106 protein-coding genes and 1 pseudogene (2 of these 107 only partly in view) are annotated in these 115,343 nt (G+C 56.6%); 46 read left to right on the forward strand and 61 right to left on the reverse strand.

What is annotated here, in order from left to right; all coding sequences use genetic code 11:
* The 3 genes from K3169_RS10305 to K3169_RS10315 all read left to right on the forward strand — a co-directional run.
* Nucleotides 1-34, forward strand: partial view of a hypothetical protein gene (locus K3169_RS10305; RefSeq protein ID WP_231677999.1) — the end only. 584 nt of this gene lie to the left of the window's left edge; the window shows 34 of its 618 coding nt (coding positions 585-618); its start codon lies off the left edge, out of view; its stop codon occupies nt 32-34.
* 398 nt (nt 35-432) lie between these two features.
* Nucleotides 433-891, forward strand: a complete 459-nt coding sequence (locus K3169_RS10310) for a GNAT family N-acetyltransferase (protein ID WP_099269866.1) — start codon at nt 433-435, stop codon at nt 889-891.
* Nucleotides 892-954: 63 nt separating this feature from the next.
* On the forward strand, nt 955-1,440 hold the full coding sequence (locus K3169_RS10315) for an AAA family ATPase (protein ID WP_263271332.1): 486 nt from the start codon (nt 955-957) through the stop codon (nt 1,438-1,440).
* A gap of 53 nt (nt 1,441-1,493) precedes the next feature.
* Here the strand turns inward: K3169_RS10315 and K3169_RS10320 are convergent, their stop codons facing one another.
* The 6 genes from K3169_RS10320 to K3169_RS10345 all read right to left on the reverse strand — a co-directional run bounded on the left by K3169_RS10320 (nt 1,494) and on the right by K3169_RS10345 (nt 5,830).
* The gene (locus K3169_RS10320; RefSeq protein WP_122395796.1) at nt 1,494-1,820 is read right to left on the reverse strand and encodes a low molecular weight protein tyrosine phosphatase family protein; all 327 of its coding nucleotides are present in this window, start codon (nt 1,818-1,820) and stop codon (nt 1,494-1,496) included.
* 85 nt (nt 1,821-1,905) lie between these two features.
* Entirely contained in the window at nt 1,906-2,436 is a 531-nt protein-coding gene (locus tag K3169_RS10325; protein ID WP_241154075.1) for a demethoxyubiquinone hydroxylase family protein, read from the reverse strand.
* Nucleotides 2,437-2,647: 211 nt separating this feature from the next.
* The gene (locus K3169_RS10330) at nt 2,648-3,094 is read right to left on the reverse strand and encodes a GNAT family N-acetyltransferase (RefSeq protein ID WP_263271335.1); all 447 of its coding nucleotides are present in this window, start codon (nt 3,092-3,094) and stop codon (nt 2,648-2,650) included.
* A gap of 61 nt (nt 3,095-3,155) precedes the next feature.
* Complete coding sequence (locus tag K3169_RS10335) at nt 3,156-3,953, reverse strand: phosphodiesterase (RefSeq protein ID WP_263271337.1); 798 nt, start codon at nt 3,951-3,953, stop codon at nt 3,156-3,158.
* Between the two features lie 416 nt (nt 3,954-4,369).
* The gene (locus tag K3169_RS10340; protein WP_231666645.1) at nt 4,370-4,852 is read right to left on the reverse strand and encodes a hypothetical protein; all 483 of its coding nucleotides are present in this window, start codon (nt 4,850-4,852) and stop codon (nt 4,370-4,372) included.
* A 351-nt stretch (nt 4,853-5,203) separates the two neighbouring features.
* Nucleotides 5,204-5,830 (reverse strand): hypothetical protein, encoded by a 627-nt coding sequence (locus K3169_RS10345; protein ID WP_263271339.1) that lies wholly within the window; start codon nt 5,828-5,830, stop codon nt 5,204-5,206.
* A gap of 620 nt (nt 5,831-6,450) precedes the next feature.
* On the opposite strand from K3169_RS10345, the gene K3169_RS10350 reads away from it, so the two are divergent.
* The 3 genes from K3169_RS10350 to K3169_RS10360 all read left to right on the forward strand — a co-directional run bounded on the left by K3169_RS10350 (nt 6,451) and on the right by K3169_RS10360 (nt 8,944).
* Nucleotides 6,451-6,711, forward strand: a complete 261-nt coding sequence (locus K3169_RS10350) for a hypothetical protein (RefSeq protein ID WP_122807722.1) — start codon at nt 6,451-6,453, stop codon at nt 6,709-6,711.
* A 712-nt stretch (nt 6,712-7,423) separates the two neighbouring features.
* A complete protein-coding gene (locus K3169_RS10355; protein WP_164581696.1) occupies nt 7,424-7,840 on the forward strand; it encodes an Imm50 family immunity protein in 417 nt (138 codons plus the stop codon).
* A gap of 294 nt (nt 7,841-8,134) precedes the next feature.
* Nucleotides 8,135-8,944: an isocitrate lyase/phosphoenolpyruvate mutase family protein gene (locus K3169_RS10360; protein WP_231677990.1), complete on the forward strand. Its 810-nt coding sequence runs from the start codon at nt 8,135-8,137 to the stop codon at nt 8,942-8,944.
* A gap of 68 nt (nt 8,945-9,012) precedes the next feature.
* Here K3169_RS10360 and K3169_RS10365 read toward each other — a convergent pair whose 3' ends face one another.
* The 3 genes from K3169_RS10365 to K3169_RS10375 all read right to left on the reverse strand — a co-directional run bounded on the left by K3169_RS10365 (nt 9,013) and on the right by K3169_RS10375 (nt 12,299).
* Entirely contained in the window at nt 9,013-9,492 is a 480-nt protein-coding gene (locus K3169_RS10365; protein WP_231677989.1) for a GNAT family N-acetyltransferase, read from the reverse strand.
* A gap of 473 nt (nt 9,493-9,965) precedes the next feature.
* On the reverse strand, nt 9,966-10,778 hold the full coding sequence (gene sseB / locus K3169_RS10370; protein WP_122395807.1) for an enhanced serine sensitivity protein SseB: 813 nt from the start codon (nt 10,776-10,778) through the stop codon (nt 9,966-9,968).
* 330 nt (nt 10,779-11,108) lie between these two features.
* Nucleotides 11,109-12,299, reverse strand: coding sequence for a TDT family transporter (locus tag K3169_RS10375; RefSeq protein WP_231666642.1), 1,191 nt, complete (start codon nt 12,297-12,299; stop codon nt 11,109-11,111).
* Between the two features lie 104 nt (nt 12,300-12,403).
* Here K3169_RS10375 and K3169_RS10380 point away from each other — a divergent pair, with 104 nt between their 5' ends.
* A complete protein-coding gene (locus tag K3169_RS10380) occupies nt 12,404-13,324 on the forward strand; it encodes a LysR family transcriptional regulator (protein WP_122395809.1) in 921 nt (306 codons plus the stop codon).
* A 96-nt stretch (nt 13,325-13,420) separates the two neighbouring features.
* On the opposite strand, the gene K3169_RS10385 is transcribed toward K3169_RS10380, so the two are convergent.
* Together K3169_RS10385 and K3169_RS10390 are read right to left on the reverse strand one after the other, a co-directional pair.
* Nucleotides 13,421-13,741, reverse strand: coding sequence for a hypothetical protein (locus tag K3169_RS10385; protein WP_231666641.1), 321 nt, complete (start codon nt 13,739-13,741; stop codon nt 13,421-13,423).
* 135 nt (nt 13,742-13,876) lie between these two features.
* Complete coding sequence (locus tag K3169_RS10390; protein ID WP_122395811.1) at nt 13,877-14,260, reverse strand: hypothetical protein; 384 nt, start codon at nt 14,258-14,260, stop codon at nt 13,877-13,879.
* 172 nt (nt 14,261-14,432) lie between these two features.
* On the opposite strand from K3169_RS10390, the gene K3169_RS10395 reads away from it, so the two are divergent.
* On the forward strand, nt 14,433-15,806 hold the full coding sequence (locus tag K3169_RS10395) for a transposase (RefSeq protein WP_095102594.1): 1,374 nt from the start codon (nt 14,433-14,435) through the stop codon (nt 15,804-15,806).
* A gap of 1,054 nt (nt 15,807-16,860) precedes the next feature.
* On the opposite strand, the gene K3169_RS10400 is transcribed toward K3169_RS10395, so the two are convergent.
* From K3169_RS10400 to K3169_RS10410, 3 genes are all read right to left on the reverse strand, one after another.
* Nucleotides 16,861-19,308 (reverse strand): fimbria/pilus outer membrane usher protein, encoded by a 2,448-nt coding sequence (locus K3169_RS10400; RefSeq protein WP_231678076.1) that lies wholly within the window; start codon nt 19,306-19,308, stop codon nt 16,861-16,863.
* A gap of 218 nt (nt 19,309-19,526) precedes the next feature.
* On the reverse strand, nt 19,527-20,276 hold the full coding sequence (locus K3169_RS10405; protein WP_099494429.1) for a molecular chaperone: 750 nt from the start codon (nt 20,274-20,276) through the stop codon (nt 19,527-19,529).
* Between the two features lie 68 nt (nt 20,277-20,344).
* Entirely contained in the window at nt 20,345-20,950 is a 606-nt protein-coding gene (locus K3169_RS10410) for a fimbrial protein (protein ID WP_034154082.1), read from the reverse strand.
* A 319-nt stretch (nt 20,951-21,269) separates the two neighbouring features.
* Here K3169_RS10410 and K3169_RS10415 point away from each other — a divergent pair, with 319 nt between their 5' ends.
* The 6 genes from K3169_RS10415 to K3169_RS10440 all read left to right on the forward strand — a co-directional run bounded on the left by K3169_RS10415 (nt 21,270) and on the right by K3169_RS10440 (nt 30,012).
* Nucleotides 21,270-22,490, forward strand: a complete 1,221-nt coding sequence (locus K3169_RS10415; protein WP_099494430.1) for an EAL domain-containing protein — start codon at nt 21,270-21,272, stop codon at nt 22,488-22,490.
* 174 nt (nt 22,491-22,664) lie between these two features.
* On the forward strand, nt 22,665-23,372 hold the full coding sequence (locus K3169_RS10420; RefSeq protein ID WP_099494431.1) for a response regulator transcription factor: 708 nt from the start codon (nt 22,665-22,667) through the stop codon (nt 23,370-23,372).
* A gap of 7 nt (nt 23,373-23,379) precedes the next feature.
* Nucleotides 23,380-27,012 (forward strand): transporter substrate-binding domain-containing protein, encoded by a 3,633-nt coding sequence (locus tag K3169_RS10425; RefSeq protein WP_099494432.1) that lies wholly within the window; start codon nt 23,380-23,382, stop codon nt 27,010-27,012.
* A 104-nt stretch (nt 27,013-27,116) separates the two neighbouring features.
* Nucleotides 27,117-27,494 (forward strand): type 1 fimbrial protein, encoded by a 378-nt coding sequence (locus K3169_RS10430; RefSeq protein ID WP_099494433.1) that lies wholly within the window; start codon nt 27,117-27,119, stop codon nt 27,492-27,494.
* Between the two features lie 313 nt (nt 27,495-27,807).
* Nucleotides 27,808-28,269, forward strand: a complete 462-nt coding sequence (locus K3169_RS10435) for a hypothetical protein (RefSeq protein ID WP_122705723.1) — start codon at nt 27,808-27,810, stop codon at nt 28,267-28,269.
* A gap of 114 nt (nt 28,270-28,383) precedes the next feature.
* Nucleotides 28,384-30,012, forward strand: a complete 1,629-nt coding sequence (locus tag K3169_RS10440; RefSeq protein ID WP_099494435.1) for a methyl-accepting chemotaxis protein — start codon at nt 28,384-28,386, stop codon at nt 30,010-30,012.
* A 74-nt stretch (nt 30,013-30,086) separates the two neighbouring features.
* Here K3169_RS10440 and K3169_RS10445 read toward each other — a convergent pair whose 3' ends face one another.
* Nucleotides 30,087-30,626 carry a hypothetical protein gene (locus K3169_RS10445; RefSeq protein ID WP_099494436.1) on the reverse strand — a complete coding sequence of 180 codons (540 nt, stop codon included), beginning with the start codon at nt 30,624-30,626 and terminating at the stop codon, nt 30,087-30,089.
* A 415-nt stretch (nt 30,627-31,041) separates the two neighbouring features.
* On the opposite strand from K3169_RS10445, the gene K3169_RS10450 reads away from it, so the two are divergent.
* Nucleotides 31,042-31,905: a fimbrial protein gene (locus K3169_RS10450; RefSeq protein WP_406644015.1), complete on the forward strand. Its 864-nt coding sequence runs from the start codon at nt 31,042-31,044 to the stop codon at nt 31,903-31,905.
* Nucleotides 31,906-32,116: 211 nt separating this feature from the next.
* Here the strand turns inward: K3169_RS10450 and K3169_RS10455 are convergent, their stop codons facing one another.
* From K3169_RS10455 to K3169_RS10465, 3 genes are read right to left on the reverse strand one after another with little or no spacing between them, the layout of a single operon-like run.
* Nucleotides 32,117-33,118, reverse strand: a complete 1,002-nt coding sequence (locus tag K3169_RS10455) for an NAD(P)H-quinone oxidoreductase (protein WP_099494438.1) — start codon at nt 33,116-33,118, stop codon at nt 32,117-32,119.
* Nucleotides 33,119-33,451, reverse strand: a complete 333-nt coding sequence (locus K3169_RS10460; protein ID WP_099494439.1) for a carboxymuconolactone decarboxylase family protein — start codon at nt 33,449-33,451, stop codon at nt 33,119-33,121.
* 11 nt (nt 33,452-33,462) lie between these two features.
* A complete protein-coding gene (locus K3169_RS10465) occupies nt 33,463-34,899 on the reverse strand; it encodes an NAD-dependent succinate-semialdehyde dehydrogenase (protein ID WP_099494440.1) in 1,437 nt (478 codons plus the stop codon).
* Nucleotides 34,900-35,120: 221 nt separating this feature from the next.
* Here K3169_RS10465 and K3169_RS10470 point away from each other — a divergent pair, with 221 nt between their 5' ends.
* Nucleotides 35,121-36,047, forward strand: coding sequence for a LysR family transcriptional regulator (locus K3169_RS10470; protein ID WP_099494441.1), 927 nt, complete (start codon nt 35,121-35,123; stop codon nt 36,045-36,047).
* A 76-nt stretch (nt 36,048-36,123) separates the two neighbouring features.
* Here K3169_RS10470 and K3169_RS10475 read toward each other — a convergent pair whose 3' ends face one another.
* The 3 genes from K3169_RS10475 to K3169_RS10485 all read right to left on the reverse strand — a co-directional run bounded on the left by K3169_RS10475 (nt 36,124) and on the right by K3169_RS10485 (nt 39,262).
* Entirely contained in the window at nt 36,124-36,375 is a 252-nt protein-coding gene (locus K3169_RS10475; protein WP_099494442.1) for a DUF2790 domain-containing protein, read from the reverse strand.
* 886 nt (nt 36,376-37,261) lie between these two features.
* Nucleotides 37,262-38,635, reverse strand: a complete 1,374-nt coding sequence (locus tag K3169_RS10480; protein ID WP_095102594.1) for a transposase — start codon at nt 38,633-38,635, stop codon at nt 37,262-37,264.
* Between the two features lie 231 nt (nt 38,636-38,866).
* Nucleotides 38,867-39,262 (reverse strand): GFA family protein, encoded by a 396-nt coding sequence (locus tag K3169_RS10485; RefSeq protein WP_122395815.1) that lies wholly within the window; start codon nt 39,260-39,262, stop codon nt 38,867-38,869.
* 1,390 nt (nt 39,263-40,652) lie between these two features.
* Here K3169_RS10485 and K3169_RS10490 point away from each other — a divergent pair.
* The 3 genes and pseudogenes from K3169_RS10490 to K3169_RS10500 all read left to right on the forward strand — a co-directional run.
* Nucleotides 40,653-40,805, forward strand: a pseudogene (locus tag K3169_RS10490) (transposase domain-containing protein); the annotation flags it as partial.
* A gap of 273 nt (nt 40,806-41,078) precedes the next feature.
* Nucleotides 41,079-41,597: an isochorismatase family protein gene (locus K3169_RS10495; protein WP_122395817.1), complete on the forward strand. Its 519-nt coding sequence runs from the start codon at nt 41,079-41,081 to the stop codon at nt 41,595-41,597.
* A 489-nt stretch (nt 41,598-42,086) separates the two neighbouring features.
* Nucleotides 42,087-42,755 (forward strand): hypothetical protein, encoded by a 669-nt coding sequence (locus K3169_RS10500; RefSeq protein WP_122395818.1) that lies wholly within the window; start codon nt 42,087-42,089, stop codon nt 42,753-42,755.
* A gap of 243 nt (nt 42,756-42,998) precedes the next feature.
* Here the strand turns inward: K3169_RS10500 and K3169_RS10505 are convergent, their stop codons facing one another.
* Nucleotides 42,999-43,313, reverse strand: a complete 315-nt coding sequence (locus K3169_RS10505; RefSeq protein WP_122395819.1) for a hypothetical protein — start codon at nt 43,311-43,313, stop codon at nt 42,999-43,001.
* Between the two features lie 149 nt (nt 43,314-43,462).
* Between K3169_RS10505 and K3169_RS10510 the strand changes: the two genes are divergently transcribed.
* Nucleotides 43,463-43,885, forward strand: a complete 423-nt coding sequence (locus K3169_RS10510; RefSeq protein WP_122395820.1) for a hypothetical protein — start codon at nt 43,463-43,465, stop codon at nt 43,883-43,885.
* A 305-nt stretch (nt 43,886-44,190) separates the two neighbouring features.
* On the opposite strand, the gene K3169_RS10515 is transcribed toward K3169_RS10510, so the two are convergent.
* Nucleotides 44,191-45,024 (reverse strand): hypothetical protein, encoded by an 834-nt coding sequence (locus tag K3169_RS10515; RefSeq protein ID WP_231677209.1) that lies wholly within the window; start codon nt 45,022-45,024, stop codon nt 44,191-44,193.
* Between the two features lie 162 nt (nt 45,025-45,186).
* The gene (locus K3169_RS10520; protein WP_231666636.1) at nt 45,187-45,609 is read right to left on the reverse strand and encodes a hypothetical protein; all 423 of its coding nucleotides are present in this window, start codon (nt 45,607-45,609) and stop codon (nt 45,187-45,189) included.
* 175 nt (nt 45,610-45,784) lie between these two features.
* Between K3169_RS10520 and K3169_RS10525 the strand changes: the two genes are divergently transcribed.
* Entirely contained in the window at nt 45,785-46,285 is a 501-nt protein-coding gene (locus tag K3169_RS10525) for a GNAT family N-acetyltransferase (RefSeq protein ID WP_231677210.1), read from the forward strand.
* 42 nt (nt 46,286-46,327) lie between these two features.
* On the forward strand, nt 46,328-46,828 hold the full coding sequence (locus K3169_RS10530; protein ID WP_263271362.1) for a DUF3916 domain-containing protein: 501 nt from the start codon (nt 46,328-46,330) through the stop codon (nt 46,826-46,828).
* Between the two features lie 16 nt (nt 46,829-46,844).
* Here the strand turns inward: K3169_RS10530 and K3169_RS10535 are convergent, their stop codons facing one another.
* From K3169_RS10535 to K3169_RS10545, 3 genes are all read right to left on the reverse strand, one after another.
* On the reverse strand, nt 46,845-47,321 hold the full coding sequence (locus K3169_RS10535) for a cyclophilin-like fold protein (RefSeq protein ID WP_231677211.1): 477 nt from the start codon (nt 47,319-47,321) through the stop codon (nt 46,845-46,847).
* 47 nt (nt 47,322-47,368) lie between these two features.
* Nucleotides 47,369-48,580, reverse strand: coding sequence for an MFS transporter (locus K3169_RS10540; protein ID WP_231677212.1), 1,212 nt, complete (start codon nt 48,578-48,580; stop codon nt 47,369-47,371).
* Between the two features lie 91 nt (nt 48,581-48,671).
* Nucleotides 48,672-49,694, reverse strand: a complete 1,023-nt coding sequence (locus K3169_RS10545; RefSeq protein ID WP_231677213.1) for an alpha/beta hydrolase — start codon at nt 49,692-49,694, stop codon at nt 48,672-48,674.
* Between the two features lie 232 nt (nt 49,695-49,926).
* Here K3169_RS10545 and K3169_RS10550 point away from each other — a divergent pair, with 232 nt between their 5' ends.
* Nucleotides 49,927-50,874, forward strand: coding sequence for an AraC family transcriptional regulator (locus K3169_RS10550; RefSeq protein ID WP_231677214.1), 948 nt, complete (start codon nt 49,927-49,929; stop codon nt 50,872-50,874).
* Nucleotides 50,875-51,002: 128 nt separating this feature from the next.
* Here K3169_RS10550 and K3169_RS10555 read toward each other — a convergent pair whose 3' ends face one another.
* Nucleotides 51,003-52,451: a fatty acid desaturase gene (locus K3169_RS10555; RefSeq protein ID WP_231677215.1), complete on the reverse strand. Its 1,449-nt coding sequence runs from the start codon at nt 52,449-52,451 to the stop codon at nt 51,003-51,005.
* Between the two features lie 252 nt (nt 52,452-52,703).
* Here K3169_RS10555 and K3169_RS10560 point away from each other — a divergent pair, with 252 nt between their 5' ends.
* Both K3169_RS10560 and K3169_RS10565 read left to right on the forward strand, forming a co-directional pair.
* The gene (locus tag K3169_RS10560) at nt 52,704-53,369 is read left to right on the forward strand and encodes a hypothetical protein (RefSeq protein WP_164706152.1); all 666 of its coding nucleotides are present in this window, start codon (nt 52,704-52,706) and stop codon (nt 53,367-53,369) included.
* Complete coding sequence (locus tag K3169_RS10565; protein WP_263271363.1) at nt 53,363-54,478, forward strand: hypothetical protein; 1,116 nt, start codon at nt 53,363-53,365, stop codon at nt 54,476-54,478. The genes K3169_RS10560 and K3169_RS10565 overlap by 7 nt, the downstream gene beginning before the upstream one ends.
* Here K3169_RS10565 and K3169_RS10570 read toward each other — a convergent pair.
* Both K3169_RS10570 and K3169_RS10575 read right to left on the reverse strand, forming a co-directional pair.
* The gene (locus tag K3169_RS10570; protein WP_263271364.1) at nt 54,466-55,374 is read right to left on the reverse strand and encodes a hypothetical protein; all 909 of its coding nucleotides are present in this window, start codon (nt 55,372-55,374) and stop codon (nt 54,466-54,468) included. The genes K3169_RS10565 and K3169_RS10570 overlap by 13 nt on opposite strands.
* A gap of 24 nt (nt 55,375-55,398) precedes the next feature.
* Nucleotides 55,399-56,265: a metal-dependent hydrolase gene (locus tag K3169_RS10575; RefSeq protein WP_263271365.1), complete on the reverse strand. Its 867-nt coding sequence runs from the start codon at nt 56,263-56,265 to the stop codon at nt 55,399-55,401.
* Between the two features lie 124 nt (nt 56,266-56,389).
* Between K3169_RS10575 and K3169_RS10580 the strand changes: the two genes are divergently transcribed.
* From K3169_RS10580 to mnmH, 5 genes are all read left to right on the forward strand, one after another.
* A complete protein-coding gene (locus K3169_RS10580; RefSeq protein ID WP_122807711.1) occupies nt 56,390-57,319 on the forward strand; it encodes a fatty acid desaturase family protein in 930 nt (309 codons plus the stop codon).
* Complete coding sequence (locus tag K3169_RS10585; protein ID WP_263272257.1) at nt 57,319-58,923, forward strand: GH3 auxin-responsive promoter family protein; 1,605 nt, start codon at nt 57,319-57,321, stop codon at nt 58,921-58,923. The genes K3169_RS10580 and K3169_RS10585 overlap by 1 nt, the downstream gene beginning before the upstream one ends.
* Entirely contained in the window at nt 58,908-60,008 is a 1,101-nt protein-coding gene (locus K3169_RS10590; protein WP_263271366.1) for an aromatic ring-hydroxylating oxygenase subunit alpha, read from the forward strand. Before K3169_RS10585 ends, K3169_RS10590 begins: the two co-directional genes overlap by 16 nt.
* Before the next feature lie 533 nt (nt 60,009-60,541).
* Nucleotides 60,542-61,576, forward strand: a complete 1,035-nt coding sequence (gene selD / locus K3169_RS10595) for a selenide, water dikinase SelD (RefSeq protein ID WP_255886269.1) — start codon at nt 60,542-60,544, stop codon at nt 61,574-61,576.
* A complete protein-coding gene (gene mnmH / locus K3169_RS10600) occupies nt 61,576-62,676 on the forward strand; it encodes a tRNA 2-selenouridine(34) synthase MnmH (protein WP_263271368.1) in 1,101 nt (366 codons plus the stop codon). Before selD ends, mnmH begins: the two co-directional genes overlap by 1 nt.
* Before the next feature lie 22 nt (nt 62,677-62,698).
* Here mnmH and K3169_RS10605 read toward each other — a convergent pair whose 3' ends face one another.
* Nucleotides 62,699-63,754 carry a permease gene (locus K3169_RS10605; protein WP_122394894.1) on the reverse strand — a complete coding sequence of 352 codons (1,056 nt, stop codon included), beginning with the start codon at nt 63,752-63,754 and terminating at the stop codon, nt 62,699-62,701.
* A gap of 153 nt (nt 63,755-63,907) precedes the next feature.
* Here K3169_RS10605 and K3169_RS10610 point away from each other — a divergent pair, with 153 nt between their 5' ends.
* Both K3169_RS10610 and K3169_RS10615 read left to right on the forward strand, forming a co-directional pair.
* Entirely contained in the window at nt 63,908-64,522 is a 615-nt protein-coding gene (locus tag K3169_RS10610; RefSeq protein ID WP_263271370.1) for a glutathione S-transferase family protein, read from the forward strand.
* 212 nt (nt 64,523-64,734) lie between these two features.
* Nucleotides 64,735-65,442 carry a tRNA (adenine(22)-N(1))-methyltransferase gene (locus tag K3169_RS10615; protein ID WP_263271371.1) on the forward strand — a complete coding sequence of 236 codons (708 nt, stop codon included), beginning with the start codon at nt 64,735-64,737 and terminating at the stop codon, nt 65,440-65,442.
* Between the two features lie 75 nt (nt 65,443-65,517).
* On the opposite strand, the gene K3169_RS10620 is transcribed toward K3169_RS10615, so the two are convergent.
* Nucleotides 65,518-66,069: a hypothetical protein gene (locus K3169_RS10620; RefSeq protein WP_263271373.1), complete on the reverse strand. Its 552-nt coding sequence runs from the start codon at nt 66,067-66,069 to the stop codon at nt 65,518-65,520.
* Between the two features lie 359 nt (nt 66,070-66,428).
* On the opposite strand from K3169_RS10620, the gene K3169_RS10625 reads away from it, so the two are divergent.
* Nucleotides 66,429-67,055 carry a glutathione S-transferase family protein gene (locus K3169_RS10625; RefSeq protein ID WP_255881276.1) on the forward strand — a complete coding sequence of 209 codons (627 nt, stop codon included), beginning with the start codon at nt 66,429-66,431 and terminating at the stop codon, nt 67,053-67,055.
* 93 nt (nt 67,056-67,148) lie between these two features.
* Here the strand turns inward: K3169_RS10625 and K3169_RS10630 are convergent, their stop codons facing one another.
* A complete protein-coding gene (locus K3169_RS10630) occupies nt 67,149-67,307 on the reverse strand; it encodes a DUF2986 domain-containing protein (RefSeq protein WP_099269766.1) in 159 nt (52 codons plus the stop codon).
* A gap of 500 nt (nt 67,308-67,807) precedes the next feature.
* Nucleotides 67,808-68,182 carry a cupin domain-containing protein gene (locus K3169_RS10635; protein ID WP_263271376.1) on the reverse strand — a complete coding sequence of 125 codons (375 nt, stop codon included), beginning with the start codon at nt 68,180-68,182 and terminating at the stop codon, nt 67,808-67,810.
* A 128-nt stretch (nt 68,183-68,310) separates the two neighbouring features.
* Here K3169_RS10635 and K3169_RS10640 point away from each other — a divergent pair, with 128 nt between their 5' ends.
* A complete protein-coding gene (locus K3169_RS10640; protein WP_263271377.1) occupies nt 68,311-69,132 on the forward strand; it encodes a LysR family transcriptional regulator in 822 nt (273 codons plus the stop codon).
* A 69-nt stretch (nt 69,133-69,201) separates the two neighbouring features.
* Here the strand turns inward: K3169_RS10640 and K3169_RS10645 are convergent, their stop codons facing one another.
* From K3169_RS10645 to K3169_RS10690, 10 genes are all read right to left on the reverse strand, one after another.
* The gene (locus K3169_RS10645) at nt 69,202-69,639 is read right to left on the reverse strand and encodes an SRPBCC family protein (protein WP_099269769.1); all 438 of its coding nucleotides are present in this window, start codon (nt 69,637-69,639) and stop codon (nt 69,202-69,204) included.
* 27 nt (nt 69,640-69,666) lie between these two features.
* Complete coding sequence (locus tag K3169_RS10650; protein WP_099269770.1) at nt 69,667-70,314, reverse strand: SDR family oxidoreductase; 648 nt, start codon at nt 70,312-70,314, stop codon at nt 69,667-69,669.
* A 63-nt stretch (nt 70,315-70,377) separates the two neighbouring features.
* Nucleotides 70,378-70,764 carry a nuclear transport factor 2 family protein gene (locus tag K3169_RS10655; RefSeq protein WP_099269771.1) on the reverse strand — a complete coding sequence of 129 codons (387 nt, stop codon included), beginning with the start codon at nt 70,762-70,764 and terminating at the stop codon, nt 70,378-70,380.
* A 60-nt stretch (nt 70,765-70,824) separates the two neighbouring features.
* Nucleotides 70,825-71,568, reverse strand: a complete 744-nt coding sequence (locus K3169_RS10660; RefSeq protein ID WP_263271378.1) for an SDR family oxidoreductase — start codon at nt 71,566-71,568, stop codon at nt 70,825-70,827.
* Between the two features lie 90 nt (nt 71,569-71,658).
* Nucleotides 71,659-72,762 (reverse strand): alkene reductase, encoded by a 1,104-nt coding sequence (locus K3169_RS10665; RefSeq protein WP_255876725.1) that lies wholly within the window; start codon nt 72,760-72,762, stop codon nt 71,659-71,661.
* A gap of 73 nt (nt 72,763-72,835) precedes the next feature.
* On the reverse strand, nt 72,836-73,417 hold the full coding sequence (locus K3169_RS10670) for a TetR/AcrR family transcriptional regulator (RefSeq protein WP_099269774.1): 582 nt from the start codon (nt 73,415-73,417) through the stop codon (nt 72,836-72,838).
* Between the two features lie 167 nt (nt 73,418-73,584).
* Nucleotides 73,585-75,018, reverse strand: coding sequence for an aldehyde dehydrogenase (gene aldA / locus K3169_RS10675; protein ID WP_263271381.1), 1,434 nt, complete (start codon nt 75,016-75,018; stop codon nt 73,585-73,587).
* 17 nt (nt 75,019-75,035) lie between these two features.
* The gene (locus K3169_RS10680) at nt 75,036-75,836 is read right to left on the reverse strand and encodes an HpcH/HpaI aldolase family protein (protein ID WP_263271382.1); all 801 of its coding nucleotides are present in this window, start codon (nt 75,834-75,836) and stop codon (nt 75,036-75,038) included.
* 42 nt (nt 75,837-75,878) lie between these two features.
* Nucleotides 75,879-77,063 carry an L-rhamnonate dehydratase gene (rhmD, locus tag K3169_RS10685; RefSeq protein WP_263271384.1) on the reverse strand — a complete coding sequence of 395 codons (1,185 nt, stop codon included), beginning with the start codon at nt 77,061-77,063 and terminating at the stop codon, nt 75,879-75,881.
* Nucleotides 77,064-77,080: 17 nt separating this feature from the next.
* Nucleotides 77,081-78,379, reverse strand: coding sequence for an MFS transporter (locus K3169_RS10690; protein WP_027899278.1), 1,299 nt, complete (start codon nt 78,377-78,379; stop codon nt 77,081-77,083).
* A gap of 274 nt (nt 78,380-78,653) precedes the next feature.
* On the opposite strand from K3169_RS10690, the gene K3169_RS10695 reads away from it, so the two are divergent.
* Nucleotides 78,654-79,598: a LysR family transcriptional regulator gene (locus tag K3169_RS10695; RefSeq protein ID WP_263271387.1), complete on the forward strand. Its 945-nt coding sequence runs from the start codon at nt 78,654-78,656 to the stop codon at nt 79,596-79,598.
* A 222-nt stretch (nt 79,599-79,820) separates the two neighbouring features.
* On the opposite strand, the gene K3169_RS10700 is transcribed toward K3169_RS10695, so the two are convergent.
* Entirely contained in the window at nt 79,821-80,390 is a 570-nt protein-coding gene (locus K3169_RS10700; protein WP_263271388.1) for an RNA 2'-phosphotransferase, read from the reverse strand.
* A 172-nt stretch (nt 80,391-80,562) separates the two neighbouring features.
* On the opposite strand from K3169_RS10700, the gene yfcF reads away from it, so the two are divergent.
* Entirely contained in the window at nt 80,563-81,189 is a 627-nt protein-coding gene (yfcF, locus tag K3169_RS10705) for a glutathione transferase (RefSeq protein WP_263271389.1), read from the forward strand.
* A 36-nt stretch (nt 81,190-81,225) separates the two neighbouring features.
* Here the strand turns inward: yfcF and K3169_RS10710 are convergent, their stop codons facing one another.
* Nucleotides 81,226-82,536: an ATP-binding protein gene (locus K3169_RS10710; protein WP_231666615.1), complete on the reverse strand. Its 1,311-nt coding sequence runs from the start codon at nt 82,534-82,536 to the stop codon at nt 81,226-81,228.
* A 50-nt stretch (nt 82,537-82,586) separates the two neighbouring features.
* Entirely contained in the window at nt 82,587-83,291 is a 705-nt protein-coding gene (locus tag K3169_RS10715) for a response regulator (RefSeq protein WP_231666614.1), read from the reverse strand.
* 150 nt (nt 83,292-83,441) lie between these two features.
* Here K3169_RS10715 and K3169_RS10720 point away from each other — a divergent pair, with 150 nt between their 5' ends.
* Complete coding sequence (locus K3169_RS10720) at nt 83,442-84,605, forward strand: efflux RND transporter periplasmic adaptor subunit (protein WP_231666613.1); 1,164 nt, start codon at nt 83,442-83,444, stop codon at nt 84,603-84,605.
* Entirely contained in the window at nt 84,605-87,730 is a 3,126-nt protein-coding gene (locus K3169_RS10725; RefSeq protein WP_263271391.1) for an efflux RND transporter permease subunit, read from the forward strand. The genes K3169_RS10720 and K3169_RS10725 overlap by 1 nt, the downstream gene beginning before the upstream one ends.
* Before the next feature lie 269 nt (nt 87,731-87,999).
* Here the strand turns inward: K3169_RS10725 and K3169_RS10730 are convergent, their stop codons facing one another.
* The 4 genes from K3169_RS10730 to K3169_RS10745 form a co-directional block, all read right to left on the reverse strand.
* The gene (locus K3169_RS10730; protein ID WP_263271393.1) at nt 88,000-88,737 is read right to left on the reverse strand and encodes a protein phosphatase 1 regulatory subunit 42; all 738 of its coding nucleotides are present in this window, start codon (nt 88,735-88,737) and stop codon (nt 88,000-88,002) included.
* Between the two features lie 128 nt (nt 88,738-88,865).
* Nucleotides 88,866-89,390 (reverse strand): hypothetical protein, encoded by a 525-nt coding sequence (locus K3169_RS10735; RefSeq protein ID WP_263271394.1) that lies wholly within the window; start codon nt 89,388-89,390, stop codon nt 88,866-88,868.
* Nucleotides 89,391-89,457: 67 nt separating this feature from the next.
* On the reverse strand, nt 89,458-90,366 hold the full coding sequence (locus K3169_RS10740; protein WP_231666609.1) for a hypothetical protein: 909 nt from the start codon (nt 90,364-90,366) through the stop codon (nt 89,458-89,460).
* Nucleotides 90,366-91,058, reverse strand: coding sequence for a hypothetical protein (locus K3169_RS10745; protein ID WP_231666608.1), 693 nt, complete (start codon nt 91,056-91,058; stop codon nt 90,366-90,368). The genes K3169_RS10740 and K3169_RS10745 overlap by 1 nt, the downstream gene beginning before the upstream one ends.
* 402 nt (nt 91,059-91,460) lie before the next feature.
* Here K3169_RS10745 and K3169_RS10750 point away from each other — a divergent pair, with 402 nt between their 5' ends.
* Together K3169_RS10750 and K3169_RS10755 are read left to right on the forward strand one after the other, a co-directional pair.
* Nucleotides 91,461-91,889 carry a DUF2231 domain-containing protein gene (locus K3169_RS10750; RefSeq protein ID WP_027899270.1) on the forward strand — a complete coding sequence of 143 codons (429 nt, stop codon included), beginning with the start codon at nt 91,461-91,463 and terminating at the stop codon, nt 91,887-91,889.
* The gene (locus K3169_RS10755; protein ID WP_122705293.1) at nt 91,886-93,178 is read left to right on the forward strand and encodes a PQQ-dependent sugar dehydrogenase; all 1,293 of its coding nucleotides are present in this window, start codon (nt 91,886-91,888) and stop codon (nt 93,176-93,178) included. The genes K3169_RS10750 and K3169_RS10755 overlap by 4 nt, the downstream gene beginning before the upstream one ends.
* A 261-nt stretch (nt 93,179-93,439) precedes the next feature.
* Here K3169_RS10755 and K3169_RS10760 read toward each other — a convergent pair whose 3' ends face one another.
* From K3169_RS10760 to K3169_RS10785, 6 genes are all read right to left on the reverse strand, one after another.
* Entirely contained in the window at nt 93,440-95,854 is a 2,415-nt protein-coding gene (locus K3169_RS10760) for a TonB-dependent siderophore receptor (protein WP_231666607.1), read from the reverse strand.
* A 196-nt stretch (nt 95,855-96,050) separates the two neighbouring features.
* Complete coding sequence (locus K3169_RS10765; RefSeq protein WP_263271395.1) at nt 96,051-97,016, reverse strand: FecR family protein; 966 nt, start codon at nt 97,014-97,016, stop codon at nt 96,051-96,053.
* A gap of 112 nt (nt 97,017-97,128) precedes the next feature.
* Entirely contained in the window at nt 97,129-97,626 is a 498-nt protein-coding gene (locus tag K3169_RS10770) for an RNA polymerase sigma factor (RefSeq protein WP_263271397.1), read from the reverse strand.
* A gap of 562 nt (nt 97,627-98,188) precedes the next feature.
* Complete coding sequence (locus K3169_RS10775; protein ID WP_411567046.1) at nt 98,189-101,077, reverse strand: PAS domain-containing protein; 2,889 nt, start codon at nt 101,075-101,077, stop codon at nt 98,189-98,191.
* 451 nt (nt 101,078-101,528) lie between these two features.
* Nucleotides 101,529-101,864, reverse strand: coding sequence for a hypothetical protein (locus tag K3169_RS10780; RefSeq protein WP_027899264.1), 336 nt, complete (start codon nt 101,862-101,864; stop codon nt 101,529-101,531).
* A 163-nt stretch (nt 101,865-102,027) separates the two neighbouring features.
* Nucleotides 102,028-103,197 carry a GGDEF domain-containing protein gene (locus tag K3169_RS10785; protein ID WP_122396531.1) on the reverse strand — a complete coding sequence of 390 codons (1,170 nt, stop codon included), beginning with the start codon at nt 103,195-103,197 and terminating at the stop codon, nt 102,028-102,030.
* Between the two features lie 221 nt (nt 103,198-103,418).
* On the opposite strand from K3169_RS10785, the gene K3169_RS10790 reads away from it, so the two are divergent.
* The gene (locus tag K3169_RS10790; protein WP_027899262.1) at nt 103,419-103,631 is read left to right on the forward strand and encodes a DUF2945 domain-containing protein; all 213 of its coding nucleotides are present in this window, start codon (nt 103,419-103,421) and stop codon (nt 103,629-103,631) included.
* A gap of 42 nt (nt 103,632-103,673) precedes the next feature.
* Here K3169_RS10790 and K3169_RS10795 read toward each other — a convergent pair whose 3' ends face one another.
* The gene (locus K3169_RS10795) at nt 103,674-104,891 is read right to left on the reverse strand and encodes an MFS transporter (RefSeq protein WP_317633757.1); all 1,218 of its coding nucleotides are present in this window, start codon (nt 104,889-104,891) and stop codon (nt 103,674-103,676) included.
* Between the two features lie 275 nt (nt 104,892-105,166).
* A complete protein-coding gene (locus tag K3169_RS10800) occupies nt 105,167-106,063 on the reverse strand; it encodes a hypothetical protein (RefSeq protein WP_122396530.1) in 897 nt (298 codons plus the stop codon).
* A 158-nt stretch (nt 106,064-106,221) separates the two neighbouring features.
* On the opposite strand from K3169_RS10800, the gene K3169_RS10805 reads away from it, so the two are divergent.
* A complete protein-coding gene (locus tag K3169_RS10805; protein ID WP_122396529.1) occupies nt 106,222-106,755 on the forward strand; it encodes a DinB family protein in 534 nt (177 codons plus the stop codon).
* A 211-nt stretch (nt 106,756-106,966) separates the two neighbouring features.
* A complete protein-coding gene (locus tag K3169_RS10810) occupies nt 106,967-108,013 on the forward strand; it encodes a GGDEF domain-containing protein (protein WP_263271400.1) in 1,047 nt (348 codons plus the stop codon).
* A 422-nt stretch (nt 108,014-108,435) separates the two neighbouring features.
* Here the strand turns inward: K3169_RS10810 and K3169_RS10815 are convergent, their stop codons facing one another.
* The gene (locus K3169_RS10815; protein WP_122396527.1) at nt 108,436-110,118 is read right to left on the reverse strand and encodes an acid phosphatase; all 1,683 of its coding nucleotides are present in this window, start codon (nt 110,116-110,118) and stop codon (nt 108,436-108,438) included.
* Between the two features lie 110 nt (nt 110,119-110,228).
* A complete protein-coding gene (locus tag K3169_RS10820; protein ID WP_231666655.1) occupies nt 110,229-110,942 on the reverse strand; it encodes a substrate-binding periplasmic protein in 714 nt (237 codons plus the stop codon).
* 213 nt (nt 110,943-111,155) lie between these two features.
* On the opposite strand from K3169_RS10820, the gene dnaX reads away from it, so the two are divergent.
* From dnaX to K3169_RS10835, 3 genes are all read left to right on the forward strand, one after another.
* On the forward strand, nt 111,156-113,315 hold the full coding sequence (gene dnaX / locus K3169_RS10825; protein WP_263271402.1) for a DNA polymerase III subunit gamma/tau: 2,160 nt from the start codon (nt 111,156-111,158) through the stop codon (nt 113,313-113,315).
* Nucleotides 113,316-113,379: 64 nt separating this feature from the next.
* Entirely contained in the window at nt 113,380-113,706 is a 327-nt protein-coding gene (locus K3169_RS10830; RefSeq protein WP_027900954.1) for a YbaB/EbfC family nucleoid-associated protein, read from the forward strand.
* Nucleotides 113,707-114,721: 1,015 nt separating this feature from the next.
* Nucleotides 114,722-115,343, forward strand: the 5' portion of a protein-coding gene (locus K3169_RS10835; RefSeq protein ID WP_263271403.1) for an NADP-dependent oxidoreductase. It continues 413 nt past the right edge of the window; the window shows 622 of its 1,035 coding nt (coding positions 1-622); it begins with the start codon at nt 114,722-114,724; its stop codon lies off the right edge, out of view.

Here is a 115,343-nt window from a genome sequence, read left to right on the forward strand (position 1 = left end):
CGCTTTCTCGAAGAGCGATCAGCAAGCGCCATGAACAAAAAACTACCTGAGCGCGAAATCAAAACGCTGCTGATAGCCGCCGAAGAGCATGGCCTGGCGCTGAGTGATCTGGAGCAAATCAGACTTCAGTCCGAAATGAATTCGGCAGACATCCTGAACAAGTTGGCACTAACTGTTGCCGAGGGCTACCTGTCGCACGCCTTGACCTATGAGTTTTGCGATGGCGTCATGAATGGGATCGCGAATGCCATCGTCGAGGTAGGCATAGTGACTGATCTGCCACAGCCAGCCTTCGCGCTTTATCAGGCTTTCGATCAAGGCGAGTGGGTTCGCAGCAATGATCCGCCAGATACTGATCCGGGTGAGAAATACACCAGACCTGTGGTGATGGAAATAATGAACTCATTGGAAGTAAACGAAAAGGAACCCCATATGCTCCGCCTGATCTGGCTGCGCGATGATATGCAGTACAGCAATACCTTCGCACAGTGGGTGCACGAACAATTTGCTTATGAGTACGTCGATCGCCCATTGAGTGACTGGCAGCGTGAGTTTGCCGAAGGGCAGGTTAATGGTGACTGGCAATGCCTGATCGCCGTCGAGGACGGCCTGCTTCTGGGCGGTGCTGCACTGGCCAGAAATGACCTGGCCGAACGCCCTGACATCGGCCCTTGGCTGGCCTGCGTTTTCATCGCCCCGCATGCACGGCAGCGAGGTCTGGCGGAGCAACTGATCGAAGGCATTTGCGCTACAGCGAAAGCCAACGGCAATACGCGACTGTATCTGCATACCCACGATCGCCATGAGTACTACGCCAAGCGCGGCTGGCAGGTGCTGGAGAGTTTTCAGGCGTGGGGTAAGGAACACAGGCTGATGGGGCGGGATCTTTGACTGTGCTTGAAGTCGGGCAGCCCTCGGCTGATACCCACCACATTTTGACAAAAGGACCTGTCGATGCCGACTCCGAAACTGCATCTCATGTGCGGCAAGATCGCCTCCGGCAAATCAACACTTGCGAAGGCACTTGTCGCTGAACACTCGGCAATCCTGCTGAGTGAGGATCACTGGCTCTCGAGGCTTTACCCTGGCGAGATCAAGTCAGTGACCGACTATGTGCAATTCGCCCATCGAATTCGTGATGTTTTGCGCCCGTTGGTGATCGATATATTGCAGTCGGGCATCAGTGTTGTTCTGGATTTCCCCGGCAATACCCGTGCAGACCGAGAGTGGTTACGCGGTCTGGCGGAGTCAGGCGGGGTAGGGCACTGTTTACACCATCTGGATGTGGATGATGATATTTGCCGCGCCAGGTTGCACGCCCGCAACAAGAGTGGTGATCATGACTTTGCGGCGACCGACGCGGAGTTTGATTTGATCACTCGACACTTCCAGACGCCAACGCCGGAGGAAGGGCTGGATATTGAGGTTCACCGTTTGTAATTCATCAGTTGATTGACGATTGTCAGGGCACCCAGCCCTGACAATCTCCATCATCAAACGGGTAAAAAGCGATGAACCTTGGCTTTCAATATCTCAATCAATTCAGGTTGCATGTATTCAAAGTCGTCAGGGATATCGAGGCAAACAACTCGCTTGTCTTTCAGCGCACTGGCAAACCTTGCCTTGAGTTTCCTGCGATGAGCAGGCTCCATGACGAATATCAGCTCCGCCCTCTCGACAAGCTCCGAGTCCACGGGAACGTCGGCGTCATGACCGACCCCCGCAGAGGACGTTGTTACACCCGGCCAGTTTGCAAAAACATGTTCAGCGGTCGGGCTGCGCAATCTGTTTTTACCGCAGACGAAAAGTACATTCAGCATGTATGAAACCTTTAGCCGACAGGGTTGGGATCGGTCAGTCGTTGTTTAGAATAGTGCTGTCGCAACCCGTAGACTTTGCGTGATTTCAGGAACGCATGCCCATCCATATCACGGTTTCTGTCCACGCCGTTACTAATGGGTTAAGCGCTCTGAACCAAGGATCGCGGACATCAATTTGCGCCGCTGATTGGTCGTGATGGTGTTGTTCCTCTTCCACGATCGAAGTAATAGCGGCCACTGCATGTGGATCGATATCACCGAGTTCATGAAGCTGATGAGCCAGGTGTTTGAGCACGACACTTTCCACCGCGACGGTGGTCGCCACAATGGCTTTGCGACCACAGATGCCGGTAACCAGACCCAGCACCAGACCGCCAATACCGCACAGCCAGTAACTGCGGCAGCGCGGATAATTGCGCCGTTGCAGTTCAGCTTGAAAAACCGTCCGGTGACGGCGCTCATGGGAGAGAAACTCCTTGAGTTCACTCACCATATCTGGAGCAAAGAGCCGAGCCATGAACAACTGCCCGCTATAGATACAGATAGCGCCGTGCTCGCCGGCGTGGTCGACTTTCATTATTCGGTTGCCAAGAGGCGGGTAGTCAGTTTCAGTCACGCTACTTATGCCTTGTCCGAGACGGCGGACAACAAGTTTATCCTCTTTTCAGCATCGACCCTGACTCGGCGCTGTTGTGACACCGACACCTTGTCTGTGGGATTGGGTTCATTCGGGAAGAGTCGATTTTCGGGATGAAAATGCAGTGGATGTACTGGCCACTTTATGCACAAAGCCAATCCGGAACCGGGCAAGTGATACTTTTGCCTCTTCACGCATCCCCCAAAAACATCACATGCGTCGCGTGATCATCATCCAGCGTCTGAAAGCCGCAGCGTATGTAAAACGCAGCTGCATCTGAGGTGTCAGTGGACAGGCGCACGATGCGGAAATGTTGAGTTGCGTGTTCCACAAGGCGATTGACCAATGCCCTTCCGATGTTCTGACCTCTTGCTTCACGCGCTACGTACACCCTGCGTAGCCTGCCGATGTTTTCCTGAGTAAACGGGTCACGCGTCAGGCCTCCAATGCCTACGAGACGGTCTCCCAGATACGCTGCCATAAGGCATTCGCCCTGCGTGTCGAAGCGATTGGTTCCGGTACGCCATTCTTCAATCAAACGTGTGAGAAATCTGAAGCCCTCTGCGGTGGCTTCTTTTTCCAGTACCAGAGTCTGGGCAGGCAGTGTGGTGATGAGTTGAATATCTAGTGGCGACACGCGATGTCCTCGTATTAAGAGAGTCACTGCCTTCCCGGAAAATACGTGCACGGATTACCCATCAGGCAAACGGCAACGGCCCCGGGAATTTGCCGATCGGAACCCAATGGGTGATAAGCCCGGTATCAGGTTTCCAGTGATGCAAGAGCAGGGCTGGGGGTTCTACGTAAGAGGCTTCCGGCGCATTTGCGTCCAGCGCCAAAGCGATGGCCGTGGTTGTGCTGGGAGCGGTGCACAACAAGGAGCCACCAAAGCGCAGTTGCATCGACCGGTGGATGTGCCCGCAGACTATTCGCTCGATGGCGGGGTAGCGCTCGACCACTTGAACAAGCCGGTGCGCATTGATACAGGCATACGTATCGATGTAAGGAATGCCGCTCAAGAACGGTGGCTGGTGAAGCATGATCAAGGTTGGTCGATCCGGCTCTTCCGCAAGGGCCGCTTCCAGCCATGCCTGTGCTGCTTCGGTCATGTCGCCGTGATGTTCGCCGGGCACGGTGATATCCAGCCCTATGATACGGACGGGCCCAAGGTCTGAAGCAACAAAGTGCAGCGGCCCATCGCGTTCAGCGCTTTCTGCCTGAGCAAACGCAGACCTGAACAACTCGCCATCATCATGATTGCCAGGGATCATCAACAGCGGTTGCTTGATCTCCGCCAGCAACGCGCGGGCCATTTCGTATTCTTCCGGTTGTCCTTCATCCACCAGGTCACCGGTGATGATCACCACATCCGGGCGCGGATGAAGGGCGTTCAGATGATCGATGGCCTGTTTGCACATCGTGTTTGAATCCACCAATCCTTTATAGAGTTCGCCTTTTGGCCTGATGTGCGGGTCTGACAGGTGGGCGATGAGCACTGGGTGTCCTCCCTGGAAAATGACTAGCTGTCGATGACAGCCAGTTTTAACCATTTAAACAGCGAAGGCGAGCGCCAGAAGTGGAGCGCCACCCGCCACGACGGCCCGCCAATTCACAAAAGCAGCGCACTCCACCAGCGCTGAAAATTGTTCAGGGCAGCGTTGCACTGGCAGAACCCTTTTTACTTCGCTGTCTTGAGGAAGTTGACCTGAACAATGAACGGGGAAATGTCGCCAACTGGCACGAACAGGTCATAGGCCTCCAGCGCGGTGAGCAAGGACACCGATCCAGGTTGAAGGTAAGTTACCCCCTGCGCGGTGACCGTCTTGCGAACTCACCTATGAATGAAGTACTGACTCGTTTGTCGATACAGCGATGGTTAGATCTGCGCAGGTGACATCTCAACCTTTAGCCTTTAGCGAATAAAAGCAAGTACGCGCTCATACATGGCAGCGTCCCGCGTGATCAGTAACAGACTTGGACAGGCGCCAAGCAGAGCGTGTGTTGGTTGCAAATCCTCAATTTGTGACCAGAACTCGACGACCTCATTGCTCTCTCTGAAAGGTTGAAATGCGATAGCTCTGTTAAATCTGGAGAGCCTTGCCCGACTTGGCAAGCGCTCAAAGACATACCATTCGTCAAAGCCCGGCGTGGGCAACTGAGCGACATCTTGAATCATCGGACTGATCACCAGGTCACCTACACATTGCCAACCGCTAGCTACCTCAGCAGTACTAAGGTTATAGGCTCCGCTATCCGACCATGCGATTGCAACGTGATGGCCCAGCACAAGCTGAGGAAGCTGGCTAATGACGTCGCCCAGGTTAACGTCGCATCCATTATCCCAGTTGAGGGTGCTGTAGCCTGCGTGCGCCCCGGTATGCAGTCCGACTGTCATGTATCTTCCTTGCAGTATTAGCGATTGGGTATGCCTCAGCACCTTACTCTGGGTGAGGATTGCGTCAACAGGCATCCAGGTTGTCTGACTGACAGCAATCGACCAGAGCGGCCGGTCGGCATTTAAGGGGGCGGCGGCGACCATTCAAAACGCAGAATCTATTCGGTTGAAGCCGACCAAGGTGATGCCGCTGATAATTTTGGCTTGGTCATCAGAGATGACTTTTTTGGTGATTCAGGAAATCGTGGGTAGCCGCTCCCGGTTCTGACCATTAGAGCCCATAGTCAAGGCAGCTAGCGATGCAGATTATTTTACAGTGGCCCAACCCTTGGGTCAGGCCGTTGCCACCCTCTATCCGACCACTTTCTCATCGAACCAGGCATCATTGGTTAATTCATGAAACCGATAGCCGTTCGGTAACCCAAGATACTTAACAAGGTCTGGACGGTTAACGGCGAGGTGCGGGGCATGCACAGTTTTCAGACTTTTGGTATCTCCGTTGTATTTGTCAGTGGTTATCCACCAACCAGACATATGCTCGGGGGAAGGGTACCGCACACCCTCACTTGCCTCTCCCTCGAGCACGCCATCGGAGATGACGATTAGTTGCTCAAATCGAGATGTAGTGAAATCTGCACCTACTTTCGAGCACACTGAGTGCTGCTCAATCCATAGCCTAAGCGTGGTACTGATACCAAGCGCATATTCATCCGTCAGCGGCACCTGCTCGAAAAATATCAGCTCACGATTATCGTTCAGCTCCATTTTGGTAATCCAGGACCCATAGCCCAGGGTTTCACCAGAAGCCACCTGATGACCTTCCTCAATGTAACGAACCACGAGGTCTATGAACTCAATCGCATCATTTCTCAGGTTGGTATCATTGAAGTTCACACTTATTTCGTAGCCAAAGCGTTCTAGCAAGCCCTCAGATTTCAGCGCCACACCGGCGTCTGTTTCCGCGTTAATAATCTTCATTGATTTCTCCTCGTAGCGCCACGCACCTGGCCACCCTGTAGTCGGCTACAGGTTAAGCAGTGCGGATATAGTCGTTGCTGCCCATAGGTTGGATTGAGGGGCTTTGGCTGGTTGATGATCCGGAATACGGTCCCCACTCTTGGTTCCCAACTCCGTATTTCCGCACGTATGGCAACCAGTCTCACGACCAATCTCAGCCATTCAGTCTCCTTCACCCTTATTCCAATCTCGTCCGGACCCTCGTGCAGAGAGGGACTCACCCGCAAAATCAGCCAGTCTGAGGGTGCCTTTTGAAGGCTCGTTGGATGAGTTTGAATCTGTTTCGCTGCCAAGTATATTTGTGGGGCCGATTTCAATCCTGTTGAATGGCGATGGCGATGTCGTCAACGCTGAGGAGGGTATGCCATCGATCATGCTATCGAGATTGCCCTTCACGGCAGAGCCGACCCAGATGGACATCACCGCAGTAATAAGCCGGTATAGCCAAAAAGGCGAACTCACCTTTAGGGTCTACGAGAGAGCGGAGGACGCCCAAACTGACGCCCTTTGAGAGTCGTGGAATAATACCAAAAGGACGCGTTATTAGTGGCAAGTGGGCATCTCTAAACCGGGAGGGTCAAATGTTTAAGTTGCATGAGATTTGGAAGTTTATTGATGAGAGTACTATGGCAATTTATTTTTGCTTCGAAGATCTCGAGCAGAATAAGTTTTGCGTTCAAAATGTGGAGTTTTACAAATCGCCTCTAGATGTTGATCGTGATACAAACGCTCGTAATCAGACGGCGCAGCTTTTCGTCGAAGAAAACCCCGTGGGGCGTTGCGATTGGGGTAATTCGCTCTTGGAAGCGATAAAAATCCACGATGATTACTTCAGCGACTAGATCCGTCTTTTCTGAGTACAGTGCGCTTTCTTCATTTAGGGTGGTTCTTTGGGGGGGCGACATGTCTTATGCTAAAAATAATATTCATTGTGTTGCGTCGTGGAATTTCGGTGGTTTCCATATCCAGTTCGGCAAGGGGAACACGTCAAGGATCGCCAGATGGCGATTTCCAGCCGGCCCTTGGCGCAAGCTGTAAAACTAAAGTTGATCGCCTGGACCCGCGAGGTTATAAAGCGACAAGTGATCCAAGAGCAAAAGGCCCCCACGGCCATCGGCCCGGTGTGACGACACCGGATGGAAGTCCTTATCTTTCGGTGCACCATTGATATGAGTAAATTTACGTATGACGACATAGTTAGAGTATCCGACAAGGCGCCATTGGAAATAAGGCCTGGCGAGCGAGCATGGGTAGTTGGCGTTTACGACGGTCGTCTCGGTGGATATTTTGATCAATTTCCACCAGGTACTATCTACTTAATTGAGTTTGAGGACGGTTCGTCTATCGAGGTTCACGAGTCCATGTTGGATTTGATTGAATAGCCGGGTAAGGAGAGCCGATGATGGCGCCACTCCTGTTATTAAATAAAACTTGAATCTCGTGATTCGCTTGGGAGTACATCCTCAATGGGAACTTCCAAGCCCGCCAGAATTAACCGTTTGGGCATACCGCTCTGATGAGTATCAGTCATTGACGTCATCCTGGAGGCACACAGTGAAACCCGAAGAGCTGATCAGCGGAGCCGAAAATGTTATTGAAACTATTGGTTTCTGGCCATCGTTTCACGACGCAGAGGTGATCTCTCTTCTGGTATCTCGCGGCCTTCCGGACCAAGATTCGGCTACGATCGCGAAGCTCTGCGTGCACTACCGAGAGCATGATGTGGTTGGCGTTGGGACGGCGGACTTTGAATACGTATGCCAGAAAAGTTTACTGGTTGAGCTGATATTCAGTGATATCTATGACCTTTCACTGACAGATTTCAATCATCAAAACGTGCTCGAATCAATTGATCTGAAGCGATTGCAAGACTTATCGATTCTCGTGGATATCGTCTCGATCTGGGGAATTGGCGGAACCATTCGTTGCAACCATGTAGCCGTTGGAGCGGTAACGAATCTGCTGTCCTGATACTGATCTGCTCTAGATTGTACTCAGCTTTACATTGTATGGGGGGCGACATGGAGCGGGGTGGCTTGAGGTCGAGCATGCCCCAGCCATTTTCCCTTTGTGCTAATTGTCTACATTGATTCAGCGTCTCAGTGTTAGCAAGCTGGGCGAAGGTCAACTTTGGGTCGGATGCAAACTGATGCGAAGTCGCGCTCTCGGCCTTCCTGCCTGATAGTGTAGAAGCTCCCAATCACTTGAACTGGGCTACCCTGCGTAACCACCCCTTCAAGATGATCGACAAGGAACCGGATACTCATGGCATCACTGGATGACACTTTTCACAGTCTTCACCAACAGGGTTTGCTGATACTTGCCAACGTGGCGGACGCGGGTGGCGCTCGCCAGGTCGAGCGGCTGGGAAGCAAGGCCGTAGCCACCAGCAGCGCGGCAGTGGCCTGGGCCCACGGTTATCAAGATGGCGACAAGCTGCCTATTGGACTGTTGAGCAGTACCGTCGCCTCAATGTCCCGGGTGCTCAGCGTGCCGCTGACTGTAGATATCGAAGGGGGCTATTCAGACGACCTTGAGCACGTTGCCAAAGTCATCGCCACTGTCATTGACGCCGGTGCGGTAGGTATCAATATCGAGGATGGAGTCGCTCCGCCAGAGCTGCTCATCCAGAAAATCGACACAGCCCGAAGAGTCGCCGGCGAGCGGGGGATAAACCTGTTCGTCAACGTGCGCTGCGACGTTTACCTGAAGAACTTGTTCCCCGTTGAGCGGCGATTGGAAGAGCTATTAAGGCGCGCTGCGCTGTACGCCAGTGCGGGCGCGGATGGGCTATTCGCTGCAGGCGTGGTGGAGCCTCTGGAAATTGCCACGGTGTGTCAGGAATCGACATTACCGGTGAACCTGCTCTGGCGGCCGGGTCTTGCCACTCCGGAAGCCTTGGCGCAGATGGGAGTCCGGCGCTTGAGCGCGGGCTCGGCCATCGCGGAGTTCTTGTACGGAGCCATGGAGGGAGTGGCCCGCGGTTTCCTGGAAAACGGTCAACTCAACACCCACGACCTGAAGGCTAAAACCTACGGAGAACTCAACGCGCTAATGGCCTGTCGATCCCAGTGATACTCCTACTCGGCGGAAGACGACTACCGATCCATTGCGGACGTCCTGCATGCAGGAAAGCCAGTGAATCAGTTCCCGGACCAATGCATTGTCTGAACTGAAATATGCGGATGACTTTCTAACGGCTCCCATTCATCCAGGAAAGCAAAACCCTGCTTTAGATAGAAGTTTGAGGCTCTCGCATTGTCTGGAGAGACGTCGAGAAAAACGCCATCAAAGCCTTGGTCTATCGCGCGAGTTTTCACGGCCTCAACCAACTGAGTTGCTACGCCAGAGCCGCGTGCAGAGGGCGCAATCCACATTCCGATCAAGTTATAGCGATTCGCACTGCTCACTGCTGCACCGACCATTCCAACAGGTTTGTCACTGTCGAAAGCCAGCCAGAATGCCGTTCCGACTGATGATGCGCGGTCTTTCCACTGTTCGTCAGTGTATTTGGCGGCGGTTTGGTAAGTCACACCAAACGCCGTTGGCGTGTCCAGAAGTGCTGCGAGTCGGACTTGCTTCAAAAGCATCCAGTCTTTTGTTTCGGTCAGTCTAATGTCCATAATCTTCCTGGAAAATCAGCAGGGTAAATGTCCTACTCTATCAGTCGACCAACAGTTTCTGGCCAACTCCCGCCCATCGTGACCGACAGCGGTCGTCCAGAAACAACCACAATTACAAAACAACCAATCCGATTGGCTCCGAGGTCTGGGAATTGTTCATGGCATTCATTGTTACCTGCGTTGTGTCCCTGGTGTTTTGGACTTCTGTATCAGCAATCACAGGGGCTGCAGAGCCTTGGGACCTGCCGAGCTACTGGACAGTCATCTATCCCGCCGCGCTAGCTTTGTCAGTGATTCTTGGAACCGTTCTAAGAAGCTCACAGTGGTCCGCAGGCGCGGTCGTAATGCTCTCTCAGATCCCAGTGGTTTTGGTGACTTCTGGTCCATCCCCGTTGATAGGTGTCGGTATCATCTATGCGGCTTTCCTCTCAATTCCGGCAATAACGCTGTCATGGCTCGCTGGCAAATCGCGTTCAGATAAGAAGGCGCGATGATCCAAAGCCAAGAAATGAACGCAGCCAGCCCGCCGACTTCCGTTCATAGAAAGGTGCGGTTTGCTTGAGGAAGTAATCGCTAAGGCCTGATTCCCCTTCGTGAACTCGACAGAGGTCAACGGGGTCGCCATCCGGAGCGCTATCCGCGGCAACGTTACCAGCTTCGCGCATGACCAGTTCAATATCTCCGTCCGCTTCAATACCAATGATCAGATGAGGCTTTTGATCAGACGATGCATCATGCATCAACGCCAGAAACGCACGCTTTACGTTGCGATGTTTGGCGAGCAATTGTGTGAGAGAGTTGACCATCTTCGACGGATATTGCGACGGCTGTCCGAGCAACACTTTGGTGTCTTGTTCGACTGTGCGCTGCACTGGTTTTTGGCCGACGCCTTCGGAGAGCAGATGGCGCACTTCCTCCGGTAAAAACTCTTTCCCGTAGGGAGACTTTGGATTAAGGAAAAGAGGGCTGCCTAGTGTGATTTCAAACAGCGATCTGGCCGGAATCTCTATGTAGGACTCTTCGGTAGCTATAGATCTTTGTAGTGTTTGCAACGAAGAAAAAAACGGGATGACAGGGGAGCCGTCAGGCTTTTGCCAATGCGCAATGCTGATGTTGCTACCAGATTCGATGTTGATTCGACCTTCGCCAATGCCGGCAGTGCCAAGGACGTAGACAGTAGAATTTAACAGAGTCTTGAAAAAATCAGGTCGATGGGCAGGTTCATCCGCCGCCAGCCTGAGTGATTTTTCGAGGGTGTTTTCTTGCTTGGTATCCATGATGTCCATCGGCGGTTCCATCAAAACAGACAAAAAATTGATCGAGAATAGCGCGTGGTTTTTTACGCGACTGTGAATACAGGAAAAACAGCGGGCTAATCAAATTGAAGCATACGGAGAGTCACCTGGAACGGTTTTCAAGGGAGACTGCCTGCATATCCATGATGGACGAAGAGCCAAAAGCAGCTTGCTTCAATGGACAGTTTCCGGCCTAAAACTGCCCTTGAGGAAAAAGCTACCGGCGAAATCTCCTATTCGCCAGAAAACAATCTCTTACCCACAACAGCCTTGTTGACGAGATAAGCGCCTGCTCCCTCCATAGCAATCACCTCCAGGCTTTCATTTTGAACAGCCTGGTGTCGAGAGCGCCAAAGCGCAGGCTTTGCCCGTAATACAAGGCGACACGAACAAATTACCTCGATAAGCCCCCTGGGCTGTTTTGCTGGCCACCACTAGCCACATGGCCGAGAGCACCACCACGAAGAACACACCCAGTACATCGAAGAAAGCCATGTCCAGCATCGCACCCAGCTTCAGTGTGGTTACGGCGTAGACGCCTAATGGAAAAATAAAACCCCACCAGCCAAGGTTGAACGGGATGCCTTCCCTGGCGTAGCGGACGGTGACAAGCACGGCCAGCAACATCCACCACAAGCCAAACCCCCAGAGCAGGGTGCCGACAATCAAACCCATGCCAGCAGCTACCTGACCAACGCCGGGCAGGCCATGCAAGGCAAAAATCGCAGGCGCCTCGCTGCCGATCAGCAGCATCCCCAGCGCCCCGGTACCGATGGGGCCTAGGGATAACCAGATCGACGCGGCCATATTTTCGTGAGGCAGTTTATGTAATGCCAGGCGCAGCACCAAAATCACCAGAATGCTGAGTGCCACAGGCACCGAATACGCCCACAGCACATAGCTTGTGATCAGCATGTTGAACTGCGCGCTGGCGTGCGTCAGATGCTGGGCAATGAGACCACCGCTTGCCGCGGCAACTTCCGCGGCCACCACCGGCAGTAACCACACGGCGGTCATCTGGTCTATGGAGTGCTCCTGGCGGGTAAACATCATGAACGGAATAAGCACCCCGCAAGCCATCGCCATGACCACATCCAGCCACCAAAGAGCGTGAGCCCAAGGGATTACCGCATCACCCCAGCTTGGCAGACCGTACTGCACCAATCCATTGATGACGGTAGCGAGGCTCATCGGGATGGCGCCGAAAAACATGGAAACGGTCGGGTGTCCGAAAACCTGTCTGGCTTCATGGAAAAACATCAGCCATCGCGCGGTGTACATGGCAATGAAAACCACGAACAGCAAGATGTTCAATAACCAGATGATTTTGCCAAGCTGCCACAGAACCGGAATGTTTCCGGGCAGTTGGCCCAGCGCCAAAGCGAGGATGCCGGTGCCCATCGTGGTGGCGAACCAGTTGGGCGTGAACTGGCGGATAGCCTCTTTCGGCGTCGAGAGCGCCGCTAAAGGCTGCAGCCCCTGTAATACTTTTCCAAAGCTCAGGCTGTCCATCCCGCCACCCTCTGTGCAATTGATGAGACGACAAAGTAACGGGATGCATCTATCGAATAAAACGGGTAATTTCGCTATCTCTTACCCATCTGATAGGTAATCCGGTGAGACTGACCCTTCGCCAGCTCGATATTTTTCGGGCCATTGCTCAACAAGGCTCGACCACGAGCGCGAGCCTCGCTCTAGCCTTGTCCCAATCAGCCACCAGCGCTGCACTGCACGAGCTGGAAAACTCCTTGCAAGTCCGACTGTTCGATCGCGTTGGCAAGCGCCTGGTGCTCAACGATAACGGCCAGCGGCTGCTCCCTCAGGCTATTCGCTTGCTGGAGGCGGCGGTCGAAATAGAAGATGGATTTCAGCACAGCGATCCCGTCGCACGATTGAAAGTGGGCTGTAGCACCACTATTGGCAACTACATCATGCCGCTCCTGATCCCTCTGCTGAGCAAGCGAGCGCCCGGGGTGCGGGTCGATCTGGTGATGGGCAACAGCGCCGATATCACCAGTCAGGCAGCACAGCTTTCCATCGATATAGGCCTGATAGAAGGGCCGAGTCAGTTGCCCGAATTAAGCGTTCAGCCTTGGTTCGAAGATGAACTGGTGATCATAGCTGCGAGCAATCATCCGCTGGCGCGCAAAACACAGGTTTCCCTCGACGATCTTCGCGATGCGCCCTGGCTTATTCGCGAAGACGGTTCGGGTACCGCCGAAGAAGTTTTACAACTGCTCGTGCCCCGGCTTGGCCCCTGGAAAAACGCCCAGCAGATCGGTAGTTCCGAAGCGATCAAGCGGCTGGTAGCGGCTGGGGTCGGCATCAGTTGTTTGTCGTATTGGGTGGTTAGCGATCTGATTGCCGAGGGCAAGCTGGCCGTGCTCAACCATCCAGTGCCATCGCAGAAACGGCAGTTGTACACAGTGCACCATCGCGGCAAATTTATTTCACGAGCAATGGCCGAACTTCAGCAAACGCTTGCTGATTTCACCTCGGTTGTGGGCGTGAGCGGTGCAATTGGAGGTAGTCGCTGAGCCGAGGCTCGACGCTTGATGGCGTGTTGGGTCTGGCCGTGGGTACGGCTGTTTTTCCGAGACCTGATTAAGAGCAGACTTGGCTCATCAAGTGGTTTACCGCCAACGGGACGCAAGCCTGCGTGCTCTATGACGGCAAGACTGAGACAGCGTTTTGTCATCGGCGCAATGAGCCAGGAACGCGGCCAGCGTAATGTCTATAGGAAAGCCATCCTCGAGCCATTTAAGCGCCAGTCCCGACCAATATTCGGAATGCGACGTCAAGGCTGTGATCACCAGCGGCTGCAACGCTATGTCGGCAGGTAGCGTATATTTTTTGCTAAGGGCGCTTATCGCATCTGGCAAATCGAGCGCAGCTGTTTCGAAGGGTTTCTCCAGCAGCGGCAATAGCCAGACATAGCTGAAATCTTCGTTCATCTTATTCCCCCGATTGCTAACGGCCTTCTTTTGCCTATCACCAAGAGCAGAGATCAACCCCCGCGGAAAACATTCGCTACTAACGGCCGTGGTATCCGGGGGCGCCGGAAACGGACTTTCTAGAAGGCTTAAGGTTTATTGGGGTTGTGAGTCCAGGCGTCCATGGCCGTAGTAATTCATGAATTCGCGCATAGTCGGTGAAAGCTTCTCTTGTGACGCAATTTGCCAGAACTTTCTTTCCCCAAGAACCGGCTGTAACCGCTTGATGAGTTCCTGCGCCGTGTTGTGATGGCCGGTACTCAGCCAGTACCTGAACAGATACTCGTTTTCCTGCCTTGGCAGCTGTGCAGCTTGGAGCAGTATGAGTGAGTATCGGAAGTTCAGTGGCCACAGTTGCTTTAGAAAATCGAGCCTATCGGCGATTGGAAGGCCCACTAACCAGTTCCTCACATCCTTATCCACCTGAGCATTACCAGAGCGCGACGCCACCTGGTCCGGTGTGAAACGAGAGTCGCCCATGGTGTGCGAAGCCTAAAGGTCTAAGGGTAGGTCACATTCTGTCGAAAGCACAGGAATAACGAGCAGCGTATTTTATGTCCCTGTTCGCACTTGGCCGATTCTGTTGAAAAAGTAGATCTCCTGCCTGGTCTGCGGCAAAATCAGGTCATCGGCCAGCGGGAGGATTCGCAGCATGATGGGACAATTGTCGAGCGGACAAGAGAGACTGTTTTACTCGTTCAACATTGAAGATCACATCCCAGCCAATCACCTCCTGCGCAGCATTGATCGATGCCTCGATCTAAGCGATCTGCGCCATTATCTCGCCGATTTTTATAGCCCGATCGGGCGACCTTCGATTGATCCCGAACTGATGATTCGCCTGTTGGTGGTGGGCTACTGCTACGGCATTCGCTCCGAACGTCGGTTGTGCGAAGAGGCTCATTTGAACCTGGCGTATCGCTGGTTCTGCCGCTTAAGCCTCGAAGACGAAGTCCCCAATCACTCTACGTTTTCCAAGAATCGCCACGGTCGTTTTCGTGACAGCTCGCTGTTTCGCTGGCTGTTCAACGAGGTGCTGCGTCGCTGCATGGACGCAGGTCTGGTCAAGGGCGAAGGGTTTGCGGTCGACGCCAGCGTCATCAAGGCAGATGCCAGTCGGCAACGTGGCGTACCTGGCGATGATGAAATCAACTGGCGCGATCCGTCGCTGAGTACTCGCGCGGTGCGTGAGTACCTCGAAGCGCTGGATGAAGAGGCGTTGGCCGAAGCGCTGCCCAAGCGCCTGTCACTGACTGATCCACTCTCTCGTTGGACAGCCGCACCAGGAGGCCCGGCGTTTTTCGCTTACTCGACGAACTACCTGATTGATGTCGAGCATGGCGTGATCATGGACGTGGAGCCGACGCCAGCGCATCGAACTGCCGAGGTCGAGAGCACCAAGACCATGATCGAGCGGGTCGAAGAACAGTTCGACATCAAGCCGGATCGGCTCATCGGCGATACCGCTTATGGGACCGCACCGATGTTGGCCTGGATGGTCGACGAAAAAGACATCGAGCCACATGTACCGGTTTGGGACAAAACCGAGCGCAAGAACGACAGCCTCTCAATCAGCGATTTTCAATGGCATGAAGAAGCGCAGGAATATCGTTGCCCCACCGGACACGCTCTGCGTAGCGAATGGCGGGCCTTCAAGAACCAACGCTCACATATCACGAAAGCCGACACCATCATCTTTCGATCCCGGCAAACCGACTGTGCTAAATGCTCAATGAAAGAGCGCTGCTGCCCGAGCACTTCGTTTAGAAAAATCGCACGCAGCGTCCATGAAGCGGCGCGCGAAGTTGCGCGGCGCATCGCCAAGACACCTCAATACGTGTGTTCTCGCCATGAGCGCAAGAAGGTCGAAATGTTGTTCGCTCATCTCAAGCGAATCCTGAAACTGGATCGGTTGCGACTACGAGGAATGACCGGTGCGAACGACGAATTCACCTTGGCGGCTGCGGTACAGAATCTAAGACGACTGGCGAAACTGACCTCTCAAGGGCCACCGACTACGGGATAGGCGCGCCTGGGATCAGCAAAAACCTTCAAATCAACCTACTAACCAAGCTGCAACGATCAACGCAGAACCGGAAAGCCACGCAACGTGGTGAACAGGTTCTGAAGAGACGATCAACTTCGAAATCTTCCAGTTTGAAAATCCGACTTTTTCAACAGAATCGGCCAAAAGCCGTCATTCCCTAATGAGCATTAGCTCGAGTTTAGAAAGGTGCTTTCTTCGTCTCGGCAGCAAGACTGACATTTATGAGTGTGTTGGGGCCGATGCTGGAAGGCGAGGCGGCTGAGCCGCACAAGTGTTTTTGGTCGTAATAGGTCTGAAACGAAGCTCGACTAGTGTGATTTTGCGCCTTCTGTTGGTAAGGCGTTACGCGCAGATTGAGTAGATGCAGCAACAGCGTGATGTCCCACTGCTTGAGCGTCATCAGTCAAAGCAGCAATGTCAGGCATTCCAGCAGGTACTGATGGTTACCGGCTGCGCCGAGGGCAGACGATCCCGACCTCATTGCCATGGCCCGCGTGCGTCACTTGTTCGCCGAGACGGAGAAAGTGCGAGTTTGAATCTGCCTGCCCTCGGTCGATGCCGCACGATTAACCAGAACGAGGGCAGAGCAATGACTGAAGAAACAGCGCAATTTTCAGAGGAAGAAGCACCGGAACAATCGACGCCTGTGCATTCCACAGAGGAAGTGCAAAATCCCCTTTAAGATTTTAACAAGGAAGGCATCCCGCCCGCCCGGCAGCTGCTAATGACTAGTCACTGGCGCGGGTTACGTACCTTCGGCTCGTCGCTTTGCGGCGCGCGAAGAGGCGCTGGCCCGTGCCTGGGCGGCTATCGGCGGCGGGCTAATGCTCTTTGTTTCTCGCCTATAGGCCGTTGGTGCTATTAAAATCACACGGTCGGGTGTTAGTGCTCGCTACCCCTTTTATAGTGATGAGACTTTTGCATGTGGATATAAGAATTGTCCTGTTTTATGGGCCATAGCTTGGCGCTCCAGAAACATCAAGGCTCTGAATAAATCAGAGCCTTGATGTTTAAGACTAACGAATTGAACGTGTTATTTCGATGTGTCTAGGCTGGGTGAGCAAGTAAGCCTGTAATGCTCATAGTTCAAATCCTTTAGCCTTTCTGGAAGCTTGTAAGGGGCGGGGCAACTTTTACCCTGCCACTTGATTGTGATAATGCCTTGATCTTGGGTAACAAGCGCTAACGCCTTGCCGGTGGGGTCGGAAAGCGCCAGTTGTTTACCTTCGGCGTCCATCAATACGGCTCCGAATGGGAGGGGTTTGCCCTCGGCATCGTAGAGTTCGAACTGGATCCGTCTCCCTTTGCTGCCTTCGAAGCGCGCGAGCACGACTGAACCTCGTCTCGGTACGAGTTGTTGAGTGGCGTTGTCCAACTCGATTTCAGCGCCCAGATTTCGTGTGTCCAGCGTCACCCAGTTCACGCGATAGGGCTGTGCATTTGGAACGACGGCATAGCCGTTGAGGCCGGTTTTCACGCCGGAGTAGCTGCTGACTTCGACCCCGGACATGCCAGGCACTTCCACCAGTGCGAATGTTTCGCCGACGGTCTGGCCCATGTTGATTCCACCCGCGTGGGCCACGATCGATCCGGCCGCGCTCAGGTTCTGTGATTCATAACCGCTGCCTCGGCTGTAGCCCAATCCCAGATCACCCATCGCTGTACGGGTACTCAGGCTCAGTGAGCCGGAGCGATCACCTTGCACACTGCGGCCGGTCTGTACGGAATAGTAGGTGTCACTGTCTTCAGTCAGATAACCATTGATCCCGGCTTGCGTACTGGTGCCGGCGTTCTGATGATTGCTGGAAATATAGGCACGAGGCGCGCGAGGTGTCGATCCGAGCGGGAATGAGATCGAAACGCTCAATTGAGTGTCGTGAGTGGTGTCACCGCGTGTGCCGAATTCCTCGGTTTTACTCAAACTTATGTTGTAGTTCAGGTCGCGCCAATTATTGTTGTAACCGGCAGAAAAGCTGCGCGAGCCACCGCGATCCCAATAGCGCTGATCACTGGCATTCAAGTACAGCGAGCCGTACTGGCGCGCTTCGCCCAGGGTCTGGTTGACCGTGAGGTCGGTACGGGTTTTGGCGTTACCTGCGCGCCGCGTAGCGCCGGTGCTGGTGTCCTGAACGTGGTCGGTCAGCGTGCGGTAACCCTCGGTCGAATAACGATAGGCTGCGAGGGTGAAGCTGGTATCGGTGCCGGTGAAGGTCTTTGCATAGAGCGCGCGTACGCTGCTGCCCTGGGTCGTTTTGCCAAATGCCTTGCTGGACGATTGCGTGAGGTCCAGCGACATCGCGCCAATCGAAGTGTTCTTCGCCGCACCAACTGAAAGCGCCTTGAAACCGTTGCTGGCCTGAATGCCGGCAATGCCTGTCAGGTTGCTGGTCAAACCGTAGGCGAAAGTGCCGCCCAGGAAGGCCGGCTTGTCATAGCCTTCGCTGTTGTTGTTGAATTTGCCGCTCGACAGGCTGTACTTCAGCTGTCCCTCACGCACCATCGTCGGCAAGGCGGAGAACGCCTGCCGGGTGACCTTGCGCCGACCATCCGCCTCGACAATGGTGATCTCCAGATCACCATTGGAGCCCGATGGATAGATATCGCTGATCTCGAACGGACCCGGCGGGACGTTGGTGGTGTAAAGAATGTAGTTATCCTGGCGGACCTCGATCTTCGCATTGGTTTCAGCAACGCCACGAATGATCGGCGCATAGCCGCGCTCGCTGTCTGCGCGCATGCCCTCATCAGAGGCCACCTTTACGCCTTGGTAGCGCACGCTGTCGAACAGGTCTGAGTCGGAAAAGATTTCACCCGCGCTCAGTTGCCCCTTGATCGCCGTGAGGTCGCGCTGGATGAACGTGCGGTTGCTGACAAACCGATTGGGCCGGCTGGTGGCACTGCTCAGGTTGGACTCGTTACGCAAGCGCCAGGAACCGAAGTTGATGCCGTTGCGCAGCCCCAGATTATTCGAGATTTGCGTCGAGTAATCGGTTTTGCTGCGGGTGCTGCTCAACTGATAGTTGATGAACCCGGCGGCCACGCCATCGTCCCAAAGCTCTGGGTCCACAAAGCCGCGCATGCCACGCGCCATCGCGACCTGCGGCACGCTGATATTGAGGCGCAGGCGGTTGGCGTCAAAACTGAGACTGGCTTGCTCGATCATCGCCGCAAGATCGTAGTGATCAGCAGGTTGTTGCTCATCAACCAGCCCTTGCTCACGCAGTTTGCGCATGTCCACGCCCAACTGCTGTAACAATTCCAGGGTGATGCGTGGCTCGACTTTGCCGTTGAGCGGGTTGGCCGCGAAATCAACGTCGCGACGCCCGACCAGTGTGCCGTTGCTGAACACGTCAACGCGATATCGGCCCGGCAGAACGCTGTTGGCATTCAACAAGGGTTGCAGATCGACCGCCGATGAACCTTCAAGAAACAAGGTATTGAAAGCTTCACCCGCTACCGCGGCCGGGGCTTCGGCACCCATGGCGAAGCCACAAATGGCCATGTTGATGGCAAAGCACAATGGATGCAGGCAGCCCAACGCCGTTTTGCTTTTATGGCGCGCAACGTGATGCTTTACACAACTTGAAGATGTGTGGTGTTGGGAGGAGAACATGCAATTTGCCTTATCAGTCCGTGTTGCTTCAACCGGAGTCCGGAACTCGTAAATAGCTTGTAAATTGGCGGGGTGGGGCGAGGAAGTTACTGGGCGGATGCATCTTTCACGCGCTCGGCATGACTTTCGGTAGCGCTGAGTGGTGCATCGAATCGTTGTTGTGCGCCGTAATCATTAATGGCCGAAAAAGTCAGGCGTGGAGAACCGGATGGCAACGCTTTCAAATTGAACGAACGAACTTCGCCCGGAACGATCATTGTCGAATCAATCACCAGTTCCGCTTTATTTCCAGCAGCGACTTTCAGGTCGGCCAGCGATACGTGGTAATTGCTTTGATTTTTTACTTTCAGTACCGACTTGCCAGCTTGCGTGACCAATTGCCATACAAGTTGCACTGGCGCTTGCGCAGCGTCACCGGTGAGTCCGTCCGGGCGGAAGAACACCTTGATGCGCTGACGCACCGCCAGTTGCAGCGTATTGACATCGGCAGCGCTGGCCTGAGGGATTTCCTGCACGTTCAGCCACACCACTGACTCTTTGTCTGCAGGCATGCCGCGGCCTTCATAGAGAATCCTCAACAGTTGCTGTTGATTGGGTTCGAGTCGGGCCAGCGGTGGAGTCACCGCAAATGGCGGCGCGCTGCCAGCCGTGTCGCCGGCATCCAGCCACGATTGCGCCAGGATGGTTTGCCCGCCGTTGCGCACGGTGACGTTCGCCTCTTTGTGCGCGCCATCGAAAATGATCCGGGTGGAACTCAAGGAGATGCTTGCGAATGCCGAGTGTGTCATCAACACCCCGGCAAGCCCCAGCCACAGCGGAAAATAGCGACTTAACATAGTTTTCACCGATTGATCTGGTCGGGAAGGACGAGGCACAGCGGCCCCGTCCAGGTCTTGCGTGCTGCTTATTCGTATTCGAGAACGAACGGCAGAGTGGCGTTACCGGTACCTGCAGTAGCGGTGGTCTTGTCGCCGGTGGTGACGTAAGCGGCTGCGAACGACAGGGTGCCGTCGCCGCCAGTGGTGCCGTCGCCAGTCAGGCTGGTCTGTACTTTGGCAGTGGCTTCGGAGCTCAGGTCGATCAACTGGCCGTTGCTGTCCAGCAGCGCGATACCTACGCCTTTGGCCGCATCAGTACCTTGCAGCTTGAGAACTTTCTTGCCATCAACCAGGCCCGAACCGCCGTTGACGGTTGGTTTGAACAGCATCGACACCTTGGTGCCGGCGTTGCAGTTCACTTTCAGGTTGAAATCGTTGGCAGCCACGCGACCAGCACCCGGGGCAGAATCGGTGCCCATGTCTTTGATCGATACGCTGCCCATGTCCACAGCGATCATCTTGTCGTTACCCGAAGCGCCATCTACCGAGCACGCGTCGTTGTTGATGACGCCGGTGAAACTGATTTGACCGCTGCCGCCCTTGACGGCTTTAGCGGCTTCTTCTTCAGCCAGTGCGCCAGTGGAGGCAGCCAGTACGGAAAGAGTGAGAACTGCGAAAGCGAACTTTTTCATGTTTATATCCGAAGTTATTGTGAAGTGCTGCATTGAAATGCCAGGCCATGCTAGGTCGGTGATGGCGATTGGTCTTTGAGATTTGTCTTAAAGCGTGGCAAGTGCGAACAAGGCGGCAATATCGGAAGTGCGTATTTATATTCTCAGTAAAGTACAGCGGACTAAATGAGACAATTCTCAAAGTCGCGCGAGCTCTATTTGATTAGTATTCGCGGATGCAGAAATTCTCAGTCAATGCAAAGTTTGTGAGCAATCTTTCTGTTGGAAGATGATTCAGGCTTTTCGCTATTAATGGCTGATAGAAAGAGGTTCCCGGTTTGTGAACACGCTTCGTATATTGGTATTGGAAGATCACGCCTTCCAGCGCACGGCTGCGGTCAGCGCGCTTAACAGTCTGGGTTACAAAAATATCTTTCAGGCGGCTGACGGAAAGGATGCGCTGGCTGTGATCTCCCAGGTAGGAGGTGTGGACGTTGCGTTGTGTGACTTGAGCATGGCCGGGATGGATGGTTTGACCTTTCTGCGCCTGGCGAGAGAGGCCGGATTGATTCGCGCAGTGATCATCTGCAGTTCACTGCCTGAAGACTTGTTACGCACGGTTGATCGAATTGTCACGCTTCAGGGCCTGGAATTGCTTGGCAGTGTCGGCAAGCCCTTGATGGTCGATGTGCTGGCGCCATTGCTGGCTCGCTATCGGCCGCACAGCCAGGTCGAGGCCAAAGTGGCGGAAAGTCATCTCGATCAGCCTACGGAGAACGAAGTACTGGAAGCGATACGCCGGCAGGAATTTCGCGCTTACTTCCAGCCCAAGTTTCATCTGTGCAGTGGTGAGGTGGATGGCGCCGAGGTGCTGGTGCGCTGGCAAAGCCCCAGTCGCGGATTACTTTCGCCGGGTATGTTCTTGCCAACGATCGAGCGTTGCGGGCTGCTCGACGAAATGTTTTTCAGCCTGCTCACGCAAGGACTGAGTCTGCAGCGTTTCGTGCAGTCCCACGGCAAGCCGTTCAAGCTCGCCTTCAATCTCGACGTCACGCAGATGGCCAACCCGAATCTTGTCGACCGGATCAAGGCGCTGTTGCGCATTCACGGCGCCTCGCCAGCCGGGCTCATATTCGAGCTGACGGAAACCGGTCTGCTGCAGATGCCCGAGATCAGCATGGAAAACATGGTGCGTCTGCGCATGCTCGGCTTTAGCTTGGCGATTGATGATTTCGGTGTCGGCTATTCTTCGCTGGAGCGACTGTGTCAGATGCCGTTCAACGAAATCAAACTCGACGCCGGCTTCGTGCAGAATTTCCAGCAGGCTCGCTACAGTGCGGTTATCCACGGTGCACTGGCCTTGGCGCGCGAGCTGGACATGCGAGTGGTCGCAGAAGGCATTGAAACCGCAGATCAGGTCCATCACCTGGCTCGACTCGGTTGCCAGTGGGGGCAGGGTTTCTTCTATGCCCGACCCATGAATTGGGCGCACCTGGTTGATTGGCGTTTCGAGGGTCAAAAGTCGTCCTGGCGCCGCGCAATAGGCACGTCCGACCTTTGATGAGTGCGCGCGGTCTGACTTTTGGGACAAAGCCCTATTTCTTCACGTCTTCAAAACAATCATCATGTGCCGAGAAATCAACCAGATGCACCTGAATGCTCCGGTGATGCCCGGGATCGGCTGCGGTTGCCAAGTGCTGATGATCCTTCCACCCTCCTCATCATGGAGTTGCTCATGCATTGGTCAGTCGTGAATCCGTTACGCGTTGCCATCCTTGATGATCACTCGCTCATACGTCTGGCGATGAAATCGCGGCTGACGCGCGAAGCCGAATTCAGTGTCGTGGGCGTGTACTCGAGCAGTGCGCAGTTGCTCGCTGGATTGCGCGAGACCGAAATCGACCTGCTGATACTCGACTACAAGCTGCACGATGGCGAGCTGGACGGGCTTAATCTGATTCGCCTGCTGCGCAAGCAATATCCGGGCATGCGCATTCTCGTCTCATCCTCCGAAGAGCGCCCGGCGGTAGTGAACATGGCGATCGGAGCGGGTGTCAGCGGATTCTTCGGCAAGTCCCAGCCAGTCGATGACCTGATTACTGGCATCCGCTGCGCAGCGTCCGGCCAGTTGTACCTGTCGCCGGCAATGGCCTTCGAACTTGATGTGCTGCCTGTGTCGGTCGATGAGCCTGCTGGTGCCAATGATGACGGCGTGGCGCACGGCGACGATTTCCTGAGCAATCCTTTGCTCTCGCCGAAAGAGAAAGAAGTCTTGCGCTGCTGCCTCGAGGGTATGGGGGTGACGCAGATCGCTTTGAAGTTCTCGCGCAGTCGCAAAACCATCAGTGGGCAAAAACAGGCCGCTTTCAAAAAGCTTGGCATTCGTGGTGATGCAGAGCTGTTCAAGTTGCAGCACAGCCTGACAGCCGATAACCAGGGATAACACGCTTATGTTTCATCTGTTGCGCGGTGTTTTGCTCGTCAGTGTGCTTTTCGTAGTCGGTAGCGGGTCGTTGTGGGCAGCAGAGCCGCGAACTCTGCAGGTGTTCGGTCGATCAGACTGCAAGGAAGTGCAGGTTGATCTGGGCAATGAAGACTGGAGTTGGCTACGGCAGAAACGCAGCCTCGTATTGGGATCGGCGCTTCCGGATTTTCCGCCTTATGTCATGACCGCCAGCGGTACGCGTTATGAGGGGATTGCCGCCGACATTGCCTGCATTATCGGTCAGGCCCTGCATGTCGAAGTTACCGTCAAGGCATATCCCGACCGTCGCGACGCCATGGCGGCGCTTGAGCGCGGCGACATCGATATGTTGGGCAGCTCCAACAGTTTCGAGTTGATCGACGGCCTCGTCACGCTCAGTAAACCTTATGTCGAAGACGTGCCGGCAATGTTCATGCGCGGCGATGATCGGCGACCGATGCCGGCCAATCTGGCCGGTTTGCGTATTGCGGTTGCCGATGATTACCTGCCATCCAGTCAGTTGCATGGGTTGTATCCCAACGCCGAGTTCGTACTTTTCCCATCGAACGAGTTGGCACTGGCTGCGCTGGCCTTTGGCAAAGTCGATCTGTTTCTGGGCGACACGGTGTCCAGCAACTATCTGATCAACCTCAACTACTTCAACTATGTGCGCCTGCACTCTTTCGTCAAAACGCAAACCAACGGTTTCAGCTTTGCCCTGCGCCGAGGGAATGATCAATTGTTGCGTCTGATCGACTCGGTCATTGAGTCGATGGGTGAGGGCAAGATAGCCGAAATCACCAAGCGCTGGTCCGGTGGCGGCGGGGCACTGACACCCAAACGTATCGATCTGACACCCGGCGAAGCACGCTGGCTTGAGCTGCACCCGGTCGCGCGGTTCGTGATCAATGACGACCAAGCGCCATTTGCGTTCTTTGATGGCGATGGCAACTTTGGCGGAATCGGCGCCGATCTGCTGGAACTGATTCAGCGGCGCACTGGTTTGCAGATCGATGTAGAGCGCACCGACAGTTTTTCCAGCTTGAGCACGCGCCTGCTTGATGGCAGCGCCGATATCTCGTTGCTGACGCCAACCGTTTCCCGTGAAGTCGGTATGCGTTTCACCCACCCGTTCCTCGCCAGTCCCTTTGTGATCGTCACCGCCAAGGAAGCTGGCGCGCCTTCAAGCCTGCAGGAGCTACGCGGCAAGCGCGTCGCCGTCCCCGAGAGCTCTGCAGAGCGTGAGCTGCTCAAGGATTATCCCGACATTGAAATTGTCGACAACGAGACAGTGCTCGGCGCTCTGGCTGACGTGAAGGATGGGCGAGCAGACGCGATGATTACCACGCTGCACAGTGCGCGCTATTACATCGCTCACATCTACAGTGACAGTTTGCGCATCTCCAACATCGTCGGCATGAACAAGGGTTTTCTCGCCTTCGCCGCCCGACGTGCCGATACCGAACTGGTCAGCATTCTGAACAAGGCTCTGCTGAGCATTCCACCCGATGAGCTGGACGTAATCCTCAACCGTTGGCGCCCCATTGCTGCGTTCTCGGGCTTGTCATGGCGCGATTACAAGACGTTGATCTACCAGATCAGCGCCGGCGCTTTCTTGATTATCCTCGGATCGCTGGCGTGGAATTTCTATATTCGCCGGCAGATCCGCGAGCGCAGTCGGGCAGAGCGCTTGCTCGGCGATCAACTGAAGTTCATGGGGGCGCTGATCAACGGCACGCCGCATCCCATTTACGTTCGCGATCGGGAAGGTCGGCTTGTCACCTGCAATAACAATTATCTGCAAACGTTTGGCCTGCTGGAAAAGGACGTGATCGGCAAGACCGTGCTCGAAAGCGGCAAGCGCAATCGCCAGGAAGCGTTGCAATTTCACGATGACTATCTGCGTGTCATCGAGCGGGACGAACCTTACGAGGTGGATCGCACGCTGCATGTCGGTGAAACGCGGCTGATCATTTATCACTGGATCCAGCCTTATCACGACACGACGGGCGAAGTCAGAGGCGTGATCTGCGGCTGGATCGACATCAGCGAGCGCCGCGAACTGATCGAAGAGTTGCGTTCGGCGAAAGAGCTGGCCGATGAGTCGAGCCGCGCCAAAACCACATTCCTGGCGACCATGAGCCACGAAATCCGTACGCCGATGAGCGCCGTGATCGGCATGCTTGAACTCACACTCAAGCGCGCCGAGCAGGGCCACTTCGATCGACCGGCGATTGAGGTGGCCTACGACTCGGCCAAAGGCCTGCTGGAACTGATCGGCGATATCCTCGATGTGGTTCGCATCGAGTCTGGGCACGTCAGTCTTTCGCCGAAACGCGCCAACCTGCGCGAACTGGTGGAGTCCGTGGCGCGGGTGTTCGACGGCCTGGCCAGGCAGAAGAGCCTGGTATTGAAACTCGATATCGACGCCACTGTCGGCTGTGACGTACTGGTTGATCCGATGCGCTTCCAGCAGGTGCTCTCGAACCTGGTCGGCAATGCCATCAAGTTTACCGATACCGGGCATGTCAGCGTCTCGATACGCGGCCAACGCCTTGCTGACGAACGGTTGCAGGTCGACTTGAAAGTCGAGGACACAGGCATCGGCATTTCCAGCGCTGATCTGCAGAACCTGTTCCAGCCGTTTTCGCAAGCCAATCACGGCCCCTCGAACCGGGGCGGCACCGGTCTGGGGTTGGCGATTTCACGCTCGTTGTGCGAGCTGATGGGCGGGCGACTGAATATAACCAGCACCTTGGGCAAGGGCACCTGCCTGGAAGTGTCGCTGTTCTTCAATATCCTCAGCCCGCTCGGCGGCAAGGTGCTGCCTGTTTCGGTTGTCCAGGACAAGCCAGTGCCGACGCTGCGGATTCTGGTAGTGGATGACCAGAGCGCCAACCGCCTGTTACTGACGCAGCAGCTCAGTTTTCTTGGTCAGGCGGTGCGTGATGCTGCCGATGGTGCGCAGGCATTGGCATTGTGGCGCTCTGAGCCGTTCGACATTGTGATCACGGACTGCAACATGCCGGTCATGAACGGCTATGAACTGGCCCGCACCATCCGCCAGGACGAACGCGACAGTGGTGGCGCGCCGTGTATCGTCTTGGGCTTCACAGCCAACGCGCAGCCGGAAGAAAAAGTGAAATGCCGAGAGGCGGGGATGGATGACTGTCTGTTCAAACCGATCAGCCTCAGCACCTTGTCGACCCTGCTTGCCGGCTGGGAAAAAGATGTCGAAACCGAGCCAGTTGAGAGCCCGCCTGCGACGGGTAACAAGGAGCTGGGATCGATTCGCGAGCGTCTGAACGAGCTCACCGGAGGCGACCTCGACATGATGAAAGAACTGCTGCGCGAGGCGCTGTCGAGTTGTGAGAAGGATCTGGAGGAGCTGCATTCGCTGATACCCGAAAGCGATCCCGGGTTGTTGGCTGACCTGGCACATCGGATCAAGGGCGCGGCGCGCATCGTCGCCGAGCATCAGGTCATCGAGGCGTGTAACGACCTTGAGGCCGAGTGCGAAGCGCCGGTCATCGATCCACTGGATATCAATCGCAGCGCGTTGAAGCTTGAGCATGCGCAGGCTGATCTGATCAAGAAAATCAAACGGGTCGAGCTGTAATCCGTATTGACGCAGGGCCCTGCTGACTGGCCCTGCATTGAAGGGGACGTTAAAGATCATTTTGCAACGGGCGATACCTTGGTTAATAACCATGGAGTTTCGCGATGATCATTCGACGTCCTTTATTGATTGCCTGTCTTTGCCTGCTGGGTTTTGACACCGTCAGCGCGGCCCAGTCTGCGCCCGTCAGCGGAGTGATTCGCTTCAGTGGACGGATTGTTGAGGCAAGTTGCACGGCGAGTGGCGCCAGCCATGCTTCTGTCGAGCTGCTTGATTGTCCGCAGGCGAGCACCGGTCAGATATTCTCGGTGACTAACGTCAGTGCGGCAGGGCGGGGTGAGCCGCGCCAGCAAGTGTTCGTGAAGATGATTGCCGATTCCCACGAGCAGGAAAAATATTACGACCAGCGTTTGCTGCTCACGGACAACAAGGGCCATCAGATAACGACTGGCAATTACGTCGTGACGCTGACGCTACCTTGATGGACTGAGAAAGAATGAGTTTGCGCCCCTTGTTTCAAGGTTACTGACAACAAGGGGCGTTAATAATGAGAATTGTCTGGTTCGTACACAACCGTCCCGCGCTTCTAGCATCGCGCCGCTCGCCACCGCTGCAAAATCCCTCCCTCCCTCCAAAGACTTTGAACCATGCCGTGCCCCGCTAGCGCGGGCTTGTCAGCAAAGTGTGGTTTTCGTTCAGCGATCCCCGTGCTCATTTTGAGACAAGTCTCATATCGGACTGGTTGGCCCTTGGTTATTTTCTTGAAAGGAAGAATGGAGCTGCCAAAGGTGTCCGATGTTTCTTGAAAATAACCGAAGTCGATCCTTGCGGATCCTGATCGCCGATAACGACGTGCGTAGAGGTCTGTCGATTGAACAACAGTTAAACAAGCTGGGCTGTCTCAGCGTAGTGAACGTCTGTACTTATCGTGACCTGAGAGTACTGACGTATTACTGCCCCCAACGGCTCAGCCTGGTCGTGGTCAATGCTGAGTTGCTCAACGAGATGGCGATGGATCCGCTCGATTTTTTTGGGGAAAACCCGCTGATTCGTCACCTGCTGATTTTCAACCCCAGTGATGATCATCAGTGGTCGAAGACTTTTTTCAACCCGCATCCGCAACGCTGGATGCGTCTGGTCTCGAAAATCGATCTGCCGCGATTGGCGGATTTTCTGATGCTGGCCGACCCGACGCTCAAGGAGCTGGCGGAGCCGGCCTCATCCGATTCCACGCTTCCTTCAGGTGCAAACCGCTAGCTGTTGCGCCTTCCCGCGTTAATCCGCTTGTGCTTTGAGGTGCTATTGCCCAGCGCCTGCTTTGCTGCCCACCCGTTTGCCCCATTGTCTTGAATACACTCTAAGGTAAGCATCATGCTGCTTCGTAAACTCAATCTCGCGCCGCGTTCGGCGCTGTGTTTTGGCTTGTTCTGTCTCATGATTATCGCGATCGGACTGATCGCCTTGCAGCAAGTCGATTTACTCAACAAAGCAGAAACGTACGTTGAGACGACCATCGTGCCAAGCATCAAGCTGCTCGGCCAACTGGATCGTGAGTTCATCGAAATCAAGGGCAATAACGCCCGCCTGCGCAACCCTATCGAAACCCCTGAGCGCAAGGCTCAGGCCTTGATGGACATTCAGCAGTCGCGTCAGCTCATCAAAAATCATCAGCGAGCGCTCATTGATCTGCTGGCAACTGACGCCGGGCGTGAGGCGTTCGTGGCGTTCGCCAAAGCACAACAAGTCAATGATCAGGCGCAGGACCAATACCTTGAAACAGTGGCAAAAGGGCAGCTTGAAGCGGCCATTGCGCTGTCAAAGAATCAGATGCGTGCCGCCTCGGACGGCGTGCAGGTCGCGCTCAAAAAGCTGATTGCTCTCAACGAGATCGAAGCATATGAAGCGGGCAAGCAGGCCGACAATGTCTACGAACACACGCTGTTGATCGTCAGTGTGTTCATTATCATTGCCATCGGTGCTTCCTTGGCCCTGGCGGTGTTGTACACGCGCAGCCTGACGGTGCCGATTGCAGGCTCGCTGAGGGTAGCGGAATGCATCGCTGCCAACGATTTGAGCGAAACCATCGCGCTGGATGGTTCCGATGAGGCGGCGCAGATGCTGTCGTCACTGGCGGCGATGCAAACCAGTTTGCGTGATGCGCTGATCATGATCCGTGACTCGTCCACGCAGTTGGCCGAAACCTCGGAAGCCATGCACGGCGTTACCGAAGATATTTCGCGTATCACTCAGCGTCAGAGTCATGAAATCGAAATGGCCGCCACCGCCGTGACTCAAATGAGTGCAGCGGTGGAACAGGTTGCGGACAACGCCGCATCGACCTCGCAACTGACGTCGGAATCAAGCGCCGCAGCCATTGCCGGCAAAACCCAAGTCAGCGAAACGGTCGCGGCAATCAATCTTATGGTTTCCAGCGTGCATAGCACCTCGGCAGAAGTGCAGGCGCTTTCTACGATGGCGAGCGATATCAGCAGCGTGCTGGACGTGATCCGCGAAGTCGCCGAACAAACCAATCTGCTCGCTTTGAACGCGGCCATCGAAGCAGCGCGGGCGGGGGAGGCGGGCCGTGGCTTTGCCGTGGTTGCAGATGAGGTGAGAGGGCTGGCGCAGCGTACGCAGAAATCGACCGAGGACATTGAATCCATGGTCAGCTCTATTCAGTCGGGCACCAGCAGGGCAGTTACGTCCATGAGCCACACCCGCTCTCAGGCGGAAAGAACACTTGAGATGGCCAATATCGCCGGCGAAGTGCTGACCGACATTACTGGCTCTCTGAATCTTATCAATGAACGAAACCTGCTGATGGCGACCGCTGCCGAAGAGCAGGCTCAGGTTGCGCGCGAAGTGGATCGAAGCCTGATCAGCATTCGCGACCTGTCTTGCGAAACCGCAGATGGTTCGAAACAGACGGCAGTTGCATCGGCGGAGCTTTCGCAATTGGCGGCCTCGCTGAATAAGTTGACCAAGGAATTCAAGCTTTAAAAAGTTGACGGGAAGCCCTGATTGCCAGGGCTTTTTCGGTCCGCGATCAATCGTATTGCGCAACGAGTGCAGGCTCATTTCTGTGTTGGTAATGCGGTTTGTGCCGTCAGCTGTTCAACGCAGTGGGCGAGTTGTTTTTCATAGCTTTCCAGTACGGCTTCAGCATCAGCTTCGCGCTCATCACGCAAGCGGAAGAAATCGTCGCGATTGAGCTGGTCCGCGACGAGCCGGATATTTTGCTCAATGATCGCGCACAGTGAGTCTTCGTCCTCTAACGCGGCGCTGGTTTGCGCTGCGCGTTGAGTGTTTTCGAGTTCGGTCTTTGCCGCCTCGGCGGCCTTCGCTTGTTCCTTCGCAGTAACCAGGTCGGTTTCCAGGGCCTGCTTTTGTTCTGCCAGACGCTTGAGTTCTGCGCTCATTGACTGGATAGCCTCGGCGCGCTGCGTGAGCTGGGCCTCCTGTTGTTGCACCACGGCCTTGAGTGGAAACAGATTGTTGAGCTCATGACCGGCGACGACAGTCATGGCGATCAGCGCCAGTGCCAGAATCGTCAGGCAGTAGATGGCGGCGTTGCTCTGGGGTTTTGCGCTATTGAGGGTATCGAGGGCTCTCACGGAATCGTTTCTCCTATCAAGAGAAGCCAGTGTAATGGCAGAGTTCCGTTGTGCCTTTAAGACGAGTCTTAAATTGGTTGTTGGTTATTTGCGCTGATAAGGAAGGTGTTCAGCTTGGCCTTTTATAGATATTCCGAATTTAGTTAGTTGGCTATAAGTCTATGAGAATTGTCTGGTTGTTGAATAAATAAACCTTTTGCTCAAGTGTTATTTATTCATTATCTTTTCGCTCCGTTTATGGTGATTTTGCTGCCGGTTAAATATTCGCACCATCGTCAATCATTCAGTTTTTTGCATGCAACGCAGAGTCAGAGGGAGTGTTATGAAGTTATGCCATATATTAATTGTCGGGCTCTTGTACATGCTGTCGTCAAACGCAACGGCGGCGGTATGCGAATTTTATCCCGACAATTCCATGGGCAACCTCCGAGTTGTCCTTCCGGCCACGATCTCGGTGCCGCGGGACACGCCGAACGGCACGGTTATCTATGAAAGCCCAATCGTGACCCTGGGAGCCATTCCCAGTTCGTTCAGGTGCTCTGCGGTACACAATGAAGGTGTGCGCAATTCTGTGGGCACCACCCAGGCGGGCGCGCAGACTTTTCCCATTGGAAATACCGGCATCGGCTGGCAATGGGTTCGACCGCCATCGGGCAAAGTATGGAAAGGCTTTCCGGGTGACTCCGACGCCGCTGGCGGTTGGGGGTGGAATGGCACTGAGCACATCTTGCGGCTTGTAAAGACGGGGGAGATTTCCGGTAGTGCGACGATACCCTCAGGCCAATTAGGGAAATTTGTCGCTGCTGAAATCGAGCCACTTGCATTGAATACAAGTGGCACGCGGGTGGTCTCACAGTCTTGCGAAACACCCGATGTAAAAGTTGATATGGGTAGCTATAACTTGAGCGATTTCCCGAAGAACGGTGCCTATGCCAAGGAGCAATACTTTTTTCTCAGTATAAAAAACTGTCCTACTGGAATAAACAACTTCCGCTACTCCTTTTCGCCCACTGCGGGCAGCCCTGCGTGGGACGCTAACACTGGCATGGTAAATCTGAACAGTAGCTCCACTGCCAGAGGTTTGGCATTGCAGATGCGCTTCAGAGACGGGAAGCCACTCAAGCTGAATCAGAACTACATAACGAAAGCGCCTACATCGGAAGGCGGGAATGCATCTGTAGACTTGCAAGCGCGCTTCGTGCGCATCGAGCCTTCCAATGCACAAATGCGAGCGGGCAATGCCAATGCCGAAATTGCCTTTGTCGTTGAGTATCTATGAGGAGGCCAACAGCTTCTTCACCTTAGCCACAATCACCGCAATGTCGAAAGGCTTGGGCAGCACCCCGTCAAACTTTCAAAGAAAGGCATGAGAAGCTGGTTGTCGACAGTACGGGACAGGTCGACAAAGCCGGAACACTTATGCATGTCCATGCATAGGTAGAAAACGGTGCCCATCAACGGCACCGCTTTTAATCGACCATTCGACCCGTTTAAACCAAGTCTTCTGGCTGCATCGTCAAAATGATTCTCCCGACGTTCCCGGAAGACTCCATCCGGCGATGCGCATCGGCAGCCCGCGCTAGCGCAAACGTGCTATCGACAACCGGCTCAAGGCTTCCGGCCCCCTCGAAGCGATCAAGCCAGTGCTCGCGGAAGCGCTTGATCATGTCGTGCTTCTCCGGTTGCGTGCGCGACTTCATCACCGTGCCGATGATTTGCAAGTGGCGGTAAAGAATGTCCTCCAGCGCCATTGTGACGTTGCCGCCACCGCCGAGAATTCCCACCTGAACCAAGCGACCGCCGCGTGCAAGGGACGCGACGTTGCGGGCGAAGTAGGGCTCACCGATAAAGTCGATGATCACATCGACGCCGCGACCCTGGGTTTTATCGGCGATCACCTCAGCGAAATCCTGGGTCTTGTAGTCGATCGCCACGTCAGCGCCCAAATGCTCGACACGCGCCAACTTGCTGCCTTCGGTGGTCGCATACACCGTGGCGCCGGTGGCGTAAGCCAACTGCACCGCAGCAGACCCGACGCCGCCAGCGGCCGCATGAATCAACACCGAATCGCCAGCCTTGAGCCGAGCCAGGTGCATCATCGCTTCATGGGCCGTGACGAAGACCTCGGGAATGGCTGCCGCGTGTACATAGTCAAGTTGCGCAGGGATGTGCATGGCCATGCGGTAATCGATGCGTGCCTGCTCGGCGTAGGCGCCGCCGCCGACCACACCCATGACGCGATCTCCGACCTCGAACCCGGTCACCGCGTTACCTTTGCCGATCACTTCGCCGGCGATTTCCAGGCCGATGATCAGCGAGTCGCCGAAATTCGGATGGCCGTACCCACCGGTTCGATGCGTCAGATCCGCACGGTTCACCCCGGCGGCATAGACACGCACCAGCAGGTCGTCAGGCCGCACTTCAGGATTGGCGACTTCGACGAGTTCGAGGACGTCTGGCCCACCGAATTCTCTGATGTTGATGGCTTTCATTCAGTTGTTCTCCGTTTCGCTGAACGTGGCGTTGGCAATAGCAGAAGCAGTGATGGCGCCAGGAAAGCCCACATAGAAAGCCAGGTGCGTGATCGCTGCCGCCAGTTCGTCGTGGGTCACACCGTTGCCAGTCGCGCGGCGTAAGTGGGCAGGCAACTCTTCCGAGTGTCCAGCGGCAATCAATGCCGCCACGGTGATCAGGCTACGGTCGCGCGGGGACAGCGCCGGGTCACTCCAGATCTGCGGATAAAGCGTTGAATCGACGAATTGCGCCAGCTTGGGTGTAAACGCGCGCGCGGCTTCGCGAGGACTGCTGAAATTGAGCTTGGACATGGGCAAGTTCCTTAAACCTGGCTGATGAATTTGTGGGTCAGATAGTGCTCGATGCCTTCAATGCCACCTTCGGAGCCGTGACCGCTTTCTTTCATGCCGCCGAACGGGAGCTCGGTTGCGACGATGCGGTATTGGTTGATGCCGATCATCCCGGCCTCCAATCCGTCGGCGACATCAATGGCCGTGCGCGCGCTGGAGGTGAACGCGTAGGCCGAGAGTCCGTAGGGCAGGCGGTTGGCTTCTTGCAGCCCATCCGCCAGCTCATCGAACGGCATCAGCACGGCGATGGGGCCGAAGGGTTCTTCGTGCATGACGCGGGCGTTCATCGGCACATCCGCCAGAACCGTGGGCTGGAAGAAGTAGCCTTCGCCTGACAAAGCTTCGCCACCGACCAATACCCGTGCCCCTTTCTCGACGGCATCGGCGACCAGTTCTTCCATCTTTGCCAATTGCCTTGGGTTGGCTAACGGTCCGACCTGAGTGTCCGGATGCAGGCCGTCACCGATTCTCAGGGCTTGGGTCGCCGCGACAAAGTGATCGACAAAGGCTTGATAGGCGCCACGCTGGATCAGAAACCGAGTGGATGAAATGCACACCTGCCCGGTGCCGCGAAAGCGGTTGGCGACGCCCTCAACGGCGGCTTTTTCAATGTCGGCATCTTCGAACACCAGCACCGGTCCGTGCCCACCGAGTTCAAGGGTGATGGGCTTCACGCCTTCGGCAGCGCGTGCAGACAGCAGACGACCGATGGGCACCGAGCCGGTGAAGGTCACCTTGCGAATGATCGGCGAGGCGATCAGATGGCTGGACACTTGATCCGGTACGCCGAAGACTACTTGCAGCACACCCTTGGGCAATCCTGCATCATCGAGTGCACGCGCCAGGGCCAGTGCTGTGGAGGGACTTTCCTCACCCGGTTTGAGGATGACGCTGCAACCGGCGGCCAGTGCTGACGAGAGCTTGCGTGCCGGGGTGATGGCCGGGAAATTCCATGGTGTAAATGCGGCCACCGGTCCGATGGCCTGGCGTTTGACCAGTTGCAGCACGCCTGGCCGGTTAGCCGGGACCACACGGCCATCGATACGCCGGGCGCTTTCGGCGAACCATTCGAAATACTCCGCCGCACGGGTCACTTCATCCAGGCTTTCGTTCAGCGGCTTGCCTTCCTCCAAGGTCATCTGCGCGGCAATCTGCGGTGCACGCTCGAGGATCAGGTCGGCGGCACGCTTAAGGATCTTGGCGCGTTGGTCAGGCACGGTCTGGCGCCATTGCTCGAAGCTCAGGCGAGTCACTTCCAAGGCCTGATCAAGGTCGCCTGCGGAGGCGAGTGGGACGCGGCCGATTTCCCGGCCGGTTGCCGGGTTGACGACGGCGGCAGTGTCGCGCCCTTCGGCACTGATCCATTCACCACGGATGAAAAGATAAAGCGGGTCGTAGGAGGTTTTCATGATGCGCCCTTCAGTTGGTTGTCAGGGATTCGGATGAAACCCGGCGCCAGTTCAGGCGGCCTGTGCAACCAAGTCTATGGAAGGAGTGCCCATTGATTTAGACGGGCCAAAGGGAATCATTGTTGTCGCCAGAGGTAATATCGAGCGGCGAGCCGAACGTGTAGCATCCGGAAAATATGCGCGTTATCACGGGTGAGCGTCAGATCTACAGGAAGGTCGCGATGGATAAGCTTTCGAACATGTCGGTGTACATAAAGGTTGTCGAGATGGGCAGTTTCACTGCCGTGGCCAATCATCTGGACTCAACGGTCGGTAACGTATCGCGCGCTGTCTCTGCGCTGGAAAACGTACTCGACGCGCGCCTGTTGCAACGCTCGACCCGACGCCTGTCGGTCACCGATGCCGGGCGACGGTTCTATGAGCGCTGCACGAAAATTCTCGCTGATTTGGAGAGTGCCGAAGCCGAAGCCAGCAATGCCGCCCTGGAACCACGAGGAACACTGCGGGTGCATTGCGTTCCTGGGCTGGCCCGGCACCTGGTCACGGGGGCCGTGCTGGAGTACCGCCAGCAATTCCCGGAGGTGACGGTGGATTTATTGCTCTCGCAACGCATGCCAAACCTCTTGGAAGACCAACTGGATGTCTCGATCCTGATCGCCCGCGCGCTCCCCGATTCGGCGTATGTCAGCCAAAAAATCGGTGTCAGCCATTGTGTGCTGGTGGCGTCGCCAGACTACCTGGCGCGGCATGCGGCCCCGGAGACGCCAGAAGACTTGCGTGATCATCAGTGTCTGCTGTTGGGTACGGTCGACTATGTGCGGGATGAGTGGCAGCTGAAGAGCAAGGCGGGGGACGCGACATTTGTCCCGACAGGGCCAAGTTTCAGCGTCAACGATATGGATGCAATGGCGCTGGCCGTTCGAGAGGGCGCGGGGATTGGCCTGCTGGCCGGGTTCACGGCCATCGATGATTTGCGTTCCGGCAAGCTAGTGCGGGTTTTGCCTGACTACCATACCTATGAGCGTAACGTGTACGCCGTCTATACCTCTCGGCAGTTTGTCGATGCAAAAATCACCCGGTTTATTGAAACGCTGAAAGATCGGGTTGGCAGTCAGCTGGCAGCCACGGCCCAAGCACTTATCGATTGAACCGCTGTGGGGCAAAAAGGTATTTGCGCCTCGATGAGACCACTCTCCGAGGCGCAATGATCGGCGAACACCTGACTTAGCCCTGGCTGCAACGGCCCATGACGTTATAGGCCAGTACGTGGCGTTTGCCTTGCGAATCCTGATAGGTCATGTGCGTCGGTACTACTGCGCAAACATCCGGCACCGGGTCTTCAGAGATGACCTTGGCGACATCCAGGTGGGTATCGTAGCGATATTGCTCGACCTGTTTAGTCGTTGCAGAACCGTCCTGTGCTGCTACCACAGAGCTGAAGCCCAAGAGTGCGACGATGATCATTGCCGTTTTCATGATGAGATTTCCTAAAGTAAGTGTGATGTTGCTGGCAGGACGAACTTTAGGCTTGAGGGTTTTGCGGAAACAGGCACGGATCAGGGAAAGACTTTTCTCAAATCCGAACACAATCGTGAGGTGTCTGACGTTCGGACTTTGTTCTCTGTGGCCGTGCACTTTTGGACGAAAACTGCCTATTAATGGCAGCTACATGCCCCCGAGTTTCTAGGTCGAATCAACTAAATTTGAGGGGGACGCAGCAGTGTCGGAAGGGCATAGTTGCGGAAATGACCGAAAAGATGCGGAAACGATCCATAAAGAGATGTGCCAATTTCCTGAATGCCAGAAACGACAAAGCCCTGAATAATCAGGGCTTTGTCGTATAAAGATGGCGGAGGCGATGGGATTCGAACTCATGGACCTGTTACAGTCGACGGTTTTCAAGTCCGAAGATTAATCCTTGTATTTCAATGTCTTAAGTTGTATTCGTTTCCGCTAGGCAGTATTCATTAATGCTCTGGAGGCCTTTGAAATCAAGGGTTGGACACTTATTTGCGGAATCAAATTCGCCGGCTGTTTGGCGTCCAAGGTAGGTTCATGATCGCCGTAAACTACATAGCTGCAATCGAGAGACTGCGTTTGATGGAAAGCGACTTTCGTCTGAAGTGGGATTTTTACAGGCAACCTGGTCAGTCGTGGCAGGAAACGGCGATAAGCGGACATCGGCAAGCGACCGCTGTCGGCCGATTCTGTTGAAAAAGTCGGATTTTCAAACTGGAAGATTTCGAAGTTGATCGTCTCTTCAGAACCTGTTCACCACGTTGCGTGGCTTTCCGGTTCTGCGTTGATCGTTGCAGCTTGGTTAGTAGGTTGATTTGAAGGTTTTTGCTGATCCCAGGCGCGCCTATCCCGTAGTCGGTGGCCCTTGAGAGGTCAGTTTCGCCAGTCGTCTTAGATTCTGTACCGCAGCCGCCAAGGTGAATTCGTCGTTCGCACCGGTCATTCCTCGTAGTCGCAACCGATCCAGTTTCAGGATTCGCTTGAGATGAGCGAACAACATTTCGACCTTCTTGCGCTCATGGCGAGAACACACGTATTGAGGTGTCTTGGCGATGCGCCGCGCAACTTCGCGCGCCGCTTCATGGACGCTGCGTGCGATTTTTCTAAACGAAGTGCTCGGGCAGCAGCGCTCTTTCATTGAGCATTTAGCACAGTCGGTTTGCCGGGATCGAAAGATGATGGTGTCGGCTTTCGTGATATGTGAGCGTTGGTTCTTGAAGGCCCGCCATTCGCTACGCAGAGCGTGTCCGGTGGGGCAACGATATTCCTGCGCTTCTTCATGCCATTGAAAATCGCTGATTGAGAGGCTGTCGTTCTTGCGCTCGGTTTTGTCCCAAACCGGTACATGTGGCTCGATGTCTTTTTCGTCGACCATCCAGGCCAACATCGGTGCGGTCCCATAAGCGGTATCGCCGATGAGCCGATCCGGCTTGATGTCGAACTGTTCTTCGACCCGCTCGATCATGGTCTTGGTGCTCTCGACCTCGGCAGTTCGATGCGCTGGCGTCGGCTCCACGTCCATGATCACGCCATGCTCGACATCAATCAGGTAGTTCGTCGAGTAAGCGAAAAACGCCGGGCCTCCTGGTGCGGCTGTCCAACGAGAGAGTGGATCAGTCAGTGACAGGCGCTTGGGCAGCGCTTCGGCCAACGCCTCTTCATCCAGCGCTTCGAGGTACTCACGCACCGCGCGAGTACTCAGCGACGGATCGCGCCAGTTGATTTCATCATCGCCAGGTACGCCACGTTGCCGACTGGCATCTGCCTTGATGACGCTGGCGTCGACCGCAAACCCTTCGCCCTTGACCAGACCTGCGTCCATGCAGCGACGCAGCACCTCGTTGAACAGCCAGCGAAACAGCGAGCTGTCACGAAAACGACCGTGGCGATTCTTGGAAAACGTAGAGTGATTGGGGACTTCGTCTTCGAGGCTTAAGCGGCAGAACCAGCGATACGCCAGGTTCAAATGAGCCTCTTCGCACAACCGACGTTCGGAGCGAATGCCGTAGCAGTAGCCCACCACCAACAGGCGAATCATCAGTTCGGGATCAATCGAAGGTCGCCCGATCGGGCTATAAAAATCGGCGAGATAATGGCGCAGATCGCTTAGATCGAGGCATCGATCAATGCTGCGCAGGAGGTGATTGGCTGGGATGTGATCTTCAATGTTGAACGAGTAAAACAGTCTCTCTTGTCCGCTCGACAATTGTCCCATCATGCTGCGAATCCTCCCGCTGGCCGATGACCTGATTTTGCCGCAGACCAGGCAGGAGATCTACTTTTTCAACAGAATCGGCCGGAAACGGCCAAAAGCGGCCGGTCCGTCCTATGAATAATTCTGAGAATCATCTGTAAGCGTCCAGCCAACATGCATTCCGAACTCGCACATTCGAGACCGTTGGCGTCCGCATACGCACCTGACGGGCGATATGGCCAAGCAACGTTTCTGTTATCTATCAGGCTGCCATTGTGAATACCTTGGGAGATCTTCCCCATCCAGCCAAGCTACGTCCTGCTCCGTCCAGATGTGATACTCGGGCCTATAGCCAGGCTCCTCGTCCAACGTCGCAACGCGCACGATCATTGCAGTTGAGCCGTTACGCTCAGCTGCAAGATGCGATCCGCAGCGGGAGCAGAAGTGCCGGATCTTGCCAGGAGATGACTCGAAAGCCCTCAATGCGTCCAAGCCTTGAGTCCATTTAAAATGCTCTCTCAGGACCCCAGCAGTGGAGACATAAGCAGCAGCATGGGTCTTCCGGCAGGTAATACAATGACAATGGCTAATTGGCGTATCAATGCTATCGATCTCATAACCTACAGCCCCGCAAGCGCAGCTTCCTTTCATTTCATCCTCCGATTTCGACACAGTGCGAAGATTATGGTCACCATCGTAAATCGAACCAACAAGCAGTGACTAGCATGCTACGCGGAACGCATGCCTCCGGTATCAGGTCCCGCGCATGCTTTCTCCCCTAAAGCGACGTGCCAGCGACAGCTTTTCTCAATGTTTGGGGATGGATCTAGGTTTGAACGCCCAGTATGATTCCAGCGATTCAACCCGAGGAGTCCGTCAGATCATTCGTGGAAAGAAATCTTTTCATTAATGGGAAACATTCTTCAAAGACGCTTTTCGGATGTTTCCAAAAAAGCTGCCCCTTAATCCTCACTTGCTTGAGATAAGTGGAGTGCGGGGTTGGCCAGGATGTCAAGGGTTCAATAGGCTCTTTCACGGGCATACTGATTAGCCGGTGTGGCACGTCTTTGGGTAATTTACTGACGGGAAAAGACTAAGAATGTTCCATAGTGAACCGCATCGATACTTAGCAACCATATGGGGAGCTTGGTTTTTGTTCACCATGCTAGCCGTATTTTCCGCGGGTGTTGTACCGAGTGTGTTAACTATTCCCGCCGCTGTATTTGTGTTGTGGGTAACCTACTGGTGCTTTGACTGCGCGTACCGGACTGAAAGGTTTAGTAAGTATGCCAGTCTTAGGTTGTTTACCAATTTGGGTATTGCCCCTGGATTCGCATTTTTAATGGCGTTAGTCACGACTTACAAGCAGTTTAAGTTGGGGCTTGGCATATCGTTACTGATCAGTTTTATGCCGCTAGTTTTCTGCACAATTGTCTATTCATCATTATGTATATGGCGGAGTCCTAGGAATTCTCTGGTCGTACGCTCGCAGCGCGTCAAAGTCGTTGAGCCAAATCAGGAGAATCGTTGGGCACTCGGTGCTGCTGGGGGCGGTTTGGGAGTACTGATTTATCCAGTTTTCCACGCTTATAGATCGCCAGCGTTGCTGCTCGTCTTTCTATTTATAGTTATTGCCCTATTTATGCTGTTTTACCATCGCACCAGTATCTCATCCCTACGTACTCTGAAGGATCAAGAGGCGCGAGAACACCAGGAATATACATTCATGAATGTCGAAGAGCTTCGTTCAAGGCGCGCGGCGTCCTGGATTGGGCGCATTTTCGCTACCAAGGTAGACCGATGAGTTTTGCCAGTGCCAGTTTTCAAAGAGCGCCCACTGTTGACGGAGCTTCTTTATATGCGGAACCCGCAAAATAAAAGGCTTTTCAAGCTAAATACATTTGCGTCCGGCGGTGAAGAGGAAATGCTGCTAGAGCATTTTTCTGGTTCAGAAGGCCCCTCCCGGTTTTTTCGAGCTAGATTTGGCGCTGCTAAGCCGGAGTTCCTATGTGAAGCTAAAGACACTTATTGGCCGCCCAGCGAACGGGCGGCGGCGATCATGAGTTTGATCCAATCGGTGCGTCTCAACGGGCATGATCCGTATATTTACCTGAAGAATGTTCTCAAGCGCCTTCCGACGCATCGGGCGAGTGAAATAGACCACTTACTGCCGCATAATTGGCAGCCCGCCTGAGTTACACAAGACCTGATTTCCGTAAACTCACACTACCCCATCCGCCAAAAGCACTCACTCCAGGATCCTGGCTTGTCAGTTCGCTGCGATATTGATAGTGTCGATCCATGACTACCTATTGCCTCACCTCGAACGTCACCACCACAACCGCTGAAAGCGGAGCGTGCGAGGTTTCGTGAGCCAATAGCAGACGAACTTCAAAGGCCCGCCAGTGATGGACAGGGCCTTTTTTACGCCCTTGTGTCGCTGGCTTCAACGCAAGGAGATGCACCCATGTACGCCCTGTTGATACTCGATATCCAAGTCGGGCTTGTTCACGGCCCCGAAAAACTATGGCGCTGCGAAGAGTTGTTGGAAACACTGAATACCCTGATGGACAAGGCACGCAGCGCAGGCGCTCCGATTTTTCTCGCACGCCACATCGGGCCCGCTGGATCTCCAATCCAATCAGGCAGTCCGCTAACGATGGTTGCACAGGAACTGAGGCTACAGGGTGGGGAAGTGGTGTTCGAAAAGCGGCGGCCCAATGCTTTTGAAATGACCGACTTGGCTGACAATTTGCGCTCTTGTGGCGCAACCGGTGTGGTAGTCACTGGGATGAAAACTCAATACTGCGTCGACAGCACCTGCCGTGCTGCTCGTGATCTTGGCTTCGATGCGGTACTCATCGCCGAAGGCCATACCTGTTCAGACACGCCACTGATGAAAGCTGAGGATATCGTTGCCCATCACAATGCAACTCTTGACGGGCCTTTCTGCCAGCTAGTTCGGGCTGAGGAGTGGAGCTTCTAGCAGAGCCCGAAAGTGCGGGAGTGCGCGTAAACGCCGTAAGCACAGGCACCATACGTGCATTCCCGCACGTCCTGAATGAGACGTTAAGTGCCCGCTATGGGTCGATTTTATTGATGGGGAATTGGCCGATGCGCTGTGCTTCAGACTACGAAGACCATAACACTTGGTGATGGGCGGCAAGATGTGTTGCCGGAACGCTTACGTCTCAAATGTTGATGGTGCAATTTACGGTATCGGGAAGCATGTGGCACTGTCCAGAGCGAAGTTAAATCTTAAATTTGATAATTTACTGCTCTGATAACCTGCTTCTGGCCGTAAGCAGCCGGTTAAGATGCCCCCCTTACACTTATAAATGGTGAGCTTTGGAAATCCAAGGGTCGACGTTGGGGGTAGACTCCTGTAGTCATGTGGCGTGATCATTGATAACAGTTGATGCCCCCAAAATTTGGACACCATTGGGCGTGGTCTGACATAAATTAAGGATAGAGTTTGTTCAGCAAATCTCAGATTGTTGCGATCCCAGTCCTGATTTCATCGGTACTTTTACTTACCGGCTGCCCGCCACCAGCGTCTTTCACCCAATGGAAACGCGCTTCCACCTCTGTAGAGGGCGTCAAAGCGGCAATGGCAGAGTGTGGAGACCCTGTAGGAGGGCCACAAAACCATTTCCCAATAAACGAAGAGGTAATTCACTTTCAGTGTATGCAGCGCCTCGGTTTTACTCGTAGAGACGGCTTTGAATACTGCGAAATAATGAAGAATATGCCAGCCTGCGTCGAAGAAAGGCAGGGCCGTCCGCTCAGTCTGTCCCAGCTCGAAGCATTGCCGTTTGTTGAAGATGAAGCATTTCACCCAATCAAGCCTAATTCAGGCCGGGATGAACGTATGCAGGTCTCATGGCGTAAAGCGGGAGCATCACTCCATTTCTCAGTCCAGATAGCCAATGATAGTGAAGCCCTGCCGGTCATGTATGCGTGCGGCTATGCAAAACCACTGGGGTCAAATCTAGATGTCGCAAGCATCGGAAGCACAGCCAAAGTCCAACGCTGCATGATTGATCACGGCTTCGAGCCCAAAAATAAAAACATGCTGGTTTGCCAGACTTACCCGCAAGTGACGGGCTGTTCGGTGACAACACCACCGAGTCAACCGAGATAGATAGCTTCCTGGGCTCACGACGTTTCAGTTCATTGGGCCAGTTGCGTTTTCTGCATCGATTTAACGGATACCCCTTCATCTGTCGCCGCATCGACTGCAGTAGACCCTTGGCTGAACTGGCGGTCGAGAATTATGATGCCCGGAGGATTATGTCCAACATGGTGTTGAACGTGAGGGAGATGATCTCTTTCGCATTAGGGATTCCAATGCCGATCCCTCCTTTACGGGCGATGTCTTTTGGCCTCAACGTGCCGACGCACATGCCTTCAGCTCATGCCTGGTGTCCAAAGCACAGAGATCGAAGCCGTCACTGCGGGTGTAGCCTGCGCGCTTCATACACTCGAAGCGTTCTGCTTTCTGCTCGAGCGTGGCCTTGGGGTCAATGCCGTAGCGATTCGTTGAACCGCACGCCAACATCGAGGAGAGCACCTGCCGCTCTTCCTCGCCAGGTTTCTTCCAGAGTTCCACTTCATCGGTGGGTGGCTGAAAAGGCTTGGCAAAACAGGCCGTCACAAGCAGTGGCAGCATGATTGCAAGTGCAAAAGGTTTAAGCCACATTCAAGGTTCCTTATTTTCCACGACTGACAGGCACCAACACATATTTCTTTTCTGTGAGCATCTTTGCCCGCCAGGGTTTCCTGACACGCTGCTCATCCACCTTAAATCAGGTACGATCCTGACGATTCACCAACAACTGAGGTCGTGTCATGCAAGATGGCTTCTGGCCCTTCCATCTCTTTGGTGCCAATTTCGCCACCGAAGCCGAGGCGCAGAAATTTGTGTTTGAACAATGGGAGCCAGAGCCCCCTGAAAGCGCAAGCGAAGCCGATTACGTTTCGTGGGAAAACCGTAATCCGACCTGGAGACTAGCGGAAGATCTTGGGTTCCATATGGATTCAGATTTCGTTGAGCTTGCCGGCACCCCAGAAGACGTCATAGGGCAAATCCGCAGTCAGTCCGAAATAGCGCTGCTCGACTCCAAGGCCCGAGAATTCACGCATTTTATCATTGTGGGCTCTAATGCCATCTGGGGCGACCATCGTTCGACCTCTACCCAAGTAGAACCGCTGGTACGCTTGCCGGAGAGCACTGCAACCCTTTCATATCTCGGCCTGTTCAACTCAATTTGACTGACCGAAAGCGAACACTAGCGACCGACATCCATCGGCTAAAAATGGACAGCCCTCTGTCGAGTGCTGGTTCGGCATGTCTCTAACGCTGTCCTTTTTCATTCAGCAGATAAGGATCCGCCAGAGCGAAGACCGAGGCAGGCTGGACTCATCGCCCGACTTCCACAGAACTCATCTTGTCGCGGGGAACCATTACGACCCGACACGTATAAAGGCTGTTCAGAAATGTCTGCCAGACAGCCAAATAGCAATGTCATTCAAGAAGTTGAAAAGTATCCGATGGCATTAATCGACAATGGTTGACTTCACCTGTGGAGCCACTTGCCGAAATGTTTGCGTACTGCCTCGTGATCGAACCTGTCCTCTCCGCGCCAGCACGCAGCCGCTCCCGACCAGTCGCTTCTGCTGTGAACAGGCCGCTCGAAAGACGCTGGTTTGAGCACGTCCAAGTGTGCAAGGACGTCGATAATCACCCGCCGCTCGTTCTTTGAAGACTTCACCACGCCTGCCAACCGTTTTTCCAATGTGCCGGCGTGGTCGCCAGCTTGGCTTAGTTCGATGATCCCAAGGATTGCCTGGAGAATTGCTACATCCTCTTCCTTCGGATCGGGGATGTCGGCACGCAACAGTTCCTGGAGATCGAACCACGTGTAGATCAACTTGCCGTGGCGGACGCCGCCCCATTTTATGCGCTCGAAATTGAGGACATTGAGGTTCACATCTGTGTATTGATCGTCACCGACCGTGAGGCCGGGCACCACATCGCGACAAACAGCGCACGTATAACTTGTTGCGGTGACCGTACCGTCTGGACGGTAGCTGTGACCACTAACAGCCGGCGTGTAAGGATGAAGAATCATTTGGCAGGCAAGATGATATGAAGCCACGCCAGACCGCCAATCCAGTCTTCTTGTGGAAAAACTGGCTACAAATGCGCGTGCGGCCTTCGCTGGGGGGATTCGCTTGACCAGGTCCAATACCTCGCCCACACACTGGTCGTGGCCGATGCTCACGGGTTCAAACATCAAGCCTTGAGCTTTTGCATAGGCGAAATCCTGAGATTCCGTCTTCGGGGCAGGAAGCCAGCCATTGCTACCCCAGTATGTTTTAAAAAGTATGTTTTTCGCCTTCTTGTCCATGTGTGCTCCGCTTTTTCCAGTGGTGCGATTGTTTCGCTCCGCAGCCAAGAGGTTTGGGCGACGCCCGCTTGAGGGGAGAGCGTATAAAGCGCCTCGCCGCAGTCAGCCATCCGCCAACAGCGGCCAGTCATTGTGAGCAAGGCTAGAGGTTTCAACCGTTTGCTAGCTGGAGGTAATCGCAAATAGATTTTCGCATAAATAGGCATCCTCTCTTGGTATGAAATCTTCGGGGCTTTCATTGCAGGAAAATGCTTCGAAAACGTGGTTGATAACTTTTTTTGCCTGGTCCGTAGTAAGGATAGGAATGTCTATCAGGTCAAGAAGAGCATCGGCTATCTCGTTTAAACTAATGCAGTACTCTTCAGCGGCAACCCTAAGCAGTGCTCGCATCTCCTTATATTGACCATCTGAATTTACATTGCTTTTCAGAAAACCAAGTGGCTCTTCCAGGATGTCAAAAGGATAAATCTTTTGATACCTGTCGCAGTATTCTATAAGGGTCCGCCTGACCTTCACGCCATCAAATTGTTGAGAGCTAGCCCCTAACAGGGCATCAATTTTCGTATTAGCTATCCAGCTTTTCATCGCGAAATTTACCTTGTTTAGCGCTTATTCAAGGGACATAGACTGGCGGCTCTTGGCCGATAGCAGCCTTTCTTCGCCGATACTGTCAACCATCCTGACCAATGACCGACACCCTTGTGCATTACCCCACGCCGGTTAGTATCGGCGCATGAACGCTAATAGTGGAAAAACCCAAATGACCCAGCATCAAACCCATATAGGCAGAGCTGACGAAGCTGACCTGGAAGGGATTCTAGAGCTCCAGGCTGCCAATCAAATCGCCCAGGGCGGTTCACTTTCTGCAAGCCTGGCTCGCTCGCGAGTGGAGGCGATGATGAGCGAGATGCCACTGATCGTTGCGCGGCGCGATGGGCATATCACTGGTTTCCTGATGACCACCACTCGGGCAATGAACGCGGATCTGCCTATCGTGCAAGCCATGTTTGCCGCTTATCACGGCGCGCCCGACGCCTATGTCTACGGCCCGATCTGCGTTGGGGTGGAAGAGCGTGGCAAAGGGCTGGCGCAGAAGATGTTTGCTGATCTGCGAAGCCTTGAGCCGGGGCGTGAGGGTGTTCTGTTCATACGCCGGGACAACGAACCCTCTCTGCGTGCCCATTTGAAAATGGGCATGAAAGAAGTCGCACTTTTTTCATTCAACGGGTTTGAGTACGTTGTTTTTTCTTATGTCGGATAGTCCGGGCGACTACGTGGCGAATTGATTTTGGCAGGTCTGTGCATGAGAAAAATAAGTACCAGCGGCAAGCGAGTCAGGGGCGTTGCTCGCCGCCTTCGTGCATTGGAACGTTGGGCCTCAAGCTTCAGTGATATTTATTACCCTCGTTCTGAGAAAGGTGAAAAATATAACAACTTTAAAATCCCGGTCGATATGTCGTTAGTCCAAGGCTCTCGGGCCAGAATCGAAGTTCAGGCGTTCTGTATTCAACAGTTGCTCGAAGCCGCTGCTCATCTGTCCAGAGCCGCCGACCGTTCGCAGGGTTACTATCGGGTCGCATGCATTTTTGTCTGGCCTTGGGTCCACCAGAGTGAGGTCACGGTTTTTTATGATCGAGATTATTACCTGAGCTTTTTAGGGCAAACCAATGCCCTTAAGCCTGATTTGTTAAGCCAGACGCTTGCATTGCATCTGCCCGAGCATTTTGTGGAGCACGGGCATGACGTGACCCAGCCGGACGACGAAGCCAAGGTTCGGTGGTGGTGTATCGGGGAGCCAGCGTGATCGTATCGTCAGTCGCCTATTGCGCAGCAAACACCACGCGAGCGCTGTTTCTTCCGAGCACCTGAGCCAGATCGTCTGCATCCTCCACCCGGCCAATCCGGGTGTACGAGTAGGGCGAATCAAACGTCAGGTAAAAAAGCACCAACGTGTTCGAACCGTACAGCATCAGATCACCGTTACGGATCACGCCCGGGCGGAATAGTGCGGTGGGCAACTGCTGCGACAGGGTGACGTGTTTCTCATTGTCGTTCAGGTCGGGCATGTCCAGAGTGAGCGGCAACCTCGCAGCGAATGCCCGGCCGGTCTCGTTGTCAGCGAGAGTGACAGTGAAACGGCGCTCGCCAACTGTCATCGATATGCGTTGCTCATTTGTTCGTGTGGACGTCGCGGTTGTTTCCGCGACGGCCGCGTTCGATATGACCTGAGCGCCAAGAGCCATCAGGCCAACCATTACGCGCAGAGCACTTTGACGTAAGCGATGTAATCGGGTCATGAATATCTCCTTGTCGAGAGAAGCGCAGGATATCCGGCGCGTATGAGTCAACTCACCGTGTCAGCGGATGTTCGCGATACACCGGATGCGGCCCGCGCCGCCAACAGCGCTAGCACAGCGGCGACCACCAGCAACGCAGCGCTCAATTCGAAGGTGGCCCGGTAGCCGCTCAGGTCGAACACAAAACCGCCAACCGTCGCGCCCAGTGCGATTGCCAACTGAACAATCGCAACCATCAGCCCGCCGCCTGCTTCTGCGTCGTCAGGCAGGGTTTTCGCCAGCCATGTCCACCATCCCACCGGCGCGGCAGTGGCAACCAGTCCCCAGAAGCCCAGCAGTACCGCTGTGGCAATCGATGAGCTGCCAAATGAAACCAATGCCAGTGCGATTACAGCCATCAGCATGGGGATAACAACCAGTGTTCGATGCAGACCGTTTTTGAGAAAGATCTCGATCAGGAATGTGCCCGCCAGACCGGACAGGCCCAGGATCAGCAGCATCAGTGAAAGCATCGAAACGCTGACATGCGTGACGGTCTCAAGGAACGGGCGCAGGTAAGTGAACAGCATGAACTGCCCCATGAAAAACACGCTGACCGCCACCATGCCCAATGCCACCGGCATCTTCTTCATCAACTGGAACACGTTGGTGCTGCCTTTACTGCTGACTGCTTTCATTGCGGGCAGGCTGAAGAGCAGCCACGCAGAGGCGAGCAGGGCGACCGGCACGACGCAGAAAAACGCTCCGCGCCAACCGATCAAGGCGCCAAGGAAACTTCCCAAAGGTGCCGCAACAACGGTCGCCAGAGCGTTGCCGCCATTGACGATAGCCATGGCCCGTGTCACCTGATCTTCCGATACCAGCCGCATCGCCGTTGCTGCAGACAGTGACCAGAAACCTCCAATGGCAACGCCGATCAGTGCGCGTCCGGCCATGAAGATTGAGTAGTTGGGGGCGAACGCCACCACGGTGCCGGAGATGATCATCAGCAGCGTGAGCGATAGCAGCAGCAACTTGCGGTCAACCCGCGCTGCGACTGCCGGGATCAGCAGGCTGGTGAACAGGGCGAACAGCCCCGACACGGAAATCCCTTGCCCGGCTTGCCCCTCGGTAACGTTCAGGTCGGCAGCGATGGGCGTTAGCAGGCTGACAGGCATGAACTCCGACGCGACCAGTGCGAAAGCTGCGAGGGACATGGCGAGCACTGCGCCCCATGAATGCTGATTGTTCTGTCGGGAGGCGTGATAGGTGTTGGTCATTGAATGATGTGTCCTGTGGTGCTTGAAGCGTCGCGGCATCTGAGTCGATGCCGCGAAAAGATGTGGGTGCCCAGTCTCGGCACCCACCGGGTTACTTCAGGTTGCTTTGGAAGAACGTGGTCAGCTTGGCGAACGGTATGAGGTTGACCCGGTCATAGAGGTCAACGTGCCCGGCACCCGGAATAATGACCAGTTCTTTGGGCTCACCGGCACGCTTGAACGCGTCTTCGCTGAACTCACGGGAGTGCGCCTCGGAGCCTGTGATGAACAGCATTGGGCGTGGCGAGATGGTCTCGATGTCGTTGAACGGGTAGAAGTTCATGAACTTCACGTTGCTGGTCAGCGTTGGCATTGTGGTGGTTTTTGGTGACGCGCCGGCTGGCGTGACCTCGCCGCGCGGTGTTCGGTAGAAGTCGTAAAACTCGTCGCCGATGGCATTGCCGGTCAGCGTGAGCGGGGTGCCGCCGGTGTAGCGAACGGGACCGCCCTGAAACTCTGCAACGCGTTGATTAGCGGCTTCGCGAATGATCTGTTGGCGTTGTTCCGGTGTCACGGCGTGCTTGAGGCCGTTACGATTGGCGGCGCCCATGTCGTACATGCTGACGGTCGCGATGGCCTTCATTCGCGGGTCGATCTTGGCCGCACTGATAACAAAGCTGCCACTGCCGCAGATACCTATAACGCCGATTCGCTCACGATCAACAATCGGCTGAGTGGACAGGAAGTCCACGGCAGCGCTGAAGTCTTCCGCGTAGATCTCGGGTGCAACGGCGTTGCGCGGCATGCCTTCACTCTCGCCCCAGAACGACAGGTCCAGCGACAACGTGACGAAGCCTTGTTCCGCCATCTTGGTGGCATACAGGTTTGCACTCTGTTCTTTCACCGCGCCCATGGGGTGGCCAACGATGATTGCGGCGTGTTTGGCTTTAGCATTCAGGCCTTTGGGCATGAATAGATTACCTGCCACTTTCATGCCGTACTGATTCTTGAACGTGACCTTTTCGGTGGTCACTTTTTCACTTTTGTAGAAGTTGTCCGCGCCGTTAGTCATATTGGCTCCTACTGAGGAAAACGAGGCAACAAGCAGCCCGAACGCAAGCAAGATACGTTTCACTTGGTATTCCTTTTTAATGAGAGGTTGATTGCAGGCGTTATCAATCTGGATACCGGAGCAATCAGGAGGGTTGTTCAGTGCTGCAAGTCATTGATGATCATTTTCCCGGTATGGCGGCAGGCTCTGTAGTGCATTCCACTGACTTACTTGCCTGATCCTCTGAGTCTCTGTTTTTTTGCAGGACGCCTGAATGCCGCCGGGTTAGAGTTCAGTGAAGAGACGCGAGACGAATATGGCGACCAATAAAAACACTGCTGCTCAACACTCGTCGGCACAGGAAAGGCTGGCGCGGATCATTGGCGACCGGATCGACCGTCCGGGTGATTTCGGTACGCCCATCGAAGGGCTTGGCTTCTTCCGTCGTGAGCACCCGTCGCCACCTGTGGTGTGCATGGTCGAGCCGAGCATCATTCTTGTCGCCCGGGGCGAGAAGCAGCTGTGGGTCGGTGGCGAGGGATATCCGTACGACCCGTCGCGTTTCCTGATCACCTCGCTGAATTTGCCCGCCAATTCCGAAGTGCTGGCCGCTAGCCCGGAACAACCCTGCCTAGGGCTTACTTTGAAGCTGGATGTTCGCATGCTGGCTGAACTGGCAGCGCAGGGCGGTCTGTCGCCGGTCCGCGATAAATCCGTGGTGGGGGGCGTCGGCATCGGCACAGTGACCGATGCCTTGCTGGCCTCCTTCGAGCGCTTGCTGGCGCTGCTTGAGGAGCCCGACGCCATTGCGATTCTCGCCCCGCTGATCAAGCGCGAAATTCACTACCGGCTATTGATGAGCGACCAGGCGAACAGGCTGCGACAGATCACAGCCGTTGATGGCCAGGGCTATCGCATAGCCAAAGCCATCGACTGGCTGAAACTGAATTACACCTCCGCGCTCCGCGTCGACGAACTGGCGGCCCAGGTGCAAATGAGCGCTGCAACCTTTCATCATCACTTCCGCCAGCTCACCGCAATGAGCCCTTTGCAGTACCAGAAATGGCTCCGGTTGAACGAGGCAAGGCGTCTGATGCTTAACGAACACAAGGATGTATCTACAGCGGCATTCAAAGTCGGCTACGAAAGCCCGTCCCAGTTCAGCCGCGAATACAGCCGCTTGTTCGGCGTACCGCCCAAGCGGGATATCACGGTGTTGAGGGGGCAGGGTGAGGTGGTTGAGGGGCGCCAGAGCGGTACTTGAAGTGGCTGCTTTTGGCAGATAACTGCCTCAAAGCCTCGGAATGTGCCATGAACCGCATCGCCATTGCCGAGCTGCTGGAAGGCCAGGTGGTTGACTGGATAGAGCAGGAACCGGATGCCGAATACGCATCAGGATTTGCGCCGCAGCCCTGACCACATCAGCGACGGCAATGCCCGTGACGGCAGAAGGTGCTCGTCTTTGCCGACGGCGCCGGGCAGGGCATGCCAGGGGATGCTCGCTGTGCGGTGATGCTGCAGATGCAGGTTGATGTTGTACGGCCAGATGAAGAACCGCCCCAGCCAGCCCACGCGCCAGGCGTATGTCCATTCCTGCCAGCCGGGCGTGACGCCGGGGCCGCCGCTGTGCTCGGCAATGCTGCGAATTTTCTGCAGCAGAGTACCGAGGGTGATCAGGGGGATGAACCACAGCATCGCCAGCAAGCCCACTTCCTGGATCGAGCATTGCCAGACAAGGCAGGCCACAATCATCAGCCAGACCAGCGCTGCGGCAAGCAAAGGCCGGGTGAGCCTGGGCGGCGCGCCACCGGCAGCCTTGTAGGCCGCGATGTTGCGCAGCGTATTGACCATCAGCAGGTCACCCAGCAGTTGTTTCGTCAGTAGCTTTGCGCTCAACGGCTGAAAACGCCACGGCTGACGGAAATAGAGAAAGCGGCGCTCCGGGTCCTGCTCGGTCCCTGCGTGCTGATGATGATCAAGGTGCAGTGGGCGATAGAATTCGATGGGCACCAGGCCTGGAACACCGATCGCCAGGTTGGTCAGAAAGTCGTTGGTGCTGCGTCGCCGGGTCAGGTTGTAGTGGGTAGCGTCGTGATACAGCACGAACAGCGCGTGCTGGCGTGCCGCAACGATAAGCATGGCCAGCAGGTAAAAACGCCAGTCTGCGAGGTGAAGCGCGACGCGGATCGTGACCAGGATGCACAGCCACTCGAGCAACAGCGCCGACAGGGTGCGCATGTCCACCGCATAGTGCTTGAAGATCAGCGTCGCCACGCCGCAGGCGACACCGATGGCCGCGCCATAGGCCATGTCGGTAAACACATGCTGCCCGGTGGTCATTACCGTCAGCATCAGCACCACACTCCAGATGGCAAATATCCAGGCTTTTTGCAGTCGCAAGCCAGCCATTGCGACGCTGATTGCTACAGGCAATGCCACATGCCCGCTGGGCGAGGCGGCCAGTGGAGCATCGAGCCGGTACAGCCAGTCGAGCCAGGCAGAGCCGGTTTCAGGGCGCAGGATCATGGTGGGCCAGAACAGGTGACAGACCAGACACAAACCCGCCGCGAGGGCACCTGCAAAGAACGTCGGCAGCAGCCATGTCGACTGACGTCCCATGTACACGAGCACCGGCATGACCAGGGTGTAGCTGAGGTACAGAGGCAGCGTAAACGCAAGCAGCGGAACATGAGCGTCGACAATTCCGGGTTGCACAAGCTGCACAGAACCCATCGGCACATGCGTGACCAGAAAGTACAGCAGGCCGGTGACCAGCATGTACATCATCAGCCAGGTGAAAGGGCGATCAACGCTGGAAGCGGCGGAGTGAGAAGGGTGCATGTGGGCAAAGCCTGTCAGGATAAAGCCTGGTTCATTTGATACGTGCGCAAGCGGAAAATCAGCCAGGCTGACGGGTGCGCAATGATGATTGCAGAGGCGGTGTGGCATTGAATTGAGCTGATAGATTCATTGCCCTCAGCTGCCCGGCCATTCAGAATCCGCTCATTGTGTATCCATACATCGAAGGCCTCCATGAGTTTGTGCGCGACTGCTGTACAGCGCTCCGATCTGCAACCGAATGATATCGATCGGATGTTCGAGATTTATTCCGCCTGTTATCAGGATACCTGTCTGTTACGGTTCAAGCAGGACCTTGACGACAAAACCCACTGCGTCGTGCTGCGTGACGCCTGCGACACGATCATGGGCTTTTCGACGCTGAAACTGTTTGAAATGCACTGGGACAACCAGCCCGGCAGGTTCATTTTTTCCGGCGACACCATCATTACCCCTGAGCACTGGGGCAGCCAGCAGCTCGCGTTCGCCTGGTCCCGACTGATTGGCGATCTGTGGCGTCAGGCTCCCGACGTGCCCCTGTACTGGTTTCTGATCTGCAAAGGGCATCGGACTTATCGCTATCTGCGGGCGATGGTACTGGATTACGCCCCTCGTGCGGGGCATTTGACCGAACCTCATGTGCAGGCCTTGATGGATCACCTTGCGTATACGCGTTTTGGCGATGCCTACGACCCTGCCACCGGCCTGCTGTCCTTCAAGACACCGCAGGGACGGCTGACCGAAGAGCTTGCACAGGTGTCGGAAAATCATGCGAGGTTGCCGGACGTAGCCTACTTTCTGCAGAAAAATCCTGGTTATGCCAAGGGCGACGAGCTGGTTTGCCTGTGCCGCTTCACGCCTGAAAACCTGAGGCCGCTGGCGCGACGCCTGATCATGGCCGAGCAGCATTCGACGTGCTGATTCGTCAGGCGGGTCCGGCGGACAACTCGCAGCTTCTGGACTTTCAACAGCGTCACGCCATGCGCGGCAGCATGCCGCTGCGCTTTGATCGCAGTCCTGATTACTTTGCCCTGCATCACTGCCATTCCGCCGATCACCGGACCTGGGTTGCCCAAAGCCCGGAAGGCGAGCTGCGCGGCTCGGCCAGTCTGGTGGTACGCGATGGTTACCTGCAGGGCAGCGCTGAACCGGTCGCCTATCTGGGTGATTTACGGTTGATGCCTGACCGCAGGCTGTCCCGCTCATGGATGGCAGAAGTCCAGACGCGTCTCGCCGATCTGTCCCTGCAGACAGGCGTGCAGCAAGCGTACTGCTGCATCATTCGCGATAACCCACTGGCCATTCAGTCGCTGTTGGGGCGGCGGCGTGCAAACCCGCTGAAGCTTGCCCACTGGCGTGGCTACAGCAATGTTTCGGTGTATGGCCAGCGTGGTTTGAGTAGCGCACCTCGCACATGCGCCGGGATGCGAGTGATCCACGCCGAGCCGCGACATCTGGATGCACTGAGGGCGTTTCTCGACAGCGAGTCCTCCCGGCAATCGTTCGGCTGCGTGTTCAGCGAGGCGGAATTCGAGCGCAGGCTCAGCCATTGGCCTGACTTCAGCATTGGCTCGTTTTTGCTGGCGGTCGACGAGCGCGATAACCTGCTCGGCTGTGTTGCGCCATGGGATGCAGGAAAGATAAAACGTATCGTTGTCGAGCAAATGCCCGTGGCCCAACAGTTGCTGCGCCTGGGCTTCAACGCGATCGCACCGCTGGCCGGCCGACCGGGCATTGCCTCGCCGGGTAACGCCTTGCGGGATATCTACCTGACCCACCTACAGGTTCGACAGCGTGATCCCCACGTGTTTGCCGCTTTGCTGGATGCTGCCTGGGCGCAGGTGCGCAAAGATTATTCATTGATGCAGCTTTGCCTGTACGACCATGACCCGCTGTGGCCGGCGATACGCCGTTATCGCAGTGTGTCCCTGCCGATGGACCTCTACACGGCTCCTTGCGGCAGCAATACCCCTGTTTTTACCGAGGCGTGTGCGACGGGTGTTCCGGGGTTCGAGATCTATCTGGTGTGATCGGTTCTGACCGGCAGGGTCTGGTGCAGAACTTCCAGCAACGTTCGCCAGAACCTTGCCGGATCAAACCCGGCGCCGCCCAGTATTGGCTGGCCATGATCCACATCCGGCAGGCAGATTTGCGGCAGGCCTGGTATTGCCAGGTCTTCCATATAGAACTGGCCATCATGCGCATGCCCCGTACGCAGGGCGTTCAAGCGTTGATGGTGTGTGTCGAAGCGTGAGCGCCGCACCGCAGACCAACTCACAACATGTACACAGTGCAGCGTGTCGGGCAGGGCGGACAGCATGCTGGCGACCTGCGGGTCTCGGTGGCTGCTGATATCCCGTGTGCCCTCGGCGAGCAGTGTGCTATTGACCATCGCCTGACGAAACCTGTCCATGCGATAGCCCGGGCCAGTGTCAGGAGTGCCATAGCCCAGCAAGTCATCAATGATCGGCGAGGGGCCAACGGGCGGTTGCACCAGCGCGATGCCGTCACAGGCGTCGAGCAAGGCCGGGTTCTGGGTCAGCGTCGCCAGCGTATCCAGACTGCCTTTGCTGTGTGCCAGCACCACAAATCGCTGCCTGGGTCTGAGGCGTTTGCCGAGTACCGTTGCAATGTGTTCGCCCTGCGCAATGACCCCGCGCGAAGACCGCACCGGCATGCGCAGAACCTCGTAACCCTCGGACTTAAGCGACCGCGCACAGGCCCGGTTGCAATAGAGTATGAATTCCGAATAAAGCCCTGCGACCAGCACCACCAGCGTGTCCTTCGGCAGGGTGGACGGGGGCGTTCGCCAGCTTTCGAGGAACAGCCCGGTCCAGTCCAGCGCTGCAGGCGGGCGCACGAAGTCTGTAGCCGGGAAATGGCTTTGCCAGTCGTCAAAGCCCTCGGGTGTCCAGATCTTAGTCATGCGGATCGGCCCTGAACCCTGCGCTCAACGCCGCTCATCGAGCGCCTGGCGAGCGCTGTCGAGAAGCTCGCGGGTATCGATGCGGTTGGGGTGGAAGCCGGGCACAAACCAGAACAGCCCGGCAGGCACGATGCGCGAAAGCAGGCCCGGATTGACGAACAGCCACCACTGCAAACGCAGCCATTCACGCCAGTTGCGGTGTTGTTTGTCGCCGTGCACCAGGTGATAGGTGAAGTATGCGAGATCGAAGGTGAAATACACCGACAGGCTGATCATCGCCACACAGCGAAGCAGGTAACGCCATACCGGGTTGCGCTCGACGGTACACAGCACGTCATAGGCAACTGCCTTGTGCTCGATCTCTTCCAGCGCATGCCAGCGCCACAGGCCGACCATTGTTGGGTCGGCATCCTTGAGGTATGCCGGGTTACGCAAAAGCTGATCGGAAAGTATCGCGGTGATGTGTTCAAGGCTGGCGGTCAGTGCCAGCCGGAAGCTGGCCGGTAGCCGCTCGCTTTCCTTTCTACGCCGCAGCAGCATGCGTTCCAGCTTTTCGACCGGCGCGCCTTGTGCGCCAAGCCGCTGGTTGTAGGCACGGTGCTCGCGCATGTGTGAGGCTTCCTGATAGATGAAGTCGTCGACGGCCTTGTCGAGCGCGCTGCCCTTGGCGATCTTGTGGCGAAAATGCACCACGCTTTCGATGAAGATTCTTTCCCCCTGAGGGAACATGAACGACAGGCAGTCGAAAAAGCGCGTGGTGTGCGCCCGACCTGCGTGCCAGTAACGTGGGATGCTGTCATCGAAGGTAAAGCGTATCGAGCGGTAAGCGATAACCTGCGGGGAAAGCTGTGCCGCCGAGCGTCGTGAGAGGATGCGTTTGAACAGCGACATGGTGCCCGGCTTACTGTGATGATCAGGGCGCACAGTGTGCCAGAGTCCGGCAGGCTTGAAACTGCCGAATAAACTTCCGCATGCGCAGGCAGGTATACTCTGCATTTTTACATGTGGTTACTTTATGCGCACTTATAAGGATATTTTGCCAGCACGCCGTTTCGACACGGCAAATCTGGCGGTGCTGGCCCTCCAGACGCTGCTCTGGGGCGGGACCCTCACATGGCTGTCACACACCGACGCAGGTGCGTGGAAATGGCTGATCCTGATTCCGTTCTGTCTGGTCATGCAAGGCGTGTTCTCGATGATGCATGAGGCGTTTCACAGTCTCGCGCACAGCAACAAGACCACCAATTACCTGATGATGTGCTGGGCTTCCACCCTGTTTGGCGCCTCCGCGACGCTGATCCACATCAACCACCTCGGGCATCACTCGCGAAACCGTACGCGTGCTGAGCTGGCGGACTTCGCCATGCCGGATGAATCGCTACTGCGCAAACGCCTGGAATACTATTTTGCAGTGCTCGGCGGTATCTGGCTGGCGGCATTCATCGGCAGCCTGCTGCTGCCTTTGCTGCCCCCGCGCGTGGCCGATCGCTGGTCGCAAAGTGGTGAGGTCAACACTTATGCAGCGGCGTTCAAAGACTTCTCAATCAACGACTTTCGGCGTATCCGCAAGGAAGTTATCGCAGGCATTATCGTGTGGCTGGCGTGCGCGTATCTGTTTGGCTGGACCTGGGAAGTGGTGCTGATTACCTACATCGCGTTTGGTTTTTCCTGGTCGTCACTGCAGTGGGTCTACCACATGCGTACCCCGATAGATGTCGTCGAAGGTGCCTACAACATGCGTGCGCCCCGTTTGGTTCGCTGGGCATTCCTCAACTTCAATTACAACCTGACTCACCACCGTCATTCGCAGATGCACTGGCAGCACATGCATGCGGCATCGAACCTCAAGGAAACCCGGCCACTGTGGTTCGGCTGGCTCCAGGTGTTCACGCCGCCGCAGCGATTGCCCGATGACCTGTCCAGTCTCGACAAGACCTATTTTTGATGCAGACCGATGGCGACGTAAAGAGAGCGCTCTGGCAGTCATTCATTGACAGTACGCACGCCGTATTGGACCAGTGGCAGATGCAGTGCGAGCAACCTGAGCAGGCTCAGGAGCGTTTGTTACTAGGCATGTTGTCGGCCAATCGCGATTGTGCGTTTGGCCGTGCCCATGACTTTGCCGGGATCCGCAACGCCAGCGACTTTCGCAATAAGGTGCCGACGCACACTTACGCGCAACTGCAGCCTTGGGTCGAACAGGCACAGCACGACAGCGGCGCAGTGCTGACTACCAGCCCGCCGTTGTTTTTCGAGCGCAGCAGCGGCAATAGCGCGTTGCAGAAACACATCCCCTACACGCGGGACTTTCTTGCCCAGTTGCAGGGGGCGCTGACGGTCTGGCTGGCTGATATGTACCGCCAGGTTCCGGAAATCAGCCACGGCAGCGGCTACTGGTCCATGTCGCCGCCCTTGCAGCAACCTGCGATGAGCGCCAATGGCATCCCGATTGGCAGTGTCAGCGATCTGCAATATCTGCAAGGCAGTGCAATTGCCGGGCTGGCGGGCACTTTGCTGATCCCCGACATGGCTCATGACGTTGTGCACTGGCGCAGGCAAACGCTGCTGGCCTTGGTCGCCGATGCCGACCTGAGCATTATCAGCGTGTGGAGCCCGACGTTTCTGAGCAGCCTGCTACAACCTTTGTTCGACACCGAAAACCCCGAAAGCCGTCAGACCTGTGACTGGCTCGAAGCGATGTTGCCAGCGCCGCGCAAACAAGCCTTGCGCCATGCCCGTGCTCAAGGAGTATTCACTGAGCTATGGCCGCGTCTGGCAGCGGTCAGCTGCTGGATGGACGGGCCTAGTCGCGGGTACGCCGCGCAACTGGCGGCGCGTTTTCCTCAGGCTCGCTGGTTGCCAAAAGGCCTGTTCGCCACCGAAGGCGTGGTCAGCGTGCCGTTTGGCGAAGGGGCGGGCTGCCCGCTGGCGATTGGCAGTCATTATCTGGAATTCGTCGGTGACGACGGTCTGCCGAAAGGCGCTCACTCGCTACGCATGGGCGAAACCGCGCAAGTGTTGCTGACCACCGGGGCGGGTCTTTACCGGTATGCCTTGGGTGATCGGGTACGCGTGGTCGGCAAACAGGGCGATACGCCGCGGGTAGAGTTTGTCGGGCGCAGCGCAAGTGCCTGCGATCTGGTGGGCGAGAAACTGGATGAACAGCTTGTCGAGGGTGTTCTTGCGCAGTGCATCGACAGTTCAGACAGCGCATGCCTGATCCCTGACTCCAGAAACACACCGCCGCATTATGTAGCCCTTGTGTCGACATCATCGGCGATACCCTGCGAGGTATTGGCAAACGACATCGACACAGCGTTGCAAGGCTCTTTTCACTATGGTCATGCGCGCACGCTGGGTCAGTTGGGGCCGGTACGTGTGCGTCTGGTGAGTGGCGGCGCGCAAAAACTCGCAGCGTTGCTGCAACGCGCGGCGGAGGCAACCGGCATTCGTGCGGGCGACGTCAAACCGCGCGCTTTGATCAGTCGACTGGACACGGCCAATGCCCTCCTTGCAATCACGGAAGAACCTGAATGCCCGCACGTTTGAGCAGCGACATCGACACGCCTGACACCGAGACACGTGGCGATGGCACGCGCGAGCAATGGTATGTGGCGTGCACGCAAAAGCAATTGCGCAACGGCAAACCTTACCGTGCGACAATTCTCGGCCTGAACATCGTCCTGTTTCGCCAGCGCAGCGGAAAGGCGGCGGCGCTGCTCGACCAGTGCGTGCACCGAGGTACCCGGCTGTCGGCCGGTAAAATCACCGATGACTGCCTGGTGTGCCCGTATCACGGCTGGCGCTACGACGCGACCGGGCACGTGGTGCATATTCCCAGCGTGGATGCCGAGCAGTGCGAACCGAAGTCGCCCGGTTATCGCTACAGGCAGCGCCATTTTTCGGTGTGCGAGCAGGATGGGCTGGTCTGGGTGTACACCGGCACGGGCGATGCTCGCGACACACCGATTTTCCGGCTTCCCGCCTATGGCGAGCGTCCGTGGCAATCCTATTTCATGATCAACACCTTCGACGCCGATGTTGGCAGTCTGGTGCAGAACTTTCTGGATGTGCCGCATACGGTATTCGTTCATGAAGGTATTTTTCGGTCGAGCAGCGGTCGCGCAATGGAGGCGACGCTGGCTTGCAAGGCGCAGAGCATCGAGGTCGTCTATCACGATGAGGTCGACGAGATCGGCCTGATGCAATGGCTGACCAACCCGGACGCTGAGCCGCTGGTGCATACGGATCGCTTCCTGGCGCCGAATGTGACCTTTTGTGACTACTTGTGGGGCGCACGCTCAGGCTTTCTGATCGTCAGCCAGATCACCCCGGTCAATGATCGCCAGTCACGCGTCTACACCTACATCGCCTACCGTTTTCCGATGCCGCGCTGGGTTTTGCGAATACTGCGTCCGTTCATTCATCTGTACACGCACATCGTGATTCAGCAGGACGTCAAAATCATTCGCGCACACCGCGAGGGTCTCGACAACGTGCCCAACTTCAAACCGTGCAATGTGCCTGCCGATGCCATCCATGTGGGCGTCGAACAGTTGCTCGCAGCGGTTCGACGCGGCGAGACGCTGCCGGAAGCGCAGCGTCGCGAGCGGCGGATCCGATTCGAACTTTGACAGCCTGGTGTTTCAACCGGCTTAGAGCTTCGGCTGAACTGAATTCGCCAGTTGCGTCAGTGACAGGCAGCACAACTCCGCAAGAAGGTGGTGACATAAGGCATGCTGTTCGATTTGGAATGCTCTGCCAATTGATGTGCTGGTGAAGGGTCGGTCGCAAGGCTTTACTTGATTCCCCGGCTGGGTACTGAGCAGTTAACCTAAGCACCTTTCGTTCTGCAAAGCGCTCAACATGGCCATCAACCTGTTAACCGAATCCATGCTCGGACACTGGCGCGCTCCGTCGGGCGTCTGGTTATGCGAGTTCCAGTTCGGGAGCCGATTGATCTACGTCGAGCACCGCAATGGCGAGTCGTCTGACCGTCGGCTTGCCGCAGCTCAGCGCCTCGTTAATGCTACATGGGAGGATTTGCCGCAAGCGCCGATGTTTGCCGAAAAGCAGTGCAAGGGCTGCGTCAGCGTGATGAGTCCGCGCAATCTGTTGTTCTTTGCCTCTGTTAGACTGCCACCCTTTACACGCAGAGTGGCATCCAATGAGCGCAAAGGTTCGTTTGACCCAATACAGCCACGGCGCCGGCTGCGGTTGCAAGATATCGCCTCAAGTGCTTGAGGTGATCCTCGCTGGCAGCGGCGCACAAAATCTCGATCCAAAGCTTTGGGTGGGTAATGCGTCGCGTGACGATGCGGCGGTCTACGCCATTGATGAAGAGCGCGGGGTCGTCTCAACTACCGATTTCTTCATGCCTATCGTCGACGACCCCTACGATTTCGGCCGTATTGCCGCGACTAACGCTATCAGCGATATCTATGCCATGGGTGGAGATCCAATCATGGCCATCGCCATTCTCGGCTGGCCGGTCAACGTGCTTGCTCCCGAAATCGCTCGTGAAGTGATTCGCGGTGGCCGTGCAGTTTGTGATGCTGCGGGCATCCCGCTCGCCGGTGGACACTCCATTGATGCGCCAGAACCAATCTTTGGCCTGGCGGTGACGGGGCTGGTCGAAAAGCGTTTCATGAAACGTAACGACACTGCCACCCTGGGCTGTACGCTTTATCTGACCAAACCATTGGGGATCGGTGTGCTAACCACCGCCGAGAAACAAGGCCTGCTGCGCGACGCCGACATTGGCGTGGCGCGGGACCAGATGTGCACGCTCAACACGATCGGCAGCCGCTTCGGCAAGCTTGCCGGGGTCACCGCGATGACCGATGTCACCGGTTTCGGCCTGCTGGGTCATTTGGTGGAAATGGCTGACGGTAGCCGCTTGACGGCACGTATCGAGGCCAGCGCCGTGCCGCGCCTGGCCAGTGTTGATTATTACCTTGAGCAAGGGTGCGTACCGGGAGGCACGCTGCGCAACTTTGACAGTTACGGGGGCCGCATCGGCAAATTGACCGAATGGCAGAAACATCTGCTCTGCGACCCGCAAACAAGTGGCGGCCTCCTTGTAGCCGTAGCGCCAGAGGGGCAAACGCAGTTTCTGCAGACCGCCACCGATCTGGGACTGAGTTTGCGCCCCATAGGCACGCTGATCGAGCGCCAGGCTAACGCCGTTGAGGTGTTCTGATGCGCGAGAACAGCGCCGACTTGCGCCATATTTTTTTAAACGATATCCCGCTGATGGACGTCCGCGCGCCCGTGGAGTTTGCGAAAGGGGCCTTTGGGCAGTCCGTTAACCTGCCGCTGATGAACGATGCCGAGCGTGAGGCCGTCGGCACGGCCTATAAACAACAGGGACAGCAGGCCGCCATCGAGTTGGGGCATCAGTTGGTGTCCGGGGCTACCAAAGAAGCACGTATTGAAGGCTGGGCTGAGTTCGTCCGCTGTCAGCCGGAAGGCTATCTGTATTGCTTTCGCGGTGGCCTGCGGTCGCAGATCACCCAGCAGTGGCTGAAAGACATCGCCGGTATCCCTTACCCGCGTGTGTCAGGCGGTTACAAGGCAATGCGCACCTTCCTTATCGACACCATCGAGTGCGCCGTTCAGGAGTGTGACATGGTCGTGGTCGGGGGCTTGACCGGGTCCGGCAAGACTGAAGTGCTGGCGGGGTTGAGTAACGCCCTCGACCTCGAAGGCCACGCGAACCATCGCGGCTCCAGCTTCGGCAAACGTGTCAGTGCTCAGCCCGGGCAGATCGACTTTGAAAATGCCCTGGCTGTGGACATCCTGAAGAAACGCCATCGCGGTGCCGAACATTTCGTACTCGAGGACGAAGGTCGCGCGATTGGCAGCCGTGCAGTGCCTCTTTCGCTGTTTCGGCAGATGCAATCCGCGCCTCTGGTGTGGCTGCAAGACAGCGTCGAGAGTCGGGTTGAACGGATCCTCAAGGATTACGTTATCGACCTGTGCGCAGATTTTGTCGCTGTCCATGGCGTGGAGGAAGGATTCAATGCGTTCGCCGAACGCCTGCGCCAGAGTCTGGCCAGCAACCTCAGGCGACTGGGGGGAGAGCGCTACAATCGCCTGGCGGTGATTATGGATAGCGCCCTGCAGATGCAGCAGGCAACGGGGCTGGTGGACGCTCATCGGCAATGGATCGAGCAATTGCTCACCGAGTACTACGACCCCATGTATGCCTACCAGCGTGACAGCAAGTCCGGGCGTATCGAGTTTGCCGGTGACCAGGCCGCCGTCAGGGATTATTTACTGCAGCGCCGCCACGCGTGAACCTGGCGGCGCCTGCGCCTTTCTAGAAGACCAGCGCCGCGATGACGCCGCTGATAATGCCCACCAGCATGGTCAGCAGCGCGACGGCCACCAGCACCCGACGATCAAAGGATTTGCGCAGCATCAATAGCGACGGCAGGCTGACGCTCGGCAGCGTCATCAATAGCGCTACTGCTGGAGCTGTACCCAAGCCGACCCCCATGAGGGCCTGCACGATAGGAATTTCTGCCGCGGTGGGGATCACAAACAAAGTGCCCACGACAGCAAGTGGCACCAGCCACAGCCAGCTATTGGTCATTGCTCCATCAACGTGAGGGAATAGCCATACCCGCGCCGCTCCGAGGATCAGCACCGCCAGCACGTAGATCGGGATGGTGGTCCAGAACAACTGCCACATCGTGCGTAACCACTGCACCGGGAGACTGCGGGTATCTGCGGCAGTGGCCACCTCAACAGCATCCACAGCCGCTTTCGGCAGCGCTTCTGGTCGCGACATGCGCTGGGCGAGTAGCGACGCACCGAGCACAAGTCCAACGCCGGCCACCAGCCGCAGGGCGGTGAACTGCCAGCCGAGTACGAAGCCCATGAAGATCAAGGTAGCGGGGTTGAGAACCGGGTTTGCAATCCAGAAGGCCAACGCCGCACCCTCCGACACGTTCTGTCGCCTTAGCCCGGCTGCCACGGGAGCCGCACAGCAACTGCACATCATCCCCGGCAGAGCGAACAAGCTCCCCCGCAGCGTAGAGCCCAAGCCTGCTTTTCCAAACGCGCGCAGCAACCAGTCCCGGGGAATAAGCACCTGTACCAACGAGCCAAGGATGATCGCCAGAACGGCAGCCTTCCAGATCGCCAGAAAATACACTTGGGCATAAGTCAGCGCAGCCAACAAGGGCGACGTCAGATTATCGTTGAGGATCGAGCCGCCAATGCTATGGGTATCGGCGGCGATGAACGACTTGAGGTAATAAGGTGACCACTTGACGTAGTACAGGCCGATGACGGCCACCAGCAGAAACACCGCCGGTTTGCACCAAAATGCCCAGGAGCGCGTTGTGGAGGGTGGGGACTGGCTAATCATTATGAAATCCGTGCGTAAGCGAACGTCTATGATACGTCAACGCTGGCTGTCAGTTGGCAACAATGACAGCGCTCCAGGAGCGTAGCGATTGGCCCGGAGTATGTAATCGCTGCTAACTAATACGCTCACTTACGACCAATGGAGGGTTGAGGCATGTACACGCTTTTCGGAGCAGAGGGTTCTGGTTCCGCTGCTATCGAGATAGCACTGAAATATTGCGGCGCCGACTACCGGTTGCAGGCAGCCAGTTCCTGGGAGGAGGGCAGTGGCAGGGATGAGCTGCGACGGATTAATCCGCTACTGCAAGTGCCCACTCTGGTTTTACCCGATGGCACTGTGCTGACTGAAAGCGCGGCGATATTGACCTGTCTCGGACTGGGGTTTCCTGCTTCGGGGCTATTGTCCCTGGATCCATCTGAACGAGCTATACAACTCCGCGGTTTGGTGTACATCGCCTCCAACTGTTACGCAGCCATCGGCGTCATCGATTACCCGGAGCGTTGGTTGCCTGGCGGGAACCCGGATCAGTTGCAGCAACTGGTTAACGGCGCAAGATCCCGGCTGTACGGACACTGGGATACGTTTAGTGATGTATTTGGGGGCACGGCGGCGTGGCGCCCTGACAAGCCCAAGCCAGGTGCTGTCGAGATTCTTGCTTGCGTCGTCACACGATGGGCCGGTACGCGTGAATATCTGCAGCTATCACGGTCGGACTTTCACGCCTCGCTATTGGATATTGATTGTCATGTAGCAACTGCGTTGGCTTGATACCACAGGTGCGATCGGCTTTGTGGGAGCCGAGCTTGCTCGCGATGCTGGCAACACAGTGGTCAGACGGGTCGCGTTCAGCCCTATCGCGAGCAAGCTCAGCTCCCACAGGTTCTGCGCAATTCCAGGGTTGATATGCGCTGCATTGCTCGCCAGAATCGCGCCCCTGTCCGGTGATTGGTGCTGGATGTCAGCGGTGAAAGGGGCTGCAGTTGAACGAACAGACATTGTCCAGGCGCCTGGAGCACGTCGCGGCGCATGTGCCTGCGGGGGCGCGACTGGCCGATATCGGCTCGGATCACGGTTACCTGCCGGTCGCCTTGATGCGCCGCGGATCTATTGCGGCGGCAGTGGCGGGGGAGGTGGCATTGACTCCGTTCCGCGCGGCCGAACGCACGGTTCGTGAGAACGATCTGGACCAATTGATCACCGTACGCATGGCCAATGGTCTGGCTGCGATCCAGCCGGAAGACGGGATTACGGCCATCAGCATCTGCGGCATGGGCGGCGAGACGATCCGCGACATTCTTGAAGAAGGCAAAGCCCATTTGACTGGCGAAGAGCGTCTGATCCTGCAGCCCAACGGCGGCGAGCGGCCGCTGCGCCAGTGGCTGATGGAAAACGGTTATTGCATCCTTAGTGAGGAAGTACTGCGGGAAAACCGGTTCGACTACGAAGTCATCGTTGCCGAGCGCGCTGGGCCTGTGGTCTACACCCCCGAGGAACTGTACTTCGGCCCGCTACAGATGAAGGCTCGCAGCCCGGCTTTTCTGCTCAAGTGGCGCCGCATGCTGCGTCATAAGCAGCAAACCCTAAACCACTTCGCCCGGGCTCGGCAGGCGCTGCCCGAGGAGAAGCTGGAAGACGCTGCGCGGCAGGTTCGCTGGATAAGCGAATTGCTGGCTGTGACTGGAGCATGACGCAGTGAGCGCTCGTTTATCTGGTAGGCGGTCTTGAAACTTCCCTTGGCCGAGACGTCACCAGACAGCTTTCAATCAGTGCCCACCCTCTAAAGATCTCCGGACAATTGCCTGAAGCATACGTCGACGAATCATGCCGCTCACTGGCCGTATTGTGTACCAATACGGCGTGAAACGTTTGAGCGCCTGACGATCCAGGCAATGCACCCGCGTTTGAGTGGTTATCCGGGTTAGCCCTGACTCCAGGTGCTGGCAAGTAAAACTGATCGCAAGTTTGACGCTGCCCGCTTCACAAAAACGTTGAAAGGCTTCTCCATCGGTCACAGGAGCCTGACCGAAGTCAGCGTGCCAGAACTTTCCTGCGAGTCCGTAGACGACCTCGGTGTCGCCATCGCGATGCAGCAGGGTGAAGTTGTCCATCCCGAAACTCGCTTTAGTGCTTGATGTCGAGCGCTGAAACAACCGCATGGGGAGCTCGCGTAACTGAATGGCGTAACGAAAAAACCGGTCATTTTCAGGTCGATAGTTAACGGCCTCAGCCATTAACCGGGCCGGACTGACTGAGCTTTCCAGCGAGTGGGTTTCACTGAACTGGTAGTCAGGCAGGTAACGATCAATAAGATGCATCCGTACTCCTCATTGCAGGATCGTGTCGACCGGGCAGGGTGATAGATCAGGCATTTTTCCAAGTGTGCGTCTGGATTTTCCTGCCTCCCTGCAGTATTGCGCAATCACGATTTGTTCCAGTGATCCCGGTTGACTTCTGGTGGGTTAAAAGCTTCGGTTCAGGCTTGCCTTGCAGCACGGATACTAAAGCGGGCGCACTGACGTCTGGGCGGTTCCGGCAACGTCAGGCTTCCGGAAGCATTGTTTGTCCTGATGCGGTCAGGCCATATGACTGCCGCATACTTCTGTTCAAAGTTACAACTATCGCTGTTGTGCGCAGTCTCTTTATAGACCTTTCACTGTCGAGCAACGGAGCTTTCATGATTACGGTCCATCACCTCAACAACTCGCGCTCCCAGCGCATCCTGTGGCTGCTCGAAGAACTCGACCTGCCATACGAAATCAAGCGCTACGAGCGCGATCCGAAAACCAATCTCGCGCCACCTGAGCTCAAGGCTGTCAACGCGCTGGGTAAATCCCCGGTGATTGAAGACGGTCCTCACGTGATCATTGAGTCCGGCGCTATTGTCGATTACCTGATCCGCCGCCATGGCGACGGCCGTTTGCAGCCGGACCCGGCAACCGCTACTTACGATGAGTACGTGCAATGGCTGCACTTTGCTGAAGGTTCGGCGATGCTGCCGTTGATGCTCAATCTTTACGTAGGTCGCCTGGGTGACGCTGGTTCGCCGCTGCATCCGCGTATCGAATCGGAAGTGGCCAATTATCTGGGCTATCTCAACGAAGCACTGGGGCTGACGCCGTTTCTGGTGGGTGAAGAATTGACCGGTGCCGATATCCAGATGAGCTTCATCGGCGAGTTGGCCAAGGCGCAGGGCAAGTTGCAGCCGTACCCGAATGTGGCGGCGTGGGTACAACGTTTCCAGGAAAGACCCGCTTATCGCAAGGCGCTGGAGCAGGGCGGGGAATACGTGTTTGCGAAGTAATGGTCTAGTTGCTGACTAACTCAGGCACGTCAGTCGAGCGAGGTTTGATCAAGCAGATAGCTGCATGATCAAGCCGCGTTCACATAGTAACCGTCAGCCTTCGGAAGTCGCGACGGCTTCCTGGCCAGTTTCAGCGTCAAGCTTCAGCCGGTCAGCCTTGCTGATGTATTTAGGCTTTTTGGGTGCCAGTTTGGCACTGGCCTTTTTGGCTTTTGCCTTGAATAGCTGCTGTAGTTTTTTCTGGCGGTTCATGTTTCTGCTCAGCTTGTGATTCTTGAGTGATTCGGCGGGAATTCTAACAGCGAATCCTTTGGTCTTTAGCTGAATCGCGCTGAGCATGAACTCCTATCGGACCGAAAGCTGCTATCTACCAGGCTCAAGGCCACAATCCCAAAGCCCGAGCCGCCTACGCCAAGGCGCTGCAGATAGTCCGTAACGTTGATCCTGAAGATGCAGGGCAGATTCAATATTTTGAGGCGAAGCTGCGAGAACTGGGGGCCAAGTCAGGGGCATGATTTTGATCCATGAGTCCGATCAAAAACTATTCAACTATTTGATTTGGGATGACACCGCGCTGTCGCACAGTAAACACAGGACTTGTAGGAGCTGCCGAAGGCTGCGATCGCGGTGTGTCAGGATACATGCTTCGCAGCCTTCGGCAGCTCCTACATAAACTGCATTTCAATCCTGTAGTTTGCGTGTTGTTTGAGAGGCGCGCATAAATTCAGACAGTCATGTGTAGCGCAATATTCCTATCTCAACTGCCTTTCGATAGGCACGGTTCTGGCGCTGACTTCATCGCCTGTATGCCGTGTCGTGACCGTTTCAATCAGCACGATTCCGCACTCATCTTCAGCCACCGGGTTATGTCTGACCTGCTTGGGGATGATGCAGAATTCGCCCGGCCTGAGGATGATGTCGCGGTCCTCCAGCTGAATTTTCAGGGTCCCATAGACCACCATGAACATCTCGTCTTCATCTGCATGGGCATGCCACATCAATTCGCCTTTCAGCTTCGCAACCTTGATGTACTGGTCGTTAACCTGGCCGATGACGTGCGGAGACCAATACTGAGTAACTTCAGCCAGGGCTGATTCGATGTTGATGGTATTACCGCTTGGGATCATGGTTCTAACTCCGGTGAGGGAGCGTCAATGTAAGTCGGTGAGATGACTGGCCATATCGAATGTTTATAATGGGGGCATTAATATTTGTAATGGCCCCCATGTCCAGACTTCGCACTATTGATCTCGTTTTGATCCGTACATTTGTTGTGGTTGCCGAGACAGGCAGTATCAGCGCAGCAGCGCGACAGTTGCACCTTACCCAAGGCGGGATCAGCCAGCAGATCAAACGCCTTGAGAGCTTCTTCAATTGCATGTTGCTGGTGCGTGATCCTGGTGGAACCCAATTGACAGAACGAGGGGCAGACTTTCTGCCCAAAGCCAGGCGTCTACTTGATCACAGCGACAGTCTATACGAGGACATGACAGGGATAGTCGGCACCCGAAGCGTGCGGGTTGGCGTGCCTTACGACATGGCCGGGGCTCATTTTTCACCGATCCTCAAGAACTACGCTCATCACCATCCTGACGTAGAGGTCACTATTGTGACGGGCTCGTCCCTCGATCTGATGAGTGACTTCACGAAAGGGTTGATTGACCTCACACTGCGCCAGTGCCCTGAAAGTGAAGGTGTTGGAGAGCGGTTGTACGCGGAGCCCTTGGTATGGCTGAGCGCCTCGGATGAGCTACTGTGCCAACGGCCCTTGCCGTTATGCTTCGTGACGCCAACCTGTACGTTTCGAAAAACCGTGTTTTCACTGCTGATCGAATCGCACATCAGTTGGCGCGTGGTGTTTGAAAATGCTTCGGTCGACGCCACGTTATCAACTGTTCGGAGTGGCCTGGCCCTGACGCCTTGGCTGCGCTCGCTGGTGCCCGAGGGCCTCCAGGAGGTTGGGGTAGAGTCCGGATTGCCTGTGCTCCCAGAGTTCGCAATCGAACTTCACGTCTCGCCGAATGCGAGTAGCAGTGCGTTGCAGATGGCAGAGGTCATTCGCCAGCATTACCGTTAGGCAGCGGCAGGCGAGAAATAGCAGCTGGCACCTTTGGGCATTTGCAAACGACCCATTGCTAGAGGGTCGCTACTTTTTGACAAAAGCCGCCAGACTTTCATGACCACCCACGATCAGTTCGCGGATCGTCTTTTCAAAATGAGCGGCTGCTTCCGGCTCTCGAACATCAAACGTCGCTTTCCATTCCACGACACATTGCTGTGCCTCCTCGGCCACAGCCACTTTGACCTGCGCCTGATAATTATCCAGTGGTAAAGGCGACTCTTCGAATGCGTAGGAGAGGGCCATATGGTGGTCATCCAGGGTTAAGAGTCGCTCACGCAGAACGTCGCCGTCAGCGAGGTCGAGTCGACGGATTGCGCCCACGGCGCTGCCTGGTTGTTCGCCCTCAATATGGCTTTGCTCAATTGCTGGATGCCATTCGGCGATACCGCCAAAATGGCTTAGCACTCGCCAGACTTGCTCAGCACTACTCTCTATAACTGCGCTGTATTCAACGGATGCCATGCGTCATTCTCCAGGTGTTTTAGTGGATCAGAAACTTCTCGCTGCCACATCGACAGGAGTCGTGCCTTGAGTCAGTTCGATGATGACTCGAGATACTTGAGGGTTTTCGATGAGCTCGGCCAGAAACGCAGCAACGTCGTCACGGGGAATTTCGCCGTAGGGGATCGCCAGTCCTGCTCTTACGTTACCTGTACCGGGGCTGTCCACAAGGGTGCCGGGTCTCAGGATGACCCAATCCAGTTCAGAAGAAGCCAGAAACACATCGGCTTGTTTCTTGACCTTCATGTAGTTCTCGAACCCTTCGGAGGTTTCGCCCGCTCGAAGTGCTTCGGGGAACGCCGATACCAGCAAGAAGCGGCGCACGCCTGCCAACTGCGCAGCATTGACGGCTGTTTCCAGGCCCTTGCCATCGATGGCGTTGGTCAGTTCCATACCTGCGCCACCGGCCCCGGCGGTGAATACCACGGTATCGCTGCCTGCCATGGCACCGGCCAGCTGAGAAGCATCCAGCTCGGTGAGGTTACCCAGCAGTGGCGTGGCGCCCTGTGATTTGAGTGGCTCTGCTTGCTGTTCTTTGCGATGAAGTGCGATCACCTCATGACCCACAGCGCTGAGTTTAGTGATCAGGCGGCTTCCGACCTTACCTGCTGCGCCGATAACGAACACTTTAGACATGGGATTCTCCTCTGATGGCCGACGTACTGGCACTTGGAGGTACCAGTACATCGCAACCTGTGATTAACCTTCGAACTGGTGGTAGACCTTGGCGATCACCTTCCAGTTGCTGTCGATTTTGAGCAGCGTCAGGTAGTCGTTGTAATCGGCGCCGATGGCGTCCTTCTCCATGTCGACGCGGACTACTGCGGTCGTCGGGGTGATCGCGAGTATGTCCAGACGCGTGGTGATGCCCGGAGCGGTGCCGTTACTTTCCACAAACGTATAGAGGTTGCTGATCGGTCCACCCAAGAGTTTGCCGTTGGTGAAGCCGTACATGATCGCGTCTTTGTGAAAGGCCTCTTCGATAGTGGCGACGCTACCAGTGCGCAGGCCCTCGATGTACTTTCCAGCGGTTTCAATCACAGCGTTGTAGTCGCTGGTGGGAACTGCTTTGATGTTGTTGCTCATAAGGTTGTCTTCCTGTTGTTGATTAAATTAATCGCACCTGGTCGAGGGTGATTGGAGTGATCACCAGTCCTGACGGGTAGGGGAGATGATCAGATCGTTGACGGTGACATTTGCGGGCTGGTTGAGTGCGTAGATCACGGCGCGGCTGATGTCCTCGGGCGCGATGGCGATTTCATTGAGTGCTTTGGCGGCTTTTCGGCCTGCCGGGTCTGTGACCTTGTCGGCCCAGCCGGTATTGATTACGCCGGGGCTTACCGTGTTGACGCGGATGCCGTGGTATACGCCCAGCTCTTTGCGCATCGACTCTGTCATGGCCTGCACGAAAAACTTGGTGGCGCTGTACACGCCTGCCGAAGGGCCAACCTGATGGCCTGCAACGGAGTCCATGTTCAGAATCTGGCCCGACTGCTGCTCGACCATGAACGGCAGCACCGCAGCGATTGAATTCAGGTAGCCCTTGATGTTTACGTCGATCATCGCGTTCCAGTCCTGAACGGCCACGTCGACCCAGCTGGAAAAGAGCATCAAGCCTGCGTTATTGATCAGGATGTCCACCGAGCCGTAGGTGTCTATTGCAAATCGAGCGAGGGCGAGAGTGTCATCAAGGCTGGTTACGTCAGTGATGCAGCTCGTTGCTTCGTAACCGGCAGCGCGTAGTTCGGTGACCAAAGCGCTCAGGCCCTGTTCATCAAGTGCGGCGGCCACAACCTTTACGCCTTCTTTCGCAAGGGCTCTGGCAGTGGCGGCACCAATCCCGGAGGAGGCGCCTGTGACAATGGCTGTTTTGTTGCTCAGGTAATTCATATCTCACCTTTTTCAAGTCGCAGTCATCCAGCGCCGTAATCATTGATAACGACGTGCGGCGTTCAGCGAATCAGTAGTTGTTCAGCGAATTCAATAGCTACCCAGAGGCCAGTCGGTATAGCCCTTGGCACCACCGCCGTAGTACGACTCGCGGGGGGCGATGGTCAGTTCGGCACCGTAGCGCAGGCGCTTGACCAGATCCGGGTTTGAGATAAACAGGCGTCCGAACGCCACTGCGTCGATCTTGCCTTGCGCCCGGCGCTCGATTGCCATGTCCAGGTCGTAGTTGTTGTTGCCGATGAAGGTGCCGTTGAACTGCGCGCTCAGTGCGTCCATATCGACGCCTTCAGGAACTTCACGTGACGTGGCCGTGGCGCCTTCGACGAAATGCAGATACGCCAGATTGAATGCGTTGAGTTGCTGGATCAGGTAACCATGCAGGCCCATGACATTGCTGTCCGGAGGGGTGTTGCCAGCATCCGGCGTGACCGGCGATAGACGAATACCCACGCGATCATTGCCCCAGATATCGACGATGGCCTGGGTGACTTCCAGCGTCAGGCGGGCGCGGTTTTCAATCGAGCCGCCGTACTGATCCGTGCGTTGATTAGTAGAGTCGCGCAGAAACTGGTCCAGCAAATAGCTGTTGGCTGAGTGGACTTCGACGCCATCAAAACCGGCACGTTTGGCGTTTTCGGCAGCCCGTATGTACTGCTCGATGATGCCGGGGATCTCGTCGGTCTCCAGTGCGCGGGGTGTAGACACCGGGACAAAACCATTGGCGGTGTAGGTGTTGCCTTCCGCTTTGATCGCGGAGGGCGCGACCGGTGCCTGACCGTCGGGTTGCAGGTCGACGCTGGAGAACCGACCGACATGCCACAGCTGGCTGACGATCTTGCCGCCCGCTGCGTGTACTGCGTCTGTCACTTTGCGCCAGCCGGCGACTTGTGCCTCGTTCCAGATGCCGGGTGTTGCGGCATAGCCTCGGCCCTGGGCGGAAATGTTAGTGGCCTCGGCGACGATCAGGCCTGCGCTGGCGCGTTGTGCATAATAAGTGGCGTGTAGATCACCGGGAACGCCGTCTTCGCCATACCGGCTACGTGTGACGGGGGCCATGACGATACGGTTGGCCAGCTCGATGGAGCCCATACTAACCGGCGAGAAAAGATCGGTGGTCGTGCTGATGTCGTTCATTGATTGATTTACCTGCAAGGTTGATGGACATAACTGACCGGTCGTCTACTAAAGTGCGCTAAAAAAAAGCGCACTACCTCAGTAGGCGCTTGCTCATGTTCAGAGCGGTGTCGAAGGAGTCTGTAGACTTGTTTACTTTCACTAACAGCGAAGCCCCGAGCCAGAGCTGGTAAAGGCCCTCGGCAAACGCGCGGCTGTCTTCTCCAGGATGCAGGCTGTCATCGGCGATACCCAGATCAACGCACGTGGTGATGCGCTGAATGATCTTTGCCGTACCTCGCTCAAGGACCTTACGCATGCCGTCAGAAAGGTCGCACACCTCAGGACCAAGCTTGACGACCAGGCACTTACCGTCGGGGAGGTCGGTGCCCTGGGTTTCCTTCCAGTAATTGAAGTAAGCCCACAGTCGTTCTGCTCCGTTGCCCGGAAGCGCCATCAGCGCATCGACGCGGCCCAGATATTCAGAAAAGTACTCTTCAAGCAGCGCTTCACCGAATTCTTCCTTGGATTTGAAATAGTAGTAAAACGAACCTTTTGGCACGCCCGCAGCGCTCACCACTTCGGCGAGACCTACAGCGGTGTAGCCCTTGTTCGTCATGAGCGAGCGAGCCACATCAAGGATGTGCTGTCGCATGTCGTGGTTAGGTTTCTTCATAATGACGGCGATCCTAAATTAAAACTGACCAGTCGTCTACAAGCTATTCGATTTCATTTGTTGGGACAATAAACGCACCGCTGACGAGGAGAACCATCGGTGCGTTCAGGTGTGGTGAGCAAAACAGAGGGCTTGATCAGCCTTGTGAGCGAGTCCGCTAAGGGCCCTTAAGCCTGGAGATAGACAACATGCGTGTGGGTGTACTCATACAACCCATGCTTGCCGTCCGCGCCGCCCACACCGGACTTTCTGACTCCGGCGTGGAAACCCTGCATGGCTTCAAAATTCTCGCGGTTGATGTACGTCTCGCCAAAGTCGATTTCGCGAATAGCGTACATCGCCTTGCTCAGATCCTTGGTATACAGCGAAGACGTCAGGCCGTATTCGCAGTCGTTCGCCAAAGCGATAGCTTCATCAAGGTCATCGACAATCTGGATGGGCAGTACCGGGCCGAATATTTCTTTGCGCATGATCTCCATGTCAGCGCTGCAACCCGTCAGCACTGTTGGCTGGAAGTGGAAACCCTGGCCGAGGTCGGCGATGTTGCCGCCGGTGATCAGGTTGGCGCCTTGTGCCTGGGCTTTTTTGACTTTGGCGGCAACGCTTTCCAGCCCTTGGCGGTTGATCAGCGGGCCCATTTCTACCGTGCTGTCGGCCAGTGGATCACCGTAGCGGGTCGCGGCCATGGCAGCGCTGATCCTGTCGATGAATTCATCGGCGACGCCACGCTCGACGTACACCCGTTCAGCGCAGTTGCACACTTGTCCGGTGTTGATGATCCGCGAGTCGCGAATGGCTTTGACGGCAAGTTCCAGGTCCGCATCGGCGAGCACGATGGCAGGGGCTTTACCGCCCAGCTCAAGGTTGAGTTTGGTGATGTTGGGCGCTGCCGCGCTCATGATTCGTGCACCGGTTTCGACGCTTCCGGTGAAGCTGATCATGTCCACTTGCTGATGTGAGGTCAGGGCTGCACCGACCCGGCCATCTCCGCAAACCACGTTGAACACGCCCGCAGGAAGATCAGTTTCAGCGACAAGACGGGCAAACTCGAAACAGTTATTGGGTGTTTCTTCGCTGGGCTTGATGACGATGGTATTACCCGTAACCAGCGCCGGAGCCATCTTGCGAGCGATCAGGAAAAACGGGAAGTTCCACGGCAGGATGCCCGCCACCACACCCAGCGGTTTGCGAAACATGAAGATGTTCTCGCCCGGACGATCACTGGTAATGATTTCACCTTCAATGCGCCGCGCCCACTCGGCCATATAGTCGAGGTAGTCCGCGGTGAAGTTGACCTCTACTTCGGCCAACCCGTAGATCTTGCCTTGCTCCAGGGTGATGGTGCGGGCCAGGTGGGCGACGTTTTCACGCAGCTTGCTGGCGATCTTGCGCAGATAACCTGCACGTTCGTTGGCCGGACGTTTTGCCCATGCCGACTGGGCCGAGCGAGCTGCTGACAGCGCGCGATCCACTTGGTCGGCATCCGATGCAGGGACTCTGGCGAGCACTGCGCCGGTCGCCGGGTTGAGCACGTCAAAGTGTTCGGCGCTGGGGACGAATTCGCCGTTGATATAGTTTTTATAAACCGGTACTGAAGACATGGTCGGGTTCCTTCCAGTCAATAGGTGCGTGAGGCCGGGCGTTGTTCGGTGGCGTCACGATAAAGCGCGAGGTTGTTGAGTGCCGCCTGGCGCATCAGGCTAATGTCGATGGCCACTGCGATGAACTGACAGCCCCAGCTTTGATAGCGGCGCGCATCCTCTTCAGCCGGGGCCAGAATTCCGCTGACCTTGCCAGCCGCGAGGGTGGCATCAATCGCATGGCGGATTTTTTCCTGCACTTCAGGGTGAGACGGGTTGCCGATATGACCGAGCCCGGTGGAGAGGTCAGCCGGGCCGATGAATACCGCATCCACGCCTTCCACCGCAGCGATTTCAGCGACGTTATCGACGCCAGCGCGAGACTCGACCTGCACAATCAGGCAAAGCTCTTCATGGGCCGTATTGATGTAGTCGGGCACGCCGTCCCAGCGAGTGGCGCGGGTCAGACCGCCGCCGACGCCACGAATACCGTGTGGCGGATAGCGGGTGGCCTGTACCAGCGCGCGAGCCTGCGCAGCTGTCTCGACCATGGGAATCATCAGGGTCTGGGTGCCGATATCCAGCAACTGCTTGATCAGCACCGGGTCGTGACTCACGGCGCGCACGATCGGCGCGGTGGAGTAGGGCGCTACTGCCTGTAACTGGGCAAGGATCGAAGGCACGGTATTGGGCGCGTGCTCGCCATCAATGAGCATCCAGTCGTAGCCAAAGCTGGCGGTGATTTCAGCGCCGTATCCCGTGGCAAAGCCAGCCCAGATACCGTATTGCGGCTCGCCTTTGGCCAAGGCGGCCTTGAAGGCGTTACGTGGCATTTTCATAAGGACTCCTGTCGAGTCGAGCTCGAGCATCAAATTGCGCAATCAGTGCTGGTAGGGGCGATGCAGCTGGCACTCAGGGTTCAGCGTCACGCCAAAGCCCGGCTGATCGAGTTTCGAAATCCGCATGCGACCGTTTTCCGGGACCGGTTCACCGAGTAGTTGTGGATGGAACATGGGCACCACTTCGTCGGCCTTGGGCGCCATCATCAGGAATTCAGCGAACGGGCTGTTGGTACGCGTGGCCACAAAGTGATAGCTGTAAACAGAAGATCCGTGGGGTACAACCATCGCGCTGTGGGCGTCGGCCAGCGCCGAGATCTTGATCAGTTCGGTGATCCCGCCACACCAGCCGACGTCCGGCTGGATGATGTCGCAGCAGCCCATTTCCAGCAGCATCCGGAACCCCCAGCGTGTTGCTTCATGCTCGCCGGTGGTGACCAGCATGCCGGTGGGAACGGCTTTTTTAAGCGCGGCGTAGCCCCAGTAGTCATCAGGCGACAGCGCTTCTTCGATCCACTTCAAACCAAACTCGTGAGCACCCTGGGCCAGACGCGTGGCGTAGTTGAGGTCCAGGCTCATCCAGCAATCGAGCATCAGCCAGAAATCCTTGCCAACACGCTCGCGCATGACCGCCAGCTCTTCCAGGTTCTTGCGCAGGCCTTCTTCGCCCTCGGCCGGGCCGTGGTGCAGCGGCAGCTTGCCGCCGATGAAACCCATTTTTTGCGCCAGGTCCGGACGGGCGCCGGTGGCATAGAATTGCAGTTCGTCGCGGACTGCACCGCCCAGTAACTGGTGCACGGGTTCTTTGCGGACCTTGCCAAGCAAATCCCAAAGCGCCAGGTCGATACCGGAAATCGTGTTGATCACCAGCCCCTTGCGCCCGTAATACTGGGAGGAGAAATACATCTGATCCCAGATGCGTTCGATATCGGTGACCTTCGCGCCTTTGACAAAACGTGCCAGGTGTTTCTCTACGATATAGGCCGCAGGTTCGCCGCCGGTGGTGACGGCAAAACCGATATTGCCTTCCGAGTCCTCGACCTCGACAACGAGAGTGCCGAGCACGTTGATACCGAAGCTGCGACGGCTCTGGCGGTACTCCGGGTATTTGCTCATCGGTGTGGCGATGTGATCGTCGATCCAGTGGCCGTCGCCCTGATCGTGATAGTCGGCGCCACCTCCGCGCAGGACAAAGGCGCGAACATGTTTGATGGTTGGAATGGCCATGATGTAATTCCTCCTGGTCAGACTTGAAAAGTCGGTTGCTTGCGAGGGACAGCCTGACTTGGCGGGCGAATGCCCATGATCAGCGCTGCGGCAATGAGTGTCGTGACGGCCAGCACGTACAAGCCGGCTGCCGGAGAATGAAAGGAGGCTTCTGCCCAGTTCTTCAGAATCGGCGCAATGAACCCGCCCAGTGCTCCGAAAGAGTTGATCAGCGCGATAGCACCGGCTGCGGCAGCACCAGCCAGGAAGCTACCGGGGAATGTCCAGAACACCGGTTGCACGGCAATAAAACCCGAGGCAGCGAAGCACAGCGCAAGAATGCCGAGCATCGGGTTGGCGAAGGTCACCGAGGCGGCGATTCCCAGTCCCGAGACCACCAGGGTCAGTGCGGCCACGGTGCGACGCTGGCCGGTGCGGTCGGCGATTGCCGGAATCTTCCAGGCAGCCAACAGTGCGCATAACCACGGTACAGCGCTCACCAGCCCGACCATCAGGCCGACTTTAGTGCCCAGCAATCCAGCCACCTGACTGGGCAGATAGAAAACCACGCCATACACGCTGGCCTGGATCAGCAGATAAATCAGGCACAGATACAGAACCGCAGGCTGGCAAAGGATTTTCAGCAAGCTGCCGTGCGCTTGTTTCTGGCTGTCCTCGGCATCCAGCACGGCTTGCAACTGGTGACGCTCTTCTGGCGTAAGCCATTTAGCGTCGGCAGGGCGGTTGTCGAGATAGAAATAGGCCCAGACACCGACCACGCTCGCCATTAATCCTTCGACTGCAAACAGCCACTGCCAGCCGTGGGTGCCCATGAAGCCGTCCAGTTCAAGCAACAAGCCAGATAATGGGCTGCCGAAGATGAAGGCCAGTGGCGCGCCGAAATAGAAGAAACCCATGGCCTTGCCGCGTGAAGCGCTGGGAAACCAGTAGGTGAGGTACAGAATTACGCCCGGAAAGAAACCAGCCTCAGCCACACCCAGCAGAAAGCGCAGAACGTAGAAGGTGGTTTCGTTGTGGGCGAACATCATGGCGGCGGAGACAAGGCCCCAGGTCACCATGATCCGGCACATCCAGAGGCGGGCGCCGATCTTGTGCATGATCAGGTTGCTGGGCACCTCCAGCAACGCGTAACCGGCGAAGAAAACCCCAGCGCCGAACGCGAAGGCAGCGTCGCCGATGCCGGTATCGGCCTGGAATGCCTGTTTGGCAAAGCCAACGTTGGCACGATCAAGGAACGCCATGATGTACATCAGCAACAGAAACGGCAGCAGCCGCCAGGAGACCTTGCGCAGTAAAGTCGCGGGTAGAGTGTTCACGTCAGTTTCCTTTTTGGAATTATTTGACTGCGTAAATTTTCAAAGCAGATGAAGGGGCGCGTTGGGCCTCAACAGGATGCAGATAACGGGCTGGCTTGCGGAGTGCGACGGCTGTAAGCGGGGGACAAAAAGAGGGCGGCAGAGCGTTTCATTGGATTCACCTCGGTGGTTGTTGTTTTCTTGTGCTGAGGACTCTACTGCCTGGCAGGGATGCGTGACTAATCGAATTAAGCTTATAGTCGATACCTTATAGTTATCGATTGCAGAGGGCAGTATGAGTGTCGAGCGGTCTCCCCATCAGCTGTTTGGCCGGCTGCGTTACAAGCATCTGCAGATGCTGGTGGTGCTCGGCTCCAGCCTCAATCTGCACCGCGCATCATTGAGCATGAGCATGTCTCAGCCTGCGGCGACCCGGATGCTTCAGGAAATCGAAGACATGTTCGGCTGCGAGCTGTTCGAGCGGTTGCCACGGGGCATGCGTCCTACCGCGTTGGGGCGTGAGCTGCTGCGCTTTGCCGAGGCGGCACTGAGTGGGCTGGATCGCTGCGCCGCCGATATTGCCGTGCGCAAGCAGGGTGGTTATGGGTATTTGTCGATCGGTACGATTATGGGTGCGGCGCCTGATCTGGTGATGAACGCCGTCGCCGAGATCAAAGGGCTCAATCCGCAACTGCGCATCCGGATCATGGGCGATACCAGCGATCAGTTGGTGCAGTTGCTGGAGCAGGGGCGTGTGGACATCGCCGTGACGCGGCGCAACCTCATCACTGATCGTGAGCAATACGAGTTCGAGCCTTTGGGCAACGAGCGGCTGATTGCCGTGGTGCACAGCGGCCATCCGTTGGCTCGCCGTCGCAAGTTGCAATGGGCAGAGCTGGTCAGGGACTGGCCGTGGATTTTGCAACCCGAGACCAGCCCGGCCCGCATCGCCATCGAGCAGGCGTTGCAAAAGCTTGAACTGCCGATACCCGCCGATATCATCGAGTGCAGCTCGGTGTACTCCATGCAGCAATTGGTGCAGTTGACTGATGCCCTGATGGTGCTTTCCGAGTCGGCCATGCGGGACTACCTGAAGATGGGCCTGGTCAAAGCGCTGCCGGTCACGCTGGACGCGCAGATGGCCCCGTTCGGCTTGCTACGCCGCAAAGGCGAACCGGTCAGTCGCGAGCTTCAGCACTTTATTGATTTGCTGCGTAAACGGGCTCGCGAGACGTCGTGATGCGGCGGTAAATTTGAAACGCATTACCTGAATGACCGCATCAAGCCTTCTCGCCAACAAGTTGCCTCCTACCTGACGCGGCGCCAATCGGTAGGAGCGAACTTGTTCGCGAGACGACAGACCTGATTGACCGCATCAAGCCTTCTCGCCAACAAGTTGCCTCCTACCTGACTCAGCGCAAACCGGTAGGAGCGAACTTGTTCGCGAGACGATAGACCTGAATCACCGCAGCCAACACTCAACCGAAGTTCTGCTCAAAAACTCAACCGGCACACACTCCACCAACCACACGCCATTGTCAGCCTGAAAAAACTGCATGCCTGCATTTCTCATGGCTTGAGTGTCTACGGTGAGCAGTACAGGTTTTCCGTACCGCTTGCCTACCTCGACTGCGGTCTCTTGATGTTCCGACAGATGAACATGGTGTCTGCTGCCGGGGATCAGTCCTTGCGCCTCGATGGACGCCATGAAACGCTCGGCGGTGCCGTGATAAAGCACGGCGGGCGGCACTTTTTCGTCAAGTTGTAGCTGAACAAGTGCGGTGCTGTGACCTTGCGCAGCTCTTATACGCTGGCCGTCTTCGGAGACCGTGAAACGCTTCTTTTCATTGGTATCCACCACCTCGAGCAGCATCGGGTGATCAAGCGTGTGACCGTGCTGTCCGGCGTTTTCGATCAGCTTTCCAATGTCTGCCCAGCCGTCGCGATCCAGTGTTAACCCAATGGATTCAGGGCCGTGGCGCAGGACATAGCTGAGGAACTTGCTGAGGTCATCTCGTTGTTTCCTGTTCAAAGGAAATGTCCTTATTCATGAGTGTTCAGGCGCGTTATTGTTCTTGGCGAAACGGGAACAGGCAAGCGCGTCTGTCTTTATTCCCCATTGGAATACGCCCATGAAAATCATGAATTTTATTTAACTCCATGAACCTCGTAGCGTGTCGTCTTCTGCATAAGGAGATGAACCCTTGAATAACCTGCGTTTGTATGTTGACTCGCAATTGACCAGCCCCTACGCCACGTCGGCTTTCGTGGTACTGCGCGAAAAGGGCATCGAATTCGAACTGATTCCTGTGGATCTCGAGGCGTCTGAAAATCAGTCAGCTGATTACGCCAGCCTTTCGCTAACGCAACGGGTACCAACGCTGATACATGGCGACTTTGCACTGTCCGAGTCGTCAGCGATTACCGAGTATCTGGAAGAGGTTTTCCCCGAGTCTCCGGTTTATCCAAAAAATCCCAGGCAGCGTGCAAAAGCGCGGCAGGTTCAGGCATGGATTCGCAGTGACCTGCTACCCATTCGTCAGGAGCGCTCCACGCTGGTTGTGTTCTATGGCGTCAAGGCCGGCCCGTTATCGACAGAGGCCGAGTCCGCAACACGCAAGCTGTTCAGCGCAGCACAAGCACTGCTTGCCGACAGCCCAGAGTACTTGTTTGGCGAGTGGTCAATCGCCGATGTGGATCTGGCCGTGATGCTGAATCGGCTGATACTCAATGGCGACTCAGTGCCGCCCGCACTGGTGGAATATGCCCAGCGCCAATGGCAACGGCCGAGTGTGCAGGAATGGGTCGGTTTGCAGCGTCCGCCGTTGTAGCTGGGTGCCTGTGATGTCCGCTATTGCCAATAGCGGTCATCCGGCCTTGGCAAACGGCAAAAATATCTCAAACCTGGCGCCACCCAGCGTTGACGAGCCCACCGTAATATTCCCGCCCTGGCATTCAATGGAGCGTCGACTGATTGCCAGCCCCAACCCAAACCCGCCCGTGTCGCGATCACGGCTTCTGTCCATTCGGTAAAACGGCTCGAAGATGCGTTCCTGCTCGCTGGGAGGAATGCCTATACCGTCATCCTCGACGCCGAACATCAGGCCGTTTTCAGGATGCCTGCGCGCACTGACTTTGACCTGCTTTTCACAGTATCGAATTGCATTGTTGATCAGGTTCTGGAGCGCGCGTGCGGTAAGGCGAGGGTCGAGTACGAACCGTTCGGGCGTAGTTTCGAATTGCAGAATCAGGCTGAAGTTCCGGCTTTCCTGCTCGTCGATAAACCCGCCCAGAACGCTGTCCAGATACGCCTGCACGGGCACCTCTTGCAGATCCGGAAGTTGATAGGGCGATTGCAGGCGAGTGTACGAGAGCAACTCGTCAATCAACGAGTCCAGTTCCCGTACATGGCCGATCATTTGTTCAAGCCGCAGCTTTGTCGGCGGCTCCAGTGGGTCGGCCATGACCAGTGCCATGCCGAATTCCAGCCTCGATAAAGGCGTGCGCAGTTCATGGGAGACGGCATTCAGTAGCTCTTGCTGCTGATTGAGCAGGCCTTCGATGTCCTGAGCCATTTTGTCGAACACCTGGGCCAGGTCGCCGATGTTCGAGCGCGGTGATATTTGCGTGCGCTCGGCGAGGTTACCCTTGCCCAGCATCATCGCGGTGCGCTTGAGACGTTGCAGGTCGCGCCAGTGTGGTCGCACCCATATCAACATGCAGCCCAGCAGTGCCGCACCCACCAGAATATTCATCAGCCAGTAGATGATGTTGATATCGACCGGGGGATCCGGAGATACCAGCTTGATGACCTTATCACCGGGCAACAGCGTCAAGGCCGTGCCCCATTCGCCGTAATAGCCTCTGCGCACGGCGTTCTTGCCCTGCACGAGGTCGGCGCGCTCGCTGTCGTTCAGGCTCGCATCAGTCAGCGGGATGACCCTGAGCTGCAGGGGGGCAAAGTCTTCATGCAGCTCGCGTTCGAGCGCGGGCCACTGGTTTTGCGGTGTGTGCATGAAACGCACCTGAATCAGCCGCAGCGTGCCTTTGATCTGCTGCTGGTTGTAGGTGACGGTGCGCTCATCGAACAGTTTTAGCACCAGCTCTGGCACGGTATACAGCGCTACGCCGTACGTCACCAGCATGATCAGGTAAAGCCGGGCGAGCATCTTGAACATGGCGATTGATCAACTGTGAAGGTCAGAAGAAGGACAGGGCAGTGAGCGGGTTACTCATCCCATTCGGAACGGCTCAACAAGTAACCTTTGCCCCAGACTGTTTTGATCTTGCGCGGTTCGCCCGGAGCGTCTTCGAATTTGCGTCGCAGTTTGGAAATGGCCACATCCACCGATCGGTCGACCCCGTTGAACTCGATGCCGCGCAGTTGCTGGATCAACTGATCCCGGCTCAGGACTTCACCCACGTGACGAGCAAGTACCAGAAGCAAGTTGTATTCACCTGACGATAATTCCACGTCTTGCTTGCGCCATTGCACCTGACGCTCAGTCTGGTCGATTAGCAACTGGCCGAGCACGATTTGCTGATTGTTTTCGCGAGGTGTGGCGGCCGTTGTGCTTCGTCGCAACAGCGTGCGAATCCTTGCCAATAGCACGCGCGGCTCACAGGGCTTGGCAACGTAATCATCGGCACCGGTTTCCAGACCCAGTATCTGGTCGTCGCTTTTGTCGCGGGCGGTGAGCATGAGAATGGGCAAGCCGGGTTTTTCGTCGCGCAATTGCCTGCATACATGCAAGCCGTCCAGCCCAGGCAGCATCAGGTCGAGAATGACCAGGTCCGGGTTCAGCCGATGCATGCTTTCGAGCGCGCGGTCGCCACGGTTGATCACCTCCACGTTGTATTCGAAGCGCTGCAGGTAGCTGGCAATCAGCTCAGACAGCGCCGCGTCATCCTCGACAAGCATTATCCTGGTCATTCTTCGGGCCGTTTCGCAAAGTGAGCAGCATAACCACGGCATGCCGTATTGGTACGAAGCCTTAACACTTCTTCACATCTTCCCAACACTTGTTTACATGCGCCCTGGCGCGCGTCTTTAGCATGGCGTTATCTTCAGGGGAACGCCATCATGCCGTCTTTTTTTCGTCTCGATCCACGCCGTTTGCTGTTGTGTGCCGGTCTTGTTGCGCTGACCGGCTGTGGTGAGCCACCGGCCCAGCAGCAAATGCCACCGCCGCAAGTCAGCGTCGAGACCGTCAAGACTCAGCCCCTGACCATCACAACAGAGTTGAATGGACGTCTGGTTTCGCCGCGCACCGCCGAGGTTCGTGCGCGAGTCGCGGGTATCGTGCTGCATCGGGTTTATCGCGAGGGCACTGACGTCAAACAGGGCGATGTCCTGTTTCGCATTGATCCTGCGCCGTTTCAGGCGGATGTCGACAGCGCTGAGGCGGCTCTTCGCAAGGCAGAGGCCAACCAGTATCAAACCCGCTTGCAGGCAGAGCGTTACGCCGAGTTGGTGAAGATCAACGCCGTGAGCCGTCAGGAGTCGGAAAACGCCCGGGCCAGCTTTCTGCAGGCCGATGCGGACGTGGCTTCAAGCCGGGCGGCGCTTAAACGTTCACGCTTGAGCCTGGGCTATGCAACCGTTACCGCGCCGATATCCGGGCGTATCAGCAAGGCACTGGTCACAGAAGGCGCGCTGGTGGGGCAGGGCGATGCGACCCCGCTGGCAACCATTCAGCAATTGCAGCCCATTTATGCCGACATCAATCAGTCCACCCGCCAGATCAGCGAGCTGCGCAGTTCGTTGCGCCAGGGCCAGTTGCAGCAACTGGAACAGGGCCAGATCACTGCGACGCTGATCCAGGAGGATGGCAGCCCTTACCCCATAAAAGGCAAGTTGCTGTTCTCCGACCTGACCGTTGATCAAAGTACCGGCCAGATCGTGCTGCGTAGCGAGTTTCCCAACCCGCAAAGCGAGCTGTTGCCGGGCAGTTTCATCCGGGTAAAGCTGGATCAGGCCCGCGTTGAGCAGGGTATTACTGTTGCCCAGCGCGCAGTGCAGCGCGACGCGGCCGGCAAAGCATTGGTCCTGGTAGTCGACGCGGAAGGCAAAGCTCAGGAACGCGCCGTCGAACTGGGTGATGTGCAAAACAACCGCTGGATCGTGAAAGCCGGCCTCAGTGCGGGAGACCGGGTGGTGGTGTCGGGCTTGCAGCATGTTCAGCCCGGAGCGGCAGTGACCGCTGAAGAACAGGGTGCGCCAGCCTCCGCTCAGGAGCACAAATAATGCCGCAGTTTTTTATTGATCGGCCGGTATTTGCCTGGGTCATCGCGTTGTTCATTGTCCTCGCGGGTCTGTTGGCGATACCTAACCTGCCCGTCGCTCAATACCCCAGCGTCGCGCCGCCGCAAATAGAACTGACGGCCACGTATCCCGGCGCGTCCGCCCAGACCATCGATGAAAGTGTGGTCAGCCTGATCGAGCAGGAACTGAACGGTGTTAATCACCTGCTCTATTTCAGTTCCAGCAGCAGCCAGAACACGGCCACAATGACCGTGACCTTCCAGCCGGGCACTGATCCAGAGCTTGCCAAGGTCGATGTGCAGAACCGGTTGAAAGTGGTTGAACCTCGCCTGCCTCGTGCCGTCACTCAGCAAGGCTTGCAGATCGAGGAAACGTCAGCGGGCTTTCTGATGATCGCGACGCTGACCTCCATGGACGGGCGTCTGGATGAAATTGCCCTGAGTGACTATCTGACCCGTAATGTGGTCAACGAACTCAAGCGTCTTGATGGTGTGGGCAAGGCGCAATTGTTTGGCTCCGAGCGCGCGATGCGGATCTGGATCGATCCGCAGAAGCTCGTGGCGTTCAACCTGACACCGGCTGATGTCAGCCTCGCTATATCCGAGCAGAACGTACAGGTCTCAGCGGGGAGCATCGGCGACTTGCCGTCGTCATCCGATCAGGAGCTGACGGCGACGGTCATGGTTAAAGGGCAACTGAGTTCGCCGCAGGAGTTCGCTTCGATTGTGCTCAAAGCCAACCCCAACGGCTCCAACGTAACGGTCGGCGACGTGGCGCGGGTTGAAGTCGGTGGCCAGAATTACAACTTCGCGACCCGCCTCGACGGTAAGGCATCAGTCGCAGTGGGGGTGCAATTGGCCCCTGCGGGCAACGCCATGAGTACTGCGACCCAGGTCCGGGAGAAACTGGATGAGCTGTCGCGGTACTTCCCGGCCGGGGTGAAATACGACATTCCTTACGACACATCGCCCTTCGTCAAAGTATCGATCACCAAAGTCATCTACACCCTGGTGGAGGCCATGGTGCTGGTGTTCATCGTGATGTTTCTGTTCCTGCAGAACATTCGCTATACGCTGATTCCGGCCCTTGTGGTGCCCGTGGCGTTGATGGGCACATTTGCCGTGATGTATGTGGTCGGTTTTTCCATCAACGTACTGACGCTGTTCGGCATGGTGTTGGCCATCGGCATTCTGGTGGATGATGCGATTGTGGTGGTGGAGAACGTCGAGCGGCTGATGGTGCAAGAAGGCTTGTCGCCCAAAGATGCTACCCGCAAGGCCATGACCGAAATCAGCAGCGCGATCATCGGCATCACACTGGTGCTGACCGCGGTGTTTATTCCCATGGCCTTCATGCCCGGCTCGGTCGGCGTGATCTATCAACAGTTCTCAATCTCCATGGCCGTCGCCATTGTGTTCTCGGCGTTCCTGGCCCTTAGCCTGACACCGGCGTTGTGCGCGACATTACTCAAGCCTATTCCTGCTGATTCACATCACGAGAAGAAAGGCTTTTTTGGCTGGTTCAACCGACGTTTTGATCGTCTCAGCGACGGTTATGAAAGCTGGGTGAGCAAGGCCGTGCGCCAGTTGGGCCGTTACATGCTCGTGTTCGTGGGCTTGGTTGGCGTCATGGGCGTGCTGTTCACCCGTCTTCCATCCTCGTTCCTGCCGGTTGAGGATCAGGGCTACACCATCACGGATATTCAGCTGCCGCCGGGCGCCAGCCAGAACCGTACCATCGAAATCGCCAAACAGATCGAAGCGCATAACGCGCAGGAGCCCGGCATCGCCAATACGGTGATGATTCTCGGCTTCAGCTTTTCCGGGAGCGGGCAGAACGCAGCGCTGGCGTTTACCACCTTGAAGGATTGGTCGGAACGGACAGCACAGGATTCTGCGCAATCCATCGCCGATCGTGCCAGCGCCGTGTTTTTTGGCCTCAAAGACGCCATGGTATTCAGTTTGCTTCCGCCGCCGGTAGAAGGTCTGGGCACGTCAGGTGGTTTTGAAGTGCGCTTGCAGGATCGCGGCTCGCAGGGCTACGACGCATTGCGGCAGGCGCGTGACGATCTGCTGGGCAGGATCAGTAAAAGTCCGATTCTGCAGAACGTGCGTGAAGCCTCGTTGGCGGAAACTCCTCAGGTCAACATAGAGGTGGACCGTCAGCAAGCCAATGCCATGGGCATTTCCTTTGCCGACATCGCCAACGTGCTGTCGACGTCGTTGGGTTCTGCTTACGTGAATGACTTTCCGAATCAGGGGCGTATGCAGCAAGTGATTGTGCAAAGTGAAGGTGATCGCAGGCAGCAGGTGGATGACCTGCTGAAGCTGGAAGTCAAAAACAGTCAGGGTCGTATGGTCCCGGTGTCAGCCTTCGCCAAGGTCAACTGGAGCAAGGGACCGGCGCAGCTCAATCGCTACAACGGTTATCCCTCGGTGAGCCTGTCCGGCGAACCGTCGCCGGGTCATAGCACCGGTGAAGCCATGGAAGAAATGGAGCGTCTGGCTTCGGGGCTGCCATCCGGTTTTGCTCTGCAATGGACCGGCTTGTCGTTGCAGGAGCGTATCTCGGGTGGTCAGGCTCCGCTGTTGCTCGGCCTGTCGATGCTGGTGGTGTTTCTGTGTCTGGCAGCGCTCTATGAAAGCTGGGCGATCCCGGCTGCGGTGCTGTTGGTCGTACCGCTGGGGATCATCGGTGCGGTGCTGGCGGTGACATTGCGTGGCATGCCTAACGATGTGTTTTTCAAAGTGGGGCTGATCACCATTATTGGTCTGTCGGCGAAGAACGCCATCCTGATCATCGAGTTTGCCAAAAGCCTGCATGATCAGGGCATGGGCCGGGTCGAGGCGAGCATTCAGGCTGCGCGCCTGCGGCTACGACCGATCATCATGACCTCGCTGGCCTTCATACTCGGCGTGGTGCCATTGGTCTTTGCTTCAGGTGCGAGTTCGGCCAGCCAGCAGGCCATTGGCACCGGAGTGATCGGTGGCATGTTGACGGCAACCCTGGCAGTGGTTTTTGTCCCGGTGTTCTTTGTGCTGGTCATGGGGATGGTGGAAAAGGTCAGGCCGAAGGCGAAAGTCGACGAGGGCATGACGCGTGATTAAGTTGTCGCTGCTCGCCGTTGCCGGTCCCTGAAACCGCGCAGCAAACGGGGACCTGTAGGAGCGCGCTTGCCCGCGATAGCATCAGCACAGTCGATATATTTATTGACTGAAAGACTGCATCGCGGGCAAGCGCGCTCCTACAGAAAAGTATTCCAAATCAGATAGTTTTTTTGGTGAGAGGGCGCCCGGTGTCCGGGAAGCACACATGGACCCTGTAGCAGTGAGCTTGCTCGCTATAGCGGTAGATCTGTTAAGAGGATGCCGACTGGTTATTCAGCAGATGACGCGTCGACCACCATCTGTTCGAATTGCTGAGTCAGTTTTTCAAACCGTGGCGCATCACAAACAGGGCAGAGGAAAGGCATTCTGCGCCCGGTGAACATCGAGGTGAATGCATCACACTTGACGCAACGCAGATGCGTTTTTACGTGCGCAGTCAGCGGTTCTGCGAGCTGCGCGTTTAACTTGCCTGCAAGGAAGGCGATCTGCGTCCGCTGGAATTGATTTGTCAGGCTCAAATACCGAAGGTTCGAGCAGCGAGCAAGGCTGGAGATATCGTCGGTCTCGAGCTTCATATTTGCTATGGAAAGCCTGTTGAGATTGGGAATACGCGATACCGACTCGATTGAGTCAAGGCGCAGCGGCGCCGATCCTCCACCCACATTTCCGGACAGGTGCAGTTCGGTGAGCTCGCTCAAGGTTTCAAGCCCGTCCAGTCGACGCAGTTTTGGGAAGTCTCCAATTGTCAGGTGCGTCAAACCTTTCAACCTGAAAACAGGTTCAAGCGATTCAATTTTAGTCGCCCATTCCAACCGTAACTGGCGCGTTCTGACAAGCGTCTCGATCCCGTCGAGTGTGGGCAGTTTAATGTTGTAAAGGCGTAACTCAGTCGCGATGCACCTGGACAGAATGACAGGCCATACTTTGGCTGAGATATTCCTGAGATCATGCTCGTTTCTTTCTGCCAGTTCGTGTTCGGCGAATTCTCTATCGAGCAGTAAAGCCATTGTCCGGATCTACCCAACTGTTTCATGACGTGAGTGAGTGTTTAGGGCGCCCGAGTATAGGCATGCTCGCGATTCACCGGATTGATTTGAGGTCAGGTTCCGCTGTTTTTAGAGTGAGCCCCCAAGCGTTACTCAATACGGGACACCCAGGTTGTGGTTATCCCGTCTGACTCAGGAGGTAGCTCGTTCAGCAGAACGGCTTCCTCGTCACCTTGATTCAGGAAAATGATGAAGTCTCCGGTCGTGAAGAGGATCTTGAAACCCACCAAGTGTCCTTTTTGATTTGGCCATGTATCAACCATTCCGATGACGTCTTCAACGGCAACATTGACCAGATGAGAGGCCTCAAGATCCTGAAGTAAATCCTCTCTAAGCCACGAGCAGGTGTCTCCAGATTCAAGGTCGAAGGAGATGGGCGGTTCAAGCGGGAGCAAATCCGCACCCACGCTTTCACCGTTACTCAGCAGATACATTGACAGGTAACCGTGCTCGCCGAGTTGCCACTCGATCGACCCTTTACCGATCAGACATTTTTCGCCATTGAAATAATATTGATCATGCAAAATCCCTGACACTTTCCGGCCAATCAACGTGCGCGCGTTAATGAGGTTCTGGGCGCTTCTGTCTGGTTTTGATGTCATGCGGGCGTTCACCAGAGAATGATTCCTCGGAGGTTGGATCCGGCTGTAATGACCATACTCGCAGGCAAGTCACTGATGGCTAGCGCCCGTAAGCCGCCTGCAATTGTGCCGCCGTCAATGGGTCTTCAAACGGCACTGGTACTGACTTCACCGAGCCGTAGAGGTTGCGGTAACGCCAATAGTTGCCATTGCTGGCTAACTGATAACCGCGCTCTACCACTCGCTGGCCATCCAGCACATAGCGCAATGTCTCCTGAGCAGCTTCGGGCGGTGCCGGGAGCATCAAGTCGGCGGTCAGCACGCGCATTGATTCGTCGATGCACTCGTCGAGGGCCGCTGTGACCTGCTTCAAATCCAGGGAGCCGTCATCGATGCAACCTTTACCACAGCGCCGAATGGGCTGGCTGGTGACTTCGATGCGCATGCGATACAGCGCTGAACCGGCAATGTCCTGCACCTGCACCTGATTGATCAGCACGAAACTGCCGCGATCAGGCGTAAGCATCAGTTTCGGCTCGATCACCAGGCGTGCGCTGACGTTGCCTGTGCCCTGTTTGAGGCCTGCCGCTAGCGAGGCTTGCTGAAAGCGCTGTTCCAGACGCTCTTGCAAAGGCACGCCACCCAGTAGCTCGGCCAACGGACGCGACTCTTTGGCGGCGGCCGTTTCTGCATCTCTCTGCAAGCTACCGCTGCCCATCTGGGTATTGATCAGGCTGGCGACCAGCAGACCCGCGAGCCCGGCAGCATTACCCGAACTCGCAATCAGATTATGGCTCGCCGTCGCAGCCTTCTGCGCCGCTTCGGAGTCGACCACGGTGCTTGCACCGACAAATGCCTGCGGCAGTTGCATGTCGACCTTGACTCCGTGTGCCTGGACGTAGGACACAGCCTCCTGAGACTTGAAACCGGTCTGTGGCGCGGGCTTCTGAGCACAACCGGCGAGCATGAGCAGCACCAGCGCCGTGGCCGCTGTCGATAGGCTTTTCATTATTCGAACGGGGTAATCATTTGCTGACGGCTTGTGTCCATCGCCTGATAGAAAGCGTTGGTCAGATTGGTATAAGTCGGCTCATCCCACTCGCCCTGAGCGGCCTGCACTACGGCGAAGGGTTTGAACCACAGCAGTCTGTTGTCAGCCAGATCGACGACCATACCTTGTCCACCTATCTGCGCCATGGGCACGCTGGTCGGTACGATGCTGTAATAGCTTCGGGTGGCTCCGGTGCCCTGGATGTTGACCAACAGCAGACGGTCTACGCCATAAGCTGCCTTGATCGGGCTCAGGTCACGGACTGTGTAGCCTTCACGGAAACTGACTTCTTTATAGGTCTTCAGATCCACTGGCTCATTGATGCGCTTTGCCTTGTAACCCTTGGCTTGCAACTTGGCAACGATGGCATCCGGCAGTGTATTGAGGTCGCGCACCTGCCATTTTTCGACATTCCCGCTGAGCTTGCTGTTCATACCCGTGTTGATGGCTAAATCCAGAAGCCCCTGATTGCCGGTCAGCACCAGCGCAGGCTCGGGTACTACGTTGATCGCCACGCCGATAACCGGTTCTTTGGCATCCCAGAATTGTTTATCAAGCGCTACCGGCGGTTGAACATGGGCGCAGCCGGTGAGTGTCAGGCAGGCAAGCAACGTCAGTGCGGCCATGGTGCGCAGAGTATGAAGATTCATGTAACAAGTCCCTTTGATTTAAAACGATGATGCCTCTATCGGCAGCAACTCCGATAAATGTAGTGGCACTTTGGTTTTATTTTCATTTTCAGCGTGTTGGCATGTGACAGCGTATTGATCAGGGCCAAAGCAGCCTGTTCTCGGAACATCCCGGAAAAGATTGCTATCAGGCCTCAGGTTTCCGTCAGCTCGGAAGCCTCGATTAAATTTGGCACTGTGTAGGTCTATGGACGAACCGGAGAAACTCTTCTTCAGACTGTTTTTCAAAATATTTCGACATGAAATCCACTGAACTAACGCGTCGGCACAACGATCCTTTTCTTTGCGCAGTCAGCGCGACCCTGTCTGCCAGTGCATTTGCGCTGAGTATTGCTCAGGGTCGCTCAACGATAAGGAGCCGCCGTGACCGTTACTACTCACCCCCTTTACCGGACTACACCTAGCCCGCTACACGCGATCTTGCTTGCCGGTACCGTCCCGCTGTTTCTCGGTGCTTTGCTGAGTGACATCGCTTACGCCCAGACCTACCAGATTCAGTGGGCCAACTTTGCCTCCTGGCTGATTGCCGGAGGGCTGCTTTTCTGTGGCTTGGCGTTGTTGTTTGCACTGGTCAATCTGATCCGTGCGGACCACAAGGCAGGCCGTCCGGTCGCTTATTTCCTGCTCCTTCTGGTTACGTGGGCGCTGGGCCTGATCAACGCGTTCGAGCATGCGAAGGACGCTTGGGCGATGATGCCGACAGGGCTGATTTTATCGGTAGTCGTAACGCTGCTGTCCGTTGTTGCGGCGTGGACCGGGCTTACCAATCTGCGTTCGGGAGGTGCGGAATGAAGCATTCAGGCGCATTGACTGTTTTGAGCATGTCGTTGTTTTTGAGCGCCTGTGGTGGCGATGGCGAAAGCACCCAGGCACGCGGTCCTGATCCAAAGCTGCCGGAACCGCAACGCACGCTACTGCCGAGCATGAAGATTGCCGAGCCGGTGGCCTGGGGTGATCAAAAGCCCACTGTTCCCGAGGGCTTCAGCATCACCGCGATTGCGACTGACCTGAGGATTCCGCGTCAGACGCTGGTCCTGCCCAACGGCGATATTCTGGTTGCAGAAGGACGTGGCGGCAGCGCGGCCAAGCTCAAACCCAAGGACGTGATTGCCAGTGTGATCAAGGCCAAGGGCAACACCCAAGTCAAAGGCGGCAACCGTCTGACCTTGCTGCGTGATGCTGATGGCGACGGCAATTACGAGTTGAAGACGCTTTTCGCTGAAGATCTCAACGCGCCTTATGGCCTGGCCTTTGCTAACGGCAAGCTCTATGTCGCCAATCAGGACGCATTGGTAAGTTTCGATTATCAGGACGGGCAGACCAAAGCCAGCGGTGCTCCCACCAAGCTCACCGACCTGCCTTCGCAGATCAACCACCACTGGACCAAGGCGCTGACGATTAGCCCGGATGGCCGTTACCTGTATGTCGGGATCGGTTCGAACAGCAACGTCACTGAGCGCGGTATGGAGGTCGAGATCGACCGTGCCATGGTCTGGCAGATCGATGCTGAGACCGGGGCGCACAAGCCTTATGCAACAGGCCTGCGTAACCCGACGGCGCTGACCATTCAGCCTGAAACCGGGAAATTGTGGACGGTGGTCAATGAGCGTGACGAACTGGGGCCTGATCTGGTGCCTGATTATCTGACGTCGGTGAAGGAGGGCGGTTTCTATGGCTGGCCTTACAGCTATTGGGGCCAGAACGTCGACCCGCGTGCGCAACCGCAGAATCCTGAAAAGGTCGCCTCGGCTATCAAACCGGATTACAGCCTCGGCTCGCACGTTGCTGCACTGGGTGTCGACTTTTCCATCCCGGCCATGGGTGACAAGTTCGCCAACGGTGTTTTTGTCGGCGAGCACGGCAGCTGGAACCGTCCGAATCCTGTGGGGTACAAGGTGATCTTCGTACCGTTCAATAATGGTATCCCTGCGGGTGAGCCGGTTGATTTTGCGACTGGCTTCCGGGGCGCGGACGGGAAAACCCGCGGTCGTCCGGTGGGTGTGACGGTGGACCCGAAAGGTGCGCTGATCATCGCCGACGATCTTGCCAACACCGTCTGGAGAGTGACGCGTAATCGTTGAGTCCAGTGCCCCGAGGTGAGGAATATCGCCTCGGGGCAGCTTTTGCACAGGTCCTATCAAATAGTATTCAACTATCTGATTTTGAATGATTTTTTACCTGTAGGAGCGCGCTTGCCCGCGATTCGGTCTGTCAGTCGATGAATATATCGGCTGTGCTGACGCTATCGCGGGCAAGCGCGCTCCTACAGATCCCTGTTTGCTGGTAGACAGCGCGGTGCCCCGGGCGCCGGGCAATGTAATTCTCAAACGAGCAACATCGGCTCAATACTTCCAGGTCACCGACGCCGTCAGGTTGCGCGGTGCGCCGTAGTTGGTTGAGCCAGCAGCCTGATACAGCGACAACAGGTATTTCTGATCGGTGACGTTGTTCATGTTCAACGATGTGCTCCAGTGATCATCGAAGTCATAGCTGGCCATCAGGTCGACCAGCGCATAGGCGTCTTGCCGAACGTTGCTGTTGGTGTCGACTTCAGTCCCGCTTTGCCACTGGATGCGAGTCCCGACCCTGGCCTGAGGCAGGGCTGGCAGGCGGTAGGTCAAGCTGCCGCGCACGGTATGAGTGGGGATGTACTTGCGCGCCTCGTCGCCATTTGCATCCTCGATTCTTACGAAGGTATAACCGCCCGTCAGTTCCAGACCGGGCAATGCTTCACCGGAGGCTTCCAGTTCCACGCCACGGCTTTTGAAGTCGGCGCCTCGGTACACAAATTGACTGCCTTGTATTCCGGCGTACTCAGCGACGTTTTGTTGGTCGGTCTTGAACACGGCAGCCGTTACCGTCAGCCGCTCGTCGAGCAGACGGCCCTTCACGCCAACTTCAGTGCTTTTGCCTTCAAGTGGCTGCAGCACTCCGCCACTCACACTGAGGGAGTACTGAGGTTTGAATATCTCGGTCCAGCTGGTGTACAGACTCCACTGAGGGGTGAGGTCATAGACCAGACCGGTGTAAGGCGTCACCTTGCCGTGTACGCGGGTATTGTGTGGCGAGCCATAGCCCAGGCCATCACCGTCAGCACTGAGCATGCGTGCCCCGGCGATCCAGTGCAGGTCATCGGCAACGCTGAAGCGCGCGCCGGCGAACAGGCTTTTCTGGGTATCAGTGAAGAGTTGGGTATTGAGGTCATTAGTGAAGTTAAAAGGCGGTTGCACAACGTTCCCGCCCAGCGCGTCCTCAAGGCTGGTTTTGATGAAGCCGGAAGCGTCCAGGTAGTGGCCGCGCTCCTTGTGATGGGTGCGGCCGTAATTGGCGCCTACGGTCAGTTGGTGCTCGCGCCCCAACAGGCTGAAAGGCCCGGACAACTGAGCCTCTCCAATGACCTGATGTTCAGTGCTTGTGGTCCGGTTGACGTAGGCAGAAATGTCAGTGGCTGCCGGTATGGCGTACAGCATCTTGGTGTCCTGATGCTGACTGACTCCGGTCAGGGTGATCTTGCTGGCCCAGCCGTTATCGAAGTCGTGGGTCAGCTCGGCGAAGGCACGTTTGGTGTGGATGTTCCAATAGGTCCAGTCCTGGCCAACGCTGGAGCTGCGGCTGCTGTAGTGAATACGATTGCCTGCGAAGTCGGCAATGGGCAGGGCGCCCCATGTGCTGCCGTTTGAGTAGCTGTCTTGCTGGGAGAACCCCACGGTCAACGTGTCGGCGTCGGACAGATCAAAAGCCAGCAGGCCTGCTGCCACGTTGACTTCATGGCTATAGCGGTCGAGGTAGGAGTTACCTTTGTCGTGTGCCGTGATGAAGCGGCCGCGCACATTACCGCTATCGGTTAGCGGGCCGGAAACATCCAGCCCCAGTCGACGGTTGTCCCAGGAACCGGCACTGGCATCGACTTTCGCCTGGAATGTATCGGTAGGCCGCTTGCGAACGAAATTGACGGTAGCCGACGGGTTACCCGCACCACTCATGAGTCCATTGGCGCCATGCAGCACGTCGATTTGTTCGAACTCGGTCATGTCCTGATCACCGAGCAGCACGCCGCCAGAAAATGGCATGCCCATGCCATCGTATTCGAAGTTATCGATGGTAAAGCCGCGTGAGGTGAAGGCAGTGCGATCAGTCTCGAACTGTTCGACGGTGACCGAGGGCGCGCTGCGCAGGGCTTCTTTCACACTGTTGAGTTGGAAATCGTCCATTTGCTCGCGAGTGACGACAGTCACCGCTTGCGGAGTCTCCCTGTCGCTCAGGCCCAAGCGGGTAGTGCTGGAGACGGGTTTGCCCTGATAGCCGAAACTCTGGATGCTGTCCGGGGTGATGCGGTATTGAATCTGCGTGGCGGGCAGGTTCATTGCGTTGGTGATCTTCGCCTGGGCGACCGGCACCAGATAGACCGTCATCGCGTCTGTGCGGGAAAAGCTGTAGCCGCTGCCTTGCAGCAACCCGGCCAGGCCTTCTTCCGCCGAGTACGAACCTACCACCGCATTACTGCGCAGACTCGCATCGAGGTCGCCATCCAGCAGCACGTTTTGCCCGGTTTGCTGGCTGAACACTAACAAAGCCTGGCGTAACTGCTGAGCGGGAATATTCAGTGACAGCTTGTCGACGGAGCTGCCAGCAGCATTACCTTGTGCCGCATGTGCCTGAATGGCTCCAACCAGCAGCATGCAGGCAAGTACCGCGCCGTGGGCGCCAAGTCGCCATTGCATGCCGGTTTTACGCCCAGGAGTGTGGTGCTTTGCCATTCAGGTTGTTCCCTATGAGATGCGCATGGATATGCGAACAGCTATCAGTCACATCTAAGACGGATGACCTTTGGCAATACCTGAAGGTGTTTTGAAATATTTGTAGCGGGTGTCTGTTGAAGGTCGAGGTTAGGGGGTGGAAAACTTCGTGGGGCTTGGTTTAGCCGGAGGAATGCCTCGCGGCTGTCTTTGACGATCATGCGGCGTGAATGATGGTCACAAGGTCGGTGTAGCTCGTGATCCTCACTGCCAGGGCCTTGGAAAGCACATCCAGCATCTGGTCAGGTCGATTCAGGTTGAGAATCAGACTGACCCGTCGCGCCGCCAGTTGTGGGTCCGCGATGAATATTCTGCCTTCTCGCCAGCGCTGAAGTTCGCTGACGACCGCGCTCAGCGGTTTGTCGAAGAACACCAGTCGACCATTGCGCCAGGCGAGCACCTGATCCAGCTCCGCGTGCTGGATCTCCTCCGCCCGATTGACACTGAAACGCAATGAAAGGCCTTCTCCCAGGTCCGTTTGCTGGCTCGCGGTCACCACGCGTACGGTGCCTCGACTCACGGTCAGCAACGTGCTCTCACTGTCGCATGACAGGCAGAACTCGCCGTTGTTGGCCAGTACCCGACCGGCTTCTGTGTTGATCGAAAGCTCGCCGACAGCGGCTGGCACAACGTTGAAAAATACTTCGCCCTGCAGCAGTTCCACGGCCCGTTGTGTGGAGGAAAAGTCGATGTTCAGCGCGGTGTTGCCGGCGAGTTCAACCGTAGACCCATCGGCCAGACGTATCGTGCGCCGTTCACCCACGGCGGTCCGCAAGTCAGCAAACGGTGACCCGATGCCCTTGAGCCAGAGCGTTGTTGCACTGGCGGTGACGGCCACAGCGCATGCCGCTACACCCAGTCCGACAAAGCGACGCCGGGATAACTGATTGCCGACCGCAGGAGCTGGCGGTTTAGCCACAAGGGCTGACGCTGCCCACAGTTTTTCCAGTCGGGCATACGCCTGAGCATGCAGGGGATCAGCGTCGAGCCATGCTGCCAGCGCTTCGTGCTCGGTCGGAGTCGCTGATCCGCCGTGCATCAGCGCAAACCACACGCTGGCCTGATGGCTCACGTCATCAGGCTGCGCAGCGGAGGGGTGAAGAATCGGAGGTTCAGCGCTCATAGGGCAATCAATTCAGGATGGGCGGGTGCTGTCGGCGCAGTGTAATCCAGCACGCCTGCACTCGTCCGCTGCCGGTTTGCCAGGTTGCCTGGTTTCAGTCGAGTAAAGGGGCTCACTCGGGCATCCCGATTTTCAACAAATCCAGGGCTCTGACCATTCGACTGAAGGCGGTTTTCGAGGAGATCCCGAGGCGTTCGCCAATCTCTACATAGGTCAGGCCTTCGACCCGCACCATCAGGAACACCTCACGACAGGGTTCCGGCATGTTCTGAATCACTTCATTGAGTGCCGACAGTTGTTGATTGGCAATGGCCGCTTGCTCCAGCGTCGGGGTTCGCTGTTCGGCTTCGCTCATGTCCTGCAGATCCAGCGGCTCGCCTTTGCGATGCTCCTGACGTCGGGTGTGATCGATAAACAGGTTACGGGCACTGGAGAACAGGTAGGCGCGAAAGTTTTCGATGCGTGTCCGGCCCATCTGCTCTGACAGGCGGATGAAGGTGTCCTGCGTCAGGTCGGCAGCGGTCTCTTTGCAGCGCAAGCGACGATCCAGATAAGCCTGAATTTCTCCGCGATGGGCGAGATATAACGCCTTGAGATCTGAGCCGGACATGAGGCCACCTTAACTGGCATGGAAGCAAGCGCGGCAAAATATCACAAACGAGAATCATTTGCGCTAGTGAGGTTTATTGGTTGCTTGCCAGGCAGGCGCCTCGGTCCGTCAGGCACGCCGCGTTACCGTTCTTCGCGGGCGAGCCCGGCTCCCACAGAGATCAGCGGTATCTGTTGGAGCGTTGCTTGGTCTGGGCGGCACTCCGACGAAGCAGGCGCCTCGGTCTGTCTGGCAAACCGCGTTACCTTTCTTCGCGGGCAAGCCCGGCTCCCACAGGATTGCGTAAGTCTATGGGGGAGATTCTATGTTCGCCTGCAAGCGTCGATCCCGGTGGGAGCGAATTCATTCGCGAAGAGGCCGGTGAATGCGCAGCCTTTGTATCGAATAAAATACCGCCTTCCCGAATGAATTCGGTCCCACCGGTCCTGCATGAGCTTGAGATGTTACCAACTCGGAAGTGAGGCTTGCCCGAGATACAGGCGCCTCGGTCCGTCAGGCACACCGCGTTACAGTTCTTCGCGGGCAAGCCCGGCTCCCACAGGGATCAGTGGGGTGCTTTTTGCTACGACCGGATCAGCTCCCGCACACGGGAGGTGAGGGTGTCGATGGCGAAGGGTTTTGTCAGTACTTGCATCCCCGGGCCGAGTTGTTCGTCGCCGATGGCAGCATTTTCGGCGTAGCCGGTGATGAACAGGGTTTTCAGCGTGGGCCTGACTTCCCGGCCCGCGTCAGCCATCTGCCGACCGTTCATGCCGCCCGGTAGCCCTACGTCAGTGATCAGCAGGTCGATGTGTACGTCGGAACGCAGCACTTTGAGCCCGGCGACGCTGTCACCGGCCTCGATCACGCGGTAGTTGAGATCGCTGAGGACGTCCATCAACAGCATGCGCACCGTCGGCTCGTCATCCACGATCAGAATGGTTTCGCCAGAGTCCGCTGGCGCAACCGATGTCTTGTCCGACTCGCCTGGATCTTCAGTGGCTTCACCGTCGTAACGGGGTAGGTAAATGCTGATTTTTGTACCCACACCGACCTGCGAATGGATGCGCACCTGTCCGCCCGATTGCTTGGCGAACCCATAAATCATGGACAGGCCAAGACCCGTACCCTGGCCAATCGGCTTGGTGGTAAAGAACGGGTCGAAGGCTTTTGCGATGACTTCAGGCGTCATTCCAGTGCCGGTGTCCGTGACACTCAGCGCTAGGTACTCGCCTTCGCGCATTTCGTGAGTGCTGGCCGCGTCACGACCCATGCACAGGTTCTCGGTCTCAATCGTGATGCGTCCGCCCTCCGGCATGGCATCACGGGCATTGATACACAGATTCAGCAGGGCATTTTCCAGTTGGCTGCTGTCAACCAGCGTTGGCCAGACATCCTCTTTGCCTGCAAATTGCACGGCGATGCTCGGGCCCACCGTGCGCTGGATGAGTTCACCCATGCCCACCGTCAAGGCATTCACGTTGGTTGGCCGCGGATCGAGGGTTTGCCGACGGGAGAAGGCCAGAAGGCGATGAGTCAACGCAGCGGCGCGTTTTGCAGCTCCCTGTGCCGTGCTGATGTATTTCTCGGTTTCGGTCCAGCGGCCCTGAGCGATTCTCGAGCTCATCAGCTCAAGGGCACCGGAGATACCGGCCAGCAGGTTATTGAAATCATGCGCCAGCCCGCCCGTCAGTTGGCCGACTGCTTCCATTTTCTGCGACTGACGCAGTTTCTCTTCCGCCTGCATCAGCTCGACGGTTCGCTCAGCGACACGTAGCTCCAGTGTTTCGTTGAGTGCACGCAACGCGGCAGTCGCCCGGTCACGTTCGGCTTCGATGGAGCGCCGGCTTTCTACGTCGATGACCACGCCCGGCAAGCTTGCCGGGCTGCCGTCCGCTGCCAGATCGACCCGTCCGTTGGCTTCGATCCAATAGTATTTGCCATCGGCGCGCCGCACGCGGCACTGATGAACGTAGGCACCACCCTTGGCCAACGCCGTGCTGATTGCTTCCTCATGACTGCGCAAGTCTTCCGGATGAACAGAGTCAGTCACTTGCGCGATGCTCAGCCCTTCAAGCCCCAGCGCCGGGTCAAGTCCAAAGGCATGTGAGAAGCCTTCGTCGATGGTGATGCGGTCGTTGGGTACGTCCCAGTGCCATGTGCCGATAATAGCGCCGGCTGCCAGTGCCAGTTGCACACGCTCCACGTTTTGCCGGGCAATCGCTTCGCTGACCCGCAAGCGTTCCTGAGCGTTGCGCCGCTCCGTGACGTCACTGAAGATAATCGCGATCTGTCTGTCGGCAAGGTCCCCCACGCTGACGGCCCGCACGTCAAACCAGCGTTTGAAAGCTTCGGCATAGTTTTCGAACGTGGCTGGTTCCCCGGTCTTGGCAACATGCCCGTAGGTCTCGAACCAGAAGCGCTCCAGATCCGGAGCGAATTCAGTCACCCATTTGCCGCGCAGGTTGACCCCGGCCTGACGTTCGAAAGCGGGGTTGGCCTCGACGAAGCGGTAGTCGATCGGCTGGTCGTCGGCATCAAACTTGACCTGGACAATCGCGAACGCTGACTCAATCGTTTCCAGAATGGTTCTGAATCGGTCTTCACTTCGACGCAAGGCGTTTTCTGCCGTGCGCATCCGGGACAGGTCGAGCATTGCGCCGATCATCCGTACGGCCTGGCCTTCGGCGTTGCGTATCACATGCCCGCGATCCAGGACATCGGCGTAGGAGCCATCCTGACGACGGAAGCGGTAACTCTCAGTCCAGGCACAGTCGGTGCCATCGATCAGAGCATGGATAGAGTCGTGGATACGTACCCTGTCATCCTGATGAATCTGGGCGATCCACCACTCACCGGTGGTCTCGATAGTGGCCAGGGGGTGACCATAAGCTTCTTCCAGTGCTTCGTTCCACAGCACTTCGTTGGCGAGCAGATCCCAGTCCCAGATGGCATCGTTGGTCGCTTTAGCCGCCAGTCGATACCGCTCCTGGGTTTCTTCTATCGCCAGGCCTGCCATGTGCTCGTTGGTGCGGTCGCGCAAAATCTTGACGAAGCCAAGGTGGGCGTTGTCATCGTCATACAGCGGCATCATCTCGCCGGATGCCCAGAACTTTTTATGACCCTTGCGCAGATGCCACCGCTCATCCAGGGCCCGCCCGTCCTTTAGGGCATAGCGCATCTCGCGTTCTATCTGGCCGCTGGCGCGGTCTGCCGGAGTGAAGAAGCGTTCAGCTGTCTGGCCCAGCATTTCGTCGCTGGTCCAGCCCAACACCAGTTCGGCACCAGGGTTCCAGTCGGTGATGATCCCGTCCGGACTGGTCACGATCATCGCGATGTCGATGGCGCTTTCGAAGATCGCCTGCTGGCGTGTTTCGCTGCTGGCGAGCGCGGTGGGGCTGTCCTGCACTGAGGATGCTGCACTCGCTGCTGTGTCACTAGCAGGTTCGGCGGCGCTGCAATTGATCGGCATTTCAACGGGATGCTGTGGATTGACTCCAGCGTCCTCAAGGACTTTGCTCAGGCGCACGACTTCAGCCTCAAGCTCTTCGCGAGTCAGATCTTTCAAAGCATTTCCCACGTTGGCATTGTTGCTCCTTGATGACCGTATCAGGTCAGAAATACCGGGTTCGCGCACGCACGAATCCTCTGTAGCGCAGCTGGCTATCCCGATTCTTTCTAATAAACAAAGGCGTTGATCAGGTCGTTAACGCGTTTATGACTTGTCCGGATTGAAGTCAGTTCCAATGCTTCTTTGAGCAAAAGCAAAATTGGGCTACCGGGCGCGGGAGTAGCGGGCGGGCTGAATTAAGGTCGCAGAAACAAAAACGCCGCTTTCTCGTTATCGAGACAAGCGGCGTTTTCTTTAGACGAGCAGTCTTGTGACATCGCTCGTTTATTCAACTGAAGATCACAGTGTGCTGTTACTGCGCGGTTTTCAGCTTGATGACATCACCGGAGATAGTGGTGGTGTAACCACTCAGAACCCAGGCCCAGAACCAGTTTTCCTGAACTTGAGTGTTGATCATCGCGTCACCGCCTTTAGCGTCGATGGCGGATTTCTGGGCACGGACGAAGCGGCTGTTCTGACGGATCGGGATAATACCGAACAACATAAGGCCAGTAGCGCTTGCTTCGCTGTGACCCAGAACGGTGTATTGGTTGCTGTCGTAGTGCGGGGATTTGATCGCGGTGCCGGTGCAGCCTGCCAGGGCAAGACCAAGAACTGCGGACGCGGCAACTTTGCTGATGTACTTCACTGGTGAAAACTCCATAGCGGAAAACCCGGGATCCAATTTCTCGGGGGCGACACTTTAACCGCACTTCCTACAGATTGAAACGATGCTTCCTACAAGGGTTAGCGCTATGTCATGCATCGCTGCGTGGGGATAGAGCGTAATGCAAAGTTGCGGATCCGGATGGTTAATGTGCCTGGGCTGAATCGTTACGCGTGTCGACCACGCGAATGCTGTCGCGCCCCTCACGTTTGGAGGTGTAAAGCGCCGCATCACCCTGTTCGATCAATGCCGCCAGGCTGGCAGGAGGGTGCTCGAAGAGGTTGGCACCGATACTCAGGGTAACCGCCTGAGGCGTGATGAAAGTTTGTGAGGTGGTTGTGTGAAACTGGCTGCGCAGCTCATTGCCGAGCGCCAGCACCGTCTCGCGAGAGGCGTTACTCAACAAAATGACGAACTCATCACCGCCCAGTCGTGCCGCCAGCGCGCCTTCGGGCAGAACTGAGCGGACCATCTCGCTCAGGGTGACCAGCAATCGGTCGCCTGCATTGTGCCCGAACAGGTCGTTGACCAGTTTGAAGTTGTCGATATCAATCAGCAGCAGAGCGCCGGGTCGAGCGCTTGTCACCTGATCGAGCAGGCGCGGAGCCCGGACTTCAAGTGCCCGGCGGTTATACAGCGCCGTCAATGGATCTCGGGCGGCCAGCCGGGCGATACGCTTTTCTCGCCGGTAGCGTTCGGTTCCGGTCATGGAAAGTGCAATCAGCATGATTGCCATGGCGCCTTCAACGAGTGAAATCTGAATGATCTCGCCACGAAACGCGGCGAGGTCGATCAATGTGCCCGGCAATACTGCCGGTATCGCCTTGGCAATATAGAAAAGGCCATGAACCATTAGCACGTAACGTAGCTGAACGGCTCCGATACTCAGCGAGCTGCCATGGGGACGCAGGAGGGCGCTGGCTCTCAACGTCAACAGGGCTACCAGCAGAGAGTTGACCACCAGCATGACTTTCGACCACGACGGATCGGCTGGCAGTAGAAGCAGTACAAGCCAGGCCACGGGAATCAGGTACCAGGTCCGTGATAGACGCGTTTCCGTAAAACGTGCCACACCTAATAAAAACAGGGCGTGGGCCGCCACCAAGAGGCCGTTTGCCACCCATATGCCGATCAGCAAAAAACCGCTCGCGCGCAATAAGGCGAGGGTTGATCCTAAGCTGATCGTTGCGAAACCGGCACTCCAGAACAGGAGTGAAGACTCACGCACAGTGCGCCACTCGACTGCCAGATAGAGTGAGGCCGCTGCGGCGAGTGCGATGGTGAGGACCAGCAGCGTGGGTGGATCGAGCGACATGAATCGGTGGGCCTTTCTGATGTTGGATAAGGGCAGGATTGTATGCGTTTGCGCAGATATTTCAGAGCGCCGGATACAACATTTCTGCGAGGCAAAAACCATCGGTGCGATAAAAGTGAATTTCTCTGTCGGCGCTGGCTCGATAAGTAACGGCACTGCCTGAGTAATCCGATAACCCCTATCTTTTCTGCGGCGAGAGCTTTTATTGCCAGGAGTATTCGATGACCACATCATTCAAGACAGGCGACGCCGTGCGCTGGAACTCCGAAGCAGGTGAGATCCATGGCAAAGTGACCAGGATCCACACAAAAGACGTGGAGTTCATGGGCAAACACCGACCGGCCTCGAAAGATGATCCTCAATATGAGGTCAAGAGTGACAAGACCGGGCATCTGGCGATGCATCACGGCGGGGCATTGCATCGAGCTCGATGAATCAGCCGTCGCGCATTGCGACGACTTGCACACCAAGGGGGGTTACGCGCAAGACCTGGCAGCACTGCGCGCCGCCAGTGGCCGCGCCAGGCTGAGCAGCCCCAGCAACGCCAGTGCTGCGCCGACCCACAGCGGAGCACGCAGGCCATAGCCTGCATCAATGGCAGTGCCTCCAGCCCAACTGCCGAATGCAAGCCCGGCGGTTATCACCGAGGTGTGCAGTGTGTTGACCAGCGCACCGGGCTCAGCGGCCTTCATCACACGTGCGACCATTGCCGGGTTGAGCGCCACGCCTGTCAGGCCCAGCAGGATGAAGCAGGTCAGGTTCAGCCAGAGGTGATCGCCCGCCAGCGCGAAGCCCGTCAACGCGAGCACCAGCAAAAGCAGACCCCAGCCGAGGGCCTGAAAGGTGTATCGGTCCGCGATGCGCCCGACGATCATGTTGCCCAGCAGATTAGCCAGGCCATACAAGGCCAGCATCGGGGCGACATGGCCCGGCTCCAGACCCACTTCCTGAATCAGGATCGGAGTGCAATAACTGAAGGCTGCAAAAGTTGCACCGATAATCAGGCCGCTGGTGACGTAAGCGCCCCATAGGCTCGGGTTTTTCAGTGTGGCCCACTGTCGGCTTAGCGCCGGTTCGCTGCCTGCTTCACTGGTCGGCAGGCGCGCCGCCGCAAGGGCACTACAGATCAGCGCCAGGCCTACGACCAGCCAGGAGCTGGCACGCCAGCCATAATGGTGCTCGACCCAGGCAGTCATCGGAACCCCTGCGACCGGGGACAGCATCAGGCCCGCGAGCACCACCGACACGGCGCGACCTCGAACTTCGCGCGCGACCATTCCTGCACACACCGTGAGGCATAGCCCGATGCACGCGGCGCTTGCCACGCCCATCAGGATTCGCGCAAAGGCCAGTACGGGGTAGCTTGTCGCTATTGCGGCCAGAATCCCGGCGGCTACATAGACCGCCAACAGTCCAACCAGCGCACGCTTGTTGCTGATGCCGCGGCTGAGCAGTAATACCGTGACAGGAGGCCCGCCCAATGCCATGCCCAGGGCATAGAAGGCGATGAGGTTGCCTACTTGCGCCAGGCTGACCGAAAAGGCATCGGCCAGCGCAGGCATCATCCCGGCAACCATGAATTCTGCGGTCACCAGAGAGAAAATCGTCAACGCCAGCAGGTAGACGTCAGGCGGTAGTTTGGAGCGGTGGGTCATGCTGGTCATATCGGTTGCAGGTATCTCGGTCTTGAACAAGGCCCGCTACCCTAGGCAGAGTTGATCAAATGGTCAAATAACTGTTGGGTATAGCGCCTGCCTTGCAGACGGCCAGAAGCGGCCCATGAAGCCGCGCGGTGGCTCATCAAACAACATGCAAGCCATTGGACTGAAATGCATTTTCTGTAGGAGCTGCCGAAGGCTGCGATGCGTTTCTCCTGATACACCGCGATCGCAGCCTTCGGCAGCTCCTACAGATCCTGTGTTTAAAGTGCGACAGCCAAATCAGGTGTTCAGGTTCTTACTTGAGTTGATCAACTAGCGTTTTTGCTTTCAGCAGCGCTCAACACGCCTTTCAACAGCAGATGCTCAACTTCCGGCGTTCGCTGATTGACTGCCCCCAGATACTCGATAAGTTCAGCTGCACGGCTGCCACGCAAGCCAGCCGTGGTGATCTCGCCGTCGCGCACGTAGGTGTAGAGCCCGGAGACCGCGAAGGCTTTGAGCTGGGCGATGTGTTCAGATTGCGCTGCCAGGGTGGCCTGAAACACCGGGCTCTCGAAGAAACGACGTCGGGCCAGTGGGCTCTCGAAGGCTATTTCCATCACCACTAGTTCTGCGCGGGCGGTGTCGGCGTGATGCGCGACATTGGGGGCAGGGGGATGCATGCCATCGTTGTTGAACGGGTGATTCAGGTGCAGGCGTAACTTCAAGACGTCTTCTGCACCGGCCAACACCTTGGCCAGATCATTGGCAATGTATTCATGCAACGTGGCAAGGCTGGTGCGCGGGCTGAAATGCACGTGAATGCGGTCGAATCTGTCAGTGCCGTTAAATTTTTCGTCGTTCAGGCGATTGACCACGGTTGCCGAACCGTCTGGCAGGTCGTAGGCCAGGGTTTCCTCGAACATGTTCTGTTCGTCCGAGAACAGTATCGGGCAGACGGCCTGGAACTGTTTTTGATCCTGGGCGGAGGCGAATCCGATTTCGACGCCGCCATCCAGCTCGTAGTCGCCTATCTCTTTAATGCCATCGGCCAACGGCCACAGGTGAGCGTCCTGATTGCGGGAAAAGTGATGCTGAATATACAAGCCAAGTCCCGGTAGCCGGGAGCAGAGCGGGCCATGCACGTCACGCCAATAGGTGGCGAAAATGTCGTGGGGAACGCGCTCGCGTCGTTTTACTGTGGTGTAGCTGTTGATCTCAATCATGACCTGACCATTAAGCGGGGAAGTTATCGGCATGAAGTTGAGAGTGGGAGGGCGGCGAGTCGTTCGGTTTTTCTGACGGTGGATCCAGCAAGTTGGCGCGCACATCCTTCAGAACTGGCAAACTTAGAGACATCACCCGATTGCCCGGAGCTTTTGCCTTGACCCGCCTTGATCATCTCCAGTTGATGGCCAGATACAATCTCTGGATGAACGACAAGCTGTATTTCGCTGCTGCAAGCTTGCCGGCGGAAGCGTTGAACGCAAACCGCAATGCATTCTTCGGTTCAATTCTGGGAACGCTGAACCATCTGCTGGTGGCAGACACCATCTGGCTCAAGCGCTTCGCACGGCACCCGGCAGGGTTTCCAGCGCTGGATAGAGTGTGTGGTTTACGTAATCCTCAAGCCCTGAACGAGCAGGTTTTCAACAACCTGGCGGAACTGACCTTGCAGCGCAGATGGATTGATCAGGCCATCATCGAGTGGGCCACAGAGCTGCAAGAGGATGATCTGGACGTTGTGCTGCACTACACCAATACCGCCGGGATTGCGGCAGCGCGAGATTTCTATGGCTTACTGATCCACTTCTTCAATCATCAGACCCATCATCGCGGGCAGGCGACAACGTTGCTGACGCAGGCCGGAGTCGATGTCGGTTCAACGGATCTGCTGTCGTTGATTGTGGATAGCTAGGTTGTTCATCTGCACGAAAACGGCATGAGGCGCCAGGCTTGGGGAACTCAATGTGCCATCATGTGCTCGTAGTACCCGAACCAACGGACCCTCTCTGTGACCGACATCAAGCCCACTTGATGTCCGCCGATAACCTGACATAAATACAATGCTGATTCGCTCCTCGCCTGACTGCTGCGGCTGCGATGCATCACCCCACTGAGGCTGCTTCATGAACACCCTATCGGCGAGTGACCGTGCGCAACTGTTGCGTGAAACCACCGCACAGTTCTGGCAGCACATCGTGCCCATCGTGCAGATTGCTTTTTGTATTCATCTCGTTTTGTTTGTCTTGTTCAGCGCGCTGAAAGTCCCTTTGCTGGCGGTGGGCAACGGCTTCAGCATTCTGGCGTATGTGGCGTGCCTCAGAGCCATCCGCGCCGGGCATTACAGCCTGGCTGGCATGCTGATGAGTGGAGAAATCATCCTTCATGCATTACTGGCTACCTGGATACTGGGCTGGAACAGTAATTTCTACTTCTACCTCTATTGCGTGATCCCGATCATCGCATTCAGTTTCCAGAGTGCTCGTCGGATACGGCTATTGCTTAACTTGGCAATTCTTGTGATATCGGTGGGCGGCTTCGCTCTACGTGGATACATGGGGATAAATTCTGGCGTATCCCCGCAGTTACTTGATGTACTCGGCATCATCAATGTGTTGACTGCGGTCGGTGTTTTATTACATGGCACCGCTCTGTCGGTACGCTTCACGCGGTCCATGCAACTGAGCCTGTTTCAGACCGCCAACCGCGACAGTCTGACCAACCTCTACACCCGACGCCGGGTGATGCTCGGTGTACGGCAGTTGGCCGACTCGGTGCCGTCAGCGATTATTCTGCTGGACGTCGACCACTTCAAACAGATCAACGACCGCCTGGGCCACGAGCAGGGTGACCTGATCCTTCAGCGGGTGGCTGACGCCATCAGCAGCAATGTGCGTGCGACAGATGTGGCGTCTCGCTGGGGCGGCGAGGAATTTCTGGTGTTGATGCCCGATGCCTCTGAAGAAGCGGCGCAGGCCGTGGCTGATCGAATCCTGTTGCGCATCCGCGAATGGGTCGGGCAAGTGGATCAGGGGCCGCTGACCGTTACGGCAACCCTGGCTGTGAGCCAAATCCGTTCGGGAGAAAGCTTTGAAAGCGCCCTCAAGCGAGCGGATCAGGCGTTGTATCAGGGCAAGCAGCAGGGGCGTGATCAGGTGGTCCTGGCCGGGTGAGCGGTACGCGACCGTATGTTTGCCTACAAGCTAGCTCTTGATCTGGTAGGACCGGCTTTAGCCGGGAGAGCGGCATGTCGCCAAAGAAAGTTTAGCGAACATTCGGACTTCCTCCCGGCTAAAGCGGAACGCCGCCCGGCCGGTCCTACGGAATAGCGCGGTCTATGTGGGAGCGAGGCTTGCCCGCGATAAGGGCGCCGCGGTTTATCAGATAGACCGCGGTGCTTGTCTCGTCGGAATGCCGCCCAGACCAAGCCTCGCTCCCACAGGTTCTGGTGTGATCCTGCGATTTGCGAAGTGTCGTGGACGCGAATTCATTCGCGAAGGGGTGAGTAGATCGCAGCTCGTGTGCTGCCGGAAATACCGTCTTCCCGAATGAATTCGGTCCTGCGGGTCAACCTACGTCGCTATAAATCAGCTCATCACGCGGGAAATTGCAGCGCGTTGGTCAGGTCGCCCATGGGCGTCTGCCCGCGAGCGGTCATCGCTTGATCGCGTTCCTTCAGACCATCAAGCTTTTCCAGCCCGTGAACCCGGGTGATGAGACGCAGGATCGAGGCAGTATCGTAAACAGTGTGATCCACCGTGCCTTTGCGGGCGAAAGGCGAGACCACCAATGCCGGAATGCGCGTGCCTGGCCCCCAGCGATCGCCTTGCGGTGGCGCCACGTGGTCCCACCAGCCGCCGTTTTCGTCCACTGTGATGACGATGACCATGTTTTCCCACTGCGGGCTGTTACGCAGCACTTTGATCACCCGGTCGATATGCCGATCACCAGCCGCGACGTCAGCGTATCCGGCGTGCATGTTCAGGTTGCCCTGAGGCTTGTAGAACGTCACGGCAGGCAACTTGCCTGCTTCGGCATCGGCGAGGAATTTATTGCTGCTGACCTCATCGCCCAACCCGCCATCGCGCAGGCGTTTTTTGCGCTCGGCCGGGTTTTGCGGGCCTTGCTGTACAAAGTAGTTGAACGGCTGATGGTGATACTGAAAGTTAGGGATCTTCGGGATGCCGGTAGAGTCCTTGAATTCATCCAGCGTGACCTGCCAGGCACCCGCGTACCACGCCCAGTCGATGTCCTTTTTCGAAAGCTTGTCGCCAATGTGCTCGTGAGTTTGCGGCACCAGCACGTTAGGCAGGTCAGGCTTGGAGTAGTCCGGTTTTGCCGGGTCACGCAGCCAGGTCGGCCAGAACGGCGGTGCCAGAGTGTTAACCGCAAAGCCATCGGGCGTTAGTGCGCTGGGGCCGAACTGCGGTGCGCCGGTCATGGCGCTGGCCGGGGACTGCTCCAGTGGCTTGAGGCGCGGATCTTTTGGATTATCGCTTTGCAATTGGGCTATCTGTGATTTAGCCGCCGAGTTGGCAGCATTCGGGTAAATCGGCGCGGTGGCGGCAATCAGGTATTGGTGATTGAGGAATGAGCCGCCAAAGGCACCCTGGAAGAAGTTGTCACAGAGCACAAATTCCCTGGCAACGTCCCACAGGCGCAACGAATACTGACTTTGTGCGTAGTAGCCCATGGGCAGACCACCCGAATCGGCCCAGGCGACGAAGCGGTCATTCTTGCCGCCGTTGATCTGCATCTGGTTCTGATAGAACACATGCCACAGGTCTCGGGTCACGAGGCTCAGAGGCAAGTCTTCGCCGTTCATGCCTTTGAGCGGGAAGGGCGCATTGGGCAGGTTTTCCTGAAACTGCCCGCCAGCGGGGTAACTCACTCCGTCAACCGTTTGTGGCCCCATCTGCAGAACGCCGCCCCAGGCCGGTGGCAGGGTCTTCAGCAATGAGCCATCCCGATCGCGCTGCTCATAGTCGGCGGGTTTCAGCGATGACAGCGGCTTTTCCACACCGGGAAAATTACCGAACAGATTATTGAAGCTGCGGTTTTCGGCGTAGATCACCACGATGGTTTTGACGTTGTCGCGCAGTGCCTTATCAAGCGCCATACCGGTGAGAGGTGCGGCGGCAGGCGTTGATGCAGGTGGTTTTTCCTGAGCCTTTGCATAGCCGCTCAGTGTCATGCCTGCCCCTAATGCAGCCATGCCGCCCAGAAAGCGGCGGCGGCCAGGGTCGGTCTGCGAGTTATCGTCCGGTTTGTCGCTCATCGTGGATTACCTGCCCAGGATAAATGTTGCCAAATATTTCAGGCGAGCGTATCCACGCTATATGACGGTATTGCGACAGCGCCTTCTACACGCTGTGTCCGGGGTTGTTTTCACGTGCGTGGCGCCGTGTAACGATCAACGATTTGCTGGATTTCACCCGAAACCCTCATGCGTACCAGCGTGCGCAGAATTTTCTGCGTTGGCAGGCCCGGATCGTTACGAATAATGCAGCCAGCCGGCTGATCAGCGATAAGGGCAACGGATTTCAGTTGTTCATCGGCGGGTAAGTCACGGTTGAGCCAGTCCAGCACCAGTTGGCTGGCTACTGCGTAGTGGTAGCGTCCCGCAACAAGTTTTCGCAGTGTCTGCTCCTGACTGCGGGCGTCCTCGCGAACCAGTTGGTGGTTATCGAACAGGTATTGCAGGTCGGGGTAGTTGTAGCCCAGCACGGTGCCAATGGTTTCGTTATCGAACTGTTCGGGGTAGGGCCCTGCGGCGGTTGCGGCGGAGGCGATCAGCAAGTCGCGCTGATAGAGGATCGGTAGACTCCAGAAGTAATCCCCCGAGAGATTCGGCACCCAGGCTTGTGCTGCATAGCAACGAATGTCGATTTCGCCACGCTCCAGCGCCCCCTGAACCCGCGGGCGCGGCATTACGCGGTATTCAGCTTCACGGCCTACCTGACGCGCGAGGCTTTGCATGATGTCGTACAGAATTCCGGATGTCGGTTGATGATTGTCCAGCTGGACCAGTGGCATCGACCAGCTGTCCGCTACCGAAAACCGCAGGGGCGGTTCTGTCGCCTCCACAGGCAAGGCAACCATCAGCAATAGCGTTACGAGACTGACGCGGATTCGTCGCATAGTAGGTCCCTCAACTACGAGCCATGTATAAAACGCTCTCTAAAGACCCGATTACGGCGTGTCTTCACATCCATTTGCACAGCTTAGTCAGAATAGAGGAGGACACCAGATGCAATTTTGCCCCTGCTCCGCTAGCATTAGCGGTCTTCCGCTTCCCAGTTGCGACGGTTTTCCATGAGTTATCAGGTTCTTGCACGTAAATGGCGTCCGCGCTCGTTCCGCGAAATGGTCGGCCAGACCCATGTGCTGAAGGCCCTGATCAATGCCTTGGACAGTCAGCGCCTGCACCATGCCTATCTATTCACCGGCACCCGGGGGGTGGGCAAGACCACTATCGCGCGGATTATCGCGAAGTGTCTGAACTGCGAAACAGGCATTACTTCGACGCCCTGTGGTACCTGTTCGGTGTGTCGCGAGATTGACGAAGGGCGCTTTGTCGACCTGATCGAGATCGACGCCGCAAGCCGCACCAAGGTCGAGGACACCCGCGAACTGCTGGATAACGTGCAATACGCCCCGAGCCGCGGGCGCTTCAAGGTCTACCTGATCGACGAAGTGCATATGCTTTCCAGCCACTCGTTCAACGCCCTGCTAAAGACGCTTGAAGAGCCGCCGCCTTACGTCAAATTCATTCTGGCGACCACTGATCCGCAAAAACTGCCCGCGACGATTTTGTCCCGATGCCTGCAGTTTTCCCTGAAAAACATGACGCCGGAGCGCGTGGTCGAGCATTTGACCCATGTGCTGGGCGTCGAAAATGTGCCTTTTGAAGACGACGCGCTGTGGTTGTTGGGGCGTGCCGCCGACGGCTCCATGCGCGATGCCATGAGCCTCACCGATCAGGCGATTGCCTTTGGCGAAGGCAAGGTCATGGCTACCGATGTACGTGCGATGCTCGGTACGCTGGATCACGGGCAGGTGTTCGATGTGCTGACCGCCTTGATCGACGGCGATGCCCGCAGTTTGCTCGAAGCCGTCCGACATTTGGCCGAACAGGGCCCTGACTGGAATGGCGTGTTGTCGGAAATCCTCAACGTGCTGCACCGCGTGGCGATTGCCCAGGCGCTGCCCGAAGGTGTCGATAACGGCCACGGCGACCGCGACCGGGTGCTTGCGCTGGCCCAGGCATTGCCTGCCGAAGACGTACAGTTTTACTACCAGATGGGTTTGATCGGCCGACGCGATCTGCCATTGGCACCGGATCCGCGCGGCGGCTTCGAAATGGTCCTGCTGCGGATGTTGGCGTTCCGTCCCGCAGACAGCAGTGATGCCCCGAGGCAGCCGCTAAAGACAGTGGGAATCAACCCGGCCACAGTTGATTCCCCACAACAAGTGGCCGGTGCGACAGCTGTCGCGCCGGTAGCCGTTGCTCCCGTCCAGGCCGCCGCTCCTGTTGTTGCAGCGCCGGTCGCCGAGCCGATTGTCGAGGCTGAGTCGCAGGCAGTTGCGCCGACTCCTGTGCCTGCCGCTCGTGAGCCTGAGCCGGTCGAAGAGGTTGACCTGCCTTGGAACGAGCCGCAAGCGTTGCCGCCAGCAGCCGAGGAAAAATCCGAACCTGAGCCGGTTGCTACGCCTGCCCAGGAACTGGTCGCCGAGCCAGTGCTGGATACCGTCGCTGAACAGCCGGAACTCACTCCGATGCCAGGTCCCGCGCCAGCCAGTCCGGTCCCGGATGCGCCGGAGGTGGAAGCGCCACAGCCTGAGGCTTTTGCCGAGCAGGCCGTGACGCCCGCAATGCTTGAAGCCATCCCCGATGCTTACGTGCCCGCCCCGACGGATCGCGATGACGAGCCGCCACCGGATGATGATTATGTTGAGCCGGATGTGGACATCGATCCCGCGTCCTATAGTTTCCTTGATGAACTGGCGCACGAAACCGTCACTGAAGAGGTCGAACCTGAACCGGCTCCGGCGGCCAAACCAGCGACGGGTCTGGCTGCTGAATGGCTGGACATGTTTAACAAGTTGCCGATTTCCGGGATGACCAGCAGCATTGCCTCCAACTGCACGCTGGTCGCGATGGACGGTGATGACTGGTTGCTGCACCTGGATCCGGGGCACAGTGCCTTGTTCAACGCAACCCAGTTGCGCCGTATCAACGATGGCCTGAATCAATTTACCGGGCGCACGATCAACCTCAAGATCGAGTTGATCAAGCCCGAGCAGGAAACCCCTGCGCAGGCGGCTTCGCGGTTGCGCGTGGAGCGTCAGCGGCAGGCAGAGGCGTCGATTCATGCTGATCCGTTCATCCAGCAGATGCTTGAACAGTTTGGCGCAGTGATCCGGGAGGATACGATTAAGCCCGTGGATGCCCCGGTGGCTCAGACTCATTAACTGACGGTGGGAGGCCGAATGGTTTCCTACCCGCTAACACAATCAACTTTCGAGGAGATATCCCATGATGAAAGGTGGCATGGCTGGCCTGATGAAGCAGGCGCAGCAAATGCAGGAAAAAATGGCCAAGATGCAGGAAGAACTGGCCAATGCCGAAGTCACCGGCCAATCGGGCGCAGGCCTGGTCAGCGTCGTGATGACCGGTCGCCATGACGTCAAGCGCATCAATCTGGATGACAGCCTGATGCAGGAAGACAAAGAAGTTCTGGAAGACCTGATCGCTGCCGCTGTCAACGACGCGGTACGCAAAATCGAACAGGCCAGCCAGGAAAAGACTTCCAGCATGACCGCTGGCATGCAATTGCCGCCGGGCATGAAGCTGCCGTTCTGATTGCAGGTTGTTCCCCAAAAATGCCAGGCCAAGTGCCTGGCATTTTTGTTTTCAAGGGTGGAACAGATGAACCCGGTTGACTTCTTCGCGGGCAAGCCTCGCTCCAACAGGAGACGGTGTTCATCTGTGGGAGTCGCCCCGGTGTCCCTGACACCACGCTGTCGCGCAGCAAACACGGACCCTGTAGGAGCGCGCTTGCCCGCGATTCGGTCTGTCAGTCGATGAATATATTGCCTGTGCTGACGCGATCGCGGGCAAGCGCGCTCCTACAGATGAAAAAGTACTCCAAATCAAATAGTTGTAGTTTGTTTGATAGGAGCCGGGCTTGCCCGCGATGCAGGCGCTGCGGTGGGGCAGATGAACCCGGTTGATTTCTTCGCGGGCAAGCTCAGCTCCCACAGAGATTTCGCGGTGATCCGTTGGAGCCGGGCTTGCCCGCGATACAGGCGCTGCGGTGGAGCAGATGAATCTGGTTGCTTTCACCGCGGGCAAGCCTCGCTCCAACAGGAGACGGTGTTCATCTGTGGGAGCCGGGCTTGCCCGCGATGCAGGCGCTGCGGTGGAGCAGATGAATCCGGTTGATGTCTTCGCGGGCAAGCCTCGCTCCAACAGGAGACGGTGTTCATCTGTGGGAGCCGGGCTTGTCCGCGATACAGGCGCTGCGGTGGAGCAGATGAATCCGGTTGCTTTCATCGCGGGCAAGCCTCGCTCCAACAGGAGACGGTGTTCATCTGTGGGAGCCGGGCTTGCCCGCGATACAGGCGCTGCGGTGGGGCAGATGAACCCGGTTGATTTCTTCGCGAGCAAGCTCAGCTCCCACAGAGATTTCGCGGTGATCCGTGGGAGCCGGGCTTGCCCGCGATACAGGCGCTGCGGTGGGGCAGATGAATCCGGTTGATTTTTTCGCGGGCGAGCCACGCTCCAACAGGGCTAGAGGTATTCAATCGAACGCCCCCGCCTCACGATGGTCTGCTTCTGCATACCCCATAGAATTCATTTCCAAGGAGCCGCTTTAATGACCCAAGAATTGATTCTTAACCAGCGAATTGTCCTGGCCTCGCGTCCGACCGGTGCACCGACCCCGGAGAACTTCCGACTGGAGCGTGAAGCGCTGCCCGATCTGCAGGAAGGGCAGGTGCAGTTGCGCACCCTTTATCTTTCACTGGACCCCTACATGCGCGGACGCATGAGCGATGCACCGTCTTATGCCGATCCGGTGGAAATCGACGCGGTAATGGAAGGCGGTGCGGTCAGCATCGTCGAGCAGTCGCGTAATCCTGCATTTAAGGTCGGCGACCGCGTAGTTGGCCAGACCGGCTGGCAGACTCACAGCATCAATGATGGTGCTGCATTGAAAGTCATTCCGAAAGACCTGCCTAGCGATTCCATGGCTGTAGGCGTATTGGGCATGCCTGGCATGACCGCTTACATGGGATTGATGGACATCGGCAAGCCACAGGCAGGCGAAACACTCGTCGTTGCCGCGGCGTCAGGCGCTGTAGGCTCTGTGGTGGGTCAGGTGGCCAAGTTGCAGGGCCTGCGAGTGGTGGGCGTTGCTGGTGGTGCAGAAAAGTGCCGTTATGTTGTTGATGAGCTGGGCTTCGACGCTTGCATCGACCACAAGAGCGACAACTTTG

It is taken from the genome of Pseudomonas phytophila (assembly GCF_025643095.1).
Classification (GTDB): Bacteria; Pseudomonadota; Gammaproteobacteria; order Pseudomonadales; family Pseudomonadaceae; genus Aquipseudomonas; species Aquipseudomonas quasicaspiana.

Coding starts and splice junctions, on each gene's coding strand:
- K3169_RS10310 (WP_099269866.1), top strand. CDS start 433: ATGCTCCGCCTGATCTGGCTGCGCGATGATATGCAGTACAGCAATACC.
- K3169_RS10315 (WP_263271332.1), top strand. CDS start 955: ATGCCGACTCCGAAACTGCATCTCATGTGCGGCAAGATCGCCTCCGGC.
- K3169_RS10320 (WP_122395796.1), bottom strand. CDS start 1,820: ATGCTGAATGTACTTTTCGTCTGCGGTAAAAACAGATTGCGCAGCCCG.
- K3169_RS10340 (WP_231666645.1), bottom strand. CDS start 4,852: ATGACAGTCGGACTGCATACCGGGGCGCACGCAGGCTACAGCACCCTC.
- K3169_RS10345 (WP_263271339.1), bottom strand. CDS start 5,830: ATGAAGATTATTAACGCGGAAACAGACGCCGGTGTGGCGCTGAAATCT.
- K3169_RS10350 (WP_122807722.1), top strand. CDS start 6,451: ATGTTTAAGTTGCATGAGATTTGGAAGTTTATTGATGAGAGTACTATG.
- K3169_RS10360 (WP_231677990.1), top strand. CDS start 8,135: ATGGCATCACTGGATGACACTTTTCACAGTCTTCACCAACAGGGTTTG.
- K3169_RS10365 (WP_231677989.1), bottom strand. CDS start 9,492: ATGGACATTAGACTGACCGAAACAAAAGACTGGATGCTTTTGAAGCAA.
- sseB (WP_122395807.1), bottom strand. CDS start 10,778: ATGGACATCATGGATACCAAGCAAGAAAACACCCTCGAAAAATCACTC.
- K3169_RS10375 (WP_231666642.1), bottom strand. CDS start 12,299: ATGGACAGCCTGAGCTTTGGAAAAGTATTACAGGGGCTGCAGCCTTTA.
- K3169_RS10385 (WP_231666641.1), bottom strand. CDS start 13,741: ATGAACGAAGATTTCAGCTATGTCTGGCTATTGCCGCTGCTGGAGAAA.
- K3169_RS10390 (WP_122395811.1), bottom strand. CDS start 14,260: ATGGGCGACTCTCGTTTCACACCGGACCAGGTGGCGTCGCGCTCTGGT.
- K3169_RS10395 (WP_095102594.1), top strand. CDS start 14,433: ATGATGGGACAATTGTCGAGCGGACAAGAGAGACTGTTTTACTCGTTC.
- K3169_RS10400 (WP_231678076.1), bottom strand. CDS start 19,308: ATGGGTGCCGAAGCCCCGGCCGCGGTAGCGGGTGAAGCTTTCAATACC.
- K3169_RS10405 (WP_099494429.1), bottom strand. CDS start 20,276: ATGTTAAGTCGCTATTTTCCGCTGTGGCTGGGGCTTGCCGGGGTGTTG.
- K3169_RS10410 (WP_034154082.1), bottom strand. CDS start 20,950: ATGAAAAAGTTCGCTTTCGCAGTTCTCACTCTTTCCGTACTGGCTGCC.
- K3169_RS10420 (WP_099494431.1), top strand. CDS start 22,665: ATGCATTGGTCAGTCGTGAATCCGTTACGCGTTGCCATCCTTGATGAT.
- K3169_RS10425 (WP_099494432.1), top strand. CDS start 23,380: ATGTTTCATCTGTTGCGCGGTGTTTTGCTCGTCAGTGTGCTTTTCGTA.
- K3169_RS10430 (WP_099494433.1), top strand. CDS start 27,117: ATGATCATTCGACGTCCTTTATTGATTGCCTGTCTTTGCCTGCTGGGT.
- K3169_RS10435 (WP_122705723.1), top strand. CDS start 27,808: ATGTTTCTTGAAAATAACCGAAGTCGATCCTTGCGGATCCTGATCGCC.
- K3169_RS10440 (WP_099494435.1), top strand. CDS start 28,384: ATGCTGCTTCGTAAACTCAATCTCGCGCCGCGTTCGGCGCTGTGTTTT.
- K3169_RS10450 (WP_406644015.1), top strand. CDS start 31,042: ATGGGCAACCTCCGAGTTGTCCTTCCGGCCACGATCTCGGTGCCGCGG.
- K3169_RS10455 (WP_099494438.1), bottom strand. CDS start 33,118: ATGAAAGCCATCAACATCAGAGAATTCGGTGGGCCAGACGTCCTCGAA.
- K3169_RS10460 (WP_099494439.1), bottom strand. CDS start 33,451: ATGTCCAAGCTCAATTTCAGCAGTCCTCGCGAAGCCGCGCGCGCGTTT.
- K3169_RS10465 (WP_099494440.1), bottom strand. CDS start 34,899: ATGAAAACCTCCTACGACCCGCTTTATCTTTTCATCCGTGGTGAATGG.
- K3169_RS10470 (WP_099494441.1), top strand. CDS start 35,121: ATGGATAAGCTTTCGAACATGTCGGTGTACATAAAGGTTGTCGAGATG.
- K3169_RS10475 (WP_099494442.1), bottom strand. CDS start 36,375: ATGAAAACGGCAATGATCATCGTCGCACTCTTGGGCTTCAGCTCTGTG.
- K3169_RS10480 (WP_095102594.1), bottom strand. CDS start 38,635: ATGATGGGACAATTGTCGAGCGGACAAGAGAGACTGTTTTACTCGTTC.
- K3169_RS10485 (WP_122395815.1), bottom strand. CDS start 39,262: ATGAAAGGAAGCTGCGCTTGCGGGGCTGTAGGTTATGAGATCGATAGC.
- K3169_RS10495 (WP_122395817.1), top strand. CDS start 41,079: ATGTACGCCCTGTTGATACTCGATATCCAAGTCGGGCTTGTTCACGGC.
- K3169_RS10505 (WP_122395819.1), bottom strand. CDS start 43,313: ATGTGGCTTAAACCTTTTGCACTTGCAATCATGCTGCCACTGCTTGTG.
- K3169_RS10510 (WP_122395820.1), top strand. CDS start 43,463: ATGCAAGATGGCTTCTGGCCCTTCCATCTCTTTGGTGCCAATTTCGCC.
- K3169_RS10515 (WP_231677209.1), bottom strand. CDS start 45,024: ATGGACAAGAAGGCGAAAAACATACTTTTTAAAACATACTGGGGTAGC.
- K3169_RS10520 (WP_231666636.1), bottom strand. CDS start 45,609: ATGAAAAGCTGGATAGCTAATACGAAAATTGATGCCCTGTTAGGGGCT.
- K3169_RS10525 (WP_231677210.1), top strand. CDS start 45,785: ATGACCCAGCATCAAACCCATATAGGCAGAGCTGACGAAGCTGACCTG.
- K3169_RS10530 (WP_263271362.1), top strand. CDS start 46,328: ATGAGAAAAATAAGTACCAGCGGCAAGCGAGTCAGGGGCGTTGCTCGC.
- K3169_RS10535 (WP_231677211.1), bottom strand. CDS start 47,321: ATGACCCGATTACATCGCTTACGTCAAAGTGCTCTGCGCGTAATGGTT.
- K3169_RS10540 (WP_231677212.1), bottom strand. CDS start 48,580: ATGACCAACACCTATCACGCCTCCCGACAGAACAATCAGCATTCATGG.
- K3169_RS10550 (WP_231677214.1), top strand. CDS start 49,927: ATGGCGACCAATAAAAACACTGCTGCTCAACACTCGTCGGCACAGGAA.
- K3169_RS10555 (WP_231677215.1), bottom strand. CDS start 52,451: ATGCACCCTTCTCACTCCGCCGCTTCCAGCGTTGATCGCCCTTTCACC.
- K3169_RS10560 (WP_164706152.1), top strand. CDS start 52,704: ATGTTCGAGATTTATTCCGCCTGTTATCAGGATACCTGTCTGTTACGG.
- K3169_RS10570 (WP_263271364.1), bottom strand. CDS start 55,374: ATGACTAAGATCTGGACACCCGAGGGCTTTGACGACTGGCAAAGCCAT.
- K3169_RS10575 (WP_263271365.1), bottom strand. CDS start 56,265: ATGTCGCTGTTCAAACGCATCCTCTCACGACGCTCGGCGGCACAGCTT.
- K3169_RS10580 (WP_122807711.1), top strand. CDS start 56,390: ATGCGCACTTATAAGGATATTTTGCCAGCACGCCGTTTCGACACGGCA.
- K3169_RS10585 (WP_263272257.1), top strand. CDS start 57,319: ATGCAGACCGATGGCGACGTAAAGAGAGCGCTCTGGCAGTCATTCATT.
- K3169_RS10590 (WP_263271366.1), top strand. CDS start 58,908: ATGCCCGCACGTTTGAGCAGCGACATCGACACGCCTGACACCGAGACA.
- selD (WP_255886269.1), top strand. CDS start 60,542: ATGAGCGCAAAGGTTCGTTTGACCCAATACAGCCACGGCGCCGGCTGC.
- mnmH (WP_263271368.1), top strand. CDS start 61,576: ATGCGCGAGAACAGCGCCGACTTGCGCCATATTTTTTTAAACGATATC.
- K3169_RS10605 (WP_122394894.1), bottom strand. CDS start 63,754: ATGATTAGCCAGTCCCCACCCTCCACAACGCGCTCCTGGGCATTTTGG.
- K3169_RS10610 (WP_263271370.1), top strand. CDS start 63,908: ATGTACACGCTTTTCGGAGCAGAGGGTTCTGGTTCCGCTGCTATCGAG.
- K3169_RS10620 (WP_263271373.1), bottom strand. CDS start 66,069: ATGCATCTTATTGATCGTTACCTGCCTGACTACCAGTTCAGTGAAACC.
- K3169_RS10625 (WP_255881276.1), top strand. CDS start 66,429: ATGATTACGGTCCATCACCTCAACAACTCGCGCTCCCAGCGCATCCTG.
- K3169_RS10630 (WP_099269766.1), bottom strand. CDS start 67,307: ATGAACCGCCAGAAAAAACTACAGCAGCTATTCAAGGCAAAAGCCAAA.
- K3169_RS10635 (WP_263271376.1), bottom strand. CDS start 68,182: ATGATCCCAAGCGGTAATACCATCAACATCGAATCAGCCCTGGCTGAA.
- K3169_RS10645 (WP_099269769.1), bottom strand. CDS start 69,639: ATGGCATCCGTTGAATACAGCGCAGTTATAGAGAGTAGTGCTGAGCAA.
- K3169_RS10650 (WP_099269770.1), bottom strand. CDS start 70,314: ATGTCTAAAGTGTTCGTTATCGGCGCAGCAGGTAAGGTCGGAAGCCGC.
- K3169_RS10655 (WP_099269771.1), bottom strand. CDS start 70,764: ATGAGCAACAACATCAAAGCAGTTCCCACCAGCGACTACAACGCTGTG.
- K3169_RS10660 (WP_263271378.1), bottom strand. CDS start 71,568: ATGAATTACCTGAGCAACAAAACAGCCATTGTCACAGGCGCCTCCTCC.
- K3169_RS10665 (WP_255876725.1), bottom strand. CDS start 72,762: ATGAACGACATCAGCACGACCACCGATCTTTTCTCGCCGGTTAGTATG.
- K3169_RS10670 (WP_099269774.1), bottom strand. CDS start 73,417: ATGAAGAAACCTAACCACGACATGCGACAGCACATCCTTGATGTGGCT.
- aldA (WP_263271381.1), bottom strand. CDS start 75,018: ATGTCTTCAGTACCGGTTTATAAAAACTATATCAACGGCGAATTCGTC.
- K3169_RS10680 (WP_263271382.1), bottom strand. CDS start 75,836: ATGAAAATGCCACGTAACGCCTTCAAGGCCGCCTTGGCCAAAGGCGAG.
- rhmD (WP_263271384.1), bottom strand. CDS start 77,063: ATGGCCATTCCAACCATCAAACATGTTCGCGCCTTTGTCCTGCGCGGA.
- K3169_RS10695 (WP_263271387.1), top strand. CDS start 78,654: ATGAGTGTCGAGCGGTCTCCCCATCAGCTGTTTGGCCGGCTGCGTTAC.
- K3169_RS10710 (WP_231666615.1), bottom strand. CDS start 82,536: ATGTTCAAGATGCTCGCCCGGCTTTACCTGATCATGCTGGTGACGTAC.
- K3169_RS10715 (WP_231666614.1), bottom strand. CDS start 83,291: ATGACCAGGATAATGCTTGTCGAGGATGACGCGGCGCTGTCTGAGCTG.
- K3169_RS10720 (WP_231666613.1), top strand. CDS start 83,442: ATGCCGTCTTTTTTTCGTCTCGATCCACGCCGTTTGCTGTTGTGTGCC.
- K3169_RS10725 (WP_263271391.1), top strand. CDS start 84,605: ATGCCGCAGTTTTTTATTGATCGGCCGGTATTTGCCTGGGTCATCGCG.
- K3169_RS10730 (WP_263271393.1), bottom strand. CDS start 88,737: ATGGCTTTACTGCTCGATAGAGAATTCGCCGAACACGAACTGGCAGAA.
- K3169_RS10740 (WP_231666609.1), bottom strand. CDS start 90,366: ATGAAAAGCCTATCGACAGCGGCCACGGCGCTGGTGCTGCTCATGCTC.
- K3169_RS10745 (WP_231666608.1), bottom strand. CDS start 91,058: ATGAATCTTCATACTCTGCGCACCATGGCCGCACTGACGTTGCTTGCC.
- K3169_RS10755 (WP_122705293.1), top strand. CDS start 91,886: ATGAAGCATTCAGGCGCATTGACTGTTTTGAGCATGTCGTTGTTTTTG.
- K3169_RS10760 (WP_231666607.1), bottom strand. CDS start 95,854: ATGGCAAAGCACCACACTCCTGGGCGTAAAACCGGCATGCAATGGCGA.
- K3169_RS10765 (WP_263271395.1), bottom strand. CDS start 97,016: ATGAGCGCTGAACCTCCGATTCTTCACCCCTCCGCTGCGCAGCCTGAT.
- K3169_RS10770 (WP_263271397.1), bottom strand. CDS start 97,626: ATGTCCGGCTCAGATCTCAAGGCGTTATATCTCGCCCATCGCGGAGAA.
- K3169_RS10775 (WP_411567046.1), bottom strand. CDS start 101,077: ATGCCGATCAATTGCAGCGCCGCCGAACCTGCTAGTGACACAGCAGCG.
- K3169_RS10785 (WP_122396531.1), bottom strand. CDS start 103,197: ATGTCGCTCGATCCACCCACGCTGCTGGTCCTCACCATCGCACTCGCC.
- K3169_RS10790 (WP_027899262.1), top strand. CDS start 103,419: ATGACCACATCATTCAAGACAGGCGACGCCGTGCGCTGGAACTCCGAA.
- K3169_RS10800 (WP_122396530.1), bottom strand. CDS start 106,063: ATGATTGAGATCAACAGCTACACCACAGTAAAACGACGCGAGCGCGTT.
- K3169_RS10810 (WP_263271400.1), top strand. CDS start 106,967: ATGAACACCCTATCGGCGAGTGACCGTGCGCAACTGTTGCGTGAAACC.
- K3169_RS10815 (WP_122396527.1), bottom strand. CDS start 110,118: ATGAGCGACAAACCGGACGATAACTCGCAGACCGACCCTGGCCGCCGC.
- K3169_RS10820 (WP_231666655.1), bottom strand. CDS start 110,942: ATGGTTGCCTTGCCTGTGGAGGCGACAGAACCGCCCCTGCGGTTTTCG.
- dnaX (WP_263271402.1), top strand. CDS start 111,156: ATGAGTTATCAGGTTCTTGCACGTAAATGGCGTCCGCGCTCGTTCCGC.
- K3169_RS10830 (WP_027900954.1), top strand. CDS start 113,380: ATGATGAAAGGTGGCATGGCTGGCCTGATGAAGCAGGCGCAGCAAATG.